Origin of the sequence: Pseudomonas sp. S32 (assembly GCF_016648095.1) — a bacterium.
Lineage (GTDB): Bacteria > Pseudomonadota > Gammaproteobacteria > Pseudomonadales > Pseudomonadaceae > Aquipseudomonas > Aquipseudomonas parafulva.
In genome coordinates this window covers 1-113624 of the sequence record NZ_JACVVF010000012.1, presented here as the reverse complement: position 1 = coordinate 113624, position 113624 = coordinate 1, and the positions used below count along the sequence as shown (strand labels likewise).

105 protein-coding genes, 4 tRNA genes and 1 pseudogene (1 of these 110 running past the window's edge) are annotated in these 113624 nt (G+C 62.6%); 88 read left to right on the top strand and 22 right to left on the bottom strand.

The window, feature by feature from the left end:
- The 5 genes from IAE38_RS09295 to IAE38_RS09275 all read right to left on the bottom strand — a co-directional run.
- A protein-coding gene (locus IAE38_RS09295) for a sensor histidine kinase (RefSeq protein WP_201164575.1) crosses the window boundary here: on the bottom strand, positions 1-422 show its 5' portion. It extends 919 nt beyond the left edge of the window; the window shows 422 of its 1341 coding nt (coding positions 1-422); its start codon is at positions 420-422; its stop codon lies beyond the left edge, outside the window.
- Positions 423-491: 69 nt separating this feature from the next.
- Positions 492-908, bottom strand: coding sequence for a Spy/CpxP family protein refolding chaperone (locus IAE38_RS09290; RefSeq protein WP_028635483.1), 417 nt, complete (start codon positions 906-908; stop codon positions 492-494).
- Positions 909-1066: 158 nt separating this feature from the next.
- Positions 1067-1744 (bottom strand): response regulator transcription factor, encoded by a 678-nt coding sequence (locus IAE38_RS09285; RefSeq protein WP_201164576.1) that lies wholly within the window; start codon positions 1742-1744, stop codon positions 1067-1069.
- A gap of 110 nt (positions 1745-1854) precedes the next feature.
- Positions 1855-2154, bottom strand: coding sequence for a YciI family protein (locus tag IAE38_RS09280; protein WP_060481389.1), 300 nt, complete (start codon positions 2152-2154; stop codon positions 1855-1857).
- Between the two features lies 1 nt (position 2155).
- The gene (locus IAE38_RS09275) at positions 2156-2749 is read right to left on the bottom strand and encodes a septation protein A (protein ID WP_201214139.1); all 594 of its coding nucleotides are present in this window, start codon (positions 2747-2749) and stop codon (positions 2156-2158) included.
- A gap of 67 nt (positions 2750-2816) precedes the next feature.
- Between IAE38_RS09275 and IAE38_RS09270 the strand changes: the two genes are divergently transcribed.
- The 5 genes from IAE38_RS09270 (at position 2817) to rluB (ending at position 7124) form a co-directional block, all read left to right on the top strand.
- Complete coding sequence (locus IAE38_RS09270) at positions 2817-3677, top strand: PHP domain-containing protein (protein ID WP_060481391.1); 861 nt, start codon at positions 2817-2819, stop codon at positions 3675-3677.
- 13 nt (positions 3678-3690) lie between these two features.
- The gene (locus IAE38_RS09265) at positions 3691-4320 is read left to right on the top strand and encodes an L-threonylcarbamoyladenylate synthase (RefSeq protein ID WP_201164578.1); all 630 of its coding nucleotides are present in this window, start codon (positions 3691-3693) and stop codon (positions 4318-4320) included.
- Positions 4321-4445: 125 nt separating this feature from the next.
- The gene (locus IAE38_RS09260) at positions 4446-5171 is read left to right on the top strand and encodes a segregation and condensation protein A (RefSeq protein WP_161629602.1); all 726 of its coding nucleotides are present in this window, start codon (positions 4446-4448) and stop codon (positions 5169-5171) included.
- Positions 5158-5922, top strand: a complete 765-nt coding sequence (scpB, locus tag IAE38_RS09255; protein ID WP_201164579.1) for an SMC-Scp complex subunit ScpB — start codon at positions 5158-5160, stop codon at positions 5920-5922. Before IAE38_RS09260 ends, scpB begins: the two co-directional genes overlap by 14 nt.
- A gap of 149 nt (positions 5923-6071) precedes the next feature.
- Positions 6072-7124, top strand: a complete 1053-nt coding sequence (gene rluB / locus IAE38_RS09250) for a 23S rRNA pseudouridine(2605) synthase RluB (protein ID WP_201164580.1) — start codon at positions 6072-6074, stop codon at positions 7122-7124.
- 378 nt (positions 7125-7502) lie between these two features.
- Here the strand turns inward: rluB and IAE38_RS09245 are convergent, their stop codons facing one another.
- A complete protein-coding gene (locus tag IAE38_RS09245) occupies positions 7503-7715 on the bottom strand; it encodes a hypothetical protein (protein ID WP_201164581.1) in 213 nt (70 codons plus the stop codon).
- A gap of 68 nt (positions 7716-7783) precedes the next feature.
- Between IAE38_RS09245 and IAE38_RS09240 the strand changes: the two genes are divergently transcribed.
- Positions 7784-9202 carry an amino acid permease gene (locus IAE38_RS09240; RefSeq protein WP_201164582.1) on the top strand — a complete coding sequence of 473 codons (1419 nt, stop codon included), beginning with the start codon at positions 7784-7786 and terminating at the stop codon, positions 9200-9202.
- Positions 9203-9278: 76 nt separating this feature from the next.
- Here IAE38_RS09240 and IAE38_RS09235 read toward each other — a convergent pair whose 3' ends face one another.
- Positions 9279-10163: a LysR substrate-binding domain-containing protein gene (locus tag IAE38_RS09235; RefSeq protein WP_201164583.1), complete on the bottom strand. Its 885-nt coding sequence runs from the start codon at positions 10161-10163 to the stop codon at positions 9279-9281.
- Between the two features lie 150 nt (positions 10164-10313).
- On the opposite strand from IAE38_RS09235, the gene ydiJ reads away from it, so the two are divergent.
- A complete protein-coding gene (ydiJ, locus tag IAE38_RS09230) occupies positions 10314-13334 on the top strand; it encodes a D-2-hydroxyglutarate dehydrogenase YdiJ (RefSeq protein WP_201217213.1) in 3021 nt (1006 codons plus the stop codon).
- Positions 13335-13416: 82 nt separating this feature from the next.
- Here the strand turns inward: ydiJ and IAE38_RS24080 are convergent, their stop codons facing one another.
- The 3 genes from IAE38_RS24080 to phhA all read right to left on the bottom strand — a co-directional run bounded on the left by IAE38_RS24080 (position 13417) and on the right by phhA (position 14889).
- The gene (locus tag IAE38_RS24080) at positions 13417-13545 is read right to left on the bottom strand and encodes a hypothetical protein (RefSeq protein WP_268933268.1); all 129 of its coding nucleotides are present in this window, start codon (positions 13543-13545) and stop codon (positions 13417-13419) included.
- 159 nt (positions 13546-13704) lie between these two features.
- Positions 13705-14061 (bottom strand): 4a-hydroxytetrahydrobiopterin dehydratase, encoded by a 357-nt coding sequence (locus IAE38_RS09225; protein WP_028635495.1) that lies wholly within the window; start codon positions 14059-14061, stop codon positions 13705-13707.
- Between the two features lie 39 nt (positions 14062-14100).
- Entirely contained in the window at positions 14101-14889 is a 789-nt protein-coding gene (gene phhA, locus IAE38_RS09220; protein WP_201164585.1) for a phenylalanine 4-monooxygenase, read from the bottom strand.
- A 254-nt stretch (positions 14890-15143) separates the two neighbouring features.
- Between phhA and IAE38_RS09215 the strand changes: the two genes are divergently transcribed.
- Positions 15144-16703: a sigma-54-dependent transcriptional regulator gene (locus tag IAE38_RS09215; protein WP_201217211.1), complete on the top strand. Its 1560-nt coding sequence runs from the start codon at positions 15144-15146 to the stop codon at positions 16701-16703.
- Between the two features lie 95 nt (positions 16704-16798).
- Here IAE38_RS09215 and IAE38_RS09210 read toward each other — a convergent pair whose 3' ends face one another.
- On the bottom strand, positions 16799-17053 hold the full coding sequence (locus tag IAE38_RS09210; protein WP_028635498.1) for a DUF2790 domain-containing protein: 255 nt from the start codon (positions 17051-17053) through the stop codon (positions 16799-16801).
- 395 nt (positions 17054-17448) lie between these two features.
- Here IAE38_RS09210 and acs point away from each other — a divergent pair, with 395 nt between their 5' ends.
- The 13 genes from acs to astE all read left to right on the top strand — a co-directional run bounded on the left by acs (position 17449) and on the right by astE (position 31945).
- Positions 17449-19410: an acetate--CoA ligase gene (gene acs / locus IAE38_RS09205; protein ID WP_028635499.1), complete on the top strand. Its 1962-nt coding sequence runs from the start codon at positions 17449-17451 to the stop codon at positions 19408-19410.
- 505 nt (positions 19411-19915) lie between these two features.
- On the top strand, positions 19916-20701 hold the full coding sequence (locus tag IAE38_RS09200; protein WP_201217208.1) for an ABC transporter substrate-binding protein: 786 nt from the start codon (positions 19916-19918) through the stop codon (positions 20699-20701).
- An 88-nt stretch (positions 20702-20789) separates the two neighbouring features.
- Positions 20790-21479, top strand: a complete 690-nt coding sequence (locus IAE38_RS09195; RefSeq protein WP_028635501.1) for an ABC transporter permease — start codon at positions 20790-20792, stop codon at positions 21477-21479.
- Complete coding sequence (locus IAE38_RS09190; RefSeq protein WP_028635502.1) at positions 21476-22174, top strand: ABC transporter permease; 699 nt, start codon at positions 21476-21478, stop codon at positions 22172-22174. The genes IAE38_RS09195 and IAE38_RS09190 overlap by 4 nt, the downstream gene beginning before the upstream one ends.
- A gap of 22 nt (positions 22175-22196) precedes the next feature.
- Positions 22197-22961 (top strand): ABC transporter ATP-binding protein, encoded by a 765-nt coding sequence (locus IAE38_RS09185; protein ID WP_028635503.1) that lies wholly within the window; start codon positions 22197-22199, stop codon positions 22959-22961.
- Positions 22962-23059: 98 nt separating this feature from the next.
- Positions 23060-24040 (top strand): transcriptional regulator ArgR, encoded by a 981-nt coding sequence (gene argR / locus IAE38_RS09180; RefSeq protein ID WP_201217205.1) that lies wholly within the window; start codon positions 23060-23062, stop codon positions 24038-24040.
- Positions 24041-24311: 271 nt separating this feature from the next.
- Positions 24312-25532, top strand: a complete 1221-nt coding sequence (locus IAE38_RS09175; RefSeq protein ID WP_028635505.1) for an aspartate aminotransferase family protein — start codon at positions 24312-24314, stop codon at positions 25530-25532.
- A gap of 135 nt (positions 25533-25667) precedes the next feature.
- On the top strand, positions 25668-26687 hold the full coding sequence (aruF, locus tag IAE38_RS09170) for an arginine/ornithine succinyltransferase subunit alpha (RefSeq protein WP_028635506.1): 1020 nt from the start codon (positions 25668-25670) through the stop codon (positions 26685-26687).
- A gap of 69 nt (positions 26688-26756) precedes the next feature.
- Positions 26757-27788, top strand: coding sequence for an arginine N-succinyltransferase (astA, locus tag IAE38_RS09165; RefSeq protein WP_201164591.1), 1032 nt, complete (start codon positions 26757-26759; stop codon positions 27786-27788).
- Positions 27785-29248 carry a succinylglutamate-semialdehyde dehydrogenase gene (gene astD / locus IAE38_RS09160; protein ID WP_201217203.1) on the top strand — a complete coding sequence of 488 codons (1464 nt, stop codon included), beginning with the start codon at positions 27785-27787 and terminating at the stop codon, positions 29246-29248. Before astA ends, astD begins: the two co-directional genes overlap by 4 nt.
- 20 nt (positions 29249-29268) lie before the next feature.
- A complete protein-coding gene (gene astB, locus IAE38_RS09155) occupies positions 29269-30618 on the top strand; it encodes an N-succinylarginine dihydrolase (protein WP_201217200.1) in 1350 nt (449 codons plus the stop codon).
- A gap of 14 nt (positions 30619-30632) precedes the next feature.
- A complete protein-coding gene (locus IAE38_RS09150) occupies positions 30633-30923 on the top strand; it encodes a hypothetical protein (RefSeq protein WP_016488488.1) in 291 nt (96 codons plus the stop codon).
- Positions 30924-30934: 11 nt separating this feature from the next.
- The gene (astE, locus tag IAE38_RS09145) at positions 30935-31945 is read left to right on the top strand and encodes a succinylglutamate desuccinylase (protein ID WP_201217197.1); all 1011 of its coding nucleotides are present in this window, start codon (positions 30935-30937) and stop codon (positions 31943-31945) included.
- Positions 31946-31950: 5 nt separating this feature from the next.
- Here the strand turns inward: astE and IAE38_RS09140 are convergent, their stop codons facing one another.
- Positions 31951-32787 carry a hypothetical protein gene (locus IAE38_RS09140; RefSeq protein ID WP_201217195.1) on the bottom strand — a complete coding sequence of 279 codons (837 nt, stop codon included), beginning with the start codon at positions 32785-32787 and terminating at the stop codon, positions 31951-31953.
- A 371-nt stretch (positions 32788-33158) separates the two neighbouring features.
- Here IAE38_RS09140 and alaS point away from each other — a divergent pair, with 371 nt between their 5' ends.
- From alaS to mgtE, 7 genes are all read left to right on the top strand, one after another.
- Positions 33159-35783 (top strand): alanine--tRNA ligase, encoded by a 2625-nt coding sequence (alaS, locus tag IAE38_RS09135; RefSeq protein ID WP_201217192.1) that lies wholly within the window; start codon positions 33159-33161, stop codon positions 35781-35783.
- Between the two features lie 85 nt (positions 35784-35868).
- On the top strand, positions 35869-37104 hold the full coding sequence (locus IAE38_RS09130) for an aspartate kinase (RefSeq protein ID WP_028635513.1): 1236 nt from the start codon (positions 35869-35871) through the stop codon (positions 37102-37104).
- Positions 37105-37271: 167 nt separating this feature from the next.
- On the top strand, positions 37272-37460 hold the full coding sequence (gene csrA / locus IAE38_RS09125; RefSeq protein ID WP_023533771.1) for a carbon storage regulator CsrA: 189 nt from the start codon (positions 37272-37274) through the stop codon (positions 37458-37460).
- A gap of 72 nt (positions 37461-37532) precedes the next feature.
- A tRNA-Ser gene (locus IAE38_RS09120) sits at positions 37533-37623 on the top strand.
- 104 nt (positions 37624-37727) lie between these two features.
- Positions 37728-37804: transfer RNA gene (locus IAE38_RS09115), tRNA-Arg, on the top strand.
- Between the two features lie 73 nt (positions 37805-37877).
- A tRNA-Arg gene (locus IAE38_RS09110) sits at positions 37878-37954 on the top strand.
- A 347-nt stretch (positions 37955-38301) separates the two neighbouring features.
- Positions 38302-39744: a magnesium transporter gene (gene mgtE, locus IAE38_RS09105; protein ID WP_201165736.1), complete on the top strand. Its 1443-nt coding sequence runs from the start codon at positions 38302-38304 to the stop codon at positions 39742-39744.
- A gap of 63 nt (positions 39745-39807) precedes the next feature.
- Here mgtE and IAE38_RS09100 read toward each other — a convergent pair whose 3' ends face one another.
- Positions 39808-40134 carry an Arc family DNA-binding protein gene (locus IAE38_RS09100; RefSeq protein ID WP_003254499.1) on the bottom strand — a complete coding sequence of 109 codons (327 nt, stop codon included), beginning with the start codon at positions 40132-40134 and terminating at the stop codon, positions 39808-39810.
- A complete protein-coding gene (locus tag IAE38_RS09095; RefSeq protein WP_201217189.1) occupies positions 40122-40364 on the bottom strand; it encodes a hypothetical protein in 243 nt (80 codons plus the stop codon). The genes IAE38_RS09100 and IAE38_RS09095 overlap by 13 nt, the downstream gene beginning before the upstream one ends.
- Positions 40365-40479: 115 nt before the next feature.
- Between IAE38_RS09095 and phnN the strand changes: the two genes are divergently transcribed.
- From phnN to IAE38_RS09075, 4 genes and pseudogenes are all read left to right on the top strand, one after another.
- Positions 40480-41073 carry a phosphonate metabolism protein/1,5-bisphosphokinase (PRPP-forming) PhnN gene (phnN, locus tag IAE38_RS09090; RefSeq protein ID WP_201217187.1) on the top strand — a complete coding sequence of 198 codons (594 nt, stop codon included), beginning with the start codon at positions 40480-40482 and terminating at the stop codon, positions 41071-41073.
- A 110-nt stretch (positions 41074-41183) separates the two neighbouring features.
- Positions 41184-41260: transfer RNA gene (locus IAE38_RS09085), tRNA-Arg, on the top strand.
- Positions 41261-41467: 207 nt separating this feature from the next.
- Positions 41468-43684 carry a TonB-dependent siderophore receptor gene (locus IAE38_RS09080; protein ID WP_201217184.1) on the top strand — a complete coding sequence of 739 codons (2217 nt, stop codon included), beginning with the start codon at positions 41468-41470 and terminating at the stop codon, positions 43682-43684.
- Positions 43685-44330: 646 nt separating this feature from the next.
- Positions 44331-45328, top strand: a pseudogene (locus IAE38_RS09075) (sensor domain-containing diguanylate cyclase).
- Between the two features lie 22 nt (positions 45329-45350).
- On the opposite strand, the gene lpdA reads toward IAE38_RS09075, so the two are convergent.
- The 4 genes from lpdA to IAE38_RS09055 are packed head-to-tail and all read right to left on the bottom strand — an operon-like array spanning position 45351 to position 50279.
- Positions 45351-46730 carry a dihydrolipoyl dehydrogenase gene (gene lpdA / locus IAE38_RS09070; protein WP_201217182.1) on the bottom strand — a complete coding sequence of 460 codons (1380 nt, stop codon included), beginning with the start codon at positions 46728-46730 and terminating at the stop codon, positions 45351-45353.
- A 2-nt stretch (positions 46731-46732) separates the two neighbouring features.
- Entirely contained in the window at positions 46733-47986 is a 1254-nt protein-coding gene (locus IAE38_RS09065) for a dihydrolipoamide acetyltransferase family protein (RefSeq protein ID WP_201164339.1), read from the bottom strand.
- The gene (locus IAE38_RS09060; RefSeq protein WP_201217180.1) at positions 47987-49045 is read right to left on the bottom strand and encodes an alpha-ketoacid dehydrogenase subunit beta; all 1059 of its coding nucleotides are present in this window, start codon (positions 49043-49045) and stop codon (positions 47987-47989) included.
- Between the two features lies 1 nt (position 49046).
- Positions 49047-50279: a 3-methyl-2-oxobutanoate dehydrogenase (2-methylpropanoyl-transferring) subunit alpha gene (locus IAE38_RS09055; RefSeq protein ID WP_201217178.1), complete on the bottom strand. Its 1233-nt coding sequence runs from the start codon at positions 50277-50279 to the stop codon at positions 49047-49049.
- A gap of 198 nt (positions 50280-50477) precedes the next feature.
- On the opposite strand from IAE38_RS09055, the gene bkdR reads away from it, so the two are divergent.
- Both bkdR and IAE38_RS09045 read left to right on the top strand, forming a co-directional pair.
- Entirely contained in the window at positions 50478-50963 is a 486-nt protein-coding gene (bkdR, locus tag IAE38_RS09050) for a Bkd operon transcriptional regulator BkdR (protein ID WP_028633502.1), read from the top strand.
- A gap of 135 nt (positions 50964-51098) precedes the next feature.
- On the top strand, positions 51099-52430 hold the full coding sequence (locus IAE38_RS09045) for an MFS transporter (RefSeq protein ID WP_028633501.1): 1332 nt from the start codon (positions 51099-51101) through the stop codon (positions 52428-52430).
- 99 nt (positions 52431-52529) lie between these two features.
- On the opposite strand, the gene IAE38_RS09040 is transcribed toward IAE38_RS09045, so the two are convergent.
- The 4 genes from IAE38_RS09040 to flgA form a co-directional block, all read right to left on the bottom strand.
- Positions 52530-53273, bottom strand: a complete 744-nt coding sequence (locus tag IAE38_RS09040) for a flagellar brake protein (RefSeq protein ID WP_201164337.1) — start codon at positions 53271-53273, stop codon at positions 52530-52532.
- An 80-nt stretch (positions 53274-53353) separates the two neighbouring features.
- Positions 53354-53821, bottom strand: coding sequence for a flagella synthesis protein FlgN (locus IAE38_RS09035; RefSeq protein WP_201213359.1), 468 nt, complete (start codon positions 53819-53821; stop codon positions 53354-53356).
- A 49-nt stretch (positions 53822-53870) separates the two neighbouring features.
- Positions 53871-54185 (bottom strand): flagellar biosynthesis anti-sigma factor FlgM, encoded by a 315-nt coding sequence (flgM, locus tag IAE38_RS09030; RefSeq protein WP_028633498.1) that lies wholly within the window; start codon positions 54183-54185, stop codon positions 53871-53873.
- Between the two features lie 164 nt (positions 54186-54349).
- Complete coding sequence (flgA, locus tag IAE38_RS09025; RefSeq protein WP_201217176.1) at positions 54350-55099, bottom strand: flagellar basal body P-ring formation chaperone FlgA; 750 nt, start codon at positions 55097-55099, stop codon at positions 54350-54352.
- A gap of 78 nt (positions 55100-55177) precedes the next feature.
- Here flgA and IAE38_RS09020 point away from each other — a divergent pair, with 78 nt between their 5' ends.
- The 54 genes from IAE38_RS09020 to flhB all read left to right on the top strand — a co-directional run bounded on the left by IAE38_RS09020 (position 55178) and on the right by flhB (position 113508).
- Positions 55178-56107, top strand: a complete 930-nt coding sequence (locus tag IAE38_RS09020) for a chemotaxis protein CheV (RefSeq protein ID WP_028633496.1) — start codon at positions 55178-55180, stop codon at positions 56105-56107.
- 50 nt (positions 56108-56157) lie between these two features.
- Positions 56158-56985 (top strand): protein-glutamate O-methyltransferase CheR, encoded by an 828-nt coding sequence (gene cheR, locus IAE38_RS09015; protein ID WP_060481419.1) that lies wholly within the window; start codon positions 56158-56160, stop codon positions 56983-56985.
- Between the two features lie 255 nt (positions 56986-57240).
- A complete protein-coding gene (flgB, locus tag IAE38_RS09010) occupies positions 57241-57651 on the top strand; it encodes a flagellar basal body rod protein FlgB (protein ID WP_028633494.1) in 411 nt (136 codons plus the stop codon).
- A 2-nt stretch (positions 57652-57653) separates the two neighbouring features.
- Positions 57654-58097, top strand: a complete 444-nt coding sequence (gene flgC, locus IAE38_RS09005; RefSeq protein WP_201217174.1) for a flagellar basal body rod protein FlgC — start codon at positions 57654-57656, stop codon at positions 58095-58097.
- A 12-nt stretch (positions 58098-58109) separates the two neighbouring features.
- A complete protein-coding gene (flgD, locus tag IAE38_RS09000) occupies positions 58110-58811 on the top strand; it encodes a flagellar hook assembly protein FlgD (protein ID WP_028633492.1) in 702 nt (233 codons plus the stop codon).
- 29 nt (positions 58812-58840) lie between these two features.
- Positions 58841-60163: a flagellar hook protein FlgE gene (gene flgE / locus IAE38_RS08995; protein WP_060481420.1), complete on the top strand. Its 1323-nt coding sequence runs from the start codon at positions 58841-58843 to the stop codon at positions 60161-60163.
- 47 nt (positions 60164-60210) lie between these two features.
- Entirely contained in the window at positions 60211-60408 is a 198-nt protein-coding gene (locus IAE38_RS08990) for a hypothetical protein (RefSeq protein ID WP_201213362.1), read from the top strand.
- Between the two features lie 155 nt (positions 60409-60563).
- On the top strand, positions 60564-61304 hold the full coding sequence (locus tag IAE38_RS08985) for a flagellar basal body rod protein FlgF (RefSeq protein ID WP_028633489.1): 741 nt from the start codon (positions 60564-60566) through the stop codon (positions 61302-61304).
- A gap of 47 nt (positions 61305-61351) precedes the next feature.
- Complete coding sequence (gene flgG / locus IAE38_RS08980) at positions 61352-62137, top strand: flagellar basal-body rod protein FlgG (protein WP_028633488.1); 786 nt, start codon at positions 61352-61354, stop codon at positions 62135-62137.
- Between the two features lie 36 nt (positions 62138-62173).
- A complete protein-coding gene (gene flgH, locus IAE38_RS08975; RefSeq protein WP_201217172.1) occupies positions 62174-62869 on the top strand; it encodes a flagellar basal body L-ring protein FlgH in 696 nt (231 codons plus the stop codon).
- 11 nt (positions 62870-62880) lie between these two features.
- Entirely contained in the window at positions 62881-63990 is a 1110-nt protein-coding gene (locus IAE38_RS08970) for a flagellar basal body P-ring protein FlgI (RefSeq protein ID WP_028633486.1), read from the top strand.
- 11 nt (positions 63991-64001) lie between these two features.
- Positions 64002-65171: a flagellar assembly peptidoglycan hydrolase FlgJ gene (gene flgJ, locus IAE38_RS08965; protein WP_201217169.1), complete on the top strand. Its 1170-nt coding sequence runs from the start codon at positions 64002-64004 to the stop codon at positions 65169-65171.
- A gap of 12 nt (positions 65172-65183) precedes the next feature.
- On the top strand, positions 65184-67226 hold the full coding sequence (gene flgK, locus IAE38_RS08960) for a flagellar hook-associated protein FlgK (protein WP_201217163.1): 2043 nt from the start codon (positions 65184-65186) through the stop codon (positions 67224-67226).
- A gap of 12 nt (positions 67227-67238) precedes the next feature.
- The gene (locus tag IAE38_RS08955; protein WP_201164331.1) at positions 67239-68801 is read left to right on the top strand and encodes a flagellar hook-associated protein 3; all 1563 of its coding nucleotides are present in this window, start codon (positions 67239-67241) and stop codon (positions 68799-68801) included.
- A gap of 285 nt (positions 68802-69086) precedes the next feature.
- Positions 69087-70016, top strand: coding sequence for a ketoacyl-ACP synthase III (locus IAE38_RS08950; protein WP_028633482.1), 930 nt, complete (start codon positions 69087-69089; stop codon positions 70014-70016).
- A gap of 348 nt (positions 70017-70364) precedes the next feature.
- Entirely contained in the window at positions 70365-71807 is a 1443-nt protein-coding gene (locus IAE38_RS08945; RefSeq protein WP_201164330.1) for a flagellin N-terminal helical domain-containing protein, read from the top strand.
- 76 nt (positions 71808-71883) lie between these two features.
- Positions 71884-72234 (top strand): flagellar protein FlaG, encoded by a 351-nt coding sequence (locus IAE38_RS08940; protein WP_060481425.1) that lies wholly within the window; start codon positions 71884-71886, stop codon positions 72232-72234.
- An 82-nt stretch (positions 72235-72316) separates the two neighbouring features.
- Positions 72317-73702 carry a flagellar filament capping protein FliD gene (fliD, locus tag IAE38_RS08935; protein WP_201217160.1) on the top strand — a complete coding sequence of 462 codons (1386 nt, stop codon included), beginning with the start codon at positions 72317-72319 and terminating at the stop codon, positions 73700-73702.
- A 126-nt stretch (positions 73703-73828) separates the two neighbouring features.
- Positions 73829-74230 carry a flagellar export chaperone FliS gene (gene fliS / locus IAE38_RS08930; RefSeq protein ID WP_028633478.1) on the top strand — a complete coding sequence of 134 codons (402 nt, stop codon included), beginning with the start codon at positions 73829-73831 and terminating at the stop codon, positions 74228-74230.
- On the top strand, positions 74199-74540 hold the full coding sequence (gene fliT / locus IAE38_RS08925; protein ID WP_201217158.1) for a flagellar protein FliT: 342 nt from the start codon (positions 74199-74201) through the stop codon (positions 74538-74540). Before fliS ends, fliT begins: the two co-directional genes overlap by 32 nt.
- Before the next feature lie 165 nt (positions 74541-74705).
- The gene (gene fleQ / locus IAE38_RS08920; protein WP_201217155.1) at positions 74706-76181 is read left to right on the top strand and encodes a transcriptional regulator FleQ; all 1476 of its coding nucleotides are present in this window, start codon (positions 74706-74708) and stop codon (positions 76179-76181) included.
- A 207-nt stretch (positions 76182-76388) separates the two neighbouring features.
- Positions 76389-77159, top strand: coding sequence for a glucose-1-phosphate cytidylyltransferase (gene rfbF, locus IAE38_RS08915; RefSeq protein WP_201217144.1), 771 nt, complete (start codon positions 76389-76391; stop codon positions 77157-77159).
- Positions 77150-78217 (top strand): CDP-glucose 4,6-dehydratase, encoded by a 1068-nt coding sequence (gene rfbG / locus IAE38_RS08910; RefSeq protein WP_201217141.1) that lies wholly within the window; start codon positions 77150-77152, stop codon positions 78215-78217. The genes rfbF and rfbG overlap by 10 nt, the downstream gene beginning before the upstream one ends.
- Positions 78210-79535 (top strand): lipopolysaccharide biosynthesis protein RfbH, encoded by a 1326-nt coding sequence (gene rfbH / locus IAE38_RS08905; RefSeq protein WP_201217138.1) that lies wholly within the window; start codon positions 78210-78212, stop codon positions 79533-79535. The genes rfbG and rfbH overlap by 8 nt, the downstream gene beginning before the upstream one ends.
- A complete protein-coding gene (locus tag IAE38_RS08900; protein ID WP_201217136.1) occupies positions 79535-81064 on the top strand; it encodes an N-acetylneuraminate synthase family protein in 1530 nt (509 codons plus the stop codon). The genes rfbH and IAE38_RS08900 overlap by 1 nt, the downstream gene beginning before the upstream one ends.
- Position 81065: 1 nt before the next feature.
- Positions 81066-82892: a thiamine pyrophosphate-binding protein gene (locus IAE38_RS24150; RefSeq protein ID WP_201217133.1), complete on the top strand. Its 1827-nt coding sequence runs from the start codon at positions 81066-81068 to the stop codon at positions 82890-82892.
- Positions 82892-83524, top strand: a complete 633-nt coding sequence (locus IAE38_RS08890) for an HAD family hydrolase (RefSeq protein ID WP_201164324.1) — start codon at positions 82892-82894, stop codon at positions 83522-83524. Before IAE38_RS24150 ends, IAE38_RS08890 begins: the two co-directional genes overlap by 1 nt.
- Positions 83524-84558 (top strand): class I SAM-dependent methyltransferase, encoded by a 1035-nt coding sequence (locus IAE38_RS08885; protein WP_236403764.1) that lies wholly within the window; start codon positions 83524-83526, stop codon positions 84556-84558. Before IAE38_RS08890 ends, IAE38_RS08885 begins: the two co-directional genes overlap by 1 nt.
- A complete protein-coding gene (locus IAE38_RS08880; protein WP_201217130.1) occupies positions 84545-85588 on the top strand; it encodes an NAD-dependent epimerase/dehydratase family protein in 1044 nt (347 codons plus the stop codon). Before IAE38_RS08885 ends, IAE38_RS08880 begins: the two co-directional genes overlap by 14 nt.
- Complete coding sequence (locus IAE38_RS08875) at positions 85585-86934, top strand: polysaccharide pyruvyl transferase family protein (RefSeq protein WP_201217128.1); 1350 nt, start codon at positions 85585-85587, stop codon at positions 86932-86934. Before IAE38_RS08880 ends, IAE38_RS08875 begins: the two co-directional genes overlap by 4 nt.
- Positions 86935-86959: 25 nt before the next feature.
- Positions 86960-88129: a class I SAM-dependent methyltransferase gene (locus IAE38_RS08870; protein ID WP_236403762.1), complete on the top strand. Its 1170-nt coding sequence runs from the start codon at positions 86960-86962 to the stop codon at positions 88127-88129.
- The gene (locus IAE38_RS08865; RefSeq protein ID WP_201217125.1) at positions 88126-89073 is read left to right on the top strand and encodes an FkbM family methyltransferase; all 948 of its coding nucleotides are present in this window, start codon (positions 88126-88128) and stop codon (positions 89071-89073) included. Before IAE38_RS08870 ends, IAE38_RS08865 begins: the two co-directional genes overlap by 4 nt.
- Entirely contained in the window at positions 89070-90479 is a 1410-nt protein-coding gene (locus IAE38_RS08860) for a glycosyltransferase family 2 protein (RefSeq protein ID WP_201217122.1), read from the top strand. Before IAE38_RS08865 ends, IAE38_RS08860 begins: the two co-directional genes overlap by 4 nt.
- Positions 90480-90556: 77 nt before the next feature.
- On the top strand, positions 90557-95428 hold the full coding sequence (locus IAE38_RS08855; RefSeq protein ID WP_236403760.1) for a glycosyltransferase: 4872 nt from the start codon (positions 90557-90559) through the stop codon (positions 95426-95428).
- Positions 95429-95543: 115 nt separating this feature from the next.
- A complete protein-coding gene (locus IAE38_RS08850) occupies positions 95544-96734 on the top strand; it encodes a sensor histidine kinase (RefSeq protein WP_201217118.1) in 1191 nt (396 codons plus the stop codon).
- Positions 96734-98080, top strand: coding sequence for a sigma-54-dependent transcriptional regulator (locus IAE38_RS08845; protein WP_201164319.1), 1347 nt, complete (start codon positions 96734-96736; stop codon positions 98078-98080). The genes IAE38_RS08850 and IAE38_RS08845 overlap by 1 nt, the downstream gene beginning before the upstream one ends.
- A 173-nt stretch (positions 98081-98253) precedes the next feature.
- Positions 98254-98586: a flagellar hook-basal body complex protein FliE gene (fliE, locus tag IAE38_RS08840; RefSeq protein ID WP_028633473.1), complete on the top strand. Its 333-nt coding sequence runs from the start codon at positions 98254-98256 to the stop codon at positions 98584-98586.
- Between the two features lie 15 nt (positions 98587-98601).
- Positions 98602-100380 carry a flagellar basal-body MS-ring/collar protein FliF gene (gene fliF, locus IAE38_RS08835; protein ID WP_028633472.1) on the top strand — a complete coding sequence of 593 codons (1779 nt, stop codon included), beginning with the start codon at positions 98602-98604 and terminating at the stop codon, positions 100378-100380.
- Positions 100373-101392 carry a flagellar motor switch protein FliG gene (fliG, locus tag IAE38_RS08830; RefSeq protein ID WP_028633471.1) on the top strand — a complete coding sequence of 340 codons (1020 nt, stop codon included), beginning with the start codon at positions 100373-100375 and terminating at the stop codon, positions 101390-101392. Before fliF ends, fliG begins: the two co-directional genes overlap by 8 nt.
- A 202-nt stretch (positions 101393-101594) precedes the next feature.
- Positions 101595-102374 carry a flagellar assembly protein FliH gene (fliH, locus tag IAE38_RS08825; protein ID WP_201164318.1) on the top strand — a complete coding sequence of 260 codons (780 nt, stop codon included), beginning with the start codon at positions 101595-101597 and terminating at the stop codon, positions 102372-102374.
- Positions 102364-103719 (top strand): flagellar protein export ATPase FliI, encoded by a 1356-nt coding sequence (gene fliI / locus IAE38_RS08820; protein WP_201217115.1) that lies wholly within the window; start codon positions 102364-102366, stop codon positions 103717-103719. Before fliH ends, fliI begins: the two co-directional genes overlap by 11 nt.
- Before the next feature lie 6 nt (positions 103720-103725).
- Positions 103726-104178 carry a flagellar export protein FliJ gene (gene fliJ, locus IAE38_RS08815; protein ID WP_201213389.1) on the top strand — a complete coding sequence of 151 codons (453 nt, stop codon included), beginning with the start codon at positions 103726-103728 and terminating at the stop codon, positions 104176-104178.
- A gap of 80 nt (positions 104179-104258) precedes the next feature.
- A complete protein-coding gene (locus IAE38_RS08810) occupies positions 104259-104564 on the top strand; it encodes an STAS domain-containing protein (protein ID WP_028633467.1) in 306 nt (101 codons plus the stop codon).
- Positions 104565-104572: 8 nt separating this feature from the next.
- The gene (locus IAE38_RS08805) at positions 104573-106264 is read left to right on the top strand and encodes a fused response regulator/phosphatase (protein ID WP_201217112.1); all 1692 of its coding nucleotides are present in this window, start codon (positions 104573-104575) and stop codon (positions 106262-106264) included.
- Between the two features lie 49 nt (positions 106265-106313).
- Positions 106314-106661 (top strand): Hpt domain-containing protein, encoded by a 348-nt coding sequence (locus tag IAE38_RS08800; RefSeq protein ID WP_201217109.1) that lies wholly within the window; start codon positions 106314-106316, stop codon positions 106659-106661.
- Positions 106662-106731: 70 nt separating this feature from the next.
- Positions 106732-107976: a flagellar hook-length control protein FliK gene (locus IAE38_RS08795; protein ID WP_201217107.1), complete on the top strand. Its 1245-nt coding sequence runs from the start codon at positions 106732-106734 to the stop codon at positions 107974-107976.
- A 122-nt stretch (positions 107977-108098) separates the two neighbouring features.
- Positions 108099-108596 carry a flagellar basal body-associated protein FliL gene (gene fliL / locus IAE38_RS08790; RefSeq protein WP_028633463.1) on the top strand — a complete coding sequence of 166 codons (498 nt, stop codon included), beginning with the start codon at positions 108099-108101 and terminating at the stop codon, positions 108594-108596.
- Positions 108597-108605: 9 nt separating this feature from the next.
- Entirely contained in the window at positions 108606-109574 is a 969-nt protein-coding gene (gene fliM / locus IAE38_RS08785; RefSeq protein WP_028633462.1) for a flagellar motor switch protein FliM, read from the top strand.
- A gap of 47 nt (positions 109575-109621) precedes the next feature.
- Positions 109622-110086 (top strand): flagellar motor switch protein FliN, encoded by a 465-nt coding sequence (gene fliN / locus IAE38_RS08780; RefSeq protein ID WP_028633461.1) that lies wholly within the window; start codon positions 109622-109624, stop codon positions 110084-110086.
- Entirely contained in the window at positions 110087-110536 is a 450-nt protein-coding gene (fliO, locus tag IAE38_RS08775; RefSeq protein ID WP_060481451.1) for a flagellar biosynthetic protein FliO, read from the top strand. It begins immediately after the preceding gene.
- Positions 110533-111288, top strand: coding sequence for a flagellar type III secretion system pore protein FliP (gene fliP, locus IAE38_RS08770; protein ID WP_201164307.1), 756 nt, complete (start codon positions 110533-110535; stop codon positions 111286-111288). Before fliO ends, fliP begins: the two co-directional genes overlap by 4 nt.
- Positions 111289-111309: 21 nt before the next feature.
- Positions 111310-111579, top strand: coding sequence for a flagellar biosynthesis protein FliQ (gene fliQ / locus IAE38_RS08765; protein ID WP_028633458.1), 270 nt, complete (start codon positions 111310-111312; stop codon positions 111577-111579).
- Between the two features lie 7 nt (positions 111580-111586).
- Positions 111587-112363 (top strand): flagellar biosynthetic protein FliR, encoded by a 777-nt coding sequence (gene fliR / locus IAE38_RS08760; protein ID WP_201164306.1) that lies wholly within the window; start codon positions 111587-111589, stop codon positions 112361-112363.
- 2 nt (positions 112364-112365) lie between these two features.
- Positions 112366-113508: a flagellar biosynthesis protein FlhB gene (flhB, locus tag IAE38_RS08755; RefSeq protein ID WP_201164305.1), complete on the top strand. Its 1143-nt coding sequence runs from the start codon at positions 112366-112368 to the stop codon at positions 113506-113508.
- The last annotated feature ends 116 nt before the right edge of the window (positions 113509-113624 follow it).

Sequence of the window (113624 nt, the reverse complement as noted above, 5' to 3'; positions counted from 1 at the left end):
AGGGCCGGGTGTGGAATGCGGTAGATAAGCAGGTAGGAGTTGCCCGACTTCGGGCTGGTGTATTCCTCGGTCAGCCGACGCCACGGCAAGCGGCGTTCATCATTGTGCTGGCGTGCCTCCAGTGCGGCGGCCCGGCGCGGGAAGGTCCCGGGCACCACGGCATCGCCGCTGTCGTCCAGCACCTGAACGTCAATCTTGTAGCGGTCCTTGCGCCGCTCCAGAAAACGCTGCGCCGGGTCTACACCCTCTTGCTCGTAGTGCTTGGCCCACTGGCTGGCCAGGGTATTGAGCCCTGGGTGACGGCTGAGGATCCAGGCGTCCTGGTTGAGCATGTGCCCCAGCAGGATCGACAACCCTGCCACAAGGGCGATGGCCAGCCAGAAACTGGCCAGAATGCGCCAGAACAATGAACGCACGAGCACCTCCACAAACGGTAAAAGCCCGCCGCGCACCAGGCTGGCCTGATGCGCGGCGGGCGTCGAGTTGAAAGCTTACTGGGCCTTCTTGGCTTTTTCAGCTTTCCAGGTCTGGAATTCCTGCCATTCGGCGCGTTTGGCTGCGCGCTCTTTCTGCAGTTCGTCGAACTTCTTCTGCTGGTCAGGCTTGAGCAGGTTGCGCACGGCGCTGTCGGTCTTGTCGCGGCTGGCCTGCAGTTCGTCTTTCATGGCCTTCTGGTCGGCAGCCGGCAGCTTTTCCAGGTAACGCTCGGTGATGTCGCGACGCTGCTGCATTTGCTCGCCCATCAGTTTGCCCACCTGTTCGCGTTGGTCGCGGGTCAGGTCCAGCTCATGGAAGGCCGGGCCGCCGCGGTGGTGCGGGCCGTCCGGGCGTGGGCCGCCATCAGGCATGGCCATGGCCACGGTTGGCAGGGCGGCGGCGAACAGCAGGGCGGTGAGGGTCTTGCGCATGGTGTCTCTCCTTTCATAGGCCGGCAGTGACCGGATGAGCACAGTCTAGGGCGGTGACCGTCAAGCGCCGTCAGTGCAGGGTAAAGGAAAGGTAAAGGGGCAGGGGTCGCTGCAAGCCGTTTGCGCACGGCCTACCGTTGGTTAGTGCAGCGCATTGCTCACTGGGCGTAGTAGTAACCGCGGCTGCGCAAGGCGACGATACGCGGGCGCCCGTCGGCATGGGGGCCGATTTTCTTGCGCAGGTTGCTCACATGCATGTCGAGGCTGCGGTCGTACAGGGTCAGCTTGCGGCCAAGGCCGATCTGCGCCAGTTCCTGCTTGTCCAGCGGCTCGCCCGGCTGCCGCAGCAGGGCCTCGAGAATTCGGCTTTCGGACAGGGTAAGGGTCATTTCCCGGCCGTCGATACTGGCCACGCCCCTGGCAGGGCTGTAAACCAGGTCGCCCAGCTCCAGCTGGCTGGTGGTGGCGGTGGGGTGGCTGCGGCGCAACACGGCGCGCAGGCGCGCAGTGAGTTCCCGTGGGTCACAGGGTTTGGCCAGGTAATCGTCAGCGCCCAGCTCAAGGCCCAGGATACGGTCCAGGGGCTCGCCCCGGGCAGACAGCATCAGCACCGGCAGTTCGGCGTGTTCGCTGCGCAGTTGCTTGAGCAGCTCCAGGCCGCTGCCGTCGGGCAGCATCACGTCCAGCACCACGGCGGCCGGCGCCTGATCGGCCAGCGCCTGGCGTGCGGCCTGGCCATCGTGGCAGGCGCGCACGCTGAAGCCTTCCTGGGTCAGCCAGCTGGCGAGCAGGTCGCACAGCTCCTGGTCATCATCAATCAGTAACAGCTCGCTCATGACTCACTCAATTCAACCATTGACGGCGACTCGTTGGTCCGCCAGTGGCAAAGATACCGCAGTCCTGAGGCCCTTGTGCAACTGTGACCGGCGTGGCGCTGCCAGGGCGATCAAGGCATAACTTGCTTGAAGGGCTTGACCACGACCTGTTCGTACACACCCGCAGCGATGTAGGGGTCGGCATCGGCCCAGGCCTGGGCGGCGGCAAGCGAATCGAATTCGGCAACGATCAGGCTGCCACTGAAACCGGCGTCGCCCGGGTCGTTGCTGTCGATGGCTGGGTGCGGGCCGGCCAGCACCACACGGCCTTCGGCCTTCAGCTGCTGCAGGCGCTCGATGTGCGCAGGGCGTGCAGCCAGGCGTTTTTCCAGGGAGTTGGCGACGTCGCTGGCGATGATGGCGTAGAGCATGTCAATCCTTGGGTTTGGAGGTAGAGGGGTCATCGTGCAGGTGGCGGGACAGGTACACGCCCTGTGCCACCAGGAAGAGCACGGTCATGCCCAGGCTGCCGAACACCTTGAAGTCCACCCAGAAGTCCTGGAAGGTGAAGGCGACGAACAGGTTGGCGGCACCGCAGAACACGAAAAAGCCTATCCAGGCCAGGTTCAGGCGGGTCCAGATGGCATCTGGCAGGGTCAGGGCATGGCCCATGATGCGCTTGATCAGCACCCGGTCACCTATGAAGTGGCTGCCAGCGAAAGCCAGGGCGAACAGCCAGTTCACCACCGGTGCCTTCCACTTGAGGAAGGTTTCGCTGTGGAAGGTGAGGGTAAGGCCGCCGAACACCAGGCAGGCGACCAGCGTCAGCCACTGGCCCTTTTCCAGCCTGCGCTGGCGCAGGAACAGGGCGCCGTAGACCACCAGCGAACTGACGATGAGCATCGCCGTGGCGCTGTAGATGCCGCCAAACTCGAAGCTGTGCCCACCCAGTTCGACAGGGCGCGGGTCCAGCTTGTAGACGATGAAGAACAGCAGCAGCGGGATGAAATCGATGAATTGTTTCACAATGGCAGCCAGAACCGGGATGTGACGGCATAATAACAAACATCGATTCCAGCGAAAGCGCTACTCCATGAATGTTGATCTGCACTGTCACAGCACGGCCTCCGATGGTGCCCTGTCGCCTTCGGTCCTGGTCGCCCGGGCCTTCGAGCATGGGGTGCGAACGCTGGCGCTCACCGACCATGACACCCTCGAAGGCCTGCCCGAAGCGCGCCAGGCCTGCCAGTCGCACGGCATGCACTGGGTCAGCGGGGTGGAGTTGTCCTGCACCTGGGGCGGCGCCACCATCCACGTGCTGGGGTATGACTTCCCACTGGACGCCCCACCGTTGCTGGCTGCCATCGAGGCGCTGCACCGCGGCCGCTGGCTGCGCGCCGAAGAGATCGACAAGCGCCTGGCCGCCAAGGGCATGCCCGGCACGCTGCAAGGCGCCCGCCAGGTGCAGCACGAACTGGGCGACAGCGGCAACGCGCCGGCGCGCCCGCATTTTGCCGAATACCTGGTACGGGCCGGGCACGTCAAGGACCGCGGCGAGGCGTTTCGCAAATGGCTGGGGGCCGGCAAGCTGGGCGACGTCAAGCAGCACTGGCCCACGCTGGAGGAAACCGTTGCCACCCTGCGGCAGTCCAATGCCTGGGTAAGCTTGGCCCACCCGATGCATTACACGCTGACACGCAGCAAGCGCAGACGGCTGATAGCCGACTATATTCAGGCAGGTGGGCAGGCGCTTGAAGTGGTCAACGGCATGATGCCCGCCGAGCAGGTGGGTACCCTGTCCATCCTTACCCGTGAATTCGGCCTGCTGGCAAGCGCTGGCAGTGATTTCCACGGCCCCGGCACCTGGGGCGAGATCGGTGCCTACCGGCCTTTGCCCGAGGACCTGCCACCTCTGTGGCGCCGTTTCAGCCATGAACAGCCAATGTCGGCATGAACAGGACGAGTACGTGAGCCAATTTTTCCAGATTCATCCGGAGAACCCGCAGGCGCGGCTGATCCGTCAGGCGGTGGAGATCATCCGCCAGGGCGGGGTGGTGGTGTACCCCACCGACTCGGCCTACGCCCTGGGTTGCAAGATCGGTGACAAGGCCGCCATCGAGCGGGTCCGGCGCCTGCGCGGGCTGGACAAGACCCACAACTTCACCCTGATGTGTTGCGACATGTCGCAGCTGGGGCTGTACGCCAAGGTCGACACCGGCACCTTCCGCTTGCTCAAGGCCCATGTGCCGGGCCCTTACACCTTCATTCTGAACGGTACCCGCGAGGTGCCGCGCCTGTTGCTGCACGAGAAGCGCCGCACCATCGGCCTGCGCGTGCCGGACCACGCCATCACCCTGGCGCTGCTGGCAGAACTGGGCGAGCCGCTGATGAGCGTGTCTCTGATTCTGCCCGGCGACGAAGAGCCGATGACCGACCCGTACGAAATCCGCGAACGCCTGGAGCATCATGTGGACCTGGTGATCGACGGCGGTTATGGCGACCTGAAGGCTTCCACCATCATCGACCTGTCTGGCGATGAGCCGGCGCTGATCCGCGAAGGTTGTGGCGACCCGGCGCCGTTCCTGGTCAGCGCGTGAACCCGGTATCAATGCCTGAGGCCCCGGCCCCCCAGGCCGAGGTGCCCAGGCAGTTGCAACTGGCGCTGGTGTATGGCGAGGCGGTTACCGAGCTGCCGCTGGACCTGTATATCCCGCCCGATGCCCTGGAAGTCATCCTCGAAGCCTTCGAAGGCCCGCTGGACCTGCTGCTGTACCTGATCCGCAAGCAGAACATCGACATTCTCGACATCCCGGTGGCCGAAATTACCCGACAGTACATGGGGTACGTCGAGTTGATGAAAAGCGTGCGCCTGGAGCTGGCTGCCGAGTACCTGGTAATGGCGGCCATGCTTGCCGAGATCAAGTCGCGCATGCTGCTGCCGCGCGCTGTCGACGTGGACGAAGAGGAGGGCGACCCGCGCGCCGAACTGATCCGCCGGCTGCAGGAGTACGAGCGGTTCAAGGCCGCCGCCGAGGGCATCGACGGGTTGTCGCGGGTGGGGCGCGAGGTGCTGGTGCCGTGCCTGGAAGCGCCGCAGGCCAAGGTGCGCAAGCTGCTGCCCGAAGTCAGCCTGGAAGAACTGTTGTTTTCCATGGCCGAGGTGATGCGCCGCAATGACCTGTTCGAAAGCCATCAGATCACCCGTGAAACCCTGTCGACCCGCGAGCGCATGAGCCAGGTACTCGAGCGCCTGAAGGGCGGTGGTTTCGTACCCTTTGTCGAGCTGTTCACGCCGGAAGAGGGCAAGCTGGGGGTGGTGGTCACCTTCATGGCCATTCTCGAACTGGTGAAGGAAACGCTGGTGGAACTGGTGCAGAATGAGGCCTTCGCCGCCATTCATGTGCGGCTACGCCCGGCCTCTGTTGAAGAACCCGATGAACCTGAATGAACCGCGCGACCTGGCGTCGCTGATTGAAGCCTTCCTGCTGGCCTCGGGCAAACCCCAGTCTCTGGAGCGCTTGTACGAGCTGTTCGAAGAGGCCGAGCGCCCCGAGCCGAAGGTGTTTCGCCAGGCCCTGGAGGTGCTGGGCAAGTCGTGCCACGGCCGTGCGTTCGAACTCAAGGAGGTAGCCAGCGGTTACCGCCTGCAGATTCGCGAGGCGTATGCCCCCTGGGTGGGAAGGCTGTGGGAAGAGCGCCCCCAGCGCTACTCGCGGGCGCTGCTCGAAACCCTGGCCCTGATCGCCTACCGCCAGCCCATCACTCGCGGTGAAATCGAAGACGTACGTGGTGTGGCGGTGAACAGCAATATCGTCAAAACCCTGATGGAGCGTGAGTGGATTCGCGTGGTGGGCTACCGCGAGGTACCAGGCCGGCCCGCGATGTTCGCCACCACCAAGGCGTTTCTCGACCACTTCAACCTCAAAAGCCTGGAAGACCTGCCCGCCCTTGCCGCCCTGCGGGAAATGGAACCCGAGCCTCTGCTGGACCCGGATGACGCTCCGGTGCCCGCCCACTTGCAGGCGTTGGCTGATGCCAGTCTTGGGGAAGAGGAAGACCCTGCGCCACCGAAGGACGAAACCAGCTTTCGAAGCCTGTTGGTGGAGCTCGACGCCATGGAGCAGGGGCTCAAGACCGATTTCGACGACCTGCGCGAAACCGAGCCTGCCGCAGAGAGCCCGGGCAAACTGGAGCCTTGAGCGCTTCCACTGGGCAGAAAGGCCGCGTCTAGCTGTTAAAACCCGCTAAGCTGCGGTGCGTTCCCACGCTCAACCGCGTATGATGCGCGGCCTTTTGGCGCATTCGCTGCCAAATGCCTGTTTTCATTCCTACACCGGGAGGTGCCCAGATGAGTGAGCAAGACCTGCAACAAACCGAAATTACCCCACCCGCTGGCGAGAAGCTGCAGAAAGTGCTGGCGCGCATTGGCGTGGGCTCGCGCCGTGACGTCGAGGCCTGGATCAGCCAGGGCCGCATCAAGGTCAACGGCGTTGCCGCTACCCTTGGCCAGCGTGTCGACCTGCACGATGCCATTGCCGTTGACGGCAAGCTGATCAAGCGCGAGGAAGCCGCCGAGGCGACCCGCCGGGTGATCATGTACAACAAGCCCGACGGTGAAATCTGTACCCGTGACGACCCTGAAGGTCGCCCGACGGTGTTTGATCGCCTGCCGCGCCCGAAAGAGGGCCGCTGGATCAACATCGGCCGCCTAGACATCAACACCACCGGGCTGCTGCTGTTCACCACCGACGGTGAGCTGGCCAACCGCCTGATGCACCCTTCTTACGAGATGGACCGTGAATATGCGGTGCGGGTGCGTGGTGAGGTGGACGACGAGATGATCGAACGCCTGAAGGCGGGTGTGATGCTCGAAGACGGCCCGGCGAAATTCACCGACATCCAGAAGGCGCCGGGTGGTGAAGGCTTCAACCACTGGTACCACTGTGTGGTGATGGAAGGGCGTAACCGTGAGGTGCGTCGCCTGTGGGAGTCCCAGGGCATGGTGGTCAGCCGCCTGAAGCGCGTGCGTTTTGGCCCGGTGTTCCTCAATTCCGACCTGCCGATGGGCCGCTGGCGTGAAATGAGCCAGGGCGAAATCGACATCCTCGCCGCCGAAGTGGGCTTGCAGCCGGTAGCGCTGCCGGCCATGAACCTCAAGGCCAAGGACAAGATGGAGCGCCTGCAGCGCAAGTCGTCCCGCCCGTTGGGCCGTGGCGAGCGCGTGCGCAGCCTGCGCCCTGCGCAGGACGGTGCGCCCGAGCGCCCAGCCCGCGAAGAAACCCCGCGCAAGCCCAACCGCGGCAGTGCCGTGGCTGAGCGCCCAAGCGAAATGCGCAAGCGTACCGACAAGCCGCACGGCGACAAGCCAGCAGGCCGTGGGCGCGGCAAGCCACGCGGCTGATCGGCCTCGTTCGGCCTGTGAGATCGAGCGCCGCCAAAGCGGTGCCCGATCTCGCAAGCGCTACCTCTTCAGGCAAAATCCCCGCTAGCCTCATCCCCATCACCCGAACCGCAGCAACCTTTCAGGCGCCTGGCAAGTTTCCAAACCAATCTGTAAAAAAAACTATACGCCCACCCCCAGCCTATCCCTGCATTTCAGACTTTTCGTGCGTACGTAAAGAAATATTGCCGCCGCGACGCCGTCCACCTAGCCCATACCTCGTCACCCCCTCTTGCCCAAACCCCCGCCCCACGGTGTCATACCCCCCATTGCTACGTGCAACAGCCCGCCACAGAGCCCGGCTGCTAAAACAACAAATGGAGGCGCCATGTACGCCGATCACCCCGCCTTAAACGGCAAATCCCACAGGAACGCTGCGCTTTTCGCCGAAGAAAAGACGCGATGCGTTGACGCCTGCGCGTTTGCAGGGTTATACAGTGCGCCGCGTTTTACCTGTGACCCCTTTGCGTACCGCGCACTCCTGACCACACCAGGCTGATCCGCCCACGGCGGCACCTCGCTCAGGAAACCCAAGGTAATCACCTTGCCCATTCCGCTGCGCCACGAGCGCGGTGGGTCCGATTCCGTCACAGATAAAAACAATGCAGGTGACTTCGTTCATGACTGAACCCAACATGCATTCAGGCGAGCTCAAGCGGGGCCTGAAAAATCGCCACATCCAGTTGATCGCGCTGGGTGGCGCCATCGGTACGGGGCTGTTCCTGGGTTCGGCCGGGGTGATGAAGTCGGCAGGCCCGTCGATGATTCTGGGCTATGCCATCTGCGGCTTCATTGCCTTCCTGATCATGCGCCAGCTTGGCGAGATGATCGTCGAAGAGCCCGTGGCCGGTTCGTTCAGCCACTTCGCCCACACCTACTGGGGCGGCTTTGCGGGCTTTCTGTCCGGTTGGAACTGCTGGGTGCTCTACATCCTGGTAGGCATGTCCGAACTGTCGGCGGTGGGCAAGTATGTGCATTACTGGTGGCCGGAGATCCCGGTCTGGGTCACGGCGGCTGCGTTCTTCGTACTGATCAACGCCATCAACCTGATGAACGTGAAGCTGTTTGGCGAGGCTGAATTCTGGTTCGCCATCATCAAGGTGGTCGCCATCGTCAGCATGATCGCGCTGGGCGCCTACCTGCTCACCAGCGGCAATGGCGGCCCGGACGCGAGCCTGACCAACCTCTGGTCCCATGGCGGCTTCTTCCCCAATGGCGTGAGCGGCCTGGTGATGGCCCTGGCTTTCATCATGTTCTCGTTCGGCGGCCTGGAAATGCTCGGCTTCACCGCTGCCGAAGCGGACAAGCCGAAAACGGTCATCCCCAAGGCGATCAACCAGGTTATCTACCGGATCCTCATCTTCTACGTGGGCGCGCTGGTGGTATTGCTGTCGCTGACCCCGTGGGACACCCTGGTGGCGAGCATCGATGCCTCTGGCGGTAGCTACGGCAGCAGCCCGTTCGTTCAGGTGTTCTCACTGCTGGGCAGCGACGTGGCCGCCAACCTGCTGAACTTCGTGGTGCTGACGGCAGCGCTGTCGGTGTACAACAGCGGCACGTACTGCAATGCCCGCATGCTGCTGGGCATGGCTGAGCAGGGCGATGCACCCGCAGCGCTGGCCAAGGTCGACAGCCGTGGGGTGCCCGTGCGTTCGATTCTGGTATCGGCAGCGGTGACGCTGATCGCCGTGCTGCTCAATTACCTGATGCCGGCCAACGCGCTGGAAATGCTCATGTCGCTGGTGGTCGCAACGCTGGTGATCAACTGGGCGATGATCAGCTATTCGCACCTCAAGTTCCGCCAGCACCTGAACCGTAGCGGCCAGCAGCCGCTGTTCAAGGCGCTGTGGTACCCGTACGGCAACTACCTGGTGCTGGCCTTCGTGCTGTTCATTCTGGGCATCATGCTGCAGATTCCAGGCATCCAGAACTCGGTCTACGCGATTCCGGTATGGTTGCTGGTGATGTTTGTTTCGTACGTGGTCAAGTCACGTCGCAGCGCCAGTGCGCAGAACGCGGCAGGCGGCGTAGCCAAGTAAAGCGCTGCGGTCGAAGTAGCCGAAAACCCGAAGCCCCTGCACGGCTTCGGGTTTTTTATTGGCCGCTGCTGCCCGTTCAAATCTGCGCCAGCAACCAACCTTTGAATGCCTTGAGCGAAGGCAGCCCTTCGTTTCTGGGCGGGTAGATCAGGTAGTAGCTGCGCTCGCTGGCGAAGGCCATGCCAGGGCTGTAGAGCTCGCCTTTTGCCAGTTCATCCTCCACCAGAATGCGCGGCACCAGGCCGATGCCGATACCGGCCCGTACCGCCTGGATCAGGTGCGACGTCAACTCGAAGCTTGGCCCCAGGCGCATGGCCCGGTGCGGCAGGCCGTGGTGCGAAAACCATTCGCCCCAGGCATGGGGGTTGTTGGCCACGTTCAACAGCACCTGTTCGCTGATGCGCGCGGGCGGCCAGCCCTGGCGATCTGTGGTCGCCTGCGGGGGCAGGATGACCACCAGTTGCTCTGCATGCAGGCGGTGGCAGACCAACCCTGGCAGGTCATGGGTGGCCACGCCGATGGCTGCATCGATTTCGCTGGTGTCGAAGTCGATGGCTTCGATGCGTGAATGAATGTGCACCAGCATGCCAGGGTGCGCCTGGTAGAACGCGTGCAGGCGTGGCAGCAGCCATTTGGAGCCGAACGTGGGCAGGGTGGCCAGGCGCAGGGTGCCGACCCCGGACTGGTAGGCCAGCGCTTGCAAGGTCGCGCTGCGGATGCGCCCCAAGGCCTCGCTGAGTTCGCGCTGATAAAGGCGCCCCACATCGGTCAGCTGGACCTGGCGCCCCTCGCGGCGGAACAAGGTCAGCCCAAGCTGCTGCTCCAGGGCCTGCACCTGGCGGCTTACGGCACTTTGCGTCAGCGACAGCTCTGCGGCGGCGCGGGTGTAGCTCTGGTGCCGCGCTGCCGCCTCGAAGGCCAGCAGCAGCGACATGGATGGGGTGAGGTGGCGGTAATTCATTCATCAAAGTCATTAATAGCGGCAGGATTATCCGTTTGCCCCTTAGGCAAAACTACAGGAACATGGCCCCATACGTCATCAGGCCAGCAGCGACCCATGCCGGCACGACACTGATCCCGCGAACCGCCATTATTCCGAGGCCATCCATCGATGATCGCCCAGCTGCAAACCGTTGCCCCCACCGCCGATTACCCTGCATTCCTCCAGGCCCTGCGCGACAGCGGCTTTCGTGGCGAGATAAGCGCCGACTACGGCACCCGCACGGTGCTGGCCACCGACAACTCCATCTACCAGCGCCTGCCCCAGGCGGCGGTGTTCCCGCTTGATGCCGATGACGTGGCACGTGTGGCCACCTTAATGGGGGAGGCGCGTTTTCAAGCGGTGAAGCTGACGCCGCGTGGCGGCGGTACCGGTACCAATGGCCAGTCGTTGACCGACGGTATCGTGGTCGACCTGTCCCGGCACATGAACCGCATCCTCGAGATCAACGTGCAGGAGCGCTGGGTGCGGGTGCAGGCCGGTACGGTGAAGGACCAGCTCAATGCGGCCCTGAAACCCCACGGGCTGTTCTTTGCCCCGGAGCTGTCCACCTCCAACCGCGCCACCGTCGGCGGCATGATCAACACCGATGCCAGCGGCCAGGGCAGCTGCACGTACGGCAAAACCCGCGATCACGTGCTGGAGCTGCACAGTGTGCTGCTGGGTGGTGAGCACCTGCACAGCCAGCCGATCGACGACGCTGCGTTGCAGGCGGCGTGCGAAGCGCCGGGGCGTGTGGGCGAGGTGTATCGCATGGCCCGCGAGATTCACGACACCCAGGCCGAGCGTATCCAGGCCACTTTCCCCAAGCTCAACCGCTGCCTGACCGGCTACGACCTGGCACACCTGCGCGACGAGCACGGCCGCTTCAACCTCAACAGCGTGCTGTGCGGTGCCGAGGGTTCGCTGGGCTATGTGGTCGAGGCCAAGCTGAATGTGCTGCCGATTCCCAAGTACGCGGTGCTGGTGAACGTGCGTTACGGCAGCTTCATGGATGCCCTGCGCGATGCCAACGCGCTGATGGCCCACCGGCCCCTGTCGATCGAGACAGTCGATTCCAAGGTGCTGATGCTGGCGATGAAGGACATCGTCTGGCACAGCGTTGCCGAGTACTTCCCGGCCGACCCCGAGCGCCCAACCCTGGGCATCAACCTGGTGGAGTTCTGCGGCGACGACCCCGCCGAAGTCAACAACAAGGTGCAGGCGTTCATCGAGCACCTGCGCACCGACACCGGTGTCGAGCGCCTGGGCCACACCCTCGCCGAAGGCGCCGAGGCGGTGACCCGGGTCTACACCATGCGCAAGCGTTCTGTGGGTTTGCTGGGCAACGTGGAGGGTGAAGTGCGCCCGCAACCCTTCGTGGAAGACACCGCGGTGCCGCCAGAGCAACTGGCCGATTACATCGCCGACTTCCGCGCATTGCTCGATGGCTATGGCCTGGCCTACGGCATGTTCGGGCATGTGGATGCCGGGGTGCTGCACGTGCGCCCGGCGCTGGACATGAAAGACCCGGCTCAGGCTGCGTTGGTCAAGCCCATCTCCGACGCCGTCGCGGCGCTGACCCGCCGCTATGGCGGCCTGCTGTGGGGTGAGCATGGCAAAGGCTTGCGTTCGGAATACGTCCCTGAATACTTCGGCGAACTCTACCCGTCGCTGCAGCGGCTGAAGGCAGCGTTCGACCCCCATAACCAGCTCAACCCGGGCAAAATCTGCACCCCTGCCGGCAGTAACGAGGGCTTGACCCGGGTCGATGGCGTGACGCTGCGCGGTGACCTTGACCGTACCATCGACGAGCGGGTCTGGCAGAGCTTCGGCAGTGCGGTGCACTGCAACGGCAATGGTGCCTGCTACAACTACGACCCCAACGACGCCATGTGCCCGTCGTGGAAGGCCACCCGTGAACGTCGGCATTCGCCCAAAGGCCGCGCTTCGCTGATGCGCGAATGGCTGCGTCTGCAGGGCGATGCCGGTATAGACGTGCTGGCCAGCGCGCGTGGCCAGGTGGCCTGGCTTAAAGGCCTGCCGGCGCGCCTGCGCAACAATCGCGCCCGCCAGCAGGGGGAGGGCGATTTTTCCCATGAAGTGTACGACGCCATGGCCGGTTGCCTGGCGTGCAAATCCTGCGCAGGGCAATGCCCGATCAAGGTCAATGTGCCGGACTTCCGTTCGCGCTTCCTCGAGCTGTACCACGGGCGTTATCAGCGGCCCCTGCGTGACTACCTGATCGGTTCGTTGGAGTTCACCATCCCCTACCTGGCCCATGCGCCAGGGCTGTACAACGCGCTGATGGGGTCCAGGTGGGTCAGCCGCCTGTTGGCCGACAAGGTAGGCATGGTCGACAGCCCGCTGATCAGCCGCTTCAACTTCCAGGCCACCCTGACCCGCTGCCGCGTGGGCGTGGCTACGGTGCCGGCGCTGCGCGAGCTGACCCCGGCCCAGCGCGAGCGCAGCATCGTGCTGGTACAGGATGCGTTCACCCGCTACTTCGAGACACCGTTGCTGTCGGCCTTCATCGACCTGGCACACCGTCTGGGCCACCGTGTGTTCCTGGCGCCCTACAGCGCCAATGGCAAGCCTTTGCATGTGCAGGGCTTCCTGGGGGCATTCGCCAAGGCGGCCATCCGCAATGCTACTCAACTGCAAGCCCTGGCCGATTGCGGGGTGCCGCTGGTGGGCTTGGACCCGGCCATGACCTTGGTGTACCGCCAGGAGTACCAGAAAGTGCCTGGCCTGCAGGGTTGCCCGCAGGTGCTGCTACCCCAGGAGTGGCTGCTCAATGCCCTGCCAGAGCAGGCGACTGGCGCCACGGCCAGCTTCCGCCTGATGGCGCACTGCACCGAAAAAACCAATGCGCCCGCCAGCACCCGGCAGTGGGAGCAGGTATTCCAGCGTCTGGGTTTGAAGCTGGTGACCGAAGCTACCGGCTGTTGCGGCATGTCGGGCACGTATGGCCATGAGGCTCGCAACCAGCACACCTCGAAAACCATTTTCGAGCAGTCCTGGGCAACCAAGCTGGACAAGGAAGGGGAGCCGTTGGCAACGGGCTATTCGTGCCGCAGCCAGGTCAAGCGCATGACCGAGCGGCAGATGCGTCACCCATTGGAAGTGGTGTTGCAGTACGCCCGGGGTTGAGCCCCAGGTGTGGGGAGTGTGAAAACGTGATGACGGGGGTAGCCCGCAGGTCAGCCGTTTTCACACTGTCGGCGCGCGCGTTCTAGTCCTGTTCGGCGCTGGGTTGATCGTCACCCTCCTGCTCGCGTGCAGGTGCCGGCTCGGCGTGGGCGGTAACGGTGGGCTCTTCGGGGTTCAGGCTTGGGAAGGGAAAGTTCGGGATTTCATGCATCTCGTCGTTCCTCGCAAGTGTGAGTGAAAAGGCTGCGCCAGGCGCGTGTAAGGCTTCGCAAAGCTGAGGCAGGATACACAAGTCTGGGTGACAGTTTCGATTTTTCCCGTTCGCCGGTTGCTATAGCGGGCGGATACCGGACGGATCCGCCCGCCGCTATCACTTGCGGCCTTCGGCACCCTCGGCGACCTTGTCGGTGCGCGCGCACATGATGAAGTCGTTGCGGTGCAGGCCTTTGATCGAATGGCTCCACCAAGTCACCGTCACCTTGCCCCACTCGGTCAGCAGCCCGGGGTGGTGGCCTTCGGCCTCGGCGATTTCGCCGACCGCGTTGGTGAAAGCCAGGGCATGTTTGAAGTTCTTGAACAGGAACACGCGCTCCAGTTCCATATGGCCGTCACGGACTTCGATGTTCCAGTCCGGGATTTCGCGGATCAGTTCGGCCAGTTCCTGCTCGGTGACCTTTGGCGCATCGGCCCGGCAGGCTTCGCAGTGGGCTTGGTTCAAGGCGTTCATAGGGTATTTTCCAGTTCGAGTTGTTATCGGCAGGGCGGCTCAGGCAGCCGCCTTGGGCGGAAACTTCGGGGCGTGCAGGCCCAGCTGCGAAGCTTGCCGCACCATGCCCATGATGTCTTCGTGGGCCAGGTCAAACAGCCGCTTCATGTTCGGCAGCACGAAGTACAGCGGCTGCAGAATGTCGATACGGTAGGGCGTGCGCATGGCTTCGATCGGATCGAAGGCCTGGTGTTCCGGTTCGCCCGACAGGCTATACACGGTTTCCTTGGGTGACGAGAGAATACCGCCGCCGTAGATCTTGCGGCCCTGCGGGGTCTCCATCAGGCCGAATTCGATGGTCATCCAGTACAGCCTGGCCAGGAACACCCGCTGCTCCTTGCTCGCGGCCAACCCCAGCTTGCCATAGGTGTGGGTGAACTCGGCGAACCAGGGATTGGTGAGCAACGGGCAGTGGCCGAAAATTTCGTGGAAGATGTCGGGTTCTTGCAGGTAATCCAGCTCTTCAGCGGTGCGAATGAACGTGGCCACCGGGAAACGCTTGCTGGCCAGCAGTTCAAAGAAGGTCTGGAAGGGAATCAGTGCAGGTACGCGGGCAACCTGCCAGCCCGTGGTGGTACCGAGCACCTTGTTGATTTCACCCAGCTGCGGAATGCGGTCATGGGGCAGGCCGAGCAGCTCGATGCCGTCCAGGTACTCCTGGCAGGCGCGGCCTTCGATGACCTTCAGTTGGCGGGTGATCAGGGTATTCCACACCGCATGATCTTGCTGCGGGTAATCGATAAACCCCTGCGCATCGGGCTCTCTTGCCACGTACTGCGTGTGCTTCATGGGTGTCTCCTGGTGAACGCTGTTCTTGTTGTGTTCAGGACATGCATCAGGAATAGCGCTTCCGGGCGGCGGTTGCACCGGGTGGTGAGCACGGCATGGGGGTTAATAAGCGTGGGATTCGTAACGATTGTTTTACAAATCACGCTGGCCGTTGGAAAATCCGCTATATACAGACGGTAAATAGCCTGATCTTGGAAAGTTAACTTTACAGATTTTCACAGGCTCGATGATAAACATCGGGTCTTGGAGCGCGCATGCGTATCAAAGTGCATTGTCAGAACCGCATAGGCATCCTGCGGGACATCCTCAACCTGTTGGTGGAATACGGTATCAACGTGCTGCGCGGCGAGGTAGGGGGTGACCACGGCAATGCCATCTACCTGCATTGCCCGAATTTGATCAATCTGCAGTTCCAGGCGTTACGGCCCAAGTTCGAGGCCATTGCCGGGGTGTTCGGGGTCAAGCGGGTGGGGTTGATGCCCAGCGAGCGGCGGCACATGGAGCTCAATGCCTTGCTCGGGGCGTTGGAGTTTCCGGTGCTGTCCGTAGACATGGCGGGTAGCATCGTCGCCGCCAACCGGGCTGCGGCGCAGTTGCTGGGGGTGCGGGTAGACGAGGTGCCCGGCATGCCGCTGGCGCGTTACGTGGAGGACTTCGACCTGCCGCAGTTGGTGCGGGCCAACAAGTCGCGTATCAACGGGCTGCGGGTTCAGGTGAAAGGGGGCGTGTTCCTGGCGGATATCGCACCGCTTCAATCCGAGCACGATGACAGCGAGGCCCTGGCGGGTGCGGTGCTGACACTGCACCGCGCCGATCGTATCGGCGAGCGCATCTACAATGTGCGCAAGCAGGAGTTGCGCGGCTTCGACAGCATCTTCCAGAGTTCGCGGGTGATGGCCGCCGTGGTCCGTGAAGCGCGGCGCATGGCGCCGCTGGATGCGCCATTGCTGATCGAAGGCGAGACGGGTACGGGTAAAGAGCTGCTGGCCCGCGCCTGTCACCTGGCCAGCCCCCGTGGCCAGTCACCGCTGATGGCCCTCAACTGCGCCGGGTTGCCGGAATCCATGGCTGAAACCGAGCTGTTCGGCTATGGCCCCGGGGCATTCGAGGGCGCCCGTGCGGAGGGCAAGCTGGGGCTGCTGGAACTGACCGCTGGCGGTACGTTGTTCCTCGATGGGGTAGGGGAGATGAGCCCGCGGCTGCAGGTGAAGCTGCTGCGCTTTTTGCAGGACGGCTGCTTCCGAAGGGTGGGTAGCGACGAAGAGGTGTACTTGGATGTGCGGGTGATCTGCGCCACCCAGGTTGACCTGTCCGAACTCTGTGCGCGGGGTGAATTCCGCCAGGACCTGTACCACCGCCTCAATGTGCTGTCCTTGCATATTCCGCCCCTGCGTGAATGCATGGATGGCCTGGACGGGCTGGTGGAGCATTTTCTCGACCAGGCCAGCCGGCAGATTGGTTGCGCCCTGCCACGGTTGGCCGCCGCTGCACGGGAAAAACTGGCCGCCTATAACTGGCCGGGTAATGTACGGCAACTGGAAAACGTAGTGTTCCAGGCGGTTTCTTTATCGGAAGGAGGCGTGGTGAAAAGTGAGCATGTGCGCCTGCCTGATTATGGCGTCCGTCAACCGTTGGGGGATTTTTCGCTGGAGGGTGATCTTTCCGCGATTGTGGGGCGTTTTGAAAAGGCCGTGCTGGAAAGTTTGATGGGGGAGTTCAAGAGCAGTCGCGCATTGGGCAAACGGCTAGGCGTATCGCACACTACGATTGCCAACAAGTTGCGGGATTATCAACTCGGCAAGTCGCTGGACTAAACTTATTAATGATGACGCGTTAGGCAGTTATATAGGCTCCCTTTGGCGGCGGGTATCACCGCGAAGGGGCCCCACAGGGCCCCGTTCACACGGTATCACCCATTCGAGCAACCACCGCCCATGACGCGGTATTCAAGGATGTGTCGCTGGCCCTGCGAGTCTTCGTAGGTCATGCGCGCCGGTACCACTTCGCAGACATTGGGTACTTCGCTCAGGGAAATGACGTGGGCGATGTCCAGGTGCTGCGAGTAGCTGTACTGTTCGACCGGAATCTGCTCGGCAACCTTGACGTCGTCGGCCATTGCCGCACCGCACAAGCTGCCAAGTACCAATACCAGTAACGCTTTCATTTTTCGTTTACCTATATAAGGCCGTGAGGGGGTGCACGCGGCACACTGGGCGCCGCGACTGCAGTTGTTGCAATCAGTTACTTTAATAAGAAGATTAACGGTTGCCTGTGTGGGGGCGGGTGTCAGTCGTTAATCCATGTGCCGTTGTTGGCGAGGTGAATTCTAGGGCGGCGGTTCAACTTGAAACAGTGGCGCTTTTGATAAAGTGTTTTGGCAGAATTGGTAACAATCTTGTGGTCCGCCTGGGGCGTGCAATGCCGAGCGGTGAAGGCATGGCCTGCGCAGTTTCCAGCGACCTGCCGGGGAAATTACTACCAACGTCGAATGGCGTTTATCGCTCTGGTACAGTTACAACGGTCCCATACAAAAACAACTATTACACCGAGGTAAATAAGATGAGTGCGGCTCCACTGTATCCCGTTCGTCCCGAGATCGCGGCCACCACCCTGACCGACGAGGCCACCTACAAGGCCATGTACCAGCAATCGGTGATCAACCCGGACGGCTTCTGGCGTGAGCAGGCCCAGCGTCTGGACTGGATCAAGCCGTTCACCAAGGTCAAGCAGACCTCGTTCGACGACCACCATGTGGACATCAAGTGGTTCGCCGACGGCACTCTGAACGTTTCCTCCAACTGCCTCGACCGCCACCTCGAAGAGCGCGGTGACCAGCTGGCCATCATCTGGGAGGGCGACGACCCTTCCGAGCACCGCAACATCACCTACCGCGAGCTGCACGAGCAAGTCTGCAAGTTCGCCAACGCCCTGCGCGGGCAGGATGTGCACCGCGGTGATGTGGTCACCATCTACATGCCGATGATCCCCGAGGCCGTGGTGGCCATGCTGGCTTGTGCCCGCATCGGCGCGATCCACTCGGTGGTATTCGGTGGTTTCTCCCCTGAGGCCCTGGCCGGGCGCATCATCGATTGCAAGTCTAAGGTGGTAATCACTGCCGACGAGGGTGTGCGCGGTGGCCGCCGCACGCCGCTCAAGGGCAACGTCGACCTGGCGTTGACCAACCCGGAAACCAGCAGCGTGCAGAAGATCATCGTGTGCAAGCGCACCGGTGGCGACATCGCCTGGCACCAGCATCGCGACATCTGGTACGAAGACCTGATGAAAGTGGCCTCCAGCCACTGCGCACCGAAAGAAATGGGCGCCGAAGAAGCGCTGTTCATCCTCTACACATCCGGCTCCACCGGCAAACCCAAGGGCGTACTGCATACCACCGGTGGTTACCTGGTGTACGCAGCGCTCACCCATGAGCGCGTGTTCGACTACCGCCCGGGCGAGGTGTACTGGTGCACAGCCGACGTGGGTTGGGTGACTGGCCACAGCTACATCGTCTACGGCCCGCTGGCCAACGGGGCGACCACGCTGCTGTTCGAAGGCGTGCCGAACTACCCGGACATCACCCGCGTGTCGAAAATCGTCGACAAGCACAAGGTCAACATCCTGTACACCGCACCCACTGCCATCCGCGCGATGATGGCCGAGGGGCAGGCGGCGGTAGACGGCGCCGACGGCTCCAGCCTGCGCCTGCTGGGTTCGGTGGGTGAGCCGATCAACCCTGAAGCCTGGAACTGGTACTACAAGACCGTTGGCAAGGAGCGCTGCCCGATCGTCGACACCTGGTGGCAGACCGAAACCGGGGGCATCCTGATCAGCCCGCTGCCAGGTGCCACGGCCCTCAAGCCAGGCTCGGCCACCCGGCCATTCTTTGGTGTGGTGCCGGCCCTGGTGGACAACCTGGGCAACCTGATCGAGGGGGCCGCCGAGGGCAACCTGGTCATTCTCGACTCCTGGCCGGGCCAGTCGCGGTCGCTGTATGGTGACCACGACCGCTTCGTCGATACCTACTTCAAGACCTTCCGCGGCATGTACTTCACCGGCGACGGCGCGCGCCGCGACGAGGACGGCTACTTCTGGATCACCGGCCGTGTGGATGACGTGCTCAACGTGTCCGGCCACCGCATGGGCACCGCCGAGATCGAGAGCGCCATGGTGGCCCATGCCAAAGTGGCTGAAGCCGCCGTGGTGGGTGTGCCGCACGACATCAAGGGCCAGGGCATCTATGTCTACGTCACCCTCAATGCCGGCATTGAGCCTACCGAGCAATTGCGCCTGGAGCTGAAGAACTGGGTGCGCAAGGAAATTGGCCCGATCGCTTCGCCAGACGTCATTCAGTGGGCCCCGGGCCTGCCAAAAACCCGGTCGGGCAAGATCATGCGCCGCATCCTGCGCAAGATCGCCACCGGGGAGTACGATGCGTTGGGTGATATCTCTACCCTGGCAGACCCTGGGGTGGTGCAGCACCTGATCGACACACACAAGGCGATGAACCTGGCGACTGCCTGAGCGGGCCATCGCCGAAAAGCCGGCGGTTAGTGGCCCCCTGCAAACCCCGCCCGAGCATTCGGCGGGGTTTTTGCTTTATTGTTACCCGACATTCATCGGTAACCCGATCTGTCACCGCCGCGCACCACCCCGGGGCGCCAGGAAACACTCCGTGCCCATTCCAGGGCGTTTTCAAGGCGTTGGGCAGCTGGCGAAACGCCGGACTTGCCGTACTACAAGGCTTTGCCAATAATAGGCCCAGGAATTGCTAGACTCGTAGGTTCTATATTCTTGCGCTTTTGCATATTTTGCATAGGCTGTCAACATCGCCCGCAGTGGTTTCAAGCGCTTCTGTAAGTAGTTGTCGCTTTGAAGAAATATCGACTACCGGGCTGTCGTTAAAATGCCACTCACTCGCTCGTGGTCTGCGACCTTGGTCGAACCCTGCGCGGCTCGCGTTGTACCCATTCGCATATCGGGCAGCCGTTACCTGCCTTGTATTGCCCCGTACCGATGGAGTTACCTGATGAAGAAGCTCGCACTGCTTGGCGCCCTGGCGCTGTCTGTGTTTTCCCTGGTGTCGCAGGCCGATGAAAAACCGCTGAAAATCGGCATCGAAGCCGCTTACCCTCCGTTCGCCTTCAAACAGCCCGACGGCAGCATCGCCGGTTTCGACTACGACATCGGCAATGCGCTGTGCGCAGAAATGAAGGCCAAGTGCACGTGGGTCGAGCAGGAATTCGACGGCCTGATCCCCGCCCTGAAGGTGCGCAAGATCGACGCCATCCTGTCGTCCATGTCGATCACCGACGACCGCAAGAAGTCGGTTGACTTCACCAACCGTTACTACCTCACACCCGCGCGCCTGGTGATGAAGGAAGGCTCCACCGTCAGCGACAGCCTGGATGAACTCAAGGGCAAGAAGATCGGCGTGCAGCGCGGCTCGATCCACGACCGTTTCGCCAAGGAAGTGCTCGCACCCAAAGGCGCTACCGTTGTGCCTTACGGCACCCAGAACGAAATCTACCTGGATGTGGCGGCAGGCCGCCTGGACGGTACCGTGGCCGATGCCACCCTGCTGGAAGATGGCTTCCTGAAAACCGATGCGGGCAAGGGCTTTGCCTTCGTCGGCCCATCGTTCACCGACGTGAAGTACTTCGGTGACGGCGTCGGCATCGCCGTGCGCAAAGGGGACAAGGAAAACCTCGACCGCATCAACGCGGCCATCGCCGCCATCCGTGCCAACGGCACGTACAAAGAGATCGAGAAGAAGTACTTCAACTTCGACATCTACGGCCCGGAAACCAACTAAGGCTTCGGGCACCCCCTGTGTAATGGTGCAAACAGCAGAGGTTCTGAGGTTTGCACCATTTTTCATTCTCTAGGTCGAGGACCACAACATGTTGAAAGGCTACGGGGCAGTCATCCTCGACGGGGCGTGGCTGACGCTACAGCTCGCCCTGTCGTCGATGGCCCTGGCCATCGTGCTCGGCCTGATCGGCGTGGCGCTGCGCTTGTCGCCCGTGCGCTGGCTGGCCTGGCTGGGCGACCTGTATTCCACGGTGGTGCGCGGCATCCCGGACCTGGTGCTGATCCTGCTGATCTTCTATGGCGGGCAAGACATCATCAACCGCGTTGCGCCGCTGGTTGGCTACGATGACTACATCGACCTGAACCCGCTGCTGGCGGGTATCGGTACCCTGGGCTTCATCTTTGGCGCCTACCTGTCGGAAACCTTCCGTGGTGCGTTTCTGGGTATCCCCAAAGGGCAGGCCGAGGCGGGCGTTGCCTATGGCATGAGCGCCCGTCAGGTGTTCTTCCGTATCCAGGTGCCGCAGATGATCCGGCTGGCGATCCCGGGCTTTACCAACAACTGGCTGGTACTGACCAAGGCCACTGCACTGATCTCGGTGGTGGGCCTGCAGGACATGATGTTCAAGGCCAAGCAGGCAGCCGACGCCACGCGTGAGCCGTTTACCTTTTTCCTGGCGGTGGCCGCGCTGTACCTGGTGCTGACCAGCGTGTCGCTGCTGGCGCTGAAGTATCTGGAGCGCCGCTACTCGGTGGGCGTGAAGGTGGCTGAACTATGATCTTCGACTACAACGTGGTCTGGGACGCTTTGCCGATGTATATCGACGGCCTGCTGACCACGCTCAAGCTGCTGGCCATCTCCCTGTTCTTCGGCTTGCTGGCGGCCATTCCGCTGGGGTTGATGCGGGTGTCCAAGCAACCGGTGGTGAACCTCACCGCCTGGCTCTATACCTACGTGATCCGTGGCACACCGATGCTGGTGCAGCTGTTTCTGATCTACTACGGCCTGGCCCAGTTCGAAGCCGTGCGCCAGAGCGTGTTCTGGCCGTTGCTGTCCAGCGCCACGTTCTGTGCGTGCCTGGCCTTCGCCATCAACACCAGTGCCTACACCGCCGAAATCATCGCTGGCAGCCTGAAGGCCACGCCCCATGGCGAGATCGAAGCGGCCAAGGCCATGGGCATGTCGCGCATGAAGATGTACCGCCGCATCCTGTTGCCGTCCGCCCTGCGCCGTGCACTGCCGCAGTACAGCAACGAAGTGATCATGATGCTGCAGACCACCAGCCTGGCGTCGATCGTTACCCTGATCGACATCACCGGCGCTGCGCGTACGGTCAACGCTCAGTACTACCTGCCCTTCGAGGCCTATATCACGGCGGGCGTGTTCTACCTGTGCCTGACCTTCATCCTGGTGCGCCTGTTCAAGATGGCCGAACGCCGCTGGCTCGGCTACCTGGCGCCGCGCAAGCACTGACCGCTTTGTGAGAATCGACAGCATGTACAAACTCGAAGTCCAAGACCTGCACAAGCGCTACGGCAGCCATGAGGTGCTCAAGGGCGTTTCTCTGGCGGCCAAGGCTGGCGACGTCATCAGCATCATCGGCTCCAGCGGTTCGGGCAAGTCCACGTTCCTGCGCTGCATCAACCTGCTGGAGCAGCCCCACGCGGGCAAGATCCTGCTCAACAACGAAGAGCTGAAGCTGGTGGCAGGCAAGGACGGCGCGCTCAAGGCCGGCGACCCCCGCCAGTTGCAGCGCATGCGTTCACGCCTGGCCATGGTGTTCCAGCATTTCAACCTGTGGTCGCACATGACCGCGCTGGAGAACATCATCGAAGCCCCGGTGCATGTGCTGGGCATGAACCGCAAGGAAGCCCTGGAAAAGGCTGAGCATTACCTGGCCAAGGTGGGGGTGGCCCACCGCAAGGACGCCTTCCCGGGGCACATGTCGGGCGGTGAGCAGCAGCGCGTGGCCATTGCCCGCGCCCTGGCCATGGAGCCGGAAGTGATGCTGTTCGACGAGCCCACCTCGGCCCTGGACCCGGAGCTGGTGGGCGATGTGCTCAAGGTGATGCAGGCGCTGGCCCAGGAAGGCCGCACCATGGTGGTGGTCACCCACGAGATGGGCTTCGCCCGCGAGGTGTCCAACCAGTTGGTGTTCCTGCACAAGGGGCTGGTGGAAGAGACTGGCTGCCCGCGTGACGTGCTGGCCAACCCGCGCTCGGAGCGTCTGAAGCAGTTCCTGTCTGGCAGCCTCAAGTAAAGGCTGCTTTTTTGCACCACAATAGGGCATGCTGCGTTTCACGCGCAGCCTGACCCGGCGCACTGAATCGAACGACCCCAGGTTTCGGACCGCACTCTATGACCACCCAGCGAATCGGTTTTCTCATCTGGCCCAGTACCAGGCCCCTGACCTTGGCGCTGGCAGAGGAAGCCTTGCAGGTGGCGCAGCGGGTGCACCCTGAGGTGATCTACGACCTGCTCTTTCTGCAGGCCGAGCCTGCCCAGGACGGCAGCTGGCGCTTGCCTGGCGAGGCGTGGAACGGGCGCCTCGAAGGCTGCCACAAGCTGTTTGTGCTGGCCGACGAACCGCCTGCCGGTATAGGCGCCGCGCTGTCCACCGCCCTCAAGCAACTGGCCCGCAGTGGGTGCATGGTGGGCGGGTTGTCTGCCGGGGTGTATCCGCTGGCCATGCTGGGCCTGCTGGACGGTTACCGGGCGGCGGTGCATTGGCGTTGGCAGGATGATTTTGCCGAGCGTTTCCCCAAGGTAATTGCCACCAGCCACCTGTTCGACTGGGACCGCGACCGCCTCACGGCCTGCGGCGGCATGGCGATAACCGACCTGCTGCTGGCGGTGCTGGCCCGTGATCACGGGGCAGAGCTGGCGGGGGCTGTGTCGGAGGAGCTGGTGGTCGAGCGCATCCGTGAAGGGGGCGAGCGCCAGCGGATCCCGTTGCAGAACCGGCTGGGGTCCAGCCATCCCAAGCTCACCCAGGCGGTGCTGCTGATGGAGGCCAACATCGAAGAGCCCCTGACCACCGACGAAATCGCCCAGCACGTGTGCGTTTCGCGCCGGCAACTGGAGCGCATCTTCAAGCAGTACCTGAGCCGGGTGCCGAGCCAGTATTACCTGGAACTGCGCCTGAACAAGGCGCGGCAGATGCTGATGCAGACCAGCAAGTCGATCATCCAGATCGGCCTGTCGTGCGGGTTCTCTTCAGGGCCGCATTTTTCCAGCGCCTACCGCAATTTCTTCGGCGCCACGCCGCGGGAAGACCGCAACCAGCGGCGCAGCAGCAGCCCGTTCGAATTGAGTTCGGCGGCGGTCGACAAAGGCTGAGTTCGTCGCAACGTAGTCTTGTAGGCGCCGCACCCCTGCCGGTGAACACCTCACAGCCCCTCTATATGTGAACACCCGTTCACCCAGTCTTCGCTCTGCCGTACACTGCGCGATTGCGACAGTGTTTGTCGCATTGCCGAAAGCCTGGTTAAAACCGGGTGTTGCGCTGTAACAAGTTGTCGCTTGGCCGCAAGGCCGGGCGCAGTCCAATCCTTACAATCCCCCCATCGCTCGCCACTTCCAGGCCAGCGTTCCTCTTCAGGAGACTCAGATGTCCGTTGAGCAAGCCCCGGTGCAACGTGCCGATTTCGATCAGGTAATGGTCCCCAACTATTCCCCGGCGGCGTTCATTCCTGTGCGAGGCGAGGGCTCCCGCGTCTGGGACCAGACCGGTCGCGAGCTGATCGACTTCGCGGGCGGCATCGCGGTCAACGCCCTGGGGCATTGCCACCCGGCGCTGGTCAAGGCCCTGACCGAGCAGGCCAACACCCTCTGGCACGTTTCCAACGTCTTCACCAACGAGCCAGCACTGCGCCTGGCTCACAAACTGGTGGAGGCCACCTTCGCCGACCGTGCGTTCTTCTGCAACTCGGGCGCCGAGTCCAACGAAGCGGCCTTCAAACTGGCCCGCCGCGTAGCCCACGACCGCTTTGGCCCGGAAAAACACGAGATCATCGCCACGGTCAACAGCTTCCACGGCCGTACCCTGTTCACCGTCAGTGTGGGTGGGCAGCCCAAGTATTCCGACGGTTTCGGCCCGAAGATCACCGGTATCAGCCATGTGCCCTACAACGACCTGGAAGCGTTGAAGGCACAGATCTCCGACAAGACCTGCGCGGTGGTGATCGAGCCGATCCAGGGCGAAAGCGGTGTGGTCCCGGCAGACAAGGCCTACCTTGAAGGTGCCCGCGCGCTGTGTGACCAGCACAATGCCTTGCTGATCTTCGACGAAGTGCAGACCGGTGTTGGCCGCACCGGCTCGCTGTATGCCTATCAGCATTACGGCGTCACCCCGGATATTCTCACCAGCGCCAAGAGCCTGGGTGGCGGCTTCCCCATCGGGGCCATGCTCACCACCGCCGAACTGGCCAAGCACCTGGCCGTCGGCACCCACGGCACCACCTACGGCGGCAACCCGCTGGGCTGCGCAGTCGCCTGTGCGGTGCTGGATGTGGTCAATACGCCGCAGACCTTGGCGGGCATCAAGGCCAAGCACGAACGCTTCAAGTCGCGCCTGGAAACAATCGGCAGCACCTACAACCTGTTCAGCCAGGTGCGTGGCGTGGGGCTGCTGCTGGGCTGCGTGCTGACACCCGCCTGGCAGGGCAAGGCCAAGGACGTGCTCAATGCGGCCGAGAAAGAAGGCGTGATGGTGCTGCAGGCCGGCCCAGACGTGGTGCGTTTCGCGCCCAGCCTGGTGGTGGAAGATGCCGACATCGATGCCGGCCTGGACCGCTTCGAACGTGCTGTGGCCACGCTGACCCAGGCTTGACCCGGCCTGCTGTGCCTTCACCGGCCTGGCCCCACTCGGGGCAGGCCGGTGAAACCCGATTTCAGTGCAGGTGCCCAGGCGCCTGCCGTTTTTACGTGCCGCCGTGAACGGCACGTCTTCCAAAGGAGTGACACCATGCTGGTGATGCGCCCTGCGCAAATGGCTGATCTGAACGAAGTGCAGCGCATGGCTGCAGACAGCCCGATTGGTGTCACGTCCTTGCCGGACGATACTGCCCGCCTAGGCGACAAGATCGCCGCCTCTGAAACATCCTTTGCCGCCGAGGTGAGCTTCAACGGCGAGGAAAGTTATTTCTTCGTGCTCGAAGACAGCCAGACCGGCCAGTTGGCCGGTTGCTCGGCCATCGTTGCGTCGGCCGGCTATTCCGAGCCGTTCTACAGTTTTCGCAACGAAACCTTCGTCCACGCCTCGCGCGAGTTGAAGATCCACAACAAGATCCACGTGCTTTCGCTGTGCCATGACCTGACGGGCAACAGCCTGCTGACCAGCTTTTACGTGCTGCCAGAACTGGTGAACAGCGGTTGGGCAGAACTCAACTCTCGCGGCCGCCTGCTGTTCATGGCGGCCCACCCGGAGCGCTTTGCCGATTCGGTGGTCACCGAAATAGTCGGCTTCAGCGACGAGCAGGGCGAGTCGCCGTTCTGGGATGCCATTGGGCGTAACTTCTTCGACCTCAACTACGCCGATGCCGAGCGCCTGTGTGGGCTGAAAAGCCGCACGTTCCTCGCCGAGCTGATGCCGCATTACCCGATCTACGTGCCGCTGTTGCCTGACCAGGCGCAAGAGGCCATGGGCCAGGTGCACCCGAGGGCACAGATCACGTTCGACATCCTCATGCGTGAAGGCTTCGAAACCGAGCACTACATCGACATCTTCGATGGCGGCCCCACCCTGCATGCGCGCACTTCTGGCATCCGTTCCATCGCCCAGAGCCGCGTGGTGCCGGTGAAAGTCGAGCAGGCCGCCGGCAAGGGCGGGCGCCCGTACCTGGTGTGCAATGGCCAGTTGCAGGACTACCGCGCCGTGCTGCTGGACCTGGACTGGGTGCCTGGCAAGCCAGTGAGCCTGAGCCAGGAAGCGGCAGATGCATTAGGGGTGGGCGAGGGTGCCAGCGTGCGCCTGGTCGCCGCTTGAGGCCTGAGGGCGACGTTGCAGGTTTAGACGTGTTTCGCGCCGGCCGATGCCGACGCACAAGGAGATAGCATGATCGTTCGTCCTGTACGCAGCAGCGACTTGCCTGCGTTGATCGAGCTGGCGCGCAGCACCGGCACCACCGGCCTGACTACCCTGCCGGCCAACGAAGAGCGCCTTGGGCATCGCGTGGGCTGGGCGGAAAAGACCTTCCGTGGCGAAGCCGAGCGTGGCGATACCGATTACCTGTTCGTGCTGGAAAACGACGAAGGCCTGGTGGTGGGCATCAGTGCCATCGCCGGCGCCGTGGGCCTGCGCGAACCCTGGTACAACTACCGGGTCGGGTTGACGGTGAGCGCCTCCCAGGAACTGAAGATCTACCGCGAGATTCCCACGCTGTTCCTGGCCAACGACCTGACCGGCAACTCCGAACTGTGCTCGTTGTTCCTGCGCCATGACCACCGCTGCGGCCTGAATGGCCGCCTGCTGTCGCGGGCACGCATGCTGTTCATCGCCGAGTTTCCCGAGCTGTTCGGCAAGAAGATCATTGCCGAAATGCGCGGCATGTCCGACGCCCAGGGCCGCTCGCCGTTCTGGGAGTGCCTGGGCCGGCACTTCTTCAAGATGGAATTCAGCCAGGCCGACTACCTGACGGGCGTGGGCAACAAGTCGTTCATCGCTGAGCTGATGCCCAAGTTCCCGTTGTATACCTGCTTCCTGTCCGAGGCGGCGCGCAGCGTGATCGGCCGGGTGCACGCCGATACCGAGCCGGCCTTGGCGATGCTCAAGCAGGAAGGCTTCAACTACCAGGGCTACGTTGACATCTTCGACGCCGGGCCGGCCATCGAGTGCGACACCGACAGGATCCGTGCGGTGCGTGATAGCCAGACCCTGGTACTGGCAATCGGTACCCCGGGCGACGACGCCACCCCTTACATCATTCACAACCGCAAGCGTGACGATTGCCGCATCACGGCTGCACCCGCGCGCCTGGCTGCCGGTACGCTGGTGGTCGACCCGCTGACCGCCAAGCGCCTGCGCATGGGCGCCGGGGACAACGTACGCGCCGTGCCGCTTTCGGCAGGCCGGGAGGGCCAGCGATGACTACCCACTACATTGCAGGTCGTTGGCACGCCGGCCACGGCGAAGCGTTGCAATCGCTCAACCCGGTGACCCAGGCTGTGGTCTGGCAAGGGCAAGGCGCCGATGTGGGCCAGGTGGAGGCTGCGGTACAAGCGGCCCGGCAGGCCTTTCCGGCCTGGGCTCAGCTTAGCCTGGAGGCGCGCATCAGCGTGCTGGAACAGTTCGCTGCGCAGCTCAAGCTGCATGCCGATGCGCTGGCCTACTGCATTGGTGAAGAAACCGGCAAACCGTTATGGGAATCGGCCACCGAAGTCACCAGCATGATCAACAAGGTGGCCATCTCGGTACAGAGCTACCGGGAGCGCACCGGTGAGAAAAGCGGGCCGCTGGCCGACGCCACCGCTGTGCTGCGGCACAAACCCCACGGGGTGGTCGCCGTGTTCGGGCCTTACAACTTCCCCGGTCACCTGCCCAACGGCCACATCGTGCCAGCCCTGCTGGCCGGCAACTGCGTGGTGTTCAAGCCCAGCGAGCTGACGCCCAAGGTCGCGGAGCTGACGGTCAATTGCTGGGTGGCCGCCGGCCTGCCCGCAGGCGTTCTGAACCTGGTGCAGGGGGGCCGCGAAACCGGTGTGGCGCTGGCTGCCAACACGGGCATCGATGGGCTGTTCTTCACCGGCTCCAGCCGCACCGGCAACCTGCTGCACCAGCAGTTCGCCGGCCGCCCGGACAAGATCCTGGCCCTGGAGATGGGCGGCAACAACCCGCTGGTGGTGGATGAGGTCAAGGATGTGCAGGCGGCGGTGTACACCATCATCCAGTCGGCATTCATTTCCGCCGGCCAGCGCTGCACCTGCGCGCGGCGCCTGCTGGTGCCGCAGGGGGCATGGGGTGACGCGCTGCTGACGCGCCTGGTTGAGGTGTGCAAAACCGTGACCGTGGGGGCTTTCGACCAGCAGCCTGCGCCGTTCATGGGCTCGGTCATCTCGTTGCAGGCCGCCCAGGCACTGCTCAGCGCCCAGGCCGACCTGGTGGCCAAAGGCGCGGTACAGCTACTGGGCATGACCCAGCCGCAGCCAGGCGCAGCGTTGCTGACACCGGGCATTGTCGATGTTACAGCCGTTGCCGAGCGCCCGGATGAGGAGTTCTTCGGCCCGCTGCTGCAGGTGGTTCGCTACGCAGGCCTGGATGCTGCCATCGACGAAGCCAATGCCACCCAGTACGGCCTGGCTGCGGGGCTGCTCTCAGACTCCCGCGCCCGTTACCAGTACTTCTGGCTGCGCAGCCGCGCCGGCATCGTCAATTGGAACAAGCAACTGACCGGAGCTGCCAGCAGCGCGCCGTTCGGCGGCGTGGGTGCCAGTGGCAACCACCGCGCCAGCGCCTACTACGCGGCCGACTATTGCGCGTACCCGGTGGCTTCGCTGGAGGCCGACAGCCTTGCATTGCCGGCGACCCTGACGCCGGGCATCACCCTATAACAACGGTCGGAGCCTAGCCGATGAAATCCTACGAAGTAAATTTTGATGGCCTAGTGGGGCCGACCCACAACTATGGCGGGCTGTCCTACGGCAACGTGGCCTCCCAGAGCAACAGCCAGCAGGGCTCCAACCCCCGCGAGGCGGCGCGCCAGGGCCTGGCGAAAATGAAAGCGCTGGCCGACATGGGTTTCAAGCAGGGTGTGCTGGCCCCTCAGGAGCGCCCTGATGTAGCCGGGCTGCGCCAGCTGGGCTTTACCGGCAGCGACGCTGACATCATCCAGCGTGCTGCGCGTGAGGCCATGCCGCTGCTGGTGGCCAGTTGTTCGGCTTCCAGTATGTGGGTGGCCAACGCCGCCACGGTCAGCCCCAGTGCCGACACCGTCGACGGGCGCGTGCATTTCACGGCCGCCAACCTCAACTGCAAGTACCACCGCAGTATCGAACACCCCACCACTAGCCGGGTACTGGCGGCCATGTTCCAGCACCAGGCCCACTTCGCGCACCACCCCGCGTTGCCGGCCGTTGCTCAGTTCGGCGATGAGGGCGCCGCCAACCACACCCGGTTCTGCCGCGCCTATGGCGAGCCTGGCGTGGAGTTTTTCGTCTACGGGCGTAGTGCCTTCGACAGCCGCTACCCGGCGCCGCAGAAATACCCCGCCCGGCAGACTCTCGAGGCGTCCCAGGCCGTGGCGCGCCTGCATGGGCTGCGCGAGGACGGCGTGGTCTATGCTCAGCAGAACCCGGCGGTGATCGACCAGGGTGTGTTCCACAACGACGTGATTGCGGTGGGCAACGGCGAGGTGCTGTTCCACCACGAGGACGCCTTCCTGGACAGCGAGGCAGTGCTCGACCAGTTGCGCGGCAAGCTGGCCGGCAAGGGCGGTACCTTGCAGGCCATTGGCGTGCCACGGGCGGCAGTGACGGTAGAGGATGCAGTGCGTTCCTACCTGTTCAACAGCCAACTGCTCAGCCGCGCCGACGGCTCGATGCTGCTGGTGGTACCCGAAGAATGCCGCAACAACGAGCGGGTCTGGGCTTACCTGGAGCAACTGACCACCCAGGGTACGCCCGTGCAGGAGGTGCAGGTGTTCGACCTTAAGCAGAGCATGCGCAACGGCGGTGGGCCTGCCTGCCTGCGCCTGCGTGTAGCCCTGACTGAAACGGAACTGGCGGCGGTGAACCAAGGCGTTATCATGACCGCCCCGCTGTACGACACGCTGCTGCAGTGGGTTGACCGCCACTACCGCGACCGCTTGGTCGATTCGGACCTGGCCGACCCGCAGTTGCTGGTGGAGTGCCGAACCGCACTGGATGAATTGACCCAGATACTCAAGTTGGGCTCGGTATACCCGTTCCAACGCCAACCTTGAAGAGAGACTTTGCAATGACCGATGCCCTGCGCCTGATCCTTGAAGATGAAGACGGCACCCAGCTGGAAACCTCGTGCACCCGCTTTGCCGTGGTCTGGCAAGGCAAGGAAGTGTGGATTCAGCAGGACGGCCGTGGCCAGCTGCTGATCGGGGTGGACGTGGATGAAGACGACACCGAATACGCCAACCTGCTGCTGCGCCCGATGGCCACCAACCTGGTCAGCCTGCAGCTGGAGATGGAGCCGGCAGAAGTGGGTGAAGACGACGATCACGTGCACGGCCCGGACTGCGGCCACCACCACTAAGGAAGCCCGCTATGCTCGCCCTTGGCAAACTGCTTGAGCTGACCCTTACCGGCCATGAACCGGCCGAGAAGACCCAAGTGACCACCAAGGGCGTGCGTTTGCGCTGGTTGGGGCAAGGCGCGCTGGAAGTGCGCCCCGCCGAAAGCGACGACTGCGGCCTCGATGTGTTGCTGTCTGCCGGCATTCATGGCAACGAGACGGCCCCTATAGAACTGCTTGAGCAATTGCTGCACGGTGTGGCCAAGGGCGAAATCGTGCCCAGGGCGCGGGTGCTGTTTCTGTTCGGTAACCCCGCTGCCATCATCAAGGGCGAGCGTTACATCGAACAGGACATCAACCGCCTGTTCAATGGCCGCCATGAGCAGACCAGCGGCATGGAGGCCTTGCGGGCTGCAGAGCTTGAGCAGTTTGCCCGGGTGTTCTTCAGCAAGCCAGGCCGCAGCCGCCTGCACTACGACCTGCACACGGCCATTCGTGGCTCGAAGGTCGAGCAGTTCGCCCTGTACCCCTTCAAGGAGGGCCGCCAGCATTCGCGCCGTGAGCTGGCACGGCTGGCGGCGGCGGGCATGCAGGCGGTGCTGCTGCAGCGCAAGCCGTCCATCACGTTCAGTGCCTTCACCTATGAACAACTCGATGCCGAAGCCTTTACGCTGGAACTGGGCAAGGCGCGGCCGTTTGGCCAGAACGACGAGGTGAACCTCGACAAGCTGGCAGCGCGCCTGGTACGCATTCTGGAGGCGACCGAGCCGCAGGCAGAGCAGTCACTCGATGGGCTGCAACTGTTCAGTGTGGCCCGTGAAATCATCAAGCACAGCGACAGTTTCCACTTGCACCTGCCCGCCGAAATCGAAAACTTCTCTGAATTGAGCAAGGGCTACCTGCTGGCCGAAGACTTGGCAGAAATGCGCTGGGTGGTGGAAGAAGAGGGCGCGCGCATCATCTTCCCCAACCCGAAGGTGAAGAACGGCCTCAGGGCCGGGATCCTGATCGTGCCCAGCGAGGGGCACGACCTTTCGCCCTGAACCGCTCAGCCGCCGGTAGCCGGGGCGGGCAGCAGCAGGTCTGGCGCCAGCGCGTCGTAGGCTTGTTGCAGCAGCCTTGCCAGTGTGGTCAAACCGTCCAGGCCGCTGGCTTCGTACGGGTCATAGAGCACCGCGGTGTAGTCGCCTGACAACCGGTGGGCATGCTCGTTGGGGATCACCCGCTCCAGGTCGAAGCCCGGGCCGAACTGGGCCGGGCCCGCATAGCACTGCATCAGCACCATGTCCGGCACGGTTTCGTAGCGCTGGCGTGCGGTGTCCAGCAACTGCTTGAGCGCCGGGTAGCCGGGCAGCAGCAGCAACTGCTCGTACACCCTTGCCTGGAACTGGGGGGTGCCAAACAGGTACAGGTTGTCGAGCGCCGTCACATCGAAGCGGTTGTCCGGGTTGGCATGGCTGTCCACGCGCAGCGGCTGGGCGATACCTTCACCGATGCCTGCCGGCGCGTCGGTACCCAGAAACAGCAGGTGCAGGCGTTGCTCGGCAGTGGCGGGCTGGATGATGAACGTTTGGCCGGCCACTTTCAGGGTGATGTCCTTGTCCTGGCTCAGCTCCACATCGGTGCTCGACAACCACGCCAGGATCTCGTCGCATTCCCCGATGTTCTCATCGCCATCGTAGGCGGTGATCAGCCTGCGCTGGAGGGTTGCCAGTGGCGAGGTGTGCAGGTCGAACAGCTCGTAATCGTAATAGACCCGTGTGCTGTGCAGGCCGGCTTCGCTCACGATGTCGTGGGCAATGGCTTCATCCATTTCGCCGTGGACCGCAACCCGGGTTTTGTCATTTGCATCCAGCAGGTGTGTGGTTGCTACGGGTGTCGTCATGTTCGGGGCCTCCAGAGAATGAAAGGCCAGACTACGGTGAGCGCGGCAGCACGGTGCATTGCACATCTAGCACCGTGCGGGTGAGGGCTGTGCTACCGCCAGAGCAGGGCGAGCGTAGATGAAATCCTTTTAACTCACCGTCTGTTCCATTTTGCTCGGGCATGAGCGCTAATGGCTTGCCAGTAGCAAAAGGCAGGCTTTAGCATCGGCGCATGTCGTTTTCGCTTGCATGCCCCGAAAAACCGCCGAAAGCGCGGTTTGTGTCGCATAAACACACTGCATCGAGACTACAGGACCGATATAATGCGGCCCTTTGCCGTCGTTTCGTCGACGCTTTGCCCAGACGGGCCGCCGTTTCCGTGGAAGAACCTATGAAAAGCGCAGAAATCCGTGAAGCCTTCCTTCGCTTCTTCGAAGAGCAGGGACATACCCGAGTCGCGTCCAGTTCGCTGATTCCGAACAACGACCCCACCCTGCTGTTCACCAATGCCGGCATGAACCAGTTCAAGGACTGCTTCCTCGGTGCGGAGAAGCGCGCCTACACCCGTGCTGTCAGCAGCCAGAAGTGCGTGCGCGCCGGTGGTAAGCACAACGACCTGGAAAACGTCGGCTACACCGCGCGCCACCACACCTTCTTCGAAATGCTGGGCAACTTCAGCTTTGGCGACTATTTCAAGCGTGACGCCATCACCTTTGCCTGGACCTTCCTGACCTCGGACAAGTGGCTGAACCTGCCCAAGGACAAGCTCTGGGTCACCGTCTACGCCACCGACGACGAAGCCTACGACATCTGGACCAAAGAAGTCGGCGTGCCTGCCGAGCGCATGGTACGCATCGGCGACAACAAGGGCGCACCCTACGCGTCGGACAACTTCTGGACCATGGGCGACACCGGCCCGTGCGGCCCGTGCACCGAGATTTTCTACGACCATGGCGCCGACATCTGGGGCGGCCCACCCGGCTCCCCCGAGGAAGACGGCGACCGCTACATCGAGATCTGGAACAACGTCTTCATGCAGTTCAACCGCACCGCGGACGGTGTACTGCACCCGCTGCCGGCCCCTTCGGTAGACACCGGCATGGGCCTGGAGCGTATCAGCGCCGTGCTGCAGCATGTGCACTCGAACTATGAGATCGACCTGTTCCAGAACCTGCTGGCGGCGGCTGCCAAGGCCATCGGCTGCAGCAATGAAGGCCAGGCCTCGCTGAAGGTGGTCGCCGACCATATTCGCTCCTGCGGTTTCCTGATCGCCGACGGTGTGCTGCCGTCCAACGAAGGCCGTGGCTACGTGCTGCGTCGCATCATCCGCCGCGCGTGCCGCCACGGCAACAAACTGGGTGCAAAGGGCAGCTTCTTCTACCAGATCGTCGGCGCACTGGCGGCCGAGATGGGTGAAGCCTTCCCTGAGCTGAAAAACCAGCAGGCGCACATCGAGCGTGTGCTCAAGGCTGAAGAAGAGCAGTTTGCCAAAACCCTCGAGCAGGGCCTGCGCATCCTCGAGCAGGACCTGGCCCAGCTTCAGGGCGACGTTGTACCAGGCGACGTGGTGTTCAAGCTGTACGACACCTACGGCTTCCCCATGGACCTGACCGCCGACATTGCCCGCGAACGCGAGCTGACCATCGACGAGGCTGGCTTCGAGCGTGAAATGGACGCGCAGCGTGAACGTGCGCGCTCCGCCAGCGCCTTCGGCATGGACTACAACAGCCTGGTCAAGGTCGACAGCGCCACCGAGTTCCTGGGTTACGACGCTACTGAAGGCGAGGGCAAGATCATCGCCCTGTACAAGGACGGCCAGGCGGTGGACCAGCTGGGCGAGGGCGAGCAGGGTGTGGTCGTGCTTGACCGCACACCGTTCTACGCCGAGTCCGGCGGCCAAGTGGGCGACTCCGGTTTCCTGCAGGCCGGTGCTGCGCGTTTCGATGTGCGCGACACCACCAAGACCGGTGGCGCGTTCCTGCATCATGGTGTGGTGGCCAGCGGTGCGCTGGTAATTGGTTCGCCGGTGCAGGCCAAGGTTGACGAGCAGGTGCAACACGCCACCTCGCTGAACCACTCCGCTACCCACCTGCTGCATGAGGCCCTGCGCCAGGTGCTGGGCGAGCACGTGCAGCAGAAAGGCTCGCTGGTCGACAGCCAGCGTCTGCGCTTCGACTTCAGCCACTTCGAGGCGGTTAAACCGGAGCAGATCAAGGCCCTGGAAGACATCGTCAACCGCGAAGTGCGCAGGAACACGCCGGTGCAAACCGAGCTGACCGACATCGAGACCGCCAAGGCCAAGGGTGCCATGGCGCTGTTCGGCGAGAAGTACGGTGATACCGTGCGCGTGCTGACCATGGGCGGTGATTTCTCGGTGGAGCTGTGCGGCGGCATTCATGCCAAGCGCACCGGTGACATCAGCGTGTTCAAGATCATCAGCGAAGGTGGCGTGGCTTCCGGCGTGCGCCGTATCGAAGCCGTCACCGGCGCTGCCGCGCTGGCCTACCTGAACGCTGCCGAAGAGCAGGTGAAGGAAGCCGCGCAACTGGTGAAAGGTAACCGCGACAACCTGATCGACAAGCTGTCGGCTGTGCTCGAGCGCAACCGCCAGCTGGAGAAGCAGCTGGAACAGCTGCAGGCCAAGGCCGCCAGCGCCGCAGGGGATGATCTCTCCAATGCGGCCGTGGAGGTCAAGGGCGCCAAGGTGCTAGCCGCCCGCCTGGATGGGCAGGATGGTAAAGCGCTGCTCGCCCTGGTCGATCAGCTGAAGAACAAGCTCGGCCATGCAGTGATCCTGCTGGGCGGCGAGCATGAGGGCAAGGTCGTGCTGGTGGCCGGCGTGACCAAAGACCTCTCCGGCCAACTCAAGGCTGGCGAACTGATGAAACAAGCCGCTGCGGCAGTGGGCGGCAAGGGCGGCGGGCGCCCGGACATGGCACAGGGCGGTGGCGTAGACGTCGCCGCGCTGGACCAGGCCCTGGCGCTGGCCGTGCCGTTCGCAGAGCAGGGACTTTGAGATGACGGGCAGGGCGGCCTGGGTGCCGCCTTGCCCTTCATGTTGGATTGTTTTTTGGGGCCCTTTGGGCTGAGGCACCATTGAAATGGCGTTGATCGTACAGAAATTTGGCGGCACCTCTGTCGGTTCCATCGAGCGGATCGAACAGGTAGCCGATAAGGTCAAGAAACACCGCGAAGCGGGCGACGACCTGGTGATCGTGCTGTCGGCCATGAGCGGTGAAACCAATCGCCTGATCGACTTGGCCAAGCAGATCAGCGAGCAACCGGTTCCGCGTGAGCTGGACGTGATCGTGTCCACCGGCGAGCAAGTGACCATTGCCCTGCTGGCCATGGCCCTGATCAAGCGTGGTGTGCCGGCGGTGTCCTATACCGGCAACCAGGTGCGCATCCTCACCGACAGCGCGCACAACAAGGCGCGTATCCTGCAAATCGATGACCAGAAGATTCGCGCCGACCTCAAGGCCGGGCGCGTGGTCGTGGTAGCGGGCTTCCAGGGTGTGGATGAGCATGGCAGCATCACCACCCTGGGGCGTGGCGGCTCCGACACCACTGGTGTGGCCCTGGCGGCTGCATTGAAGGCTGACGAGTGCCAGATCTACACCGATGTCGATGGCGTCTACACCACCGACCCACGGGTGGTGCCGCAGGCCCGTCGCCTGGAGAAGATCACCTTCGAAGAGATGCTGGAAATGGCCAGCCTCGGTTCCAAGGTGCTACAGATCCGTTCGGTGGAGTTCGCCGGCAAGTACAACGTTCCGCTGCGCGTGCTGCACAGCTTCAAGGAGGGTCCGGGTACCCTCATTACCATTGATGAAGAGGAATCCATGGAACAGCCGATCATTTCCGGTATCGCCTTCAACCGTGATGAAGCCAAGCTGACCATCCGCGGCGTGCCGGATACCCCTGGCGTGGCCTACAAGATCCTCGGCCCGATCAGCGCCTCGAACATCGAGGTCGACATGATCGTGCAGAACGTTGCCCACGATAACACCACCGACTTCACCTTCACCGTAAACCACAACGAGTACGAGAAGGCCCAGAGCGTGCTGGAAGCCACCGCTCGCGAGATGGGTGCCCGGGAAGTGATCGGCGATACCAAGATCGCCAAGGTGTCCATCGTCGGCGTTGGCATGCGTTCGCATGCCGGCGTTGCAAGCCGCATGTTCGAGGCCCTGGCCAAGGAAAGCATCAACATCCAGATGATTTCCACGTCCGAGATCAAGGTGTCCGTGGTGATCGAAGAGAAGTACCTGGAGCTGGCGGTACGTGCACTGCACACCGCGTTCGAGCTTGATGCGCCTGCCCGACAGAGCGAGTAACGCCTTGCCTGGAAGGGCGCGGCTTGCCGCGCCCTTCGCGTTTCTGCCCGTCGCGCAGGCCCTGTCCTGCCAGGCGCGATGGGCAACCGGCGCCCGTGCCGTCGTCCACGGCGCGGCGCCGAACCCCAAGACTGTAATCCCTGAATGTTTTGCGTAAGGAGAAAGCTATGTTGATTCTGACTCGTCGGTGCGCCGAGAGCCTGATCATTGGAGATGGCGAGATCACCGTGACGGTGCTCGGCGTCAAAGGCAACCAGGTACGCATCGGTGTGAGCGCCCCTAAAGAAGTGGCCGTGCACCGTGAAGAAATCTACCTGCGGATCAAGAACGAGAAGGACGAAGAGCCAAGCCTTTAATTCTTTTGAAGTTTTTTTCAAAAAAAGGGTTGCAAACGAGGAAGAGCCTGTTTAATATTCGCCTCGTGTTGCGGTGAGGTGGCCGAGTGGCCGAAGGCGCTCCCCTGCTAAGGGAGTATACCTCATAAGGGTATCGGGGGTTCGAATCCCCCCTTCACCGCCATTATTCGCTTAGGGCGCTGTAAGCAGTAAGACGCTAAGTAGTTGTTTTTAAACGAAAAGTTCTTGCAAAAATGTTTTAGTGACCTATAATGTGCGGCAAGACACGGACTCATAGCTCAGCTGGATAGAGTACTCGGCTACGAACCGAGCGGTCGCAGGTTCGAATCCTGCTGAGTCCGCCACTTTTGAAGTGGCTTTGTTTGCAAGGCTGCTTCAAATCAACCAGTGGTAATCTGGTCTAAAACTACCAACGACGGACTCATAGCTCAGCTGGATAGAGTACTCGGCTACGAACCGAGCGGTCGCAGGTTCGAATCCTGCTGAGTCCGCCATACCCAATACAGAAAGCCCGCTCATATGAGCGGGCTTTTTGTTTGTGCGCGATTGCTAATGCCGCGCCTGCATCCGTCATATCCATGTGCTTTCCTGTTCAGGATTATCTGTGGCACGGATGGCTTCGAGTGTTGTCCCACCTCTATCGCGCAAACGATTGTTCTGCCCAAAAATTTAAGCGATCTAGCGCCGCGACCCGTGTATGATTGCGCCCGTCAGCCCCGCCGGGGCTTGTGGAAAACCACCATGGACTTACCCAGTAGTCACTTACCAACCGTTTTCATACCGCTAGATCCAATCGATTGATTCCCCCGGCGTGCTCCGCTGCTGGGAGTGGAGTTCGCCTATGACCGAAGTAGAAGTAAAGAAAACTCAAGACAGCCTGCAGGACCGCCTGGCTCAGGTTGTCGAGCTGCTGCAGCGTCAGCGCCTGGTCGAAGACCTCACCCACCGTCAGGAAGGCGCGCACAACGACCTGGTCGAAAACCTGGTCCATCGCCAGAACCTCGTCGAGCTGCAACGCAAACTCGATGACCTTCACCCCGCCGACGTCGCCTACATCCTCGAAGCCTTGCCCCTGGAAGACCGCCTGACGGTCTGGCAGCTGGTGCGCTCGGATCGCGATGGCGACATTCTGCTGGAGGTGTCCGACGCCGTTCGCCAGTCGCTGATCGCCGACATGGACGACCACGAGCTGCTCGCCGCGGCCAAGGACATGGATGCCGACGAACTGGCCGACCTTGCCCCTGAATTGCCCCGTGACGTCGTCCATGAGCTGATGGAAACCCTCGATGCCCAGCAGCGTGAGCGTGTGCGCTCGGCGCTGAGCTACGACGAGGAGCAAGTCGGTGCACTGATGGACTTCGAGATGGTCACCATCCGCGAAGACGTCACGCTCGAGGTTGTACTGCGTTACCTGCGCCGCCTGAAGGAGCTGCCCAACCACACCGACAAACTGTTCGTGGTGGATAACGACGGTATCCTCAAGGGCGTATTGCCCATCAAGCGCCTGCTGGTCAACGACCCGGACAAGAGGGTGGCCGATGTGATGGCTACCGACCCTGTGTCGTTCCACCCTGAGGAAGACGCCTACGATGCGGCTCAGGCGTTCGAGCGTTACGACCTGGTATCGGCGCCGGTGGTGGACAAGGCCGGGCGCCTGATCGGCCGTTTGACCATTGACGAAATGGTCGACCTCATTCGCGAAGAAAGCGAAAGCGAAGTGCTGAACATGGCCGGCCTGCGCGAAGAAGAAGACATCTTCGCCTCGGTGTGGCGTTCGCTGCGCAACCGCTGGGCCTGGCTGGCCATCAACCTGATTACCGCTTTTGTCGCCTCGCGGGTCATTGGCCTGTTCGAAGGCTCCATCGAAAAGCTGGTGGCATTGGCTGCACTGATGCCGATCGTTGCAGGTATTGGCGGCAACTCGGGCAACCAGACCATTACCATGATTGTCCGCGCCATGGCGCTGGACCAGGTGTCGCCGGGCAACACCAGCCGGTTGATGCGCAAGGAACTGGCGGTGTCGCTGCTCAATGGCTTGATCTGGGGTGGGGTAATCGGCGCCGTCGCGTTCTGGCTGTACGGCAGCTGGTCGCTGGGCCTGGTGATGACGGCCGCGATGACGCTGAACCTGCTGTTGGCCGCATTGATGGGTGTGCTCATCCCCATGACCCTGACCCGCCTGGGGCGGGACCCTGCCATGGGCTCCAGTGTAATGATCACCGCCGTGACCGACAGTGGTGGTTTCTTCATCTTCCTGGGCCTTGCCACGGTGTTCCTGCTGTAAGCACTACACACCGCGCCCACAAAAAAGCCAGCTTTCGCTGGCTTTTTTGTGGGCCTGAAAAACTCAGGAGGCGTCTGCTGCCATTTCCACATCGTGAGCGATGAGGGCCACGAGTGCATTCTGCTGGCGGTGCGACAGTTGGCGGAAGCGTTGCAGCAGCTCACGCTCGTGCAGCGACAGCTCTGGGCTGTCCAGGCGCATGCTCAACTCATCACCGAGCGCACCCTCCTGGATGAGGCTCTGCTCCAGGCGTGCGATGATTTCCGAGTTCATGCTGCGGTGGTGGTTGCGTGCTACCTCGGCAATGCGCTCACGCATCCCGTCTGGCAGGCGGACGACGAACTTGTCAGCAGTGCGGCTCGAATAAATAGCCTGTTTCATTGGGCGCATATAAGTTGACCAGATTTTGGTTCAGGGGAAGCGGTTCTCAAATTGGCCGCGCGGGGTGGAAATAAGACCGTAGCAACGACAAAATGTTCAACCGGCAGTGAAAATGGACGCACATATTGCCTCAATACCGCCGTTTCCTTGGCGTCAATTCTGTGACAAATAGTGAGCCGGGTAAAGGCTTTTTGCCAGTACCAATTATCAGAAATGAGCACTGGTTCGAAAAGTTTCACATTTACGCCTGTTCACGAACGTCAGGCTTGTGCCATTGATTCGTAGCAAAACCCAGCAAAACAGCTTGGAAAAACCCTCAAATGCGCCGGCTTCCTACTCAAGAGCATAGTGACTATGCACCATGACGCAAGCGGTACCCCTTCATGCACCGGCAAATTGATACTACTCATGGGACCCTCAGGTGCCGGGAAAGATTCCCTGATCGACGCCGCCCGGGACCGTCTTGCGGCGGCGGGGGTTCAGGTTGCCCGCCGAATCATCACCCGCTCTGCCGAATCGAAGGGTGAGGCCGCCATCGGTGTAACACCTGCGCAGTTCGCCACGCTACGCGAGGAGGGCGCTTTTGCCATGCACTGGCAAGCCAATGGGCTGGGCTACGGCATACCCCGCCAGGTGGATGACTGGTTGGCAAACGGTATCTCCGTGCTGGTGAATGGCTCGCGGGCCTACCTGCCACAGGCGCGTCAGCGTTACCCCGACCTGCTTGCGATACGGGTGGATGTGCGGCCTGACGTGCTGCGCCAGCGCTTGTTGGCACGCGGTCGCGAAACGTTGGAGGAGGTGGAGCAGCGCCTGGCTCGCAATGCCGGCCTGCAGTCCACTTACGACCCGAGCGTGCGCATACTTGACAATTCGACCACCCTGCAGGCCGCCGTCGGCGCCCTGTTCGAACTGCTTCACCAGGAAGGGGTTGTGCCGCGTGAATGACGCGGCAGAAAAGGATTACGCGAAAAACCCTGCTCAGCACATGACAAACCCGGGCATGCTGGTTAACATGCTCGCCGTTCCGCTGTGCAGCGCCTGCTGCCGGCCGCTGCGTCTCAGTAGCTCAATTGGATAGAGCATCCCCCTCCTAAGGGGAAGGTTGCAGGTTCAATTCCTGCCTGGGACGCCATTTCTCACGTGCACTGCACGCCTCGCAAGTTCCAGCACTACTCATACCCATCCTCCAAAATCTCGCTCTCCGGGCGCGTTCTCGATTCTGTCGAGGCTTAAACCCCGCAAAAAACCAATATCAATAATGAGATTGATTAGCATTAGCTATTGATTGTCATGTAGATTCCCCCACAGGATTTTTACCTGCACAAGGAGTCAGTCCGCAATGCCCCCGTCCATCAACCCCGCCATGACGTTCGCCCTTGGCCTCTGCGCCTGCGTTTTCAGCCCCTTGCCACTTGCGGAGGAGGAGGGTAAGGCCAAAGGTGCTGTGATGGAGCTTGGCTCCACTGACGTGGTCGCCACCAGCCTGGGCAGTACCACCGAGAACAGCGGTTCCTACACCACTGGCAGCATGAGTGCAGCGACCCGCCTGAACCTCTCGGTCAAGGAAACCCCACAGTCTGTATCGGTGATATCTCGCCAGCAGCTGGATGACTTTCAGCTCAATACGCTTTCGGAGGCGCTGGCCCACGTCACGGGTGTCACGGTTCAGCGCAATGACTCGGAGCGCCCGAGCTATTACTCGCGTGGCTACGCGATCAACAATTTCCAGATCGATGGCATGCTCAACACGTTCTCTGGGCTCAAGTCCGACTCGGACACCATCATCTACGACCGAATCGAGGTGGTGCGGGGTGCCACCGGCCTGACCACAGGCGCGGGCGATCCTTCGGGCACGATTGCCATGGTGCGCAAGCGCCCGACCCATCAGTTGGCCGTCAGCAGTGGCGTCAGTGCCGGCAGCCATGACAACTACTACAGCTACTTGGATGCCGGCGGCCCATTGGGCTGGGACGGCCGTTTGCGCGGGCGCACGGTGCTGGCCTATCGCGACAACAAATCGTTCATGGACAAGTACGCCACCCAGCGGGAGGTTGCCTATGGCGTGCTTGAAGCCGACCTGACCGACAGCACCGTGCTGGCGCTGGGCTACGACTACCAGAACAAGCATGTGCAAGGTTCCTCGTGGGGCACCGTGCCGTTCTGGAATGCCGATGGCAGCAAGGCCAAGCTTCCCAGGTCGACCAACCTCACCGCGCCATGGTCTTCCTGGCCGTTGAAAGACCAGACGGTGTTCGCCACCCTGGATCAACGCCTGGCCAACGACTGGTCCATGAAGCTGGCCTACACCCATCGGCAGACCGACAGTGATGGCAAGGTCTACTATGGCGGCAATGGTTTCCCCGAGGCAGACCGCAGCGGCATGCGCGCCTGGTACTCGCATTTTGGCGGGCAGGAGAAAATGGACGCGGTCGATTTCAACCTCGCCGGCCCCTTCCAGCTGTTCGGTCGCAGCCATGATTTCATGATCGGCTACGGGGAGTCGAAGCGGCGCAACAGCGACCCTTACCTCGTCGACCTGCCTGTGCCTGAAGGCTATGACCGGATCCGTGACTGGAAGTACATGGGGGCGATCCCCAAATTCCAGGACATCGATAGCGGCCTGGACGGTGGGCGTTCCTATACCCGGCAGAAGGCCGGCTACATCGCCACGCGGCTGAACCCCACAGACCGCCTGCATTTCGTATTGGGTAGCCGCTACGGCAGTTGGGAAACCCAGCGCCGGGACTGGTCCTACGACGACGCCCTGAATGTCAGCGAGCAATCCACCAGCAAGCAGACGCAGAACGACCAATGGACCCCCTACGCCGGTGTGCTCTTCGACCTGACCGAACAATTCACCCTATACGCAAGCTACACCGATATTTTCAACCCGCAGACGGTGAGGGACGTCAACAAGCAGTACATCGAACCGGTGGTGGGCAAGGTGTACGAGGTCGGGCTGAAGGGGAGCCTGTTCGAAGAGCGGCTTAACCTGAGCACGGCGGTGTTCCGCAGCAAGCAGGACAACGTGGCCGAGCAAGATGACTCCGTGCCGCCTGATGGCGACGAAATCTTTTACAAAAGCGGCGGTAAAGGCATCGTCGTGGAAGGGTTCGAGGCCGAGGTGGCAGGCGAGGTGATGACCGATTGGCAGATGAGCCTGGGCTACAGCTATACCCATGCCGCCACGGCGGAGAAAAAGCGCAAGAATACCGAGCAGCCTCTGAACCTGGTGCGCTTCTCCAGCACTTACAAAATGACGCCTGCCTTGACGGTGGGGGCGAGCCTGGACTGGCAGAGCGATAACTTCCGCATGGGTAACCGCCCGGTCGGTCGTGAGGGGGGCAGGGTCGTCACCACCCGCGACAAGATCGGGCAGAAGGCCTTTTCAGTGGTGGGGTTGATGGCTCGCTACCAGATCGATGAGCACCTGGCGGCTTCTTTCAACGTGAAGAACCTGTTCGATGAGCATTATTACAACAACGTGGGGTTCTATAACGGGGTTTATCAGGGGGAGCCGCGGACGATGATGGTGAGCCTGGACTGGCGGTTGTAAGCGGTTACCGGGGCCGCCTGGCGGCCCATCGCAGTATTGTTCGCTCCCGTAAACCTTTTGTGGGGCAGTCCATACTGTGGGATCAACTGTCTTCCACAAAATCTGAATGCTGGCGCAATTCACCTTGTGGGAGCGGCTTCAGCCGCGAACACCGGCAAAGCCGGTGCCACACACCGCGCTGTCTACTTCGCGGGTAAACCCGCTCCCACAGGGAGTGTGGTTTGCTTATTGGGTCACTGCCCGCGCGGTAGCCCAGTACGGATTAGTTGATCAAAAAGCCTGTGGCATTAACTGTCTGCCAAAATTCTGAATGCTGGCGCAATTCACCTTGTGGGAGCGGCTTCAGCCGCGAACACCGGCGAAGCCGGTGCCACACACCGCGCTGTCTGCTTCGCGGGTAAACCCGCTCCCACAGGGGGGTATCGCATGCTTGCGAAATCAGTTTCCTGCGCTACAGCGCAGCCCCTGGGGCAGGGCTGTCCCTCCCAACTGGCCACTTGTCTGGTCTACGCCTTGTGGGCTATTCCAGCGCCGACCAAAGGCGCCTATGCTCGCCACGGCAAATAACAATTACACGCGTGCGGCGTATCAATACTGTCGGCAGCCCCTTGAGTGGAGCGTAGTTGCTGGGCATCAGGGAGCTTCCATGAATCAGCGTACCAAGCCGGCGCCTTCCGGCTTCAGTGACCAGCAACTGCATACCTTGTTCGAGTTGATCAGCGATGGCGTATGGGATTGGGACGCCAATACCGGCTACGTTTACCGCAACCCAGGTTGGTACGCCATGCTCGGTTACCCCGTGCATTCCATGGACAACTCGGTGCTCACGTGGGAGAACGTGATTCACCCAGAGGACTACTCCAGGGTGATGGCGCACTTCGATGCGTACATCAACCAGCGCAACGAACGCTACCTGGTCGAGTATCGCTGCCGCTGCAGCGATGGCAGTTACCTGTGGATCGAGGACCGCGGCTATGTCATCGCCCGCAACCCGGATGGCTCGGTAGCCCGTATGCTCGGTGCTCACCGTGACATCGATGCTGGCAAGCGCCAACTGGCGCAGCTGGAGCGTCGCAACCAGTCGCTCGAAGAGCTGGTTGCCGAGCGCACCCGTGAACTGTCGAAGGTCAATGAGCAGCTGCAACGCCAACTGAACGAGAACCGCGAGCTTGCCGAGCGCGATGCCCTGACCCGCCTTGCCAACCGCTACCGGCTGGAGGATTCGCTCAAGCGTGAGTGTGAGCGTGCCCAGCGCTTTCGCCAGCCGTTTTCGGTCATCGCCATGGACATGGACGACTTCAAGCCCATCAATGACCACTTCGGTCATGCCCGCGGTGATGCCGCCTTGGTGCAGGTGGCCGACACCCTGCGCCACAGCTTGCGCGCTGCAGACCTGCTGGCCCGTTGGGGCGGTGACGAATTCGTGGTGGTACTGCCGCATACCACGCTGCCAGAGGCGAAAAGCCGTGCGGCCCAGTTACGCCAGGGCCTGGCGCAACTGGCGCCGGTGGGGGACTGGCCGCTGACCATGAGCTACGGTGTGGTGCAGTGGCAGGACGGTGACGACCGCCAGTCGCTGCTGGCGCGTGCCGACAAGGCGCTCTACCGGCCAAAGGGGCCGGCAAGAACGCCATTGCCGAGTAGCCTGCCAGGCGGCAGGCAAAGGTTAGATGTGCAGTGCGTGCCCCAGGGCGCGCAACGCTGCCTCCTGCACCGCCTCACCCAACGTGGGGTGGGCATGGATGGTGCCCGCCACGTCTTCCAGGCGTGCGCCCATCTCCAGCGATTGGGCAAACGCCGTGCACAGCTCCGAAACCGCCACGCCCACCGCCTGCCAGCCAACAATCAGGTGGTTGTCACGCCGTGCCACCACGCGCACGAAGCCGGTTTTCGACTCCAGGCTCATGGCCCGACCATTGGCGGCAAAAGGGAACTGCGCGACGATGCAGTCCAGGCCCTGTGCCTTGGCCTGTTCTGGCGTCGTGCCGGCTACCACCACTTCCGGGTCGGTGAAGCACACGGCGGCGATGGCAGCAGGCTCGAAGCGGCGAGCCTTGCCTGCGATCAGCTCGGCGACCATCTCGCCCTGGGCCATGGCACGGTGGGCCAGCATGGGCTCACCTGCCACGTCGCCAATGGCCCACACATTGCGCATGCTGGTCTGGCACTGCGCGTCGATGGCGATGGCTGCGCCGTTCATCTTCAAGTCCAGGCATTGCAGGTTGTAGCCCTGGGTGCGGGGGCGGCGACCCACTGCCACCAGTACCCTGTCGGCTTCCAGGCGCAGCAGCGCCCCTTGGCCGTCACGGGCCAGCAGGTTGCCGGCCTCATACGCTTCGACACTGTGATTGACGTGCACGGCGATACCCAGCGCCTTGAGCGACTCGGCCACCGGTGCGGTCAGTTCGCTGTCGTAGGTGGGCAGGATGCGTTCACGCGCCTCCACCACGCTGACCTCAGCGCCCAACTTGCGATAGGCGATACCCAGCTCCAGGCCGATGTAGCCCCCGCCCACTACCACCAGGTGACGGGGCAGGGCCTGGGGCGACAGGGCTTCGGTGGACGAGATCACTGCCCCGCCCAGTGGCAGCATAGGCAGTTCGACGCTGCTGGAACCTGTGGCCAGCAACAGGTGCTCGCACTGGATGCGCTGGCCGTCGACCTCCACCTGCTTGCCGTCCAGAATCTTCGCCCAGCCGTGAATCACCTTTACCCCGTGCTTTTTCAGCAAGGCCGCCACACCGGTGGTCAGCCGGTCGACGATACCGTCTTTCCAGGCCACGCTGCGGCTGATGTCGAGCTGTGGCGAGCTGACGCTGATACCCAGTTGCGAGCCCGCTGCGTAGCCGGTGGCGTGGTGGAACTGTTCTGCCACGTGAATCAGCGCCTTTGAGGGAATGCAGCCGATGTTCAGGCACGTGCCGCCCAGTGCCTGCCCTTCGACCAGCACGGTCGGGATGCCCAACTGCCCGGCGCGGATGGCCGCCACGTAGCCGCCAGGGCCGCCGCCGATGATCAGCAGTGTCGTTTGAGTGATCGGTTGCATGCTTACTCCACGAACAGGCAGGCGGGTTGCTCCAACAGGCCGCGCACGGCCTGGATGAACAGCGCGGCGTCCATGCCATCGACCACCCGGTGGTCGAACGAGCTGGACAGGTTCATCATCTTGCGCACAACGATCTGGCCATCGACCACCACGGGCCGCTCGACCATGCGGTTCACGCCAACAATGGCCACTTCCGGCGTGTTCACCACCGGGGTGCTCACGATGCCGCCCAGTGCGCCCAGGCTGGTAAGGGTGATGGTGGAGCCAGTCAGCTCATCGCGGCTGGCCTTGTTGGTGCGCGCTGCATTCGCCACCCGCGCGATCTCGCCGGCATTGGCCCACAGGCTGCCGGCCTCTGCGTGGCGCAATACCGGTACCATCAGGCCGTTGTCGCCCTGGGTGGCGATACCCACATGCACCGCCCCATGGCGGGTGATCACCTGGGCTTCGTCGTCGTAGGTGGCGTTGATCTGCGGGAAATCGCGCAGCGCCACCACCAGTGCACGCACCAGAAACGGCAGCAAGGTCAGCTTGCCGCGGCTGTCGCCATGCTTGGCATTGAGTTGCTGGCGCAGGGCTTCCAGGGCCGTGACGTCGATTTCTTCCACGTAACTGAAATGAGCGACCCGGCGCTTGGCGTCCTGCATGCGCTGGGCGATCTTGCGGCGCAGGCCGATGACCGGCACCTGCTCGCTGTCGGTGCGTTTGGCATAACCACCGGGTGCCTGCCCGGCAGCGCTGTGCGGCTTGCTCATGAAGCCATCGAGGTCCTCGTGCAGAATGCGCCCGGCCGGCCCGCTGCCGTGCACGTAGCGCAATTCGATACCGGCATCCAGGGCACGCTTGCGCACAGCCGGTGAGGCCAGCGGCTTGTCACCTGCCTGGCGCGGCACCGGGGCGGCAGCCTTATGCTCGGCCGCTTTCTGCGGCGCTGCCTGCACCGCCTGGGGCCTGGCGGCCTCAGGCACTGGCTCGGCGGCCTTGGCCTGCGGCGCGTCCGTGTGGTTGCCGTTGCCCTCCACCTCGATGCGGATCAGTTCACTGCCCACCGGCATCACTTCACCGGGTTGGCCACCCAGCGCCAGCACCTTGCCGCTGACCGGCGACGGGATTTCTACCGTAGCCTTGTCGGTCATGACATCGGCCACCACCTGGTCTTCTGCGATCACGTCGCCGACCTTCACAAACCACTCAACCAACTCCACCTGGGCGATGCCTTCGCCAATGTCCGGCATCTTGATGACGTGCGTACCCATTCAGACCTCCATGACCTTTTTCAATGCCGCGCCTACCCGTGAAGGGCCGGGGAAGTACGCCCATTCCTGGGCGTGCGGGTAGGGGGTATCCCAGCCGGTCACGCGCTGGATCGGCGCTTCCAGGTGGTGGAAGCAGTGCTCCTGCACCAGCGATACCAGCTCGGCGCCAAAACCGCAGGTCCGGGTGGCTTCGTGCACCACCACGCAACGACCAGTCTTTTTCACCGAGTCCACGATGGTGTCCAGGTCCAGCGGCCACAGGCTGCGCAGGTCGATCACTTCCGCGTCGACACCGGTTTCCTCCGCAGCCACCTGGGCAACGTACACCGTGGTGCCGTAGGTAAGCACCGTCACATCATTGCCCGGGCGGGTGATCACGGCCTTGTCCAGCGGCACGCTGTAGTAGCCATCGGGCACGGCGCTTTGCGGGTGCTTGGCCCACGGTGTTACCGGGCGGTCGTGGTGGCCGTCGAATGGCCCGTTATACAGGCGTTTGGGTTCGAGGAAGATGACTGGGTCGTCGCACTCGATCGAGGCGATCAGCAGGCCTTTGGCGTCGTAAGGGTTGGAAGGCATGACGGTGCGCAGGCCGCATACCTGGGTGAACATCGCTTCCGGGCTCTGGCTGTGGGTCTGGCCACCGTAGATGCCGCCGCCGCAGGGCATGCGCAGGGTCAGCGGGGCGATGAATTCGCCGGCAGAGCGGTAACGCAGGCGCGCCATTTCCGACACGATCTGGTCAGATGCGGGGTAGAAATAGTCGGCGAACTGGATCTCTACCACGGGGCGCAGGCCGTAGGCCCCCATGCCCACCGCCGTGCCGACGATGCCGCTCTCCGAAATGGGCGCATCGAACACGCGGGCCTTGCCGTATTTGTTCTGCAGGCCTTCGGTGCAGCGGAACACGCCGCCGAAGTAGCCGACGTCCTGCCCATACACGACCACGTTGTCGTCGCGCTCAAGCATGATGTCCATGGCCGAGCGCAGGGCCTGAATCATGGTCATGGTGGTGGTGGCCATGGCGGTTTCCGGGTTGATGCCGTTGGTATGGTCGTTCATCTCAAACCCCCAGTTCCTGGCGCTGACGGCGCAGGTGGTCGGGCATGTCCTTGTACACGTCCTCGAACATCGAGGCCGCGCTCGGGATGTGGCCGTTGGCCAGCGTGCCGTACTGCTCGGCTTCCTTCTGCGCGGCCAGCACGGCCGCTTCGAACTCGGCCGTGGTGGCCTGGTGTTCTTCCTCGGACCAGTCGCCGGTCTTGATCAGGTGCTGCTTCAGGCGGGCGATCGGGTCGCCCAGCGGGAAATGGCTCCAGTCATCGGCGGGGCGGTACTTGGAAGGGTCGTCGGAGGTGGAGTGGGGGCCGGCGCGGTAGGTGACCCATTCGATCAGGCTCGGGCCCAAGCCGCGACGGGCGCGCTCGGCTGCCCAGCGTGAGGCCGCGTACACCGCGATGAAGTCGTTGCCGTCTACCCGCAGCGAGGCAATGCCACAGCCCACGCCGCGCCCGGCAAAGGTGGTGGACTCGCCCCCGGCGATGGCCTGGAAGGTCGAGATAGCCCACTGGTTGTTGACCACGTTGAGGATCACCGGGGCGCGGTAGACGTGGGCAAAGGTGAGGGCGGTGTGGAAGTCCGATTCTGCCGTGGCGCCATCGCCGATCCAGGCCGAGGCGATCTTGGTATCCCCCTTGATCGCCGAAGCCATCGCCCAGCCCACCGCCTGCACGAACTGGGTGGCCAGGTTGCCGCTGATGGTGAAGAAACCAGCCTCGCGTACCGAATACATGATCGGCAGCTGGCGGCCTTTGAGCGGGTCACGTTCGTTGGACAGCAACTGGCAGATCATGTCGACCAGTGACACGTCGCGGGCAATCAGGATGCTTTGCTGGCGGTAGGTGGGGAAGCACATGTCGGTGCGGTTCAGCGCCAGCGCCTGGGCGCTGCCGATGGCTTCCTCACCCAGGCTCTGCATGTAGAAGGACATTTTTTTCTGGCGCTGGGCGACCACCATGCGGCTGTCGAAGATACGCGTCTTGAGCATGGCTCGCATACCTTGGCGCAGCACCTGCGGGTCGATGCCCTCGGCCCAGGGGCCCTGGGCATTGCCGTGCTCGTCCAGCACGCGCACCAGGCTGCCCGAAAGGTCGGAGGTGTCGGCAGCGTCCACATCGACGGGAGGTTTACGGACCTGGCCCGCGTCGTTCAGGCGCAGGTAGGAAAAATCGGTCTGGCAGCCTGGCCGGCCTGTAGGCTCGGGCACATGCAAACGCAGGGGGGCGTACTCGTTCATGCTGTTTACGCTCGCTCGGGTATTTGTTTTTGTGAGCTTTGAAGCGGTCGCGGCTGAGCACCGGCTTGTGACCAGTAGGTCAGCGTCACCTACATGGTAGTTGCCCTGCAGGAGAATTTTTCTCTCTAGTTGATTGCCTTTGCCGAACAGGCCAGATAAACATTCCGCATAAACACAATAAACCGGTGATTTTGTCTCATGCGCAAACTCGATCGTACCGATATCGGCATCCTCAACAGCCTGCAGGAAAACGCCCGCATCACCAATGCCGAGCTGGCCCGCTCGGTCAACCTGTCACCCACGCCGTGCTTCAACCGCGTGCGGTCGATGGAAGAGCTGGGGGTGATCCGCCAGCAGGTCACGCTGCTGTCGCCTGAGGTGCTGGGGCTCGATGTGAATGTGTTCATCCATGTCAGCCTGGAAAAACAGGTCGAGCAGTCTCTGCACCGCTTCGAGGAAGAAATTGCCGAGCGCCCCGAAGTGATGGAGTGCTACCTCATGACCGGCGACCCGGACTACCTGCTGCGCGTGCTGCTGCCCAGCATCCAGGCCCTGGAGCGGTTTCTGGATTACCTCACGCGCTTGCCGGGCGTGGCCAATATCCGCTCAAGCTTTGCCTTGAAGCAGGTGCGTTACAAGACCGCGTTGCCGCTGCCGCCAAATGGTCTGACCTTGCGCGAATAACGGTGGTCCAAGGCTGTCGGCGCCCTACGGCGCCCGACACTATTGTGATTCGCAAGCGGGGCCTGCAAACCGGCAACATTTGCCATTATGCTGCTAGCACCCACCGCCCGTTGACGAGGGAGCTTGAAGGGACGTATGCGCACTATCTGGAAGCCGTTTCAGTCGTTGTATTTTGCTGCGCTGATGATGTTGATCGGCTCGGGCCTGCTCAGTACCTACCTGGCCTTGCGCCTGGCGGCCGACCATGTCGACAGCCTGTGGGTGGGTGCGCTGATGGCGGCCAACTACTTTGGCCTGGCCGTGGGCGGCAAGGTCGGCCACCGGCTGATCGGCCGGGTAGGGCACATCCGCGCCTACGCCACCTGTGCCGGCATCGTCGGCGCGGCGGTGCTGGGCCACGGCCTGACCAACTGGCTGCCGGCCTGGGTGGGGCTGCGCATGATCGTCGGCCTCGGCATGATGTGCCAGTACATGGTCATCGAAAGTTGGCTGAACGAGCAGGCGGACGTCAAATACCGTGGTGCCGTGTTCAGCGGGTACATGATCGCGTCTTATCTGGGCCTGGTACTTGGCCAGTTGATCCTGGTGGTACACCCCGAGCTCGGCCCTGAATTGCTGATGTTGGTGGCGATGTGCTTTGCCCTGTGCCTGGTGCCGGTAGCCATGACCCGCCGCATCCACCCCGCACCGTTACGGCCGGCCCCCATGGAGCCCAGGTTCTTCATCAAGCGGGTGCCGCAGTCGCTCAGTACCGTATTGGGGGCGGGGCTGATCGTTGGCTCGTTCTATGGCCTCGCGCCCCTGTACGCGGCCAGCCAGGGGCTGAGCACCGAGCAGGTCGGCCTGTTCATGGGTAGCTGCATTTTCGCTGGCCTAGTGGTGCAGTACCCCTTGGGCTGGTTGTCCGACCGCTACGACCGGGCTGTGCTGATCCGCAGTGTGGCAGGCGGGCTGGCGCTGGTGGCAGCGCCGTTGGCCATTCTGCCCAGCGTGCCGTTGGAGTTGTTGTTCGGTATCGGCTTTCTGGTGTCGCTGCTGCAATTCTGCCTGTACCCGCTGGCGGTTGCGTTTTCCAACGACCATGTGGAAAGCGAACGGCGCGTGTCGCTGACGGCCATGCTGCTGGTCACCTATGGCGTGGGGGCATGTATCGGCCCGTTGGCGACCGGCGTGCTGATGAAGCTGCTGGGTGTGCAGATGCTGTATGCCTTCTTCGTGTTCTTCGCCCTGGTGCTGGTATGGCGTATCCGCCCGAAAGCGGTTACCGGGCTGCACCAGGTTCAGGACGCGCCACTGGGCCACGTGGCAATGCCGGCCGCTGGCTCGCCGCTGTCGGCAGCACTGGACCCACGGGTGGATGGGCAGACGGTGCAGGATGTGATGCAGGCCCCGGTGGCAGCAGAAGACACCGAAGCCCCGGAAAAGCAACCGGAGCAACCCGCGAACGATAGGGAATCTGCCAGATAGGGAAGGTGCGGCTCGCCTGGCCCCGTCGGCCTTTTGGCGACGGGTTCACCCGCGAAGCCCCTGCTGGGGGCCGGTGTTTGCGGGTGAACCCTTCAGCCCTCAATAGTCGTCTTTGTCGAACCGCCGTGCTTCGCGCTGCAGTTGATACACGAAACTTTCCACCTTGCGCTGCGCAGGGCCGCTCAGGTTATGGAAACGCACGCCGGCAAACGTGGTGTTGATACGTTCTTCGTAATGCAGGTGGCGCAATTCGACCATGGTGTCGACCAGGCCAAGCGGGCTGCCCGCCTTGAACCGCTCGTACACTTGCCCCAGTTGCAGGCGGTCTTCGACATTGCCGTCGAAACGCAGCTTGCAGCCCGTGGCCGACACGTCCAGCAGTTTGCCGCGCAGGGCGCCATTGCCTTTGAGGTGGGTGCCGTCGAGGATGATGTCGACCAGTTGCGACAGTTTCAGCGCGGCGCGGAAGGCGTTGCGGCGCTGGTGGTAGGTCATCTCGACCGGCAGGGCACCCACGTAGCAGCGGTGCCCGTTGACTTCGCTGATCTTCAGCGCATGGTCGCATTCCCAGGCGATACGCACGCCATCATGGAAACCTTCGACGCGAAAGTGCTCGCCGTTCTCGATGAACTTCTCGCCATCGCGGGGGATCATTTCATCCAATGCCAGGGTGTTGCTTTCACGGTCCACGTGCACCACGTAACTCTGGAAGCGGTGGCCGCGGTCGTGGAAGGTGATGATCAGTGGGTCGTGGCTTTCCTGAAGCTGCCGCAGGTTGGCCGCAATTTCCAAAGGGGTGGTCAACACCTTTGGCGGTTGCGGGGCATCGGATTCATTGAACACGGCTTATCGGTCTCCAGGCAAAAGCGACACAGGCAAATTGGCGGCATTTTGCCAGTATGTACGGTGCCTTGATAGAAAAATCACACTTGGTTGAGGGCGCGGGGCTTGGCCAGAGGTGAGGTGTTGCCACGGCTGTTGTACAGCGATGGAGAATCGCCGCCCATGAGGATGCGCACCTGGTTGTTGGTGACGTGTTGCTGGACCTGAATGATGCGGCCGTTGGTCTGGTTGACCTGTTGGCAGGCTTCCATCAACTGCGAGAGCATGTCCAGGCGCTGCAGCATGGCCTCGCCATGCACGGAAGTGTCAGCGACTGCCTGCACGCCGGCCCTGTCTGCACTCAACCCCAGGCTGGCCAGCAACTGGCTGCGGCGCTGGCCGTGCTGTTCGAGCAGAATGATCAACGATTGCTTGCGAGCGAGAATCTGCTCCAGCAAGGGCATGTCGCGACCATGCAGGGCCACCGCCTCGTTCTGCAGCAGCTCGAGCAGCTCCTGCATGGGGGCGATGTCTTCTTCGATCAGTTGCAGCAGGGTAGTGTCGTGCATGGCTAACTCTTGGTTTTTCAAGCGTCCATGAAGTCAGCGCACCGAGCGGTCAGCGCTGTGCTTCAAAATTCAGCAGCTTGCTGGCAACCCGGCCGGCATCGACCTGGTAGCTGCCGTCGGCGATGGCCTGTTTCAGCTCGGCCACACGGGCGTTGTTGACCACGGGCTCATCTCGCAGCTTGTCGCTGATCTTTTGCAATTGTTGGGCCTCAGGGCTCAGGTGCACCGTCTCGCCACTGGCGCTGGTGTCTTTTACCGCTTCCTGGCTGGCCGCCGGTTTTTCGGCGCTGCCGGGTGCGCTGTTACCGCGCACACCGCCCGTTACGGACGGGGAATTATTCAAACGACTGAAGTCGATGACCATGATCAGAAACCTCTGGGTTTATGGACGCTTGCCTTGTTTTCGGCCAACCCGCAATAAACTTTAGGCACAAAATGCGTGGCCGGCGTTCCGTCAGCACACAACCCGATTTCTGACACAGTTTAGAAAAAGCGCCTCCTCACCGCCAGTACCCTCCGGCCGCTGGCCTACATGCTCACCTCGACCTGGCCCGGGCCGGTCACCATGGCTTTTACCACGCGCTTGGAATTGAGGTTGCGCACCCGTATCTGTTCGCTGAGGCCTCCCTTGCTCAAGGCTTCACCCGGCATGCGTACGCTCAGGCTGCCGCTGCGGGCCACGATCACCACGTGGTCGCCTTTGCGCACCACTTCGGCCTGCTCAAGGTGTTGCGGGGTCAGTACCTGGTCGATGACCGTGGGGCGCAGCATTTTCATGCCCACCGCCTGGTCCAGTTCAGTCAGAAAGCCCTGGCCCAGCGTGCCCACGTCGCGTTCGCGCAGGGCAACGTCGCCGGGGCCCACCACGTTGTCGCGCCTGAGGGGGCGGGTGACCACCACCACGTCCCGGAACAGGCGCACGGTTGCCGGCACGAATACCGTCCATGGCGCCGCGCTGTCGCAGCGCACGCGCACGGTCACCCGGCCAAGCGGTACGTTGGGGCTTTCCAGTGAAGCGTCAAGCGCCTGACTGCACAGTGGCATGCGCAGGCGAGGGTCCAGCGGGTTGACCTGGATTTCGTAACGCCCCGCCGTCTGGGTGGTGGCCAGATAATCTTCAACGGTGAATTCAAGAAACCCTTGGGTGACACCGATAAGCTGTTCAGGCATGGTGAACGCGTCCGCCAACGTGCGAACAGGCACCAGCAGGCACAGCGTGGCCAGCAAGCCGGTCAGCAGGCGCGTCAGTCGTCGGGAAAATGTCGTTTTCGTGTACATGGCGCTCAAAAAAAGCAAAGCCCGTGCCGACTCACCTGGTGAGTTGCAACGAATGGCTGAAAGGTTAAGGAGTCTGGCATGGCGGGGGTTATGGATTCGGTCAACCAGCGCACACAGCTGGTAGGGCAGAATCGCCTGGAACTGCTGCTGTTCCGCCTCAATGGCGAGCAGCTTTATGGCATCAACGTTTTCAAGGTCAGAGAAGTGCTGCAGTGCCCTGCGCTGACCCTGCTGCCCAAGGCCCACCCGGTGGTGAGGGGTGTGGCCAACATTCGCGGGGCGACCATCCCGATCCTCGACCTGTCGATGGCCACCGGTTTGCGGCCGCTGCAGGAGGACACGCGCAGCAGCTTCGTGATCATCACCGAGTACAACACCAAGACCCAGGGCTTTCTGGTGCATTCGGTAGAGCGCATCGTCAACATGAACTGGGAGGAGATCCATCCGCCACCCAAGGGCACTGGCCGCGACCATTACCTGACTGCCGTCACCCGTGTGGACAACCGCATGGTCGAGATCATCGACGTGGAAAAGGTACTGGCCGAGGTGGCGCCGTCTTCGGAGTCGGTGTCCGCCGGGGTGGTGGACGCCGAGGTGCAGGACAAGGCCGTGCTGCTGCGGGTGCTCACCGTCGACGATTCGTCGGTGGCGCGCAAGCAGGTCAGCCGTTGCCTGCAAACGGTCGGTGTGGAGGTCGTGGCACTAAATGATGGTCGCCAGGCTCTCAACTACCTGCACCAACTGGTGGAGGAGGGCAAGAAGCCCGAAGAGGAGTTCCTGATGATGATCTCCGACATCGAAATGCCGGAGATGGACGGCTACACCTTGACCGCAGAAATCCGCAGCGACCCACGCATGCAAAAACTGCACATCTGCCTGCATACTTCGCTGTCCGGAGTATTCAACCAGGCGATGGTGAAAAAGGTGGGGGCCGACGACTTCCTGGCCAAGTTCAGGCCGGATGACCTGGCCCAGCGTGTGGTCGACCGGATCAAGGCAACGCATTGAAAGCAGCCGGGGCAAGCCCCGGCCACAGTGATTGAAAAGAGGCGGCAGTAGTGTCTACGGGTAATTTGGATTTCGAACAGTTCCGGGTATTCCTGGAGAAAGCCTGTGGCATTCTGCTGGGCGAGAATAAGCAATACCTGGTGTCCAGCCGTCTCAACAAGTTGATGGAACAGCAGGGCATCAAGAGCCTGGGCGAGCTGGTGCAGCGTATCCAGACCCAGCCACGCAGCGGCCTGCGCGAACAGGTGGTGGATGCGATGACCACCAACGAAACCTTGTGGTTTCGCGATACCTACCCCTTCGAGGTGCTGAAGAACAAGGTCATCCCCGAGTTCATCCGCGCCAACCCTGGGCAACGCCTGCGCATGTGGTCGGCCGCGTGCTCGTCGGGGCAAGAGCCGTACTCCATTTCGATGGCCATCGACGAGTTCGAACGCAGCAATCTGGGCCAGCTGAAAATGGGGGCGCAAATTGTCGCCACCGACCTGTCAGGCACCATGCTGACCAACTGCAAGACCGGCGAGTACGACAGCTTGGCCATCGCCCGCGGCCTGTCCCAGGAGCGCTTGCAACGGTACTTTGAGACCAAGGGGCCAGGGCGCTGGGCGGTCAAGCCCGCGATCCGCAGCCGGGTCGAATTCCGCTCCTTCAACCTGCTGGACAGCTATGCCAGCCTCGGCAAGTTCGATGTGGTGTTCTGTCGCAACGTGCTGATCTACTTCTCGGCCCAGGTGAAGAAAGACATCCTGCTGCGCATTCACAGCACGCTGAAGCCGGGCGGGTACCTGTTCCTGGGTGCCTCCGAAGCCCTTAACGGCCTGCCTGACCACTACCAGATGGTGCAATGCAGCCCGGGCATCATCTACCAGGCCAAATAAGGTACTGCAGGCCGGCAACCAGGGTTGTCGGCCTTTTTCGTTGCAGGTGCTGTCAATTTTTTGTTTTGCCGCATTTGGCGCCCTGCAATTGCCGCTTTCGGCACGCCTGGCGGCAGCCCTTTGCCGCTTTTCTGGCATCGCGGTTCGCGCACTTCACGCGCAGCCCCCCTATCTAAAGGCTTTCGGCCAATTGGCACAGCCTTTGCTATAGCTTGCTCAACGTAATTCCGGTCAACCTCTGAAGGTTTCCCCGATATGAGCATCAGCTTCGACAAGGCGCTTGGCATCCACGAGAAGGCCCTGGGCTTCCGCGCCCAGCGTGCCGAGGTATTGGCCAACAACATCGCCAACGCCGACACGCCCAACTACAAGGCCCGCGACATGGATTTCGCCTCGGTGCTGGCTGCCGAGAGCGAGAAACAGCAGAACAACGGGCGCATCGGCCTGGAGCGGACCAACAGCCGGCACATCGAAGCCGAAGGCATGGCACTGGCGGACGACAGCCTCAAGTTCCGTACGCCGGCGCAGCCCTCGATCGACCAGAACACCGTAGATGCGCAGATCGAGCAGTCCAACTACACCGAGAATGCCATCGGCTTCCAGGCCAGCTTCACGCTGCTCAACAGTAAATTCAAAGGGCTGGTTTCGGCCCTGCGGGGAGAATGACCATGTCGCTGTCCAGTGTCTTCAACATTGCCGGTAGCGGCATGAGCGCGCAGAACACGCGCCTGAACACCGTTGCCTCCAACATCGCCAACGCCGAAACCGTGTCTTCGAGCATCGACCAGACCTACCGCGCCCGCCACCCGGTGTTCGCCACCACGTTCCAGAACGCGCAGGCCGGCAGCAGCCAGTCGCTGTTCGAAGACCAGGGCGAAGCCGGGCAGGGCGTGCAGGTGACCGGCATTGTCGAGGACCAGAGCAACCTCGAGGCACGCTACGAGCCGAACCATCCAGCCGCCAACAAGGACGGGTATGTGTACTACCCCGACGTCAATGTGGTGGAAGAGATGGCCGACATGATTTCTGCCAGCCGTGCGTTCCAGACCAATGCCGAGCTGATGAACACCGCCAAAAGCATGATGCAGAAGGTCCTGACCCTGGGCCAGTGATAGGAAGCCGACATGACCACCACCAACTCCACGGCTGACGTCGGTAGTGCCTACCTGACGTCGCTGCAGCAACAGCAGAGCAAGAACAACAGCAACACCGGTGCGGCCGGCAGCGCCCTGGGCAAGGACGCGTTCCTGCAGCTGCTGGTTACCCAGATGAAAAACCAGAACCCGCTCGATCCGCAGCAGAACGGCGAGTTCGTGGCCCAGTTGGCACAGTTCAGCAGCCTTGAAGGTATTCAGACGCTCAACAGTTCGGTGACCTCCATCGCTGCTGCGTTCCAGTCCTCCCAGGCCTTGCAGGCCTCATCACTGGTGGGCCGCAACGTGATGGTGCAAACCGACAAGGCCATGGTGGACACCAGCAAGGACATGAAAGGCTCGGTGAACCTGACCGCGTCCAGCACCGCCACTTCGGTGGGGGTGTACGACAAGGATGGCAAGCTGGTGCGCACGCTCGAGCTGGGTAGCCAGGCGGGCGGCAAGGTCGATTTCACCTGGGATGGCAAGGACGACGACGGCAAGGCGCTGGCGGCGGGCACCTATTCGTTCAAGGCCACGGCCTCGGTCGACGGCACCGCCACCGCCATGACCACCAACCTGCCGGCCAGTGTCACCAGCGTGACCATGGGCAGCAATGGCGCAGAAATGACGCTCAACCTCGCCGGGCTGGGCAGTGTTCCGCTCTCCAAAATCCAGAGCATCGGCATCTAGGGCCTTCCGCAACCTTCAGGAGTTAGCACATGTCTTACAACATCGGCCTTAGCGGCCTCAACGCAGCGAACAAGGCCCTGAACGTCACCGGCAACAACATTGCCAACGTTGCCACCACCGGCTTCAAGTCTTCCCGCGCCGAATTCGCCGACCAGTATTCCAGCTCCATTCGGGGTACCAGCGCCGGGCGCACCACCATCGGTACCGGGGTGACCACCGCGGCGGTGTCGCAGCGCTTCACTTCGGGCAACATCAACGGCACCGGCCAGGCGCTGGACATGGCCATTGATGGCAACGGCTTTTTTGCCCTGAACGACAACGGCTCGAAAATCTACACCCGCGCCGGTGCGTTCTACAGCGACAAGCAGGGCTTCGTGGTCAACTCGTCCGGTGCGAACCTGCAAGGGTACGCCGTGGATGCCAATGGCCAGATCATCCAGGGTGTGCTGACCAACCTGCAAATCGACACCGCCAACCTGACCCCCAAGGCCACTGGCAAGATCGAGCAGACCATCAACCTGAAGTCCAGCGATGCGGCGCCCACCGTTACCCCATTCGACCCGTCCGATGTGAAAAGCTACAACTACACGTTCAGCAGCGACGTGTATGACAGCCAGGGCAATGCGCATCAGCTGAACCAGTACTTCCTGAAGGACGATGCATCCAACTCCTGGAAGATGTACACCACCATCGACGGCCGCAATCCTACCGACCCGACCTCGACCCAGCCGCTGATCAATAACCTGCCGTTCAAGTCCGACGGTACGCTGAACGCCGATGGCCTCACTGCAGGGCCGGTGACGGGTGGCCTGAGCGTAAACGCCAACAAAACCTTCAACCTCGACAACTGGGTCCCTGCGCAGAAAAACGCTGCCGGCCAGTGGTCGTCCAATGGCGCCACCGCCAGCACTGGTGGCATCAGCCTGGACATGCTCAAGACCACCCAGTACAACGCGGCCTCCGCCGTAACTGCCAAGAACCAGGACGGTTTCGCCACCGGTGAGCTGTCGGGCCTGAACGTCGACAAGAGCGGTGTGCTGTTTGCCAGCTTCACCAACGGCCAGAACAAGGTCATTGGCCAGGTGGCCGTCGCCAGCTTCGCCAACATGCAGGGGCTTACCCCGATTGGCGGTACCAACTGGCAGGAGTCCTACTCGTCGGGCGTGCCGGTGATCGGTGCGCCAGATACCGGCACCCTGGGCCAGATTGCCGGCGCTTCGCTGGAAGACTCCAACGTCGACCTCACCGGTGAGCTGGTCAACCTGATCAAGGCCCAGAGCAACTACCAGGCCAATGCCAAGACCATCTCTACCGAAAGCACCATCATGCAGACCATCATCCAGATGAGCTGAGTGAGGTAGCGCCGCCGGGTGACCGGCGGCGGTTGGAGGGGTATGTAATGAATAAGGCATGGGCGCTGGCCCTGCTCACGGCCCTGGGGGTTGGCGTGGCCCTATCAGCCTACGCGGCGCCCAGGCCTTTCTATCTTTGGCAGAGCGTGGCCACTGGCCGCTATTTCTGCACCGAGAACAATCCGGGCCCTGGCTGGATGAAGTTTTCGGGGCCTTACAACAACGCGGCCTGCCGCGATCAGTGATGCAACCTGCCTTCTGCAGCCCGACGACAACAAACTGACACTGTTAAGCCCTGAACTGGCTGTAGCGCCCGATTTTAAAGGCTTGCAAAGCTGGTTCGATTTTTGCTTTACCCTGCCCAGGTGACAGCGCGGCAGTGGCGCGCGGAGGAAATGCTGTGGACAAACTGCTTTATGTGGCCATGACCGGTGCCAGCCAGAACGCCCTGGCGCAGAAGGCTCATGCCAACAACCTGGCGAACGTATCCACCAACGGTTTTCAACGGGACCTGGAACAGGCCCGCTCGATGCCGGTGTTTGGTGACAGCTTTCCGGCGCGTGCTTTTGCCATGACCGAGCGCCCGGCAACCGACTTCAGCGAAGGGCCGATGGTTGAAACCGGCCGTGACCTGGATGTGGCGGTTACCGGCAAAGGGTTTATCGCCGTGCAGGCCCCTGACGGCAGCGAAGCGTACGTGCGCACCGGCAGCCTGAACATCGACGCCCTGGGCGTGCTGCGTGCCGGCAACGGCATGCCGGTGATCGGCAATGGCGGCCCCATCGCCATCCCGCCCGAGCAGAAGGTGGAAGTGGGTGAAGACGGCACCATCAGTATCCGCTCCATGGGTGAAGGCCCACGGGTGATGGCTGAAGTGGACCGCATCAAGCTGGTCAACCCGGACACCAAAGGCATGACCAAGGGGCTGGACGGCTTGATCCATACCGCTTCCGGGCGGCCCGCCGATGCCGACGTCAATGTGCGGGTGGTGTCGGGTTTTCTGGAAGGCAGCAACGTCAACGCCGTCGAGGAAATGACCTCGGTGCTGGCGTTGTCCCGGCAGTTCGAACTGCACGTCAAGATGATGAACACGGCCAAGGAAGGCGACGAAGCCATGGCTCGGGTTTTGCAAATCGGCTAATCACATTTGAACGGGTGCCGTAAAACAGGCGCGCGAGGAGAACACACATGCTTCCAGCCCTTTGGGTCGCCAAGACGGGTTTGTCCGCCCAGGACACCAACCTGACGGTCATTTCCAACAACCTGGCCAACGTGTCCACCACCGGCTTCAAGCGTGACCGTGCCGAGTTCCAGGACCTGCTGTACCAGATCCGTCGCCAGCCTGGCGCCCAGTCGACCCAGGACAGCGAACTGCCTTCCGGCCTGCAGGTGGGTACTGGCGTGCGCATCGTCGGCACCCAGAAGAGCTTCGTGGCCGGCAGCCTGCAGACCACCGAGAACCCTCTGGACATGGCGGTCAACGGCCGTGGCTTCTTCCAGATCCTGCAACCTGACGGCACCGTTTCGTACACCCGTGACGGCACCTTCCACCTGAACTCCGACGGCCAGATCGTCACCGCCAACGGTTACGCGCTGGAGCCTGCGGTGGTGGTGCCCAACGACGCGCAGACCTTCACCGTGGGCCAGGACGGCACCGTGTCGATCACCACTGCCGGCAACCCGGCTGCCCAGGTGATCGGCAACATTCAGACCGCCGACTTCATCAACCCGGCCGGCCTGCAGGCCATCGGCGGCAACCTGTTCCTGGAAACCGCGGCCAGTGGCGCGCCCCAGGTGGGTACCCCGGGCCTGAACGGCTTCGGTACCACCCTGCAGCAAACCCTGGAGAACTCCAACGTCAGCACCGTGGAAGAACTGGTCAACATGATCACCACCCAGCGTGCCTACGAGATGAACTCCAAGGTGATCTCCACCGCCGACTCCATGCTGCAGTTCGTGACCCAGCAGCTGTAACCCTTGCAAACCCGTTGCACCCGTGAGGTAAGCACCATGAATCGTCTGTTGTCCGTTGTCGCCCTGGGCGGGGCGGTGTTGCTGGCAGGTTGTGTCGCCCCGGTGGCCAAGCCCAACGACCCGTACTATGCGCCGGTACTGCCGCGCACCCCATTGCCGGCAGCGGCCAACAACGGCTCGATCTACCAAGCCGGGTTCGAACAGAACCTGTATGGCGACCGCAAGGCCTTCCGCGTAGGTGACATCATTACCATCACGCTGAATGAGCGTACGTCAGCCAGCAAGAACGCCGGCTCGCAGATCCAGAAGAACAGCAAGGCCAGCCTGGGCCTTACGTCGCTGTTTGGCAGTACGCCCAATACCAACAATCCGTTCGGCGGTGGCGACCTGTCGTTGGACGCCGGCTACAGCGGCGACCGCACCACCAAGGGCGACAGCAAGGCCACCCAGGGCAACACCCTGACCGGTTCGGTGACCGTGACCGTGGCCGAGGTGCTGCCCAACGGCATCATCGCCGTGCGCGGCGAGAAGTGGCTGACCCTCAATACCGGTGAAGAACTGGTGCGCATCGCCGGCCTGATCCGGGCGGATGACATCGCCACCGACAACACCGTACCGTCCACCCGGGTAGCCGATGCGCGCATCACCTATTCCGGTACCGGCTCGTTCGCCGACGCCAGCCAGCCCGGCTGGCTGGACCGCTTCTTCATGAGCCCGCTTTGGCCCTTCTGAGTACACAGACCATGCTCAACCTGAGGCAGCTGATTGCCGCAACCTTGCTCCTGTCCTGCGCCTTTGCCGCGCAGGCCGAGCGCTTGAAGGACATCGCCAGTATTTCCGGCGTGCGCTCCAACCAGCTGATCGGTTACGGCCTGGTGGTGGGGCTCAACGGCACGGGTGACCAGACCACCCAGACGCCGTTCACCCTGCAAACCTTCAACAACATGCTGTCGCAGTTCGGCATCAAGGTGCCGGCCGGGTCTGGCAACGTGCAGTTGAAGAACGTGGCGGCGGTGTCGGTGCACGCTGACCTGCCGGCGTTCGCCAAGCCGGGCCAGGTGGTGGACATTACGGTGTCGTCGATCGGTAACTCCAAGAGCCTGCGCGGCGGCAGCCTGCTGATGACGCCGCTCAAGGGTATCGACGGCAACGTCTACGCCATCGCCCAGGGCAACCTGGTGGTGGGCGGTTTCGACGCCGAGGGCCGTGACGGGTCCAAGATCACCGTCAACGTACCGTCTGCTGGCCGTATTCCAGGCGGGGCCAGTGTCGAGCGTGCAGTGCCGAGCGGGTTCAACCAGGGCAATACCCTCACCCTGAACCTGAACCGCCCCGACTTCACCACCGCCAAGCACATCGTCGACAAGGTCAACGAACTGCTCGGCCCAGGTGTGGCCCAGGCGCTGGACGGTGGTTCGGTGCGGGTCAGCGCGCCCATGGACCCCAGCCAGCGGGTGGACTACCTGTCGATTCTGGAAAACCTCGAAATCGACCCCGGCCAGGCCGTGGCCAAGGTCATCATCAACTCGCGTACCGGTACCATCGTCATCGGCCAGAACGTCAAGGTGTCGCCTGCGGCGGTCACCCACGGCAGCCTGACCGTCACCATCACCGAAGACCCGATCGTCAGCCAGCCAGGGCCGCTGTCCAACGGCCAGACCGCCGTGGTGCCGCGCTCCCGGGTGAACGCCGAGCAGGAGGCCAAGCCGATGTTCAAGTTCGGCCCGGGGACCACGCTGGATGAAATTGTCCGGGCGGTGAACCAGGTGGGCGCAGCGCCCGGTGACCTGATGGCCATCCTTGAAGCCCTGAAACAGGCCGGTGCGTTGCAAGCCGACCTGATCGTGATCTGAGGACGCCAGTGATGAACAGCAAGAGCCTGGTGTCTGGCAGTGGCGACAGTGGTGCCTTCACCGACCTCAACCGCCTCAACGCCCTCAAGCACGGGGACCGCGACAGCGCCGCCAACGTGCGCAAGGTGGCCCAGGAATTCGAATCGCTGTTCATCAGCGAAATGCTCAAGGCTTCGCGCAAGGCCAGCGATGTGCTGGCCGACGACAACCCGATGAACACCGAGACGGTGAAACAGTACCGCGACATGTACGACCAGCAGCTGGCCGTGAGCATGTCCCGCGAGGGCGGTGGCATCGGCCTGCAGGATGTGCTGGTGCGCCAGTTGACCAAGAGCCGTGGCGCCTCTGCCAACACCAGCCCGTTCCCGCGTGGCGAAAGCGGCGGCCCGGCGCTGTGGGGCAACAAGGTGGCAGCGCCGGTGCACGGCAATGATGCCGTTGGCACCCGCAACGATGTGGCCGCGCTGAATGCGCGGCGCCTGGCGTTGCCGAGCAAACTCACCGACCGCCTGCTGGCAGGCATCGTGCCGTCTGCTACCGCAAGCGACGCCGCTACTGTCAACACCGCCGCCGTGCCTGCCCGTGATGGCCAGCAGCCGGCCAGGGCCTTTGCGGTGCCGGATAACGGCTTGCGCATCGTCGGCCGTGCGGTTGCCCAGCCGCCGCTGGCCCCCAACAAGGCGTTCAGCGACAGCGACACGTTCGTCGCCACCATGCTGCCCATGGCCGAACAGGCGGCCAAGCGCATCGGTATCGACCCGCGCTACCTGGTGGCCCAGGCAGCACTGGAAACCGGTTGGGGCAAATCGGTGATGCGCAATAGCGACGGCAGCAGCAGTCACAACCTGTTCGGCATCAAGGCCACCGGCAACTGGCAGGGTGAGCAGGCGAGGGCGATCACCAGCGAGTTCCGCGACGGGCAGTTCGTCAAGGAAACGGCCGCCTTCCGCAGCTACGACTCTTACCAGGACAGCTTCCACGACCTGGTCACCTTGTTGCAGAGCAATTCACGCTATCAAGATGCACTCAACTCGGCCGATAACCCCGAACAGTTTGCACGCGAGCTGCAAAAAGCAGGTTATGCGACCGACCCGGGCTATGCGAAGAAGATCATCAGCATTGCCCAGCAGATGCAGAACACACCGCAATACGCCATGGCTGGCAGACCCACGAATCTTTAAAAGGACTAAATCATGTCGAGCCTGATTTCCATCGGCCTGAGTGGCCTGAGTGCCAGCCAGGCGGCCTTGTCGGTAACCAGTAACAACATCGCCAACGCTGCGACCAGCGGCTATTCACGCCAGCAGGCAATGCAGCAGGCGGGCCCGTCGCAGTACATCGGTGCGGGGTTTCTGGGCAGTGGCACCACACTGGCCGACGTGCGCCGGGTGTACAGCGCCTACCTGGACAACCAGCTGCAGACCGCCACGTCGCTGCAGGCCGATTCGGCTGCCTTCCAGGACCAGATCACCAGCGTCGACAAACTGCTGGCCGACCGCGATACCGGCATCAGCTCGGTGCTCACCGCGTTTTTCTCGGCCTTGCAGACAGCATCCGCCAAGCCAGGTGACGTCGCTTCGCGGCAATTGCTGCTGACCCAGGCGCAAACCCTGAGCAACCGCTTCAACGCCGTCAGCACCCAGCTGACCCAGCAGAACGAAGTGATCAACTCGCAGCTCGACACGCTGGCCGGGCAGGTCAACAAGCTCACCACCAGCATTGCTGAGTACAACAAGCAGATCGTCGCGGCCACGGCCACCGGCAGTACTCCCAACAACCTGCTCGATGCCCGCAGCGAAGCGGTACGCCAGCTGAACGAGCTGGTGGGCGTGACCGTGCAGGAGCGCGAAGGCAACTACGATGTCATTCTGGGCAGCGGCCAGTCGCTGGTCACCGGCGGCAAGGCCAACCCCCTGTCGGTACAGCCGGGGGTGGCGGACAAGAGCCAGGCCACCCTGCGCATCAACTATGAGTCGTTCAGCTCGGACGTGACCTCGGTCGCCACCGGCGGCACCATTGGCGGCCTGCTGCGCTACCGCCAGGATGTGCTGACCCCGTCCATGAACGAACTGGGCCGCGTCGCCCTGGTGGTGGCTGACAGCATCAACAGCCAGCTGGGCCAGGGCCTCGACGCCAATGGTCAGTTTGGCAGCTCGCTGTTCACCAGCATCAACAGCGCCTCTGCCATCGCCCAGCGTAGCCTGGCGTCGTCCAACAACAGCGCAGGCTCCGGCAACCTCGACGTGACCATCGCCAACAGCGGCGCGGTTAGCACCTATGACTACGAGGTCAAGTTCACCAGCGCCAACCAGTACAGCGTGCGCCGTTCCGACGGCACCAGCATGGGCTCGTTCGACCTCAACGCCGACCCCGCGCCGGTGATCGACGGCTTTAGCCTCTCGCTCAAGGGCGGGGCGCTGGCGGCGGGCGACAGCTTCAAGGTCATCCCCACCCGGTCGGCGGCAGGTGCCATCAATACGGTGCTCACCGATGCCAACAAGCTGGCCTTCGCCGGCCCGGTCAGTGCCACCACCGGCAGTGGCAACAGCGGTACCGGCACCATCACCCAGCCTACGCTGGGCCAGCCCCTGAATATTTATGGCGGCGCCGACAATGCCCTGGTGCAGCAGGCGATTCGCGACTCCATGCCTGTACGGGTGGTGATGGACACCGCCAGCGGCGGCTCCCAGGGTTACAAGGTGTTCGATGCCAAGGGCACGCAAATCGGCACCGGCACCGTGGTGCCGGGGCAGGACAACAAGCTCTCCATCTCGGTGCCCATGCGCGACGGGGCTGGCAACCCGATTGTCGATGGCAGTGGCAACCCGCGCACCTTCGCGCTGGAAACCACCGTTGGCGGCAGCCCGGCCGCCAACGACAGCTTTACCCTGTCGTTCAATGCCGATGGCAAGGCAGACAACCGCAACGCCACGGCCCTGCTGGGCTTGCAGACCAAGTCCACGGTCAATACCGGGTCCGGCGGTGGCACCAGTTTCACCTCGGCCTATGCGTCGTTGGTCGAGCGGGTAGGGGCCAAAGCCAGCCAGGCCACCATTGATACCACCGCCACCCAGGCGGTGCTCAAGTCGGCCAGCGAAAGCCGCAGTGCGGTGTCAGGGGTGAACCTTGACGACGAGGCGGCCAGCCTGGTCAAGTTCCAGCACTACTACACCGCGTCGTCGCAGATCATCAAGGCGGCGCAAGAAACCTTCAGCACCCTGATCAACGCCTTGTAAGGAGTAGCGACCGTGCGTATTTCCACTGCTCAGTTCTATGAAGCCAGCGCCAGCAGCTACTCCAAGAACTTCTCGGACATGAACAAGACCAGCGCCCAGGTAACGTCGGGCGTGCGTATCCAGACCGCCGGCGATGACCCGGTGGGCGCGGCGCGGTTGCTGCTGCTGCAACAGCAGCAGTCGCTGCTGGACCAGTACAGCGGCAACATGAACACGGTAAGCAATGCGCTGCTACAGGAAGAGAGCGTGCTATCCACCATCAATGACGCGATGCAGCGCGCCAGCGAGTTGGCCATCCGCGCCGGCGGCGCGGGTGTGACAGACGCTGACCGGGTATCGATCAGCACCGAGTTGAAGGAAATCGAGGCCAATATCTTTGGCTTGCTCAACTCGCGCGATGCCAATGGCGACTACATGTTCGCCGGCTCCAAGAGCACTACACCGCCCTACGTGCGCAACTCCGATGGCACCTACAGCTACCACGGTGACCAGACCCAGTTGAGCCTGCAGGTTTCCGACACCCTGAACCTGGCCACCAACGACAGCGGTGCCAGCGTGTTCGATGCAGCGAAGAACAAGAGCCGTACCCAGTCGACCTTGCTGGTGCCGGCCACCGATGATGGCGTGGTCGGCGTTTCGCCGGGTCTGTTGAAGTCGAGCAACAGCTACAACGACAGCTTCACTGCCGGGCAGCCGTACAAGCTCACGTTCACCAGCGCTACCCAGTATTCGATCACCGATGCCAATGGCAACGACATTACGGCAGAAACCCCCACCAACGGTCATTTCGACAGCAAGACCGAGGGGGCCAACCGTATTGCCCTGCGCGGTGTCGAGTTCGAAATCACCGTCACGCTGGAGGAGGGCAAGGACGCCGACGCGGCCGTGGCCGGGCGCGAGTTCTCATTGGCAGCGCGCCCGGACTCCTTCACCACGACCCGTGGCGCTGGCAACTCTTCCACCGCGCAAGTCACCAGCAGTGCTGTCACCGACCCAACCGCCTACCGCAGCACGTTCCCCAGCAACGGGGCGGTGATCAAGTTCACCGGGCCAGACACGTACGAGTTCTATGCGCAGCCCATGAAAGCTGACAGCAAACCGGTGGCCACCGGTACCTTCACTGCGCCGCAGTTGACGGTGGCGGGGGTGACCTATGACGTGAACGGCGCGCCGCAGGCCGGCGACCAGTTCGCGGTCACGGCCAACACCCACCAGAACCAGAACGTGCTGGAAACCATCAGCCAGCTGCGTGCGGCGCTGGACACTCCCGTGACTGGCGCAGGGGCGGCCAACGGCCTGAAGGATGCGGTGGCCTCGGCCATTGCCAACCTGGCCAGTGCGCGCGAGCAGGTGGACATCACCCGGGGTTCGATCGGTGCGCGGGGCAGTTCGCTGGAAATTCAGCGGCAGGAAAACACCAGCCTGGGCCTGGCCAACAAGACCACCCAGGATGCGATCGGCAATACCGACATGTCTCAGGCTGCGATCACCCTGACCCTGCAGCAGGCCATGCTGGAGGCCTCCCAGCTGGCCTTCTCGCGCATTTCCCAGTTGAGTTTGTTCAACAAGCTCTGATCACTCATGCAATGCGGGGCTGCTGCGCAGCCCATCGCGAGCTGCGCTCGCTCCTACGGGGGCGGGGCGGCGCACCTCTGTGCTGCGCCGCATTACCCGGCTTTCATTGCATTTCAATGTGACCAATGAGTCAAAACGGTCATCTTCCCTGTATTCTATGCAGCAGCATTTTGTTACCGGTGCGCAGGAAAGCGCTGCTTTCCTTCCCCAGCGGTGACGCCCCGGTATTTGGCGCCCTCAATTTATCGAGTGGTGGTCTTTGGCTGTTTTCATTGGGAAGCCAGAATGATTGGCATCAAAAGCATCGCGAGTTACGTGCCCACCGCTGGCCTGGATAACTATGTCCAGGGTGCGAAGTTCGGCAAGGACGAAGAGTTCATGTTCGGCAAGATCGGCGCGTCCTTCCTGCCACGCAAGGCCCCGGAGCAGGAGACCTCCGACCTGTGCGTAGAGGCCGCACGGGCCCTGTTCGCCAGCAACCCCGATCTTGATCCGCAGTCGATCGACGCGTTGATCGTGGTCACCCAGAACGGCGATGAAGAAGGCCTGCCGCACACGGCCGCCATCGTTCAAAGCAAGCTTGGCCTGTCCACCCGCGTGGCGGCCTTCGATGTTTCGCTGGGCTGTTCCGGTTACGTATATGGCCTTTACGCCATCAAGGGCTTCATGGAGGCGGCGGGCCTGAAGAACGGCCTGCTGATTACTGCAGACCCGTACTCCAAGATCGTTGACCCCGAAGACCGCAACACCACCATGCTGTTCGGTGACGCCGCCACCGCCACGTGGATGGCTGAAGATGCGGTGTGGAACTTGGGCCAGGCCCGCTTCGGGACCGACGGCTCTGGCGCCGAGCACCTGAAGGTGAGCGATGGCAAGTTCTTCATGAATGGCCGCCAGGTGTTCAACTTCGCGCTGGTCAAGGTGCCGGCGCACCTGCACGAGCTGCTCGACGCCAGCGGGCTGCAGTCTGCGGATATCGATGCCTTCTGCATTCACCAGGGCAGCGCGGCGATCGTCGATGCGGTGGCGCGGCGCTTCGAAGAGCATCACCCCGAGAAATTCGTGAAGGACATGCTGGAAACCGGCAACACGGTGTCCTCCAGCGTGCCGCTGTTGCTGCAGAAGCACATGCTCGATGGCAACTGGAAGCGCGTGGCTATCAGCGGCTTTGGTGTAGGGCTGTCGTGGGGCTCGGCGATTCTTTATCGCAATTAAGGCCTCTCCGGCGTGGCCTGGTGTGCCCCGTAGGAGCGAGCGCAGCTCGCGATGGGCTGCGTAGCAGCCCCCCGCTATCTGGGCAGTCATGCGAAATTTGATGGGGGTGCTTTGCACCCCATCGCGAGCTTTGCTCGCTCCTACATGCCCGGTATGTATTATTTCTGGCGCCAACAAACCGCCCTCAACCCATTGATTTCAAAGGCTGGCCGCGTGCCAGCATTTTTTTTTTGAAAAACCCCTCAAGCAACCAGGCCATCCGACGATAACTATTACGAAGGTTCTCTAGGCCAATCCGGCGGTTGCCAAGGCCGGAAGCCGCAGTACCCATACAACGAGGATTTCGTCATGGCTTTAACTGTAAACACCAACATTGCTTCGGTTACTACCCAAGTAAACCTGAACAAGGCCAGCAACGCTCAGGCCACCGCGATGCAGCGTCTGTCCTCGGGTCTGCGTATCAACAGCGCTAAAGACGACGCTGCTGGCCTGCAGATCGCCAACCGCCTGACCAGCCAGATCAACGGCCTGGGCCAGGCTGTAAAGAACGCCAACGACGGTATCTCGATCGCGCAGACCGCTGAAGGTGCAATGCAGGCTTCGACCGACATCCTGCAAAAAATGCGTACCCTGGCACTGTCGTCGGCCACTGGCTCCCTGAGCGCCGACGACCGCAAGTCGAACAACGACGAATACCAGGCCCTGACTGCCGAACTGAACCGTATCTCCGACACCACCACCTTCGGTGGTCAGAAGCTGCTGGACGGCTCGTACGGTACCAAGGCCATCCAGGTTGGTGCCAACGCCAACGAAACCATCAACGTTTCCCTGGACAACGTCTCGGCCAAGAGCATTGGTTCGCAGCAGGTTAAATCCGGCACCATCACCCCGACTGCAAGCGGCGTGACTGCAGCCGACCTGGTGGTGACCGGCAACGGCCAGACCAAAACTGTCAGCTACGATGCCGGCGCTTCGGCCAAGGACATCGCGGCCAAGCTCAATGGCGCTATCGGTGGCCTGACTGCCGCTGCCAGCACCGAAGTCAAGCTGACCGTTGCCAGCGGCGCTGCCACCACTCCTGCCAACTTCGACCTGAAAGTCGGCAGCAGCACCGTCAGCTTCATCGGCGTGACCGACACTGCCAGCCTGGCTGACCAGTTGAAGTCTAACGCTGCCAAACTCGGCATCAGCGTTAACTACGACGAATCTACCAAAAGCCTGGAGGTCAAGTCCGACACCGGTGAGAACCTCAGCTTCACCTCGAAAGCAGGTGCAGAGGCGATCTCGGTCGGTGCCAAGAATGGCAGTGGCGAATACGCTGCAACACTGACTGCATTGTCTGCGACTGCGAACGACAAGGCCGTAGTGACTGGCCAGATCTCGCTGGACTCGGCCAAAGGCTACTCCGTTGCCAACGGCGCAACCGGTACTGGCGCAACTGACCTGTTCGGTGCAGCTTCGGTGTCGTCGAAAAAGACCACCATCGCCGACACCGACGTGACCGCTGCCGTCAACGCCCAGAACGCCCTGGCCGTTATCGACAAGGCCATCGGTTCGATCGACAGCGTACGTTCGGGCCTGGGTGCTACCCAGAACCGTCTGCAAACCACCGTTGACAACCTGCAGAACATCCAGAAGAACTCCACCGCTGCCCGCTCCACCGTGCAGGATGTGGACTTCGCTTCGGAAACTGCCGAGCTGACCAAGCAGCAAACCCTGCAACAGGCATCCACTGCGATCCTGTCCCAGGCCAACCAGCTGCCTTCCTCGGTCCTGAAACTGCTCCAGTAATTCAGGCGCCTGAGTAAAGGGTGAAAGGGCGCGTTTACGTGCCCTTTCACCCTTTTTGACATGAGGAGTTCGGAACATGGACATCAGTCTCAAGCTGAGTCAGGTGTACCCCCCTGTGTTACCCCAGCCCTCTGCGGCGGAGCGGGACCCGGCCGTGCCTGCCAAGGTGCAGGAAGCCGCGCCGCCCGAGCCCAAGCCGCACACGCGCGAGGACCTGGAAAAAGCGGTTGGCGATATCCGTGATTTCGTGCAGTCGAGCCAGCGTCAGCTGGACTTTTCCATTGATGATTCCACCGGGCAGGTCGTGGTCAAGGTGATCGCCACCGACTCGGGCGAGGTCATCCGCCAGCTACCGTCTGAAACGGCGTTAAAGCTCGCGCAGAGCCTCAGCGAAGCCGGCAGCCTGCTGTTCGAGGGGCGCGCTTAGGCTGGCATGATTTTTGTTGTTGTTAGGTCTTTTAAGGATTTTTCGCCAAGGATCTGGCAGCTACCGTTCAAGGAGAGCAATGATGGCAGGTACAACCGTCAGTGGTATCGGCTCGGGTATCGACACCCAGGCCATCGTCGATTCGCTCGTGGCCGCCCAGAAGGCGCCCAAGCAGACGCAAATCAATACCCAAACGCTGAAGGCAACCACCACGTTGTCCTCGATTGGCAAGATCCAGTCAGCGCTCGATGCCTTCCGTGGTGCGCTGACCAACATGACCGATACCAATAGTTTTGGCGGCTTGAGTTTGCAGTCGTCCAACGAAAAGGTGGCTACCGTCACCATGGGCGCCGGCGCTGCCAATGGTTCGTTCTCGTTGCTGGTCAGCAAGCTGGCCAAGGCGTCCAAGGTGTCCACCCAGGTGTACGCGGACGGGGCAGGGTCGGTGGTCAACAAAGGCACTACCGCAACCACCCTGACCATGACCCAGAATGGCAAGGCTTACGACCTGAGCGTTCCGGCTGGCGCAACGTTGCAGCAGGTGCGCGACAGCATCAACAGCCAGTTCGGCCCGGCAGGCCTGAGTGCCAACGTGCTCACGGATGCCACAGGCTCGCGGCTGGTCATTACATCGACCAAGATGGGCGAGGGGTCGGACATTACCCTGTCTGGGAATTCTGGAATCGACACGGGTTACAAGGTCGTAGACGAGCCCGCGGACGCCGAGTACATGCTCGATGGCGTCGCCATGAAATCGAAGACCAATGATATTACCGATGCAGTGAGTGGCCTGAACATCAAGTTGGTAGGTGTATCTCCAAAAAGCTCAACGGGCGAAGATACGATTACCACGCTCTCACTCAGCACCAGCAGCGCTACCCTCAAGTCGGGCCTCAAAGGCTTCATCGATAGCTATAACGCGCTGCTGAAAGTGGTGAACGCCGAAACCAAGGTCACCAAGAATTCCGATGGCAGCATGACAGCGGCTGCGCTGACCGGCGATGCATCGATGCGCACGCTGATGACGTCCATCCGTGAAGAACTCAATGCGGTGTCCGGCAACGGCACCCTCAAGTCGTTGGCAGCCTTCGGGGTTACCTCTTCGCAGGATGGCGGCACGCTGAGCCTGGATGACAAGAAGTGGGACAAGGTCGCCAGCACCAATGCGGCAGACCTGACCAGCATCTTCAATGGCAAGGACGGGCTGCTGGCCCGCCTGCAAAAAGTTACCGAGCCGTTTGCCAAGGCGTCCACCGGTACCCTGGCCGAGCGTTCGAAAACCCTTAGCGAAAGCCTGACCAAGCTCAAGACCGAGCAGGACACCCTGGATGCACGGATGGAGGCCCTGCAGAAGAGCCTGCAGGACAAGTACAACAACATGGACACATTGGTTACCCAGCTGCGCCAGCAGCAAAGCTCGGTGCTCAGTACGTTGAATGCGCTGAACAAGTCCAGCAGCGACGACTGACCGTAAGCCGTTGCCCGAAACCGGTTTTATCGCTGGTTTCGGGCAATAACCCGTAAAGTTTTCCGTGTTTTGCCCGATACATAAAGTATCAACCTTCCAGAAGCATGCCCGCCACGAGGTCGCAAGATGAATCCCATGAGAGCCCTTCGTCAGTATCAGAAGGTCAATTCCCATGCCCAGATTTCCGAAGCAACGCCGCACCGCCTGGTGCAGATGCTGATGGAAGGTGGCCTTGATCGCATGGCGCAGGCCAAAGGGGCAATGGCGCGGGGTGACGTGGCCGAGAAGGGGCTGATGCTGGGCAAGGCGATCGACATCATCATTGGCCTGCGCGACGGCCTCTCGCCTGAGAAGAGCGAGAACCCGCAATACGTTGAAAACCTCGATGCCCTCTACGTGTACATGACCAACCGCCTGATGCAGGCCAACATCGACAACGATGCTGGCATCATCGATGAAGTGGCCCGGCTGCTGATCACCGTGAAGAGCGGTTGGGATGGCATCGCCGACATCCAGCCTGCCAGCTGACGGCAAGGAGACTACCGTGACTGCACTGCAACGCCTCGACGATACGTGTGATGCCCTGCTTGGCGCCCTGGGCGAGCGTGACTGGGATTCCATTGCCAGGCTGGACGTTGCATGCCGTACCTGTATCGACGAAGTGCTCGAAACCCACTCGTACGATCAAGGCTTGCTGCGGGAAAAGCTCGAAGGGGTGATGGAGGTCTACCGTAGCCTCATCGAAGTGACAACCGGCGAGCGCCAGGCAATTGCCGAAGAGATGACCCAGATCAACCAAGCGAAGAATGCTTCAAAGGTTTATCATTTGTTCAGTTAAGATGCGAACAACTGAACAAAAGGCGCCATAAATTTGACTGTGCGACCCTTTTTGACTTAACTAGTGGCTGTTTTCGTATTTCAGACGTCCGAACACTGACCATTCAGTCGGAATGATGTCGAGCATGCCTTCGGGCGCCGATATGACTAGGGAAGTTGCTATTGCATGTGGCGTGAAACCAAGATTCTCCTGATCGATGACGACAGCACCCGCCGCCGCGATCTGGCGGTGGTGCTGAACTTCCTGGGCGAAGACAACCTGCCCTGCACCAGTGCTGACTGGCAGCAGGTGGTCGAGCCGCTGTCTTCCAGCCGCGAGGTACTGTGCGTACTCGTCGGCGCCGTGGATGCGCCTGGCACCCTGCTTGGGTTGCTTAAGACAGTCGCAACCTGGGATGAGTTCCTTCCGGTCTTGCTTTTAGGTGATATTTCTTCCGGTGACCTGCCAGAGGACCTGCGCCGCCGCGTGCTTTCGAACCTCGAAATGCCGCCCAGCTACAGTCAGTTGCTGGATTCGCTGCACCGCGCCCAGGTGTACCGCGAGATGTATGACCAGGCCCGTGAACGTGGGCGTCAGCGCGAGCCCAACCTGTTCCGCAGCCTGGTCGGTACCAGCCGCGCCATCCAGCACGTGCGCCAGATGATGCAGCAGGTGGCCGACACCGACGCCAGCGTGCTCATTCTGGGCGAGTCGGGCACCGGCAAGGAGGTGGTTGCGCGCAACCTGCACTACCACTCCAAGCGCCGTGAGGCACCCTTCGTGCCGGTCAACTGTGGTGCTATCCCTGCGGAGCTGCTGGAAAGCGAGTTGTTCGGCCATGAAAAGGGCGCATTCACCGGGGCCATCACCAGCCGGGCAGGGCGCTTTGAACTGGCCAATGGCGGTACGTTGTTCCTGGACGAAATCGGCGACATGCCGTTGCCCATGCAGGTGAAGCTGCTGCGCGTGCTGCAGGAACGCACTTTCGAGCGCGTGGGCAGCAACAAGACCCAGAGCATCGATGTGCGCATCATCGCCGCCACGCACAAGAACCTCGAAAACATGATCGAGGACGGCACCTTCCGCGAAGACCTGTACTACCGGCTGAACGTGTTCCCCATCGAGATGGCCCCCCTGCGCGAGCGCGTCGAGGACATCCCGCTGCTGATGAACGAGCTGATCTCGCGCATGGAGCACGAGAAGCGGGGTTCCATCCGCTTCAACTCGGCTTCGATCATGTCCCTGTGCCGCCATGGCTGGCCGGGTAACGTGCGCGAACTGGCCAACCTGGTCGAGCGCATGGCGATCATGCACCCGTACGGGGTGATTGGTGTGTCGGAACTGCCGAAGAAATTCCGCTACATCGACGACGAAGACGAGCAGATGGTCGACAGCCTGCGCAGTGACCTGGAAGAGCGCGTGGCCATCAACGGCCACACCCCCAACTTCAGCAACCCTGCCATGCTCCCGCCAGAGGGGCTCGACCTCAAGGACTACCTGGGCAGCCTGGAGCAAGGTCTTATCCAGCAGGCGCTGGACGATGCCAACGGTATCGTTGCCCGTGCCGCCGAACGCCTGCGCATCCGCCGTACCACCCTGGTGGAGAAGATGCGCAAATACGGCATGAGCCGCCAAGGTGGCGAGGACCAGGCAGAAGACTAACGCTCAAGCGGCCTCCGCTCGCGCATTCGTAGGAGCGAGCAGAGCTCGCGATGGGCTGCAAAGCAGCCCTTCCTCCCCACTTCCCTCCAATTCCCCAGAAACCGCCCGCCCACCCACCAACCCGGCATGTGTTTTGCTATTGCCTAGCATCCAGTGCCAGGGGTCGGTTTTTTGTCACCCCTCCGACCAATGCGGACGAAAAGTACAATGAAAGCAGTCATTCTGGCCGGTGGGCTGGGCACACGCATCAGCGAAGAATCCCACCTGCGACCCAAGCCGATGATCGAGATAGGCGGCAAGCCAATCATCTGGCACATCATGAAGATCTACTCCCACTACGGCATCAACGACTTCATCATCTGCCTGGGTTACAAGGGCTACGTGATCAAGGAGTACTTTGCCAACTACTTCCTGCACATGTCGGACGTCACCTTCGACATGGCCGAAAACCGCATGGACATCCATAACCGCCACGCCGAGCCCTGGCGGGTAACGCTGGTCGACACCGGCGAATACACCGCTACCGGTGGCCGGCTGAAGCGGGTGCGCGACTACGTTGGCGATGAAACCTTCTGCCTGACCTACGGTGACGGCGTTTCGGACGTGGATATTCCGCGCCTGATCGACTTCCACCGCCAGCACGGCAAGATGGCCACCGTCACCGCCGTGCAGCCGCCGGGGCGCTATGGCGCGCTGGACGTGCAGGGTGACCAGGTACGCGGTTTTCAGGAAAAGCCCGCAGGCGATGGCGGCTGGATCAACGGTGGCTTCTTCGTGCTGGATCCGGCCGTATTGGACTACATAGACGGTGATGCCACCACCTGGGAGGACGCGCCCATGCGCCGCCTGGCCGAGGACGGCCAACTCATGAGCCACCTGCACCGGGGGTTCTGGCAACCCATGGATACCCTGCGTGACCGCAACCTGCTCGAGGCTCACTGGAAAAACGGCGAGGCAGCGTGGCAGCTATGGCGTTGACCTCGGCATTCTGGGCGGGCCGCCGGGTGCTGCTCACCGGCCATACCGGCTTCAAGGGCGGTTGGCTGGCAGTGTGGCTGCGCCAGCTGGGCGCTGACGTGCGTGGCTTCGCCTTGCCCGCAGCCACCACGCCTTCGCTGTGGCAGGTGGCGCAATTGCAGCAGCACGTGGCCGGTGACTTTGGCGACATCCGCGATGGCTCGGCCTTGGCGGGCGCCGTGCAGGCGTTCCAGCCCGAACTGGTGCTGCACCTGGCAGCCCAGCCGCTGGTACGCGAGGCCTACCGTACACCCGTCGATACCTACGCCACCAACGTCATGGGCACGCTCAACCTGTTGGAAGCGGTGCGCGCTACACCCTCAGTGCGCGCCGTGTTGGTGGTGACCACCGACAAATGCTACGACAACCGCGAGTGGCCCTGGCCATACCGTGAACAGGACGCCCTGGGCGGCTTCGACCCCTACAGCAGCAGCAAGGCCTGTGTCGAACTGCTGTGCGCCAGCTACCGCGACTCGTTTCTGCGCACTGCCGGTGTGGCGTTGGCCACGGCGCGGGCGGGCAACGTGTTGGGTGGCGGTGACTGGTCTGCCGAACGCCTGTTGCCGGACATCTTCCGCGCCTGGCAGGGCGGGGAAGAAGTTGTTCTGCGCTACCCAGGCGCTACGCGCCCCTGGCAGCACGTGCTCGACCCGCTGATGGGCTACCTGCAACTGGCCCAAAGCCTGCTCACCGAGGGCGACCGGCACGCCGGCGCCTGGAACTTCGGCCCGGACAGCGCTGGGCTGGCCAGCGTGGGTGACATCGTCAGCCGTCTTGCCCGGCACTGGCCCGGCGAAGCCCGCTGGTCGGTCGCGGCCGATGCCCAGCCCCATGAGGCAGGGCTGCTGGCCCTGGACTCCAGCAAGGCGCGGCAGTTGCTGGGCTGGGCGCCACGCTGGTCGCTGGACCATACCCTCAAACAGACCCTGGCCTGGCACCTGGCATGGCGTGCGGGGCGTGACATGAACATTGTTACCCGCGAGCAGATCGCGGCTCATCAAGGCGAAACCCATGAGTGACAGCACGGCGCAGCAGTTGCGCCAACAGATTGCCGAGCTGGTTGGCCGCTATGCCGACCTGCAGATGGCGCCCAAACCCTTTGTTGCAGGGCAGAGCAATGTGCCGCCCTCGGGCAAGGTCATCGGTGCGGGCGAACTGCAGGCCATGACCGAAGCGGTACTGGACGGGTGGCTTACCACGGGCCGCTTCAACGAGGCGTTCGAGAAGCGCCTGGCCAAATACCTGGGGCGGCGCTGCGTACTCACTACCAACTCCGGCTCTTCGGCCAACCTGCTGGCGTTGTCGGCCCTGACCTCGCCGCGGCTGGGTGAGCGTGCGATCAAGCCTGGCGATGAAGTGATCGGCGTTGCGGCCGGTTTCCCGACCACGGTCAACCCGATCCTGCAGTTTGGCGCGGTACCGGTGTTCGTTGATGTGCAGATGGGCACCTACAACATCGACCCGGCACTGATCGAGGCTGCCATCGGCCCGAAGACCAAGGCCATCATGCTGGCCCACACCCTCGGCAACCCATTCGACCTGGGCGTGGTCCGCGCCTTGTGCGACAAGTACGGCCTGTGGCTGATCGAAGACTGCTGCGACGCCCTGGGCTCCACCTACGAAGGGCGCATGGTCGGCACCTTTGGCGATATCGGTACCCTCAGTTTCTACCCGGCGCACCACATCACCATGGGCGAGGGTGGGGCGGTATTCACGGAGTCGCCGTTGCTCAAGCGCATTATCGAATCGTTCCGCGACTGGGGCCGTGACTGCTATTGCGCGCCGGGGGAGGACAACACCTGCAGCAAGCGCTTCTGCTGGCAGCTGGGTGACCTGCCACAAGGTTACGACCACAAGTACACCTACTCGCACCTGGGCTACAACCTGAAGATCACCGACATGCAGGCCGCCTGCGCACTGGCGCAGATGGACCGTGTGGACGGGTTTGTCGCCGCACGCAAACGCAACTTCGCCTGGCTGAGCGAGCGCCTGGCCGGTTGCGCCGACCGGTTGATCCTGCCCCAGGCCACGCCCGGCAGCGACCCGTCCTGGTTCGGCTACCCCATCACCCTGCGCGACGGCGCTGAAGGCCGCCGGGTGGAGCTGGTGCGCTACCTGGACGCCCAGGGCGTCGGCACACGCCTGCTGTTCGCCGGCAACCTCACCCGCCAGCCCTACATGCAGGGGTTGCGGTACCGGGTGGCGGGTGAGCTGGCAGTCACCGACAAGATCATGAACGACACGTTCTGGATCGGCCTGTGGCCGGGCTTGAGCGATGGTCACCTGGAACACGCGGCCAGTCACATCGAAGCCTGGCTCAATCGAGGAACACACTGATGAGCACAGCCCCTGCCGCCACCGCCGGTACTTTGTTCGACAAACCCCTGTTCATCTTGGAGATGGCCAACAACCACATGGGCGACGTGGCCCATGGTGTGGCGCTGATTCGGGCATTTGCCGCCGTTTGCAAGGATTTCCCGTTCCGTTTTGCCTTCAAGCTGCAATACCGCGACCTGGACACCTTCGTTCACCCGTCGATGCGTGGCCGCGATGATGTGAAATACATCAAGCGCTTCAGCGAGACGCGGTTATCCCGCGAGCAGTTTGATGCCCTGGTCGCGGAAATCCGTGAGCATGGGTTTCTCTGCCTGTCCACGCCGTTCGATGAAGCGTCAGTCGATGTGATCGAAGCCCAGCAGCTCGATGCAATCAAGGTTGCAAGCTGCTCGATGAGTGACTGGCCGCTGCTGGAGCGCGTGGTGCAGACCGGGCACCCACTGATTGTGTCAACCGCAGGTTCCACCCTGGAGGAGCTAGACCGGCTGGTCAGCTTCCTTACCCACCGGCAGAAGAGCTTCGCCATCCTGCACTGCGTGGGCGAATACCCGACGCCTGATGCCAACATGCACCTGTCGCAGGTGGACTTTCTGCGCCGCCGCTACCCCGGTGTGCGCGTAGGTTTCTCCACCCACGAGAACCCGGACAACACCGACATCGTCAAGATAGCGATGGCCAAGGGCGCCCGGGTCTTCGAGAAGCATGTCGGGCTGCCGACCGAGCACTATCCGATCAACGCCTATTCCGCGAGCCCTGAGCAGGTCCGGCGCTGGCTGGAAGCGGCCCAATATGCCCTGTTGCTGTGTGGTGAAGGCGAGCAGCGCCTGCCGGTAAACGAGAGTGAACGCGCCAGCCTGCGTTCGTTGCGTCGGGGCGTGTTCGCTCGCCGGCCCATCGCAGCGGGTGAGGTGGTGCAGGCTGACGATGTGTATTTCGCCTTTCCACCGCAAGACGGCCAGTTCACGGCCAACGACTGGTCGAAGTACAGCACCTTCACCGCCCAGGCGGACATCCCCGAACACGCTGCCCTGAGCCCGGACAACAGCAACCAGCGTGATGTGCGGGGCAAGGTCTGGGCCATCGTCCAGCAGGTGCGGGCGCAGCTCAGTGGCAGCCACGTCGTGGTGCCAGGGCGTGTCGACCTGGAGATCTCCCACCACTATGGCCTGGACCGCTTCGACGAGACTGGGCTGGCCATGCTCACGGTGGTCAACCGCGGCTACTGCAAGAAACTGCTGATGCTGCTGCCGGGCCAGCGGCACCCGGAGCAATACCACAAGCGCAAGGAAGAAACCTTCCACGTTCTGCACGGCGAGCTGACGCTGGAGCTGGATGGCGTGACGCGGGTCTGCCGCCCCGGTGACGTGGTTACCGTGGAGCCGGGTGTACGCCATGCCTTCCACAGCCAGGAAGGGGCGATCATCGAAGAATTGTCTTCTACCCATTTCAGCAATGATTCGTTCTATACCGATGAAGCGATCAATGCCAATCGCGATCGTAAAACCCTCTTGAGCTATTGGATGGACTGACGTGCCGACTCCTTATCGTGTTGCCGACTACATCGCTGATTTCATCGCAGGACTTGGGGTGCAGCATGTTTTCCTGTTGCCGGGCGGCGGTGCCATGCACCTCAATGACGCGGTCGGCAAACACCCCGACCTGGACGTAGTGGCCTGTCATCATGAGCAGGCCGCTGCGATCGCTGCCGAAGCCTATTGCCGGATCAACGAAAATATCGGTGTGGCGATGGTGACCACAGGCCCTGGCGCCACCAACGCGGTGACGGCCGTGGCAGGCGCCTGGATCGAGTCGGTACCGTTGCTGGTCATATCCGGGCAGGTCAAGCGTGCCGACCTGCTGCGCGGTGCGCCGTTGCGCCAGAAAGGCGTACAGGAAGTCGACATTGTCAGTGTGGTCGAGCCGATCACCAAATACGCCATCACCGTACAGCAGCCGGAGGACATTCGCCGGGAGCTGGAGCGGGCCGTCTTCCTGGCGCGGGACGGCCGTGCCGGGCCGGTGTGGATCGACGTGCCCCTGGACGTGCAAGGTGCGCCAATCGATGCCGCCAACCTGGCCGGCTTCGACGAGCAGGCAGCAGTGGTTGAGGCCCTCGACCCGGCTACCCTCGCGCAGGTTCGCAGCTTGCTCGAAGGTGCTGAGCGGCCGTTGATTCTTGCGGGCCATGGGGTTCGCCTGAGTGGCGGTGCAGCAGCGTTCCGCGACTTGATCGAAAGCATCGGCGTGCCCTTGGTCACCACCTGGAATGCCATGGATCTGCTGCCTTACGAGCATCCTCTTTATGTGGGCCGCCCCGGCGTAGTGGCGCTGCGTGCGCCCAACTTCGCTGTACAGAACGCCGACCTGCTGATCACCATTGGTTGCCGCCTGGATAACATCATCACCGCCTATGCTCCACGTGATTTTGCGCGTCATGCACGCAAGGTGGTGGTCGATGTGGATGCCAACGAGATCGCCAAGCTGGACATGGCCATTGATGTTGCGGTCAACAGTGATGCTGCCGGTTTCATCGAGGCGCTGGCAGTATCGCTGCAAGGTGCATCGTTCAGTCGCCCGCAGTGGTTGTCGCGTTGCCGCGACTGGAAGGCCCGTTACGGCGTCAATGATGGCAAGCCATTCCCTGACAGCGGGCCGATCAGCCACTTCCAGTTTGCCGACGCGCTGTCCAATGCCGTACCGCAAAACACGCTCGTCAGCACAGGCAGTTCGGGCCTGGCGGTTGAAGTGTTCTACACCGTTTTCCGCAACCGTGAAGGGCAGCGGGTGTTTCTGACCTCCGGCCTCGGTGCCATGGGTTATGGCCTGCCAGCGGCAATTGGTGCCTGCTTCGCCAATGGCTGCAAGCCTATGGTGGCGGTGGAAAGTGATGGCAGCCTGCAACTGAACATCCAGGAATTGGCCACAATGCGCGGCTTCAACCTGCCCATCTGCCTGGTGGTGATGAACAACGGCGGTTACGCCTCGATCCGCAATACCCAGCGTAACTATTTCGAGGGCCGTTATGTGGGCACTGGGCCCGAAGCAGGGTTGTGGATGCCGGACCTGCAGGAACTCGCCCAGGCCTATCACCTGCCGTTCAAGCGCATCAGTGACGTTGCCGAGCTGGAGCAAGGCCTTGCCGAGGCGCTGCAAGTACCTCGGCCAATGATCGTCGAGGTGCTGTTGATGAAGGATGAGGCATTGAGCCCGAAGGTGGCGGCAATTCCCCAGGCCGACGGCTCAATGACGTCCATGCCGCTGGAGGACATGAGCCCGTTGCTGCCGCTGGCGGTACTGGAAAAAGAAATGGCAGGCAACCTCGCGCAGGTGTCGCGCCGAGTTCGGCAGGGGGAATGATGAAACGTCACATCCTGTTCGACTTTGATGGCACCCTGGTGGACTCTGCGCCGGCCATTCTCGGCTGTTTTTCCCGCGTGCTCCAGGTGCATGGCCAGCAGGCTGTGTGCCCGGTGGACGACAGCCTTATCGGGCCACCGCTGCGCCAGACGCTTGCGACCCTGAGCGGCAGCTCCGACAACGCGCTGCTCGACGCCATGAGCGCCACATTCAAGACCCTGTACGACGCCGAGGCATGCCTGGAAACTGCCGCCTACGCCGGTTGCCAGGCGGTTATCGAGCAGTTGCACGCCCAGGGTTTCAACCTGTGCATCGCCACCAACAAACGCCTGTTGCCAACCCAGCGCATTCTTGCGGCACTCGGCTGGGAGGGGCTATTCAGCAAGGTGTTCGCCAGCGATTCCTACCCAGGTCGCTATCAGGACAAGACCGGCATGATTGCCGCTTTGCTCGAAGAGGCAGGTATCGCTGCCGAGCAAGCGATCTACATCGGCGATACGTCGGCAGATGGCCGTGCAGCGGCGGGCAACGGCGTGGAGTTCTGGCCTGTGGCGTGGGGTTATGGCCACTTCGCCAGCAGCGAGCAACCCTTGCGTTCGCCGCAGCAGATGCTGGAGCGCCTGGTCCCCTGATGAATACCTCCAGCACCGCCAGCCAATGCCCCTGCTGCATGACCGCCGCAGTGTTGCTGCCCAGCCCGGCCTATACGCGCTGTCGCTGCTGCGGGCACCGTTGGCGGTTGCCGACGGAGGGGCTTGGCTACTACGAAACCCTGGTTGCCCGTAACGACCTGAACACCCCGTGGTTCAAGCGCAAGATGCGCGAGCGCGTTGTTGCTGTGTCCGGGCTGCTGGAAACCGGCAGTGAGCGCGTGCTCGAAATCGGCTGTGCCGAAGGCGAACTGGGGCGTGAGATAAAGGCGCGCTGTGCTGTCACCTATGATGGGGTAGAGCTGTCCCAGGACCGGTTGCTGGCTGCGCAGCAGTTGGACACCGTGTTCAGCACGCCGGCCAGCCAGGTTCAGGCGGCCCCGTATGACCTTATCGTTTCATTCCATGTGCTTGAGCACATCCTGCGACCGGAACAGGAGGTAGCGGCCTGGGCCAGGCTGCTGAGCGGGCAAGGGCGTGTGCTGGTAGAGGTGCCGAACCAGGCCGGGCACCCACTGCTGGCCAGTGATTGCAACCCCGAGCATCTGCACCAGTTCACCCCGGCGTCCCTGGCCCTGCTGCTGGCCCGCTGCGGGTTTGCCTGCCAAGCCCTGTCGGCAGGGCATTACGAATCGCCGGTGTACTCCGATTCGCTGCGGCTTGTCGCGCACCTCGAACCTGCCGCAGACCAACGCCAACAGCTTTTGCTGCAGCGCTTCGAGCAACGCACAGGTGGCCCGTTCCTGGTGTATGGCATCGGGGGTGACTACCTCAACTACATCGCTCCCCTGGCGGAGTCGCTGCATATCCGCGCTTTGCTCGACTCGTCAGCTGCTAAATGGGGGCAGCGTTTCGGTAAGCACGTGGTCACCGGCTACGACCCGCAGCAGCATGCCAACTTGCCTGTCGTCATCTGTTCGATTCGTTTCGCCACGGACATTCGGCAGCATTTGCTGAGTGTCGGCATTGCCGCACAGCGCATCATCGGCCTGGACAGCATCTATGAAGACGCCTGATCGTATTCTCGCGCAGGACCTGACCGGCCTGCTGGGTGCCTCGTTGCCGTGGGAAGCGCTGTATGGCCGGCATGTGCTGGTCACTGGCGCGTCAGGGTTTATTGGCGGCCATGTGGTCGAAGCCCTGGTCTGGCTCAACCGCCATCACCCACGGGCGAACCTTCGCCTGTATGCGCTGGCCCGCGACCTGCAGAAGTTGCACAGGCGTATGCCGTGGGTAGACATCCCCGGTGAAGTGACGCCGCTGATCCAGGATGTGACGCAACCGTGCCAACCGGCGGCACCCCTTGATTTCATCATTCATGCCGCCAGCCCCGCCAGCCCCCGGGACTATCTGCAACGGCCCGTCGATACGATACGCGCCAACACTGATGGCACTCGGGCGCTGCTGGAACTTGCCCGGGCCACCCAGGCACGGTTGTTGTTTCTCAGCAGCGGTGCCGTATACGGCGACAATCCAGGGCAGGCCGGGCCGATTGCCGAGGGTGACTTTGGTCATGAAGACCCTCTGTCGCCGCGGGCCTGCTACGGCGAAAGCAAGCGCCTGGCCGAGACACTGTGCCGTGCCTATCACACCCAGTACGGCGTGGACACCCGGATCGCGCGCATCTCCCATTGCTATGGGCCGGGCATGCGGCTGGACGATGGCCGGGCTATTTCTGACCTGCTGGCCGATGTGCTGAACGACCGCGATATCCAGCTTGACTCCGACGGTAGCGCCTCGCGCCCGTTCTGTTATGTGTCCGATACCGTGCTCGGGCTGTTGCATATCCTGCTGCGTGGCGAACCTGGGCATGCCTACAACGTCGGTGAAACCCAGGAAACCAGCATTCTGGCACTGGCCGAGCGCCTGATTGCAGCTGCTGGCAAAACCGGGCGACTGAGCGTGCTGCCCAGGGCCCGCAACGGCCTGGCACCGGCAGCCAGAAGCGCCGGGCACTTCAATATCGACAAGATCCGCGCCTTGGGATGGGCGCCTCTCACCTGCCTGGATGTGGGATTGTCCAGGCTCTGGCAGGCCAATACATGAACGTTGCCGACCCACGACCGACCCTGATCGGTTATCTGCCTCCACCCGGAGGTATCCGCAAGACGGGAGCGAATTACCCGCACCATGCCCAGTTGATCAACATTGGCGATATTGTCTACGCCAATGCCGGCGCGATGCTCACTTCAGGGCGTCATTTCGAGGCCTGGAACTTCGGCATGAGTGCCGAGGAGGTCAACGAAAAGTATGCGAGGGTCATCTTCTTCATCCCGTGCAGGATTGCCCCGGCGCCTTACGATCACGACGGGTACCCCTATGAATACGTCACACGCTTCATCGAGAAGCTGACCATTCCCTTTTTCAGCCTCGGTGAATCCATTCAATCCAGGGAATATCAATATCGCCCTGACTTTCACCGGGCCCTGTCGCCAGCCGTGGTTCGCTACCTGCAGGTCATCGCCGACCGCTCACCGCTGGTAGGCACCCGGGGCCATTACTCTGCCCAGGTGCTCAATGACCTGGGCATCAAGAATGCAGTGCCGCTGGGTTGCCCCTCGCTTTACCTGAATGGCCCCTCGCTCAAGCACTCGCTGCTGAGCGTGCCAGACGCGCCTGCAAAAGTGGCGGTGTGCTACTCGAACTACCAGGGCAATGACCATAGCCGCATCGACGACGTTCTGCGCCTGGCCAGCCAGAACCATTACTACTATGTCGAGCAGGTATTCGGCCTGCTTGCCCAGGTGCTGTACTACCCCGGCAAGATTACTGGAGCGGATGTGTACACCGCTCGACGGCTCTACAAAGACCTGTCGCCATTGCTGGCTTTGCTCAAGCAAGGGCGTGTGCGCTATTTCACCAACTACACCCTGTGGAAAGACTTTCTCGGCTCGATGGATTTCGTCTTCGGCGCCAGGATGCATGGCGTGACGCCAGCGGTGCATGCTGGCAAGCCGGCGGTATTCATTGCCCACGACGCCAGGGTTCGGGAGATGTGCGAGTTCTTCTCATTGCCCTTTGTCGCAGAGCACGACCTGCCCGCAACGATGACAGTCGATTACTTCCTGTCCCGTTGTGACTACACCGCCACGCTGCCGCGTTATCAGCGGGCCTATGCCAGCTTCGTGCAAACGCTGCGTACCCTGGGCCTGGATAGCAACATTGGCGCAGACGGCGCCCTTCTCGATAGTTGGGAGCCCGAGCCGGATGTTCGGGTGGCTCGCGAGGAGCACGCGCCCGGCCCGGCAGCCGAAGAACTGCTCAACCTGGAAGCGCAGCTGGCACTTTGCGCGGGCATTCCAGATGAAATGTTCGCCAAGCTGGCCCAAGTCAACGCCCTATCACAGCGTTGGTATCTATCCCGCCAGCACCGTCAGGCAAGCGGGCACTGAACAATGAAACAGGGTGAAGAGCAACATGAGAACATGTGAAGTCTGTAGTGGGAGCCAGCTGGCGCAGTTGCATCGTCAGCATTTCCTCTTCCCCGGGCTTGCCCAGCCTGTCCATTACGATGTGGTGGCGTGCCAGCATTGCGGCTTTGCCTATGCCAGCGACATACCGGACCAGTCGGCCCTCGATCAGTTTTACCAGAGCGTGGAACACCACCTGCATACCGAGCTGCCGCCCGGTCTTGCGCGTATCCATGAGCGGTTCTTCCAGTTCGTCGAAACCCATGCTGACCTGGCCGCCGATGCGCGCATTCTTGATATAGGCTCGGGCATGGGCCATTTTCTGGCTCACTTCAAGCACGCAGGCTACCCCCGCCTGCTTGGCATGGAACCCAGCCCTGCGGCTGCCGAGCAGGGGCTGGCCACCTATGGGCTGGAGATCAGAAGCGCGACGGTGGATGCTTTCGTCACATCAGAGCGCTTCCAGCTGATCAGTCTGTGTGGCGTGCTGGAGCACATCGCCGACCTGCGCCGCAGCCTGGACAAGATCGGGGCGCTGTTGGCGGATGAGGGTTATCTGTTCGTTGCTGTTCCAGATGCCGAAACCTTTGGCAAGGCCCTGCCGGCTGAGCCATTTCTGGAGTTCGCGCTGGAACACATCAACTTCTTCAGCGCCGTCAGCCTGGATAACCTGCTGAGCGCCAATGGCTTTGAGAAGGTGACGGTGATTTCCCAGCACAACGATTTCTACGACAACCATTACCTGCTGGCCTTGTACCGCAAGGCAAGCAACGCCCCCACCCCCTGGGCGGCCGATGAGGTCGCAGGCAACAGCCTGCGCCGTTATGTCGAGCTGTCGCAGCAGGTGCTGCGCCCCGTCCAAGTGCTGGCCGAACAACTTCAGGCAAGTGCAGAGCCGGTTGTGATCTGGGGGGCCGGCTCGCTGACCAGTCGACTGCTTTGCGATACACCGCTGGGCAAGGCCAACATCTGCGGCATCGTCGATAGAAACCGCAACCTTCAAGGCAAGCCCCTGCTGGGTGTGACCATTACCGACCCGGCGAGCCTGGCAGACCAGGCAGACACCACAGTGTTCATTGCCAGTACCACCTACGCTGCGCAAATCCGCAACACGCTCGTGCAGCAGTTTGGCTGGCGTGGCCGGATTCTCAGCCTTGCAACTGGAGCGGGTGAATGACCATGAGTACGCTTGACCGCTTGCGCAACGCCTATGAATCAGGCACCAGTGCCAAGCAGGATTACATTGAAGCGATCCATGCACAGCATTCCGCGCTGTTCGACTACCCCGCCTTTCTTGCCGGTACTGATGTTGAATGTGTGCGCCTGTTGCCGGAGGGCGTCTTTGTTCGCTCCCGCTCGCAGCAGATCGAGCTGTTACTGGACCCGAAGGACCAGCACCTGGTGCCTTGCACGCTGATGAACTTTCGCGCCTACGAAACCCTGGAGACCGAGTTTCTCAAGGCGGTCACCGGTGACCATGCGGTGGTCCTGGACATCGGCGCCAACTGCGGCTGGTACGCACTGGCCTTGGCGCAGCACCGCCCCACCGCGGTTATACATGCGTTCGAGCCCATTGCGCATACGCACCACATTCTAACGCGCAACATCCAGCACAACGGCCTGTTCAACATCACCCCGCACCAGTTGGCCTTCTCCAACCAGGAGACCACATTGGAGTTTCTGTATACCCCGGATTGCTCGGGCGCCACTTCGCAGGTAGTGGCAGGGCAGCCGGGTGATCAGGCCAGCCTGCAGAAGCTGGCCTGCCAGGCGACCACGCTCGACCTGTTCTGCGCCCGGAACGGGCTGGCGCCGCAGGTCATCAAGTGCGATGTGGAGGGCGCCGAGTTGATGGTGATTCAGGGCGGCGAGCATGTGCTGGCCGAGCACAAGCCGGTGATCCTGATCGAGCTGTTGAGAAAGTGGGCCAAACAGTTCGACTACCACCCCAACGACGTGGTGCAGCGCCTGGTGGCGCTGGGCTACCAGGCCTATACCCTGAGCGAGCGTGGGCTTCATCCTTGCCCCGGCATTGATGAGCAAACCCCGGAGACCAACTTCGTTTTCGTGCATGAACATGCCCGCTGCGAACTTCTGGACAGGGTGCGGTCGCTGACATGAGCCCAGCCATTCCACCGTTGACCGTGGCCCTGCTGACCTACAATCGGTTGCATTACCTTGAGCAGTCCATCGCGGCCATCCTTGACCAGAGCTTCGACGCATTCGAGCTGCTGGTGCTCGACAATGGCAGCAGTGATGGCACCGCACAGTTCGTCCTGGGTTTGCAGGACCCGCGTATCCGCTACGTGAGAAACTCGCGCAATATTTCCACCGTCGAGTTCAACTGCCGTTCGGCCTATCACCTGGCACTGGGCAGACGGGTCATCGTCACCCATGACGACGATGTGATGGAGCACCAGATGCTGGAGCGGCAGATGCGCTTCATGGATGAACACCCGGAGGTCCGGCTCGTGTGGACCCGTGTCAGCGATATCGACCAGGACGGCCAGGCCCTGCTTGCCAGCGATGCTGAGGCCGGGTTGGACCGAGTATTCGCGCCAGGGCAGTTCATCAGCGGTTTCCTCAGGGAGCGGTTGTGGCCAATGCCCAGTGGGGTGATGCTGGAACGGGCGGTATTGCCCAGGTTCTATGCGGTGCATGCGTGCCTGGGTGGTAGCCCTGGTGGTCGCAACACGTTGGAAACGGCGGGTATCGAAGATGTGCTGATGCCGGCGCGCATCAACCGCCGGCATGCCGTGGGTTACCTGGACGAGCCGCTGCTGCGCCGTCGCGTACATACCAGGCAGTTCTCCCACGTGGCGAGCCTGTCGTTGCCGGGGGTGCACCTTTATCGAGAACTTGGACGTATCGCCAAGGGTGTACCGGGCCTTGAAGCACAGATACTGCAGTGCGATGCACACACGGCGCGGTTCACTGTTCAGGAAGCCGTCACGACTCAGTCGGCCCGGGTCGTCAGCAAGGCGCTGCTGGCCAAGCTGCAAAAATTGGCTGTAGGCCTACAGGCCAGCGTGGCCCGCGCACCGGATGCCTTTTTGGCCGGGCTGCCGGTGTTTTTGCTGGCCCAGCTCCTGTTTCCCGGCCGCTATAGCTGCGGGCTTGACGCGCTGTCGGCCGCATCCCACCCTCAGGCCACGCAGTGCTTGCTGGCGTGGGCGCAAAGCAGGGTTGTGAACCCTGGGGCGAGCATCATGACGGGGCTGGAAGGGCGCAGAGTCATTATTTTCGGCAGCGCTTTCGTTGCTGCCCTGTTGATCCTCGACGCCGAAAAAAGTGGTAACCAGGTGGTCGCCTGCATCGATTCCAATGCCAATCGTCAGGGCCAGAAGATGCTGGGCGTGCCTATGCACCCTCTGAGCTGGATGGCCGAGCATGTGCAAGGTGACGATGTGGTGATCATCAGCTCGGAACGTGACCATGAACATTATCTGGAAGCGCTGATTCGTCAGCATGTGCGGCCGTCGACAACTGTGCTGAGCTGGAAAGCACTGACCGGGTCACACGGCTGAGCACCCGCCAGCCGTGTGCCGCAAGGCAGCGCGGCGCATTCACACAGCGAACAACCATTTTTGGGGGAATTGAGAGCATGACGAATTGGGCGTTGGTCGCAGGTGGGCATTGTGCCGGGCAGCCTTGGCAGGTGCAGGTCGCCGGCTTCAGCCTGGACGAACAGCAGGCTTTCCTGCTGTCCGACACTCAGTGGGCGGCACTGCAGCAGGCCTTGCCGTTGCAGCCGCTGGCTGCCTATGGGGCCGGTAACGGCCTGGCCATCACCCGTGCTACCGATGCCGTTGAGGCCTGTGACGGGGTCTTTCTGATTGTTCATGACCGTGAAAGCCAGCCAGTATTGCCCCTCTCGGCAGATGCCCAGCGCTACCTGCTGCTGCGTGATGCCGGGCAGCACCAGGCGTTGCCCAACGCGTCGGCGTTCAGCAGGGTCTTCATTCCTTCAAAAGAAGGCACGCCACAGCATTCGAGCGTTTATATCGACAGCCTGACAGTGCCCGGAGCCGATTCGAACGGGCCGCAGGCATGGCCTGTCGAACAGGGTGCACAAGACCGCGACCACGCCCGAAACTACCATTGCTCGGCTGATTACTGGCTATTCAAGGTAACCGCTGCAATAGCCCATGCAGCCGCTGCTGCAAGGCATGCCGAACCCCTGTTGAGCGTGGTCATTCCCACCTATAACTACGGCCGGTACCTGGTTGATTGCGTCCAGTCGGTGCTTGAGCAGGGCGTCGACGATATCGAGATTCTGGTACTGGACAACGCCTCCACCGATGACACCCCCCAGGTGATGGCGGCATTCGCAGATAACCCGAAGGTGCGCTATATCCGTAACCGCTACAACTACGGCCCAGGGTACAACTGGCGTAATGGCCTGGGTATTGCGCAGGGCCGTTACTTCACGTTCCTGTCTGCAGACGATTACTTCAACCCTGGGCACCTGGCGCGCTTGCTGCCAGCACTGGAAAGCCACCCCCACAGTGCGGTCGGCTACACCGGCATCACCTGGGTCGATGGTGGCGGGCAGCCGCTGAACCAGCCGCGTCATCCGGGCTATCACAACGGTGACTATGTGGGCGGGCGCAACGAAGTGGCTGACCTGCTGATCTACGACAGTTACATGACGCCATCGGCAGTCATCTATCGGCGCGAGGCGTTTCTGCAAACCTGGAGGCCGGGCAACACCTACGGCGCAGGCGACTGGGAAATGGTCGTGCAGATGGCCGAGCGCTATCCGGACTTCATTTATGTGGATACCCCGGGGGTCAGCTACCGCTGGCATGGGGCGCAGTATTCGACCCAGTTCTACGCCTCCACCGAGCCATTGCTGGGGCACCTGGCAATGGTCGAGGGCGTGTTTGAGCGCGACGCGCAGCACCATTTGCGCGGGCGTGAACGTGAGGTTGGGGCTCACCTCAAGCGGCGTCTTGAACTGTACCCTGATGAGCACGGTACCGCCTTGGGCGTACGGGCACGTCAGCTTTGCCAGCGTCTGGAACAGCTGGCGCGCCAGCAGGAGCAGGTGCTGTTCTCCATCATCCTCACCACCTACAACCGCCCGCACATGCTGCGTGATGCGCTGAACAGCATCGCCGGCCAGGCCTTCACGGACTTCGAGGTCATTCTGGTCAATGACAACGGCGACCCGGTGGAGTCGCTGCTGGCCGATTACGACTTCCCCATCACCTACCTGCGCCAGGGCCGTAACCGTGGCCCGGCCGCAGCGCGCAACGCTGCGCTGCAGCTGGCCAGTGGCAGGTACGTGGTGTACCTGGACGATGACGACCTGTACCTGCCCGACCACCTGCAGCGGTTGGCGCAGGGGCTGGAGGCGCACCCCGACAGCGTGGTGTACACCGACGCGGTGTTTATCCAGGAAGTGATCACGGCAGGGCAACGCAACGAGGTGTCCCGCGAGCAGCGCTACCCCCATGGGCAGTATTCCCGTGAGCGTTTGCTGATCAACAACTACATCCCCATCAATACCTTTGCCTGCCCACGGGCGCTGGCGTTGGCGGTGGGGGACTTCGACGAAACCCTGGCAGGCCTGGAAGACTGGGACCTGCTCATGCGCCTGTGTGCCCGCAGCGCGTTCCATCACCTGCCCTACGAGACCGTGCAGGTGCGCATGCGCCTGGATGATGGCGCGCCTGCCCGGCGCTCGGAGCAAGCGCTGAAGGACTACCCTGCGCTGTACCGCGAGTTGTACGCCCGCCACAGCGATGCGGGCAGCGAGGAGATTCAGCGCGGCCGCCAGCAGATGCTGGATTTTCTGGCGGGCAAGCCCGCAGCATCGACCTTGCAGGACTGGCTGGACCAGCGGGTGCCGGGGGACATGCAGCGGCGGCTTATCGAGCAGCGGCTGCAGGCGCACGAAGGTGGCCCGGTAATTGGGGTCATCGTCGTAGATGCGCACGCTCAGCTGGATGCCTTGAACGCCACGCTGCAGAGCCTGGCCAGTGACCGCTGCCTGTACGCCACCGTTAAGGTATTGGCGCTGACTGCGGCCGACACGTCCACGATGGCGCAGCAACATGGCCTGAATGTCATGCCGTTGAGCGATGCCGGCCTGGGTGAGCAGCTCAACCCGCTGGTACAGGCGGGTGAGTTCGACTGGTTCATGGTGGTGGAGGCGGGCAGTGAGTTCACGGCCAGCGGTTTGCTGATCGCGGCGCTGGACCTGCTGGCGGCACCGGGCTGCCGCGCCGTTTATGCTGACGAGGGCTTGCGCGGCGATGGCGCGGAAATGGGCGCAGCGCTGCGCCCTGACCTTAACCTGGACCTGCTGCTGAGCCTGCCGGCGAGCCTGTCGCGCCACTGGCTGTTCAACCGCCAGGTGTGGCTGGACATGGGCGGCTTCCGCCAGGAGGCCGGCCAGGCCGTCGAGCTGGATTACATCCTGCGGTTGATCGAGTCTGGCGGCTTTGCAGGCCTGGGGCATATCAGCGAGCCGTTGCTGATCGGTGAAGCCCCGTCGTTGCAGGACTGCCCTGACCAGCGCGGCGTCATCCAGCGCCATCTGCACGCCCGGGGCTTTGCCCAGGCGCAGGTCGCGTCGGGCCAGCCGGGGCGTTACGACCTGAACTACGGCGCCCCTGGCGACATTCCGGTGAGCATCCTGGTGCTGCTGCAAGGCCCCAGCACCGAGCGGGCCCAGCGGTGCATGGAAACCATCCTGGAGAAGACCACCCACCGCCACTACGAAGTGCTGCTGGTGGCCCCGGCCAATGCTGGCGCTGCGGTTGACGGTTGGCTGGGCGCCGTTGCCCAGCTGGGTACCGATGCCATTCGCTGCCTGCGCTTTGCTGCCGGCCTGTCGCCGGCGCAGATGCGCAACCAGGCCGCCACCCAGGCCCGTGGCGACTTCCTGCTGTGGCTTGACGAAGGCGCTGCGGTGCTCGAAAACGACTGGCTGCAGCAATTGCTCAACCATGGCATGCGTCAGGAAGTCGGCGCTGTAGGGGCCAAGCTGGTGGCAGGCGACGCGACCATCCGCCATGCCGGTTACGTGCTTGGCCTCAATGGCCCGGTAGCCGAGGCGTTCGCCGGCTTGCCGCTGGATGCGCCCGGCTACCTGCAGCGCCTGCAGTTGGACCAGAACTACGTGGCCGTGAGCGGCAAATGCCTGTTGGTGAACAAGGGCCTGTTCCTGGAGGTGGGCGGCTTCGACGAGTCGCCCGAGTTGCAGCGCTGGGTGGATGTGGACCTGTGCCTGCGCCTGCACAGCGCGGGTTACCTGAACGTCTGGACCCCCCGTGCGCAACTGCTGCTCAGCGAAGACGCCGCCACGCCGCCCAGCGTCAAGGAAGAAGACGCCTTGTATGCCCGCTGGCTGCCTGCATTGGCGCGCGACCCGTATTACAACCCCAACTTCTCGCTGTCTTCGACCAACGGCTTTGCCCTGGCGCCCACCGAGTTGAGCTGGCGGCCACTGGCGTCGTGGAAACCGCTGCCGTTGATTCTGGCCCATGCCGCAGACCGTCACGGGTGCGGCCATTATCGCGTCATGCAGCCGCTGGAGGCGCTCAGCCGTGAGGGGCTGGCCGAGGGCGTGTTGTCCTGGAACCACCTGGCGCCTGCCGAGCTGGAGCGCTTCAGCCCGGACAGCATCGTGCTGCAGCGCCAGGTCGGCGACGAGCAGATCGAACACATACGCCGAATGCATGCGTTTTCGCAGGCGTTCAAGGTGTTCGAGCTGGACGACTACCTGCCCAACCTGCCGGTCAAGAGCGTGCACCGGTCGCACATGCCCAAGGACATCTTGCGCTCCATACGCCGTGGCCTGGCCTATGTGGACCGCTTTGTGGTGTCCACCCAGCCGCTGGCCGAGGCCTTCGCCGGGCTGCATGACGATATACGGGTAGTGCCCAACACCCTGGAGCCGCGGATCTGGAGCGGGCTCAGTGCCTTGCGCCGGCAATCGCGCAAACCCCGTGTGGGCTGGGCGGGCGGCGCAAGCCACACCGGTGACCTGGAGGTGATCGCGGATGTGATCAAGGAGCTGGCAGGCGAAGTGGAGTGGGTATTCTTCGGCCTGTGCCCGGCCAAGCTGCGGCCGTACATTCATGAGTACCATGAGAGCGTTGCCATCGAGCATTACCCGGCAACGCTGGCCAGGATGAACCTGGACCTGGCCTTGGCCCCTGTTGAGCAAAACCTGTTCAACGACTGCAAGAGCAACCTGCGTTTGCTGGAGTACGGCGCGTGCGGCTTCCCGGTCATTGCCAGTGATGTGCGCTGCTACCAGGGCTACCCGGAATTGCCGGTGACCCTGGTGAAAAACCGTTTCCGGGCCTGGGTGGATGCGATCCGCATGCACATTGCCGACCTGGATGCCACGGCCAGGGCGGGTGATGAGCTGCGCAGTGCGGTGCTGGGCGGGTGGATGCTGGAAGGGGAGAACCTGGCCAGGTGGGGCAGGGCGTGGTTGCCGGATACTGCTCAATAACAGCGGGGTAAGCTGGGAATCGCCTGGGTGCACGCTGCCCAAGTTTCGGCACGGCTATTGCTTCATCGCTGGCAACACACCGTTTTTATGACGGTCAGCCATGCGAGAGAGCACGATGCCCCAGGCCGCCCAAGTATCCCCGTCCCTGGCCGAGCAGGAGAGCCGGCAGGGTGTCGAGCAGGCGTTCGCCCTGTTCGACCAGGTCTCCAGCCAGCTCAGCCAGTCCTACAGCCTGCTCGAAGCCAGGGTCAGCGAGCTGAAAGGCGAGCTGGCCGTGGTCAGCGCCCAGCGCATCGAGGAGTTGAACGAAAAGGAGCGCCTGGCCAACCGCCTGCAGAACCTGCTGGACCTGCTGCCCGGTGGCGTTATCGTGATCGACGGGCAAGGGCGCGTACGCGAGGCGAACCCGGCTGCCTGCGAGCTGTTGGGCGAGCCATTGCTCGGCCAGCTGTGGCGGCACGTGATCGCGCGCAGCTTCGCCCCGCGTGAGGACGACGGCCACGAGGTTTCGCTCCGCGACGGGCGCCGCTTGTCCATTGCAACCCGTTCGCTGGACGCCGAGCCCGGGCAGTTGGTGCTGCTCAATGACCTGACCGAAACCCGTCGCCTGCAAGATCAACTGGCCCGTCATGAACGCCTGTCGTCCCTTGGGCGCATGGTGGCCTCGCTGGCGCACCAGATCCGTACGCCATTGTCGGCCGCCATGCTGTACGCCAGCCACCTGGCAGACCCCGAGCAGGCCCTCACCACCCAAACCCGCCAGCGCTTTGCCAGCAGCCTGAAAGAACGCCTTCATGAGCTGGAACAGCAAGTGCGCGACATGCTGGTGTTTGCCCGCGGAGAGCTGCCGCTACAGGACCGTGTAACCCCCAAGGCGCTGTTCCAAGCGCTGCAGCAAGCGGCCCAGACCCACGTTCAGGGCCATGCCGTACGCTGGCAGTGCGACAGCCGCCTGGGCGAGTTGCTGTGTAACCGCGACACCCTGGTAGGCGCGTTGCTCAACCTGATCGAGAATGCCTTGCAGGCCAGCCCGGCGCCGGCAAGGCTCAAGGTTCACCTGTGGCGCCGTCAGGGCACCCTGCACCTGTGCGTCAGTGATGCCGGCAGTGGCATCGCCCCCGAGCTGCTGGGCCGCCTGGGTGAACCGTTCCTCACTACCAAATCCACGGGTACCGGCCTGGGCCTGGCGGTGGTCAAGGCCGTGGTCAAGGCCCATGACGGCGCGCTCAGCCTGCGTTCCAAGGTTGGCCGTGGCACCTGCGTGCGCATCGAGCTGCCGCTGATCGATGGGGCAGACGGCCCGTGATGCCCGTTACAGTGTTGCTGGTCGAGGATGACCGCGTGCTGCGTGAGGCGCTGGCCGATACCCTCGACCTCGGCGGCGTCGCCCATCAGGCGGTGAGCAGTGCCGAGCAGGCCCTGCAGGCCGTACGCGAAAGGTCGTTCCACCTGGTGATCAGCGATGTGAACATGCCTGGTATGGACGGGCACCAATTGTTGACGCAATTACGTCGCCAGCAACCGCAGCTGCCGGTGTTGCTGATGACCGCCCACGCCGCCGTGGAGCGCGCCGTAGAGGCCATGCGCCAAGGCGCCGTTGATTACCTGGTCAAGCCCTTCGAACCCAAGGCCTTGCTCAGCCTGGTACAACAGCACGCGGCAGGGCGCGCCGAGGACGCGGACGGCCCGATTGCCTGCGAACCCGCCAGCCGCCAATTGCTGGAGCTGGCCGCGCGGGTGGCCCGCAGCGATTCCACGGTGCTGATCTCTGGTGAGTCCGGCACGGGCAAGGAAGTGCTGGCGCGCTACATTCACCAGCAGTCCACCCGTGCCAGCCAACCGTTCGTGGCCATCAACTGCGCAGCCATCCCCGACAACATGCTGGAAGCCACGCTGTTTGGCCACGAGAAGGGTGCCTTCACCGGGGCTATCGCCGCCCAGCCCGGCAAGTTCGAACAGGCCGACGGCGGCACCCTGCTGCTTGACGAGATTTCGGAGATGCCCCTGGGCTTGCAGGCCAAGCTGTTGCGGGTGCTGCAGGAGCGTGAGGTGGAGCGGGTGGGCGGGCGACGGCCCATTCAGTTGGATATCCGCGTGCTGGCCACCACCAACCGCGACCTCGCGGGCGAAGTGGCGGCGGGGCGCTTCCGGGAAGACCTGTACTACCGGCTTTCGGTGTTCCCGCTGGCCTGGCGACCACTGCGCGAGCGCCAGGGCGACATCCTGCCGCTTGCCGAAAAGTTGCTGGCGCGGCATGCGCAGAAGATGAAGCACCCACCTGTACGGCTGTCTGCACAAGCCCGTGCCTGCCTGCAGGCCTGGGCCTGGCCGGGAAACGTGCGGGAACTGGACAACGCCTTGCAGCGTGCGCTGATCCTGCAGCAGGGCGGGATGATCGAGGCGGCGGATTTTTGTCTGGAAGGCGCCATTCCGTTGGCAGCTGGCACTGAGCCATTACTGGAGAACGCCGGGCTGGAGGGCGATGTTCGCCGGCACGAGTACCAGATGATCATTGACACCCTGCGTGCCGAGCGCGGTCGGCGCAAGGAAGCCGCCGAACGCCTGGGCATCAGCCCGCGCACCTTGCGCTACAAGCTGGCACAGATGCGTGATGCCGGCTTCGATGTGGAAGCCAGCCTTTACGGTGAGTGAGCCTGGCTGCCAGGTTGCAGCGGCGCTCGGTTTCATAGGCGCAGATCCAGGCAAGAAGAACACCTCCCCTCTAACATCCGGACCGCTCCTGCCAAGGCTGGCACCTTTGTTGCTTAGGTAGGGTATCTGCCGCATCACTGTCAAAAAAATGCGGCCGCAGGAGAGAGAAGGTCATGAGCCAAGGTGTTGAATTCAATCGTCTGATGCTGGACATGCGCGCCATGCAGGCCGACGCCATGTCGTTGCCGAAGGTGGCTGTCGCCCCTGAACTGGCACCTGGGCAAAGCACCTTCGCCGACATGCTCGGCCAGGCCATCGGCAAGGTGAACGAAACCCAGCAGGCTTCGAACCAGTTGGCCAACGCCTTCGAAATCGGCAAGAGCGGCGTTGACCTCACCGACGTGATGATCGCTTCGCAAAAGGCCAGCGTCTCGATGCAGGCCTTGACCCAGGTACGCAACAAGCTGGTTCAGGCGTACCAGGACATCATGCAGATGCCGGTGTGAGGGCGGACGTAGACCATGGCTGAAGCAGTCGTCGACAACGCGCCCGCCAAAAGTGGCCCGCCAGCGTCCAAGCCGCCGATGCTGCGCCTGGCGTTTCTGGAAAACATCGCGCAGATGCCCATCCTGCGTCAGATCGGCCTCATGGTTGGCCTGGCCGCCAGCGTGGCCATCGGCTTTGCCGTGGTGCTGTGGTCGCAGCAGCCTGATTACCGCCCCCTGTACGGCAGCCTGTCGGGCATGGACACCAAGCAGGTCATGGATACCCTGTCGGCCGCTGACATCCCCTACAACGTCGAACCCAATTCCGGCGCCCTGCTGGTGAAGGCCGACGACCTCTCCCGTGCGCGCCTGAAACTGGCAGCTGCCGGCGTGGCACCCAGCGACGGCAATGTCGGCTTCGAACTGTTGGACAAGGAACAGGGGCTGGGCACCAGCCAGTTCATGGAAGCCACCCGCTACCGCCGCAGCCTGGAAGGCGAGCTGGCGCGGACCGTGTCGAGCCTGAACAACGTCAAGGCCGCCCGCGTGCACCTGGCCATCCCGAAAAGCTCGGTGTTTGTCCGTGATGAACGCAAACCCAGTGCCTCGGTACTGGTTGAGCTGTACCCAGGCCGTGCCCTGGAGCCTGGGCAGGTGATGGCGATCGTCAACCTGGTTGCCACCAGCGTGCCGGAGCTGGACAAGTCCCAGGTGACCGTGGTCGACCAGAAGGGCAACCTGCTGTCTGACCAGATCCAGGACTCTGCGCTGACCCAGGCAGGCAAGCAGTTCGACTACAGCCGCCGGGTGGAGAGCATGCTCACCCAGCGCGTGCACAACATTCTGCAGCCGGTGCTGGGCAATGACCGCTACAAGGCCGAGGTGTCTGCCGACCTGGATTTCAGTGCGGTCGAGTCCACCTCCGAGCAGTTCAACCCTGACCAGCCCGCGCTGCGCAGCGAGCAGTCGGTAGACGAGCAGCGTGCCAGCAGCCAGGGCCCGCAGGGTGTGCCCGGAGCCTTGAGCAACCAGCCGCCGGGCGCTGCGTCCGCGCCGCAGACCACCGGTGGCGCGGCCACGGCGGCCGGGGCGATCCAGCCTGGCCAGCCGTTGGTCGATGCCAATGGCCAGCAGATCATGGACCCGGCCACCGGCCAGCCCATGCTCGCGCCCTACCCGTCGGACAAGCGTCAGCAAAGCACCAAGAATTTCGAGCTGGACCGCTCCATCAGCCATACTCGCCAGCAGCAGGGGCGCACCATGCGCCTGTCGGTGGCGGTGGTGGTGGATGACCAGGTCAAGGTCGATGCAGCCAATGGCAACACCACCCATGTGCCATGGGGCGCCGAAGACCTGGCACGCTTCACGCGCCTGGTACAGGATGCGGTGGGCTACGATGCCAGCCGGGGCGACAGCGTCACGGTGATCAACGTGCCGTTCGCACCAGACCGCGGTGAAGAAATTGCCGACATCGCGTTCTACCAGCAACCGTGGTTCTGGGATATCGTCAAGCAGGTGCTGGGTGTGCTGTTCATCCTGGTGCTGGTGTTCGGCGTGCTGCGCCCGGTGCTCAACAACCTCACAGGGGGTGGCAAGCAGGCTGCCCCGGACAGCGACATGGAGCTGGGCGGCATGATCGGGCTCGATGGCGAACTGGCCAGCGACCGCGTCAGCCTGGGTGGCCCGACAAGCATTCTGCTGCCAAGCCCCACCGAGGGCTACGAGGCACAGCTCAACGCAATCAAAGGCCTTGTGGCCGAGGACCCGGGCCGTGTCGCCCAGGTCGTGAAAGACTGGATCAACGCCGATGAGTGATAACCGAGCCGTTACCGCCAAGCTGAGCCGCGTCGACAAGGCGGCCATCCTGCTGCTTTCACTGGGTGAAACCGATGCCGCGCAGGTGCTGCGCCACATGGGGCCCAAGGAAGTGCAGCGGGTGGGTGTGGCCATGGCGCAGATGGGCAACATTCACCGCGACCAGGTCGAGCAGGTGATGAGCGAGTTCGTCGAAGTGGTCGGCGACCAGACCAGCCTGGGCGTGGGTTCCGATGCCTATATCCGCAAGATGCTCAACCAGGCGCTGGGTGAAGACAAGGCCAATGGCTTGGTCGACCGCATTCTGCTGGGTGGCAACACCAGCGGCCTGGACAGCCTGAAATGGATGGAACCGCGCGCGGTTGCCGACGTGATCCGCTACGAACACCCGCAGATCCAGGCCATCGTGGTGGCCTACCTGGACCCGGACCAGGCGGGTGAAGTGCTGAGCAACTTCGACCACAAGGTGCGCCTGGACATCGTGTTGCGGGTATCGTCGCTGAACACCGTGCAACCGGCTGCGTTGAAAGAGCTGAACCAGATTCTGGAGAAGCAGTTCTCCGGCAACTCCAATGCCGCGCGTACCACCCTGGGTGGTATCAAGCGCGCTGCCGACATCATGAACTTCCTCGACAGCTCGGTGGAAGGCGCGTTGATGGACTCGATCCGCGAGATCGACAGCGACCTGTCCGAGCAGATCGAAGACTTGATGTTCGTGTTCAACAACCTGGCCGACGTCGACGACCGCGGTATCCAGGCGCTGTTGCGCGAGGTGTCTTCGGATGTGCTGGTGGTGTCCCTCAAGGGTGCAGACGAGCGGGTCAAGGACAAGATCTTCAAGAACATGTCCAAGCGTGCCTCCGAGCTGCTGCGCGACGACCTCGAGGCCAAGGGCCCGGTGCGGGTCAGCGACGTGGAAACGGCGCAGAAGGAAATCCTCACCATCGCCCGCCGCATGGCCGACGCCGGCGAAATCGTCCTCGGTGGCAAGGGCGCCGAAGAAATGATCTGAAAGCGGCAAGCTTTAAGCTGCAAGCTGCAAGAAAAAGCAGCCCCATGCAGCCTGCTTAGGCTTGTAGCTTTAAGCTGCAAGATACAAGCTTCAAGGGGTAAGAAAAAAGCAGCCCTCATGCAGTCTGCTTTGGCTTGCAGCTTGCAGCTTGCAGCTTGCAGCTTGCAGCTTGCCACTTGCAGCTATTTAAACAGGCGAGTTCATGTCCACCAAAGAACATCATCCCAGCGACCTGATCCGTGCCCGTGACCTTGAGGGTGTGGACGTATGGGCGCTGCCCAGTTTTGACCCCCAGCCGCCGCCTCGGTCCGAACCGGAACAGCCGGTAGAAGTGGAAGAAGAGGTCGAGGAAGTGCCGCTGGAAGACGTCCAGCCGCTTACCCTCGAAGAACTCGAAGCCATTCGCCAGGAGGCCTATAACGAGGGCTTCGCCACCGGGGAGCGTGAAGGTTTTCACAGCACCCAGCTGAAGGTGCGTCAAGAAGCCGACGAAGCCCTCAAGGTGAAGCTGGCCAGCCTCGAACGCTTGATGACCCACCTGATGGAACCGATCGCCGAGCAGGACACGCACATCGAGAAAACCCTGGTGCACCTGGTGGCCCACATCACCCGGCAGGTGATTGGCCGCGAGCTGCACAACGATTCCAGCCAGATCACCCAGGTACTGCGCGGCGCGCTGAAACTGCTGCCGATGGGCGCTGACAACATCCGCATCCACCTCAACCCGCAGGACTTCGAACTGGCCAAGGCCCTGCGCGAGCGCCATGAAGAAAACTGGCGGCTGCTGGAAGACAGCACCTTGCTGCCGGGCGGCTGCCGCATCGAAACGGCCCAAAGCCGCATCGACGCGACCATGGAAACCCGCATCGAAAAAGCGGTGGCACAACTGTTCGATCAATTGCACGACCATTCCCTGCACCCTGCCGCCGCTGACCTCTCGGTAGACCTGGATGCACCGGCGGAGCCAGCGGATGCGCCTTGAACGCACCAGCTTCGGCAAGCGCCTGGGCACTTACGCCGAGGCCATCGGGCTGCCGGCGCAACCGGTGGTCGAAGGCCGCCTGCTGCGCATGGTGGGCCTGACCCTGGAAGCCGAAGGCCTGCGCGCTGCCGTGGGCAGCCGTTGCCTGGTCATCAACGATGACAGCTACCACCCTGTGCAGGTTGAAGCCGAGGTAATGGGCTTCGCCGGGCCCAAGGTGTTCCTGATGCCGGTGGGCAGTATTGTCGGCATTGCCCCTGGCGCGCGGGTGGTACCGCTGGACGACGGCGGTCGCCTGCCCATGGGCATGAGCATGCTGGGCCGGGTGCTCGATGGTGCCGGCCGTGCACTGGATGGCAAGGGTGGCATGAAGGCCGAGGACTGGGTGCCCATGGACGGCCCGGTGATCAACCCGCTCAACCGCGACCCTATCAGCAAGCCGCTGGACGTGGGCATTCGCAGTATCAATGGCCTGCTTACCGTAGGCCGCGGCCAGCGCCTTGGCCTGTTTGCCGGCACCGGTGTGGGTAAGTCAGTGTTGCTGGGCATGATGACCCGTTTCACCGAAGCCGAGATCATTGTGGTGGGCCTGATTGGCGAACGGGGGCGCGAGGTGAAGGAGTTCATCGAGCACATCCTCGGCGAGGAGGGCATCGAGCGCTCGGTGGTGGTGGCATCGCCTGCCGATGATGCGCCGCTGATGCGTCTGCGCGCTGCCATGTACTGCACGCGCATCGCCGAGTACTTCCGCGACAAGGGTAAAAACGTGCTACTGCTGATGGACTCGCTGACCCGCTTCGCCCAGGCCCAGCGGGAAATTGCCCTGGCCATCGGCGAACCGCCGGCTACCCGCGGTTATCCGCCGTCAGTATTCGCCAAGTTGCCCAAGCTGGTGGAGCGGGCCGGCAACGGTGAGGCGGGCGGCGGCTCCATCACGGCGTTCTACACGGTGTTGTCCGAAGGCGATGACCAGCAGGATCCCATCGCCGACTCGGCGCGGGGCGTGCTGGACGGTCACTTCGTGCTGTCGCGGCGCCTGGCCGAAGAGGGCCATTACCCGGCCATTGATATCGAGGCCTCCATCAGCCGGGTGATGCCGCAGGTGGTGGATGCCGATCACCTGCGCGAAGCGCAGAAGTTCAAGCAGCTGTGGTCGCGCCTGTCGCAAAGCCGCGACCTGATCAGCGTGGGGGCCTATGTGGCCGGTGGCGACCCCGAAACGGATTTGGCCATCGCCTTGCAGTCACGCCTGGTCGAGTATTTGCGCCAGGGGTTGCAGGAGAACGTGGGCATGGCGCAAAGCCGCGACCAGTTGGGGGCGATTTTCACGCCCCCGGCAGGCTGATAGCCGGTGGCGCTGCCAGGGCGCGCCGCGCGCCTTGCGCCGGTGGTGGGCATGGCCGAAGAAGCCGAGCGCAAGGCCGCCCAGCGCCTGGGGCAGTTCCAGCAGCAGGTGGCCACGGCCCAGGCCAAGCTGGCAGAGCTGGAGCGCTTTCGCGAAGATTACCAGCAGCAGTGGATCAACCGCGGTGGCCAGGGGGTGAATGGCAGTTGGCTGGTCAATTACCAGCGCTTTCTCGGGCAGCTCGAAACCGCCATGACCCAGCAGCGTCAGAGCCTGGTGTGGCACCAGAACAACCTCAACAATGCGCGGGGCGTGTGGCAGCAGGCCTACGCGCGGGTTGAAGGGTTGCGCAAACTGGTGCAGCGCTATATGGATGAAGCCCGGCGTGCCGAAGACAAGCGTGAGCAGCGCCTGCTCGATGAACTGTCCCAGCGCCTGCCGCGCCAGGAACCGCTCTAGCCTCCACCACTTGCGGCCTCCAGCCGTGGCTGCTACACCTTCATGAGGACGCACCCGCCATCATCGAAGGAATCGCTGAAATGGCAGTTGAAACGGATTTTTCGCAGGACGGCAAAAAGCTCACGATCAGGATCAAAGGGCGCTTCGATTTCGGCAGGCACCAGGAATTTCGCGATGCCTACGAGCGTCAGCCAAGCCGCCCCGATGCCGTGGTGGTCGACCTGCAAGACACCACTTACCTCGACAGTTCGGCGCTGGGCATGCTGCTGATGCTGCGCGACTACGCCGGGGGCGATGAAGCCGATGTGCGGGTAGTGCACGCCAGCTCGGATGTGCGCAAGATCCTCGCCATCTCCAATTTCGACAAACTCTTCGACATCAGTTGAGCGCCAATATGCCGGCCGGGCAGGGTTTGACGGTGCTGGTTGCCGAAGACAGTGACGTCGACCGCATGCTCCTGGCGCAGATCGTCAAGCGCCAGGGACACCTGGTGGTCACTGCGCAGAACGGCCAGGAAGCGGTGGCATTGTTCAGCGAGCGCCGCCCGCAGCTGGTGCTGCTCGATGCGTTGATGCCGGTGATGGACGGCTTCGAGGCCGCGCGGCAGATCAAGGCCCTGGCCGGCGAGGCGCTGGTGCCGATCATCTTCCTGACATCCCTCAATGAAGAGCAGGCGCTGGTGCGGTGCCTGGAGGCGGGCGGCGATGACTTCATGGCCAAACCGTACAGTGCCGTGATCCTGGCTGCCAAGATCCGCGCCATGGACCGCCTGCGCCGGCTGCAGGACACGGTGCTCCAGCAGCGTGACCAGATCGCCCGGCATCACCACCACCTGCTGAATGAGCAGCGGGTAGCCAAGGCGGTATTCGACAAGGTCGCCCACTCCGGTTGCCTTGCCGCGCCCAACATCCGCTTTGTGCAGTCGCCTTACGCGCTGTTCAACGGCGACCTGATGCTCGCGGCCTTCACGCCGTCCGGTGACATGCGCGTATTCCTGGGGGATTTCACCGGCCATGGCCTGCCGGCAGCGGTCGGTGCCATGCCCCTGGCCGAGGTGTTCTACGGCATGACGGCCAAGGGCTACACCATGCCCCAGGTGCTGCGCGAGATGAACGCCAAGCTCAAACGCATCCTGCCCGTCGACATGTTCTGCTGCGCGCTGTTGCTCAACCTCAGCCAGCAGCGGGCGGTAGTGGAGGTATGGAACGGCGGCATGCCCGACGGCTACCGCCTGTCGGCGGAAGGTGCTGTATTGACGCCATTGCAGTCACGTCATCTACCGTTGGGTATTCTGGGGCCTGGGCAGTTCGATGACGCTGTCGAGGTGTGGCCGCTGGCCGCGGGCGAGCGGGTTTTGCTGCTGTCCGACGGCGTGCTGGAAACAGCGGATGCCCAGGAGCGCCTGTTCGGTGAGCAGCGCCTGCGGTCGGTGTTGGCCGGCAACCGTGAGCCGGCGCTGCTGTTCAGTGAGCTGATGCAGGCGCTGGCGCTTTTTGGTGGGCAGCCTCGGGATGACATCAGTTTGTGCGATATCCGCATGCCCGGCGCCCAAGAGCCGTTGCCGGCTCCTGTAAACTACCCGGACAGCGGCCCGACCAGCCCGGCAGACTGGTCGCTGGGGTTCGAGGTTCGCGGTCAAAGCCTGCGTCAGTTCAACCCCGTGCCGTACCTGGTGCAGTTGTTGCAGCAGGTTCATGGCCTGCGTGCCCGTGGCGGGAACCTGTACAGTGTGCTCAGCGAGTTGTACTCCAACGCGCTTGAACATGGCGTGCTTGGCCTGGATTCGCAGCTCAAGCGGGATGTGCAGGGGTTTGCCGACTATTATCAGGAGCGCGCTCGGCGCCTGGCGTTGTTGAGCGAGGGCTTCGTGCGCATCGACCTTGTGGTTGAACCGCATGCCCAAGGCGGGCGTCTGAAGATCGACGTGCGTGACAGCGGTGAGGGTTTCGACGTGCAGCAGGTGCTGTCACGGGCCGCATTGCAACAAGGGCTGAGTGGGCGCGGGCTGGAACTGGTCCGGCGCCTGTCCAGCAGTGCAACCTGGGCCGAAGGTGGCCGGTGCGCACGCGTGGAGTTCGCCTGGTGAGCCTGGGGCGGGCTCGGGCATTTATCTGGCTTGATCAAGGAGCGAACAAGTGGCTGACATGCATATCGACCACAAGGTACTCAGCGACCTGCGAGAAGTCATGGAAGATGGCTACCTGCAGCTGGTACAGACCTTTCTAGACGACTCCGAGCGGCGCCTGGGGCAACTGCATGCGGCCCGCAGCGCCCAGGAGCTGGGCGCCGCTGCCCACAGTTTCAAGGGCAGCAGCAGCAACATGGGCGCCGTTGCGCTGGCGGGCCTGTGCCAGCAACTGGAGGACCGTGCCCGCCGCCCCCCTTTGTACGGCATCGAAGACCTGATCAGCCGTATCGATCAGGAGTTCGCCGAGGTACAGCGCTTCTACCGTGCCGAGCAGCAGGGCATATCCGCAGGCTGACAGGTAACTTGGCGCGACTTTTGCTCATACATCGACGTGATCATTCAGTTTATGGCGCGGAGACCGCTTAATGCCTGTCGCATCCAACCCCTTGTTGCAAGCCAATACCCTTGGCGATGCCTCCCGTACGGCGCCCGCGTCAGCGGGCAAAACGCCGCAGGTACAGGGCAACAACGGGGATGGTTTCGGCCAGGTAATGGCGCGTCAGGGGCGCGACAAGGTTGCCGGCCCTGCCGATAAAGCTGTTGCCGGCAAACCGTCGGACAACAGCGATGGGGCTGTAAGCGGCAAACAGTCGGCAGCCGACAAGGGCAAGGTTGCCGATGACGGCAATAAGTTGCCGGCCGAGGGCACCACTGCGGCCGACACCGGCATGCGTGACGCCAGTCTCGTTGCTGGGCAGGTCACCGACGCCCCACCAGGCGCGCAACTGATCCAGGCCCAGGCACAGGCTGTGGCACCCGTGCTCCAGGCCGCTGGCCCGCAGCCTGAAGAGTCACCTGCCGAGCAGGCGTTTGACCCAGATGCCGACCCGCTCGCCAATCTACCGACGCTGCGCCTGGCGCTTGAGCACAGCGCCCAGGCCAAAGGCAGTACATCGGCTCATGCGCTGGACGCGGACCGCACCCAGGGTGAAAGTAATGCTACTGCCGTCAATACCTTGGCGGGTGGTGTGACCAGTGCCGAGGGCGAGGCCGACGGTACTGGCGACAAGGCCTTCGGCGCCCTGCTCGAAGATGGCCTCAAGGATACCAAGAGCGCCGCCAGCGATACCCGGGTTGATGATTTCGCCAGCCGCCTGGCCAACCTGACCCAGGCGGCCACCGCGAAGACTGCCAATGCCGTACCGGTCAACCCCAACCCGCTGCACCAGCCTCTGCCGATGAATCAGGGTGCCTGGACTGAAGGTTTGGTGAACCGGGTGATGTACCTGTCCAGCCAGAACCTGAAGTCGGCAGATATTCAACTGGAGCCGGCCGAACTGGGTCGCCTGGATATCCGTGTCAACGTTGCCGCCGACCAGCCCACCCAGGTGACCTTCATCAGCGGCCATGCTGGCGTACGCGACGCCCTGGACAGCCAGGTGCACCGGCTGCGGGAGTTGTTCACCCAGCAGGGCCTGGCGCAGCCGGACGTCAACGTTGCCGACCAGTCCCGCGGCCAGCAGCAGGGCCAGGCGCAGCAGCAGGGCAGCCAGCTGTCCGGGGTGGCTGCGCGCCGAGCGGAGCACGGCGCCGCTGAAACGACCGAGGCATCCAGGCCCGTCGAGCAGCAGGTGGTCATCGGCGACAGCGCGGTCGACTACTACGCCTGATTGGCCAACACGGCGATTCCCCCTTCGCGCAGCCGTAACCTGGGCTGCGCGCAATCTGGCATAACACTTGCTCAAGCCATCCCATTCTTCCTATAACCCCTGATGGACGACGGATTATTGGCATGGCGAATACCGAAGCAGTGAAAGACCCCGCCGCTAAAGGCAAACTCAAGCTGATCCTGCTCATCGTTGCTGGCTTGTTGCTGGCCGTTGGCCTGTCGGTGGGCGCCACCTGGTTCTTCATGCACAAGAGCGAGCCGGCCCCGGCTGCCGATGCCGCCGCTACCAACGTCAAGCCCGCCGCCATCTACGAGGCACTGACGCCGGCATTCGTCGTCAATTTCAACCAGAACGGTCGCCAGCGCTACATGCAGGTCAGCATCACCCTGCAGGCCCGCAACCAGGCGGACCTAGACGCCCTCAAGGTGCACATGCCGGTGATCCGCAACAACCTGGTGATGATGTTCTCCGGGGTTGGCTTCGATACCTTGGCCAGCAGTGCAGTGGGGCAAGAGATGCTGCGCCAGAAGGCTACCGTGGTGGTGCAGGAAGTGGCCCAGAAGGAAGTCGGCAAGCCGGTAATCGACCAGTTGCTGTTCACCAATTTCGTATTGCAGTAGGAGTGGGCAATGGCCGTACAGGACCTGCTGTCCCAGGATGAGATCGATGCCCTGTTGCATGGCGTCGACGACGGTCTGGTACAGACCGAGAGTGCATCCGAGCCTGGCAGCATCAAAAGCTACGACCTGACCAGCCAGGACCGCATTGTTCGGGGGCGCATGCCTACCCTCGAAATGATCAACGAACGCTTCGCCCGCTACACCCGCATCAGTATGTTCAACCTGTTGCGCCGCTCGGCCGACGTGGCTGTGGGGGGCGTGCAGGTGATGAAGTTCGGTGAGTACGTGCATTCGCTGTACGTGCCCACCAGCCTGAACCTGGTGAAGATCAAGCCGCTGCGCGGCACGTCGCTGTTCATCCTCGACGCCAAGCTGGTGTTCAAGCTGGTGGACAACTTCTTCGGCGGCGACGGCCGCCACGCCAAGATCGAAGGCCGCGAGTTCACCCCTACCGAATTGAGGGTGGTGCGCATGGTGCTGGACCAGTGCTTCATCGACCTTAAAGAGGCCTGGCAGGCGATCATGCCGGTGAACTTCGAGTACATGAACTCCGAGGTCAACCCGGCCATGGCCAACATCGTCGGCCCCAGCGAGGCGGTGGTGGTGTCCACCTTCCACATCGAACTGGACGGCGGTGGCGGCGACCTGCACGTGACCATGCCTTACTCGATGATCGAGCCGGTGCGCGAGATGCTCGATGCGGGCTTCCAGTCCGACCTGGACGACCAGGACGAGCGCTGGGTCAAGGCCTTGCGCGAAGACGTGCTGGACGTTGCCGTGCCGGTGACCGCCACCGTCGCCCGCCGCCAGCTGAAACTGCGCGACATTCTGCACATGCAGCCTGGTGACGTGATCCCGGTCGAGCTGCCCGAGCACCTGGTGCTGCGCGCCAATGGCGTACCAGCGTTCAAGGCGCGCCTGGGCTCGCACAAGGGCAACCTGGCCCTGCAGATCATCGACCCGATCGAACGCCGCTGAGCGCGTGCCGCTCGCTTTTACCGAATTGAATGCCTGTCGAGGAAACCATGGCTAACGAAAACGAGATCACCTCTCCAGAAGACCAGGCGCTGGCCGATGAGTGGGCCGCGGCGCTGGAGGAAACCGGCGCGGCCGGCCAGGCCGATATCGATGCACTGCTGGGCGATACCAGCAACAACCCGGGGCCGGGTCGCCTGCCCATGGAAGAGTTTGCCAGCTCGCCCAAGCCCAACCCCAACGTCAGCCTGGAAGGCCCGAACCTTGATGTGATCCTGGACATCCCGGTGAGCATTTCCATGGAAGTGGGCAGCACCGAAATCAACATCCGCAACCTGCTGCAGCTCAACCAGGGCTCTGTGATCGAACTCGACCGCCTGGCGGGTGAGCCGCTGGACGTGCTGGTCAACGGTACGCTGATCGCCCATGGCGAGGTGGTGGTGGTCAACGAGAAGTTCGGCATTCGCCTGACCGACGTGATCAGCCCCAGCGAACGTATCAAGAAGCTGCGCTGAGTGAAGGGCATGAGGCGCGCCATCGCGGCACCCATCGCACTGTTGGCCAGCCAGCTATGCCAGGCCGCGGCCACGCCGGCACTGACCCCGGCGGCGCCGCCAGGCAGCCTGAGCGGCCAGCTGGCGCAGATGGTGTTCGGCCTGCTGCTGGTAGTGGGGCTGATCTTCCTGCTGGCGTGGCTGCTGCGGCGTGTGCAGGGCTCGGCGGTAAAGGGCGGGCAGGTGATCGAGATCGTCGGCAGCCGCGCCATCGGCCCGCGGGACCGGTTGCTGCTGGTACAGGTGGGCAAGGAGCAGATCCTGATCGGTCACAGCCCCGGCAGCATCGAGACCCTGCATGTACTGGCAGAGCCGGTCGAGGTCCCGCAGGGGGCGCGCCAGGCAACGCCTGAGTTTGCCCAACGGCTGATGGAACTGATGGGCAAGGACCCTAAGGACAAGACGCGATGAGCGCCACGCTGCGTACGTTGTTCACCCTGCTGCTGTTGCTGGCCGCGCCGCTGGCCCTGGCTGCCGACCCTTTGTCGATCCCCGCCATCACCTTGTCCAACGGGGCGAACGGGCAACAGGAGTATTCGGTCAGCCTGCAGATTCTGCTGATCATGACGGCGCTGAGCTTCATCCCTGCGTTCGTCATCCTGATGACCAGCTTCACCCGCATCATCATTGTGTTCTCCATCCTGCGTCAGGCCCTGGGCCTTCAGCAGACGCCGTCCAACCAGATCCTGACGGGGATGGCGCTGTTCCTCACCCTGTTCATCATGGCGCCGGTGTTCGACCGGGTGAACCAGACCGCCCTGCAGCCTTACCTGAACGAGCAGATGACCGCGCAGGAGGCCATCGACAAGGCCCAGGCGCCGCTGAAGGACTTCATGCTGGCGCAGACCCGGCAAAGCGACCTGGACCTGTTCATGCGCCTGTCCAAGCGCACCGACATCACCGGCCCTGACCAGGTGCCGCTGACCATCCTGGTGCCGTCGTTCGTCACCTCCGAGCTGAAGACGGCGTTCCAGATCGGCTTCATGATCTTCATTCCCTTTCTGATCATCGACATGGTGGTGGCCAGTGTGTTGATGGCCATGGGTATGATGATGCTGTCGCCACTGATCATCTCGTTGCCGTTCAAGATCATGCTGTTCGTGCTGGTGGACGGCTGGGCGCTGATCATGGGTACGCTGGCTGGCAGTTTTGGTGGCGTGTGATGCCGCCTGGGAGCGCTGTGAATGACGCCTGAAGTTGCTGTCGACCTGTTCCGCGATGCCTTGTGGCTGACCACGCTGATGGTGGCCGTGCTGGTGGTGCCGAGCCTGCTGGTGGGGTTGATGGTGGCCATGTTCCAGGCCGCCACGCAGATCAACGAACAGACCCTGAGCTTTCTGCCGCGCCTGCTGGTGATGCTGGTCACGCTGATCGTGGCCGGGCCCTGGCTGGTGCAGAAGTTCATGGAGTACATCACTAACCTGTACACCAACATTCCGCAACTGATCGGTTGACGGCCTGATGCTGGAACTGACTGACACGCAGATCGGCACCTGGGTAGCCACGTTCATCCTGCCGTTGTTCAGGGTAACGGCGGTGCTGATGACCATGCCTATCTTCGGCACGCGCATGTTGCCGGCACGGGTGCGCCTGTACGTTGCGGTGGCGATTACCGTGGTGATCGTGCCAGCGTTACCGCCATTGCCCCAGTTCGACCCCCTGAGCCTGCGAGGGCTGCTGCTGTGCGCCGAGCAGATCATCGTGGGCGCGCTGTTCGGCTTAGCCCTGCAGTTGCTGTTCCAGGCGTTCGTCATCGCCGGGCAGATCGTGGCGGTGCAGATGGGCATGGCGTTCGCGTCGATGGTGGACCCGGCCAACGGCGTGAACGTGGCGGTCATCAGCCAGTTCATGACCATGCTGGTGAGTGTGCTGTTTTTGCTGATGAACGGGCACCTTGTGGTGTTCGAGGTGCTGACCGAAAGCTTCACCACCTTGCCGGTGGGCAATGCGCTGATGGTGAACCACTTCTGGGAGTTGGCCGGGCGCATGAGCTGGATGTTCGCGGCCGGGTTGATCCTGATTCTGCCGGTGATTGCCGCCTTGCTGGTGGTGAACGTCGCCTTCGGCGTGATGACACGGGCGGCGCCGCAACTGAACATCTTTTCCATCGGCCTGCCGCTGACACTGGTCATGGGCATGCTGATTTTCTGGGTGGGCCTGGCCGATGTGTTGTCCCATTACCAGGCATTGGCCAGCGAGACGCTGCAATGGCTGCGTGAGCTGGCGAGGGCGCGTTGAGCATGGCGGAAAGCGAGAGCGGTCAGGACAAAACAGAAGACCCCACCGAGAAACGCAAGCGCGACGCCCGCGAAAAGGGCGAGATCGCGCGCTCCAAAGAGCTGAACACGGTGGCGGTGACCCTGGCGGGCGCAGGCGGGCTGCTGGCGTTTGGCGGGAACCTGGCCGAGACGCTGCTGACGCTGATGCGCATGAACTTCAGCCTCACCCGTGAGGTGATTGTCGATGAGCGGTCGATGGGTGCGTTTTTGCTGGTGTCCGGCAAGATGGCCATCTGGGCTGTACAGCCTTTGCTCATCCTGTTGTTCGTGATCTCCTTCGTGGCCCCGATCGCCCTGGGCGGCTTTGTGTTTTCCGGCAGCCTGCTGCAACCCAAGTTCAGCCGCATGAACCCGTTGTCGGGGCTCAAGCGCATGTTCTCGATGCACGGCCTGACCGAACTGCTGAAGGCCATGGCGAAGTTTTGCGTGATTCTGATCGTGGCCGTGGTGGTGCTGGTCAATGACCGCCAGGCCTTGTTGTCGATTGCCAACGAGCCGCTGGAGCAGGCGATCATTCACAGCTTGCAGGTGGTGGGCTGGAGTGCCTTGTGGATGTCTGCCGGGCTGCTGCTGATTGCGGCAGCGGACGCGCCGTACCAGCTGTGGCAGACGCACAAGAAAATGAAGATGACCAAGCAGGAAGTGCGCGACGAATACAAGGACAGCGAAGGTAAACCTGAGGTCAAGCAACGTATCCGCCAGTTGCAGCGCGAGGTGTCGCAGCGGCGCATGATGGCGGCCGTGCCCCAGGCCGACGTGATCATCACCAACCCCACCCATTACGCCGTGGCATTGCAATACGACCCCGAAAACGGCAATGCGGCGCCTTTGCTGCTGGCCAAGGGCAGCGACTTCATGGCGCTCAAGATCCGGGAGATCGGGGTAGAGCACAAGGTGCAGATTCTGGAGTCACCGGCGCTGGCGCGGGCGATCTACTATTCCACCGAAGTGGAGCACGAAATCCCTGCGGGCCTGTACCTGGCCGTTGCCCAGGTGTTGGCCTATGTGTTCCAGATCCGCCAGTACCACGCTGGCAAGGGCAAGCGCCCGGATCCGCTTAAGGATGACCTGCCGATTCCGGCGGATTTGCGGCGGGATAATTGACCCGGGGCATGGCTTTACACAGCCTCGCGCCCCCTGCCTCAGGCAACATTGGCCAGAAAAAAACGGTAGGAGCGAGCGCAGCTCGCGATGCGCCGCGCGGGCGGCGCTCGATCTCC

What these genes read in the sequence shown, in the direction of transcription:
- IAE38_RS09290 (WP_028635483.1), bottom strand. Translation starts at nt 908, where the DNA reads ATGCGCAAGACCCTCACCGCCCTGCTGTTCGCCGCCGCCCTGCCAACC.
- IAE38_RS09285 (WP_201164576.1), bottom strand. Translation starts at nt 1,744, where the DNA reads ATGAGCGAGCTGTTACTGATTGATGATGACCAGGAGCTGTGCGACCTG.
- IAE38_RS09280 (WP_060481389.1), bottom strand. Translation starts at nt 2,154, where the DNA reads ATGCTCTACGCCATCATCGCCAGCGACGTCGCCAACTCCCTGGAAAAA.
- IAE38_RS09270 (WP_060481391.1), top strand. Translation starts at nt 2,817, where the DNA reads ATGAATGTTGATCTGCACTGTCACAGCACGGCCTCCGATGGTGCCCTG.
- scpB (WP_201164579.1), top strand. Translation starts at nt 5,158, where the DNA reads ATGAACCTGAATGAACCGCGCGACCTGGCGTCGCTGATTGAAGCCTTC.
- rluB (WP_201164580.1), top strand. Translation starts at nt 6,072, where the DNA reads ATGAGTGAGCAAGACCTGCAACAAACCGAAATTACCCCACCCGCTGGC.
- IAE38_RS09245 (WP_201164581.1), bottom strand. Translation starts at nt 7,715, where the DNA reads ATGGGCAAGGTGATTACCTTGGGTTTCCTGAGCGAGGTGCCGCCGTGG.
- IAE38_RS09240 (WP_201164582.1), top strand. Translation starts at nt 7,784, where the DNA reads ATGACTGAACCCAACATGCATTCAGGCGAGCTCAAGCGGGGCCTGAAA.
- IAE38_RS09235 (WP_201164583.1), bottom strand. Translation starts at nt 10,163, where the DNA reads ATGAATTACCGCCACCTCACCCCATCCATGTCGCTGCTGCTGGCCTTC.
- ydiJ (WP_201217213.1), top strand. Translation starts at nt 10,314, where the DNA reads ATGATCGCCCAGCTGCAAACCGTTGCCCCCACCGCCGATTACCCTGCA.
- IAE38_RS24080 (WP_268933268.1), bottom strand. Translation starts at nt 13,545, where the DNA reads ATGCATGAAATCCCGAACTTTCCCTTCCCAAGCCTGAACCCCGAAGAG.
- IAE38_RS09225 (WP_028635495.1), bottom strand. Translation starts at nt 14,061, where the DNA reads ATGAACGCCTTGAACCAAGCCCACTGCGAAGCCTGCCGGGCCGATGCG.
- phhA (WP_201164585.1), bottom strand. Translation starts at nt 14,889, where the DNA reads ATGAAGCACACGCAGTACGTGGCAAGAGAGCCCGATGCGCAGGGGTTT.
- IAE38_RS09215 (WP_201217211.1), top strand. Translation starts at nt 15,144, where the DNA reads ATGCGTATCAAAGTGCATTGTCAGAACCGCATAGGCATCCTGCGGGAC.
- IAE38_RS09210 (WP_028635498.1), bottom strand. Translation starts at nt 17,053, where the DNA reads ATGAAAGCGTTACTGGTATTGGTACTTGGCAGCTTGTGCGGTGCGGCA.
- acs (WP_028635499.1), top strand. Translation starts at nt 17,449, where the DNA reads ATGAGTGCGGCTCCACTGTATCCCGTTCGTCCCGAGATCGCGGCCACC.
- IAE38_RS09200 (WP_201217208.1), top strand. Translation starts at nt 19,916, where the DNA reads ATGAAGAAGCTCGCACTGCTTGGCGCCCTGGCGCTGTCTGTGTTTTCC.
- IAE38_RS09195 (WP_028635501.1), top strand. Translation starts at nt 20,790, where the DNA reads ATGTTGAAAGGCTACGGGGCAGTCATCCTCGACGGGGCGTGGCTGACG.
- IAE38_RS09190 (WP_028635502.1), top strand. Translation starts at nt 21,476, where the DNA reads ATGATCTTCGACTACAACGTGGTCTGGGACGCTTTGCCGATGTATATC.
- IAE38_RS09185 (WP_028635503.1), top strand. Translation starts at nt 22,197, where the DNA reads ATGTACAAACTCGAAGTCCAAGACCTGCACAAGCGCTACGGCAGCCAT.
- argR (WP_201217205.1), top strand. Translation starts at nt 23,060, where the DNA reads ATGACCACCCAGCGAATCGGTTTTCTCATCTGGCCCAGTACCAGGCCC.
- IAE38_RS09175 (WP_028635505.1), top strand. Translation starts at nt 24,312, where the DNA reads ATGTCCGTTGAGCAAGCCCCGGTGCAACGTGCCGATTTCGATCAGGTA.
- aruF (WP_028635506.1), top strand. Translation starts at nt 25,668, where the DNA reads ATGCTGGTGATGCGCCCTGCGCAAATGGCTGATCTGAACGAAGTGCAG.
- astA (WP_201164591.1), top strand. Translation starts at nt 26,757, where the DNA reads ATGATCGTTCGTCCTGTACGCAGCAGCGACTTGCCTGCGTTGATCGAG.
- astD (WP_201217203.1), top strand. Translation starts at nt 27,785, where the DNA reads ATGACTACCCACTACATTGCAGGTCGTTGGCACGCCGGCCACGGCGAA.
- astB (WP_201217200.1), top strand. Translation starts at nt 29,269, where the DNA reads ATGAAATCCTACGAAGTAAATTTTGATGGCCTAGTGGGGCCGACCCAC.
- IAE38_RS09150 (WP_016488488.1), top strand. Translation starts at nt 30,633, where the DNA reads ATGACCGATGCCCTGCGCCTGATCCTTGAAGATGAAGACGGCACCCAG.
- astE (WP_201217197.1), top strand. Translation starts at nt 30,935, where the DNA reads ATGCTCGCCCTTGGCAAACTGCTTGAGCTGACCCTTACCGGCCATGAA.
- IAE38_RS09140 (WP_201217195.1), bottom strand. Translation starts at nt 32,787, where the DNA reads ATGACGACACCCGTAGCAACCACACACCTGCTGGATGCAAATGACAAA.
- alaS (WP_201217192.1), top strand. Translation starts at nt 33,159, where the DNA reads ATGAAAAGCGCAGAAATCCGTGAAGCCTTCCTTCGCTTCTTCGAAGAG.
- IAE38_RS09130 (WP_028635513.1), top strand. Translation starts at nt 35,869, where the DNA reads ATGGCGTTGATCGTACAGAAATTTGGCGGCACCTCTGTCGGTTCCATC.
- csrA (WP_023533771.1), top strand. Translation starts at nt 37,272, where the DNA reads ATGTTGATTCTGACTCGTCGGTGCGCCGAGAGCCTGATCATTGGAGAT.
- mgtE (WP_201165736.1), top strand. Translation starts at nt 38,302, where the DNA reads ATGACCGAAGTAGAAGTAAAGAAAACTCAAGACAGCCTGCAGGACCGC.
- IAE38_RS09100 (WP_003254499.1), bottom strand. Translation starts at nt 40,134, where the DNA reads ATGCGCCCAATGAAACAGGCTATTTATTCGAGCCGCACTGCTGACAAG.
- phnN (WP_201217187.1), top strand. Translation starts at nt 40,480, where the DNA reads ATGCACCATGACGCAAGCGGTACCCCTTCATGCACCGGCAAATTGATA.
- IAE38_RS09080 (WP_201217184.1), top strand. Translation starts at nt 41,468, where the DNA reads ATGCCCCCGTCCATCAACCCCGCCATGACGTTCGCCCTTGGCCTCTGC.
- lpdA (WP_201217182.1), bottom strand. Translation starts at nt 46,730, where the DNA reads ATGCAACCGATCACTCAAACGACACTGCTGATCATCGGCGGCGGCCCT.
- IAE38_RS09065 (WP_201164339.1), bottom strand. Translation starts at nt 47,986, where the DNA reads ATGGGTACGCACGTCATCAAGATGCCGGACATTGGCGAAGGCATCGCC.
- IAE38_RS09060 (WP_201217180.1), bottom strand. Translation starts at nt 49,045, where the DNA reads ATGAACGACCATACCAACGGCATCAACCCGGAAACCGCCATGGCCACC.
- IAE38_RS09055 (WP_201217178.1), bottom strand. Translation starts at nt 50,279, where the DNA reads ATGAACGAGTACGCCCCCCTGCGTTTGCATGTGCCCGAGCCTACAGGC.
- bkdR (WP_028633502.1), top strand. Translation starts at nt 50,478, where the DNA reads ATGCGCAAACTCGATCGTACCGATATCGGCATCCTCAACAGCCTGCAG.
- IAE38_RS09045 (WP_028633501.1), top strand. Translation starts at nt 51,099, where the DNA reads ATGCGCACTATCTGGAAGCCGTTTCAGTCGTTGTATTTTGCTGCGCTG.
- IAE38_RS09035 (WP_201213359.1), bottom strand. Translation starts at nt 53,821, where the DNA reads ATGCACGACACTACCCTGCTGCAACTGATCGAAGAAGACATCGCCCCC.
- flgM (WP_028633498.1), bottom strand. Translation starts at nt 54,185, where the DNA reads ATGGTCATCGACTTCAGTCGTTTGAATAATTCCCCGTCCGTAACGGGC.
- flgA (WP_201217176.1), bottom strand. Translation starts at nt 55,099, where the DNA reads ATGTACACGAAAACGACATTTTCCCGACGACTGACGCGCCTGCTGACC.
- IAE38_RS09020 (WP_028633496.1), top strand. Translation starts at nt 55,178, where the DNA reads ATGGCGGGGGTTATGGATTCGGTCAACCAGCGCACACAGCTGGTAGGG.
- flgB (WP_028633494.1), top strand. Translation starts at nt 57,241, where the DNA reads ATGAGCATCAGCTTCGACAAGGCGCTTGGCATCCACGAGAAGGCCCTG.
- flgC (WP_201217174.1), top strand. Translation starts at nt 57,654, where the DNA reads ATGTCGCTGTCCAGTGTCTTCAACATTGCCGGTAGCGGCATGAGCGCG.
- flgD (WP_028633492.1), top strand. Translation starts at nt 58,110, where the DNA reads ATGACCACCACCAACTCCACGGCTGACGTCGGTAGTGCCTACCTGACG.
- flgE (WP_060481420.1), top strand. Translation starts at nt 58,841, where the DNA reads ATGTCTTACAACATCGGCCTTAGCGGCCTCAACGCAGCGAACAAGGCC.
- IAE38_RS08990 (WP_201213362.1), top strand. Translation starts at nt 60,211, where the DNA reads ATGAATAAGGCATGGGCGCTGGCCCTGCTCACGGCCCTGGGGGTTGGC.
- flgG (WP_028633488.1), top strand. Translation starts at nt 61,352, where the DNA reads ATGCTTCCAGCCCTTTGGGTCGCCAAGACGGGTTTGTCCGCCCAGGAC.
- flgH (WP_201217172.1), top strand. Translation starts at nt 62,174, where the DNA reads ATGAATCGTCTGTTGTCCGTTGTCGCCCTGGGCGGGGCGGTGTTGCTG.
- IAE38_RS08970 (WP_028633486.1), top strand. Translation starts at nt 62,881, where the DNA reads ATGCTCAACCTGAGGCAGCTGATTGCCGCAACCTTGCTCCTGTCCTGC.
- flgJ (WP_201217169.1), top strand. Translation starts at nt 64,002, where the DNA reads ATGAACAGCAAGAGCCTGGTGTCTGGCAGTGGCGACAGTGGTGCCTTC.
- flgK (WP_201217163.1), top strand. Translation starts at nt 65,184, where the DNA reads ATGTCGAGCCTGATTTCCATCGGCCTGAGTGGCCTGAGTGCCAGCCAG.
- IAE38_RS08950 (WP_028633482.1), top strand. Translation starts at nt 69,087, where the DNA reads ATGATTGGCATCAAAAGCATCGCGAGTTACGTGCCCACCGCTGGCCTG.
- IAE38_RS08945 (WP_201164330.1), top strand. Translation starts at nt 70,365, where the DNA reads ATGGCTTTAACTGTAAACACCAACATTGCTTCGGTTACTACCCAAGTA.
- IAE38_RS08940 (WP_060481425.1), top strand. Translation starts at nt 71,884, where the DNA reads ATGGACATCAGTCTCAAGCTGAGTCAGGTGTACCCCCCTGTGTTACCC.
- fliD (WP_201217160.1), top strand. Translation starts at nt 72,317, where the DNA reads ATGGCAGGTACAACCGTCAGTGGTATCGGCTCGGGTATCGACACCCAG.
- fliS (WP_028633478.1), top strand. Translation starts at nt 73,829, where the DNA reads ATGAATCCCATGAGAGCCCTTCGTCAGTATCAGAAGGTCAATTCCCAT.
- fliT (WP_201217158.1), top strand. Translation starts at nt 74,199, where the DNA reads ATGGCATCGCCGACATCCAGCCTGCCAGCTGACGGCAAGGAGACTACC.
- fleQ (WP_201217155.1), top strand. Translation starts at nt 74,706, where the DNA reads ATGTGGCGTGAAACCAAGATTCTCCTGATCGATGACGACAGCACCCGC.
- rfbF (WP_201217144.1), top strand. Translation starts at nt 76,389, where the DNA reads ATGAAAGCAGTCATTCTGGCCGGTGGGCTGGGCACACGCATCAGCGAA.
- rfbG (WP_201217141.1), top strand. Translation starts at nt 77,150, where the DNA reads ATGGCGTTGACCTCGGCATTCTGGGCGGGCCGCCGGGTGCTGCTCACC.
- rfbH (WP_201217138.1), top strand. Translation starts at nt 78,210, where the DNA reads ATGAGTGACAGCACGGCGCAGCAGTTGCGCCAACAGATTGCCGAGCTG.
- IAE38_RS08900 (WP_201217136.1), top strand. Translation starts at nt 79,535, where the DNA reads ATGAGCACAGCCCCTGCCGCCACCGCCGGTACTTTGTTCGACAAACCC.
- IAE38_RS08890 (WP_201164324.1), top strand. Translation starts at nt 82,892, where the DNA reads ATGAAACGTCACATCCTGTTCGACTTTGATGGCACCCTGGTGGACTCT.
- IAE38_RS08885 (WP_236403764.1), top strand. Translation starts at nt 83,524, where the DNA reads ATGAATACCTCCAGCACCGCCAGCCAATGCCCCTGCTGCATGACCGCC.
- IAE38_RS08880 (WP_201217130.1), top strand. Translation starts at nt 84,545, where the DNA reads ATGAAGACGCCTGATCGTATTCTCGCGCAGGACCTGACCGGCCTGCTG.
- IAE38_RS08875 (WP_201217128.1), top strand. Translation starts at nt 85,585, where the DNA reads ATGAACGTTGCCGACCCACGACCGACCCTGATCGGTTATCTGCCTCCA.
- IAE38_RS08870 (WP_236403762.1), top strand. Translation starts at nt 86,960, where the DNA reads ATGAGAACATGTGAAGTCTGTAGTGGGAGCCAGCTGGCGCAGTTGCAT.
- IAE38_RS08865 (WP_201217125.1), top strand. Translation starts at nt 88,126, where the DNA reads ATGACCATGAGTACGCTTGACCGCTTGCGCAACGCCTATGAATCAGGC.
- IAE38_RS08860 (WP_201217122.1), top strand. Translation starts at nt 89,070, where the DNA reads ATGAGCCCAGCCATTCCACCGTTGACCGTGGCCCTGCTGACCTACAAT.
- IAE38_RS08855 (WP_236403760.1), top strand. Translation starts at nt 90,557, where the DNA reads ATGACGAATTGGGCGTTGGTCGCAGGTGGGCATTGTGCCGGGCAGCCT.
- IAE38_RS08850 (WP_201217118.1), top strand. Translation starts at nt 95,544, where the DNA reads ATGCCCCAGGCCGCCCAAGTATCCCCGTCCCTGGCCGAGCAGGAGAGC.
- IAE38_RS08845 (WP_201164319.1), top strand. Translation starts at nt 96,734, where the DNA reads ATGCCCGTTACAGTGTTGCTGGTCGAGGATGACCGCGTGCTGCGTGAG.
- fliE (WP_028633473.1), top strand. Translation starts at nt 98,254, where the DNA reads ATGAGCCAAGGTGTTGAATTCAATCGTCTGATGCTGGACATGCGCGCC.
- fliF (WP_028633472.1), top strand. Translation starts at nt 98,602, where the DNA reads ATGGCTGAAGCAGTCGTCGACAACGCGCCCGCCAAAAGTGGCCCGCCA.
- fliG (WP_028633471.1), top strand. Translation starts at nt 100,373, where the DNA reads ATGAGTGATAACCGAGCCGTTACCGCCAAGCTGAGCCGCGTCGACAAG.
- fliH (WP_201164318.1), top strand. Translation starts at nt 101,595, where the DNA reads ATGTCCACCAAAGAACATCATCCCAGCGACCTGATCCGTGCCCGTGAC.
- fliI (WP_201217115.1), top strand. Translation starts at nt 102,364, where the DNA reads ATGCGCCTTGAACGCACCAGCTTCGGCAAGCGCCTGGGCACTTACGCC.
- IAE38_RS08810 (WP_028633467.1), top strand. Translation starts at nt 104,259, where the DNA reads ATGGCAGTTGAAACGGATTTTTCGCAGGACGGCAAAAAGCTCACGATC.
- IAE38_RS08805 (WP_201217112.1), top strand. Translation starts at nt 104,573, where the DNA reads ATGCCGGCCGGGCAGGGTTTGACGGTGCTGGTTGCCGAAGACAGTGAC.
- IAE38_RS08795 (WP_201217107.1), top strand. Translation starts at nt 106,732, where the DNA reads ATGCCTGTCGCATCCAACCCCTTGTTGCAAGCCAATACCCTTGGCGAT.
- fliL (WP_028633463.1), top strand. Translation starts at nt 108,099, where the DNA reads ATGGCGAATACCGAAGCAGTGAAAGACCCCGCCGCTAAAGGCAAACTC.
- fliM (WP_028633462.1), top strand. Translation starts at nt 108,606, where the DNA reads ATGGCCGTACAGGACCTGCTGTCCCAGGATGAGATCGATGCCCTGTTG.
- fliN (WP_028633461.1), top strand. Translation starts at nt 109,622, where the DNA reads ATGGCTAACGAAAACGAGATCACCTCTCCAGAAGACCAGGCGCTGGCC.
- fliP (WP_201164307.1), top strand. Translation starts at nt 110,533, where the DNA reads ATGAGCGCCACGCTGCGTACGTTGTTCACCCTGCTGCTGTTGCTGGCC.
- fliQ (WP_028633458.1), top strand. Translation starts at nt 111,310, where the DNA reads ATGACGCCTGAAGTTGCTGTCGACCTGTTCCGCGATGCCTTGTGGCTG.
- fliR (WP_201164306.1), top strand. Translation starts at nt 111,587, where the DNA reads ATGCTGGAACTGACTGACACGCAGATCGGCACCTGGGTAGCCACGTTC.
- flhB (WP_201164305.1), top strand. Translation starts at nt 112,366, where the DNA reads ATGGCGGAAAGCGAGAGCGGTCAGGACAAAACAGAAGACCCCACCGAG.